The organism is Corynebacterium nasorum, assembly GCF_022345765.1.
Taxonomy (GTDB): Bacteria; Actinomycetota; Actinomycetes; order Mycobacteriales; family Mycobacteriaceae; genus Corynebacterium; species Corynebacterium kefirresidentii.
Map to the genome: position 1 here is coordinate 1 of NZ_JAKRDR010000009.1, position 101,842 is coordinate 101,842.

Genomic DNA, 101,842 nt, shown 5'->3' on the forward strand with positions numbered 1-101,842 from the left:
CCAGGCTAACTGCCTCGCCTGCCACCACGCGCTCAACAGCAGCATCCTTAACATCCTTCGGAGTCCAACGCGTCACAACTACCTCCCGGTCGAAGTGGCGCATTCACCCCTTGACAGCACGTAGGCCCTTGCGGATTTCGGGGGTGTGGTTCTTATCAGACATGGTGGGAAATCTCCTTAGCTTTCAAAAGTGGGCTGGTAGGTGTCTTTGGAGTAGGTGAATACGGATTTATCGAAGTCGTTGTATTCCTCGTAGCGCACCAGTTCATACAGGCGGGAGCGGTGTTGCATGCGCTCAAGCCAATCGGTTTGAATCCCGGTTTCTTGCATATCGCGCAGGAAGTCTTCGGTCGCCCCCATAGCCACGCGGAAGGAGGAGACGGGCCAAATAACCGCGTTGTAGCCGAGGTCTTCTAGCTGTTGCGCCGAGAGCAGCTCGGTTTTGCCGAACTCGGTCATATTTGCCAGCAGTGGGGTATCCACCGCGGCGCGGAATTTCTCAAAGTCTTCCGGACGGTACAAAGCCTCGGTGAAAATGAGGTCTGCTCCAGCATCGGCGTAGGCCTTGGCCCGGTCGATGGCATCATTGATGCCGTTTACTCCTGCGGCATCGGTGCGGGCGCAGATAATGAAATTCGGGTCGCGCCGCTCGTTAACCGCGGCGCTAATGCGGCGGACCATGATGTCTTTGTCTACCACTTCTTTGCCATCAAGATGCCCGCAGCGCTTCGGGTTAACTTGGTCCTCAAGGTGGCAGCCGGCAAGACCAGCGTCCTCAAGTGCGGCGATGGTGCGGGCGGCGGACATGGGTTCGCCGAAGCCAGTGTCGGCGTCGACAAGCACAGGCAAATCCGTCGCACGAGCAATCTGCCCAGTGCGCTGTGCCACCTCGGTCAAGGTGGTCAGGCCAATATCGGGAAGGCCCAAATCATTAGCCAGTACCGCGCCGGAGACATAAACGCCACCGAAACCACCAATATCTTGGATTAGGCGCGCGGTTAGGGGATTAAACGCGCCCGGCAAGCGGGTGATGGTGCCGGATTCAAGGTCAGCGCGGAAGTGCTGGCGCTTTTCCGCGGCAGTTTTTATAGAGCCAAATAGTCCTGCCATTAGAAGATTCCTTTCGGTTTCTCAGGCGTGCTGGCCACGTGAGCATCAGTCACCCGAACGTTGAGCTCGGTCAGGTCGGTGAGGTTTTCCAAGTTCTGGACCGCATTGAGGAAACGTTCTTGTTCGGCCTCCTCCACGATGCCGGCCGCAAGCTTGGTGAATTTCTCTATGTACTGCTCGCGGGCAAATGGGCGCGCGCCCAGCGGATGGGCATCAGCAACTGCGCGTTCATCTTCTACCACGGTGCCGTCTTTGAAGGTGATAACCGCCTTGCCGCCGAAGGCCTTTTCAGACAGGTCGTTGGAGTGATAGCGGCGGGTCCACTCGGGGTCTTCGACAGTGGAAATCTTGTGCCACAGCTCGATAGTCTCCGGGCGGTTGGCGCGCTCGGGCGCGTAGGAAGCCTCGTGGTCCCACTCGCCATCCTCGAGGGCTACGGCAAAGATGTACATGATGGAGTGATCCAGCGTCTCGCGAGAAGCAGAGGGATCCATCTTTTGTGGATCGTTGGCACCGGTACCGATGACATAGTGCGTATGGTGCGAGGTGTGCAGAACAATGGACTCGATGTCCGCAGTCTGCAGGCCCTTTTCTGCCAAGGTTTTCTTTAGCGCAAAGGCCATATCGATGGGCGCTTGGGCCTGGTATTCAGCCGAGTGTTCCTTGGTATAGGTATCCAAGATGGCGCGCTTTTCCTCGCCAGGTTCTGGCAGGGGGACCGTGTAGGTGCGCTCCGGCGAATGCAGCATCCACGCGATGAATCCATCCTCGCCTTCCCAGATGGGCGCCGGCGCACCTTCTCCGCGCATCGCCCGGTCAACGGCTTCAATAGCCATCTTTCCCGCGAAGGCTGGGGCGTAGGCTTTCCAAGAGGAAATCAAGCCCTTACGGGATTGCCGAGTGGCGGTAGTGGTGTGCAGTGCCTGGCCCACCGCCTGGTAGATGGTGTCCTTATCTAGTCCAAGCATGGTGCCGATACCGGCGGCTACAGAAGGGCCAAGATGTGCCACGTGGTCAATCTTGTGCTCGTGCAGGCACATACCTTTCACGAGGTTGACCTGGATTTCATAGCCGGTAGCGATGCCCCGGATAAGGTCTCGGCCGCTCAGCCCCTTATGCTGGGCGGTAGCAAGCAGCGGTGGGATATTATCCCCGGGGTGCGAGTATTCAGCAGCCAGGAAAGTGTCGTGGTAATCCAGCTCGCGGACTGCAGTGCCATTGGCAAGCGCGGCCCATTCGGCCGAGTAAGTACCATCCACACCAAATACCGTGGAGCCTCCCTTAGTTACTGGGTGTGCCTGAGCCATGACGCGGGCAGAGGTTACCGGGCCACGCGCTACGGACGCCATGCCCACGGCCGCATTATCAATAATGCGGTTGATGATCATATCGGTGGTCTCGGCGGGAACCTCTACCGGATCCGCGGCTACTTCTGCCACCTTGTACGCCAGGTGCTCCTCATAGGGGAAATCCTCAGCGGATTTATGGGTTCTTACCTCGTGGTTCTTCACTAGATGGATCCTCCTCTACTCTGTAAATGCGTTGTGGATCACACTAAATGCTTGAATGTGCTGCGCGCTATAAGTATGGTGTGTGTAATCTAGCGGAATGAGTCAGTGAAATCTGCAAAGTTTGTGGTTTCAACTGCTCATGGCGGTGAAAGGCGGCATAGCAACCGATGACCAAGCATTATGCGGGGGCACGAATCCATGCACTGCGCAAGCAACGGGGACTCACACAGGTAGCGATGGCCAAACAATTGGGGCTGTCCACCAGCTACCTCAACCAGCTCGAAAACGACCAGCGCCCGCTTACCGTCACCGTGCTTATGCAATTAGCCCAGCGTTTTAACCTGGACCCCGGCTATTTTGCGAACGACCGCGATGCACGCACCATTACCGACCTGCGCCGGATCTTCCCCGAGGCCACCGAAGACTCCTTGGCCGACCTCGCCTCGCGCTTTCCGGAGCTCATGCCACGCTTCGTCGATATCGCCACCCGCGCTCCGGCGCGCGAGCGCTCCCCCTTTGAGCTCGTGCGAGATTTTTTCTACGACGCCCATAACTACATTCACGAGCTCGATGTGCTGGCAGAAGAGCTCGCCGGCCAGCTCGGTGACCGGGTGCTACGCCGTGGCCGCCTAGCTTCCCGCATGCAGGAGGACCTTGGCGTTACCGTCCGCTTTTCCCGGCCGGGCCCACGCCGCAGCTTCAACCCTGACACCCGAGAGCTTGCGCTTCGCGACGGCCTCTCCGAAGCCCAGCTAGTCTTTGAAATGGCGCTCCAATATTGCCTGATTGCCTACCGCGATGTCTGCGATAACCTCGTCTCCGAACTTCCGGCAGGCGAAGCCCAAGAATTAGCTACTTTAGGTCTCGCGCAATACTTCGCTGCTGCGGTCACCATGCCCTATCAACCGTTCCTCTCGATGGCTGAGGAAACCCGCTACGATATCGACCTTTTGTGCAACTACTTTGGCACCGGTTTCGAAACCACCGCGCAACGCTTGGCTACTCTCCAGCGCCCAGGCCTTAACGGCGTTCCCTTTTCCTTCATCCGCACTGACCGCGCTGGGAATATCTCCAAGCGCCAATCCTCCACCGCCTTCCACTTCGCCCGCTCAGGAGGCTCTTGCCCGCTGTGGGTAGTCCACCGCGCCTTTGAAACGCCCAACCGCATCACTCGCCAGGTAGCCGCCATGCCGGATGGCCATGCCTACCTGTGGATAGGCCGCTTTGTGCAAGGAACCGCAAAATCCTGGGGCACCCCACGCAAGGAATTCGCCGTGGGCTTAGGCTGCGATATCTCTGAGGCCGACCGCATCGTCTACGCCGATGCTCTTAATCTAGATGTATCCGCCGCCACCCCTATCGGCCCTGGTTGCACCGCGTGCCCGCGTGAACATTGTCCCCAGCGTGCCCTTCCACAAGCAGATCGCCCCATCCAGGTTTCGCTCAATCGCACCGCCGAGCATTCCTACTCCACCTTCTAGCAACGCATGCAAAAGCGCCCGCCCTAGGCTGGTTACCAAGGCGGGCGCAAAAGAAAGGAACCGAAAGAAACTTTACTCCAGATCGTCGTGAGCCACGAGGCGTCGCGCGGCCTCGGTAATGGTGCCGGACAGAGACGGGTAAACGGCGAAGGAATCGGCCAGCTGATTTACGGTGAGCTGGTTGGTCACGGCCATGGCGATGGGCAGAATGAGCTCGGAGGCGGTCGGTGCAACGATGACGCCACCGATAACGCGGCCGGAGGTCGCGCGGCAGAAGAGCTTGACAAAGCCGTGCTGGAGCGAGCGCATCTTGGCGCGCGGGTTGGTATTCAGCGGCATGGTGATGGTGCGGGCGGCTACCTCACCGGCCTCGATTTCTGCCTGGGTGAAGCCTACAGCGGCAATCTCTGGGCGGGTAAAGACGGCGTTAGCCACGGTCTTTAGACGCAGCGGAGAAACGCCCTCACCGAGGGCGTGATACATGGCTACGCGGCCCTGCATTGCAGCAACGGAAGCCAACGGGAAGAGGTCAGAGCAATCGCCAGCGGCGTAGATGCCCGCGATATTAGTGCGGGAGACGCGGTCAACCTGAATGTGGCCAGACTTGGCGGTTTCCACGCCAACGTTCTCCAGCTTCAAGTCTTTGGTATTCGGGATGGAGCCAATAGACATGATGACATGGGAACCGGTAATTTCGCGGCCGTCTTGAGTGGTCACCAGCACATTGCCGTCCTCGGTGCGATTGACGGTTTCCACGCGGCAATTCTTTTCCAGCTCAACGCCGCGCTCGCTAAGCACGGTCTCGAGGACGTCGGCCGCGTCGGCGTCGTCATGCGGCAAAATGCGGTCGCGGGAGGCAACCATGGTGACCTTAACGCCCAGCTCCGCAAAGGCGGAGACGAACTCGGCACCGGTGACGCCGGAACCGACGACGATGAGGTGCTCCGGCAGCTCGGTGAGGTTATAAACCTGCTGCCAGGTAAGGATGCGTTCGCCATCCGGCTGCGCACCAGGTAGCACGCGCGGGGTGGCGCCGGTAGCTACCAAGACGAGATCTGCGTTAATGGTTTCCTCGTGGCCATCCTCATTGAATACGGCAGTGACCTTATGGCCGCCGAAGGCATCGGCTTCCTGATCCTCTGGGAAATAGCCGCGGCCATCGATAACGCGTGCGCCCAGGGACTCCACAGTGGCGCGGATATCGGAGGACTGCTTGCTTGCCAGATCCTGCACGCGCTTATTCAGTGCGGTCAAGGAAAGATGGGCCTGACCAATGCCCTGGTTAAGTTCCATATCCTCGGCACGGCGCAGGTCGGTCTTGATATTGGCACCAGCGATGAAGGACTTGGAAGGAACACAGTCCAAGATAACGCTGTTGCCGCCCATGCCCTGGTCTTCAATAATGGTGATTTCTGCACCATATTTAGCACCTGCCAACGCGGCCTCATAGCCGGCTGGGCCGCCGCCGATGATGACGATTCGCTTGGTCTGGTTCAACACGCACTTGCTCCTTTATCGGCTCCACTTTAAAAGTCGCTTACGAGTCTAACGTGTAGGGCCGTAAAGCGCGTTAGTCTGTCTCCGCATTCTCCCCTATGAACTGCTCAACCACGGCGCCGAAGAGCTTGATGCCCACGCCGATGGCCCGCTCGTCCACGATGAGATCGCCCATGTGCAGGTCATGCTGTTCGCCTTCGCCGGACCAGCAGCCCAGCCGCGCCATGGAACCGGGGACCTTTTCCAAGTACCAAGAAAAGTCTTCGCCACCGGAGGACTGCGGGGCCTGGACCACGGCCTGCGGATCGATGGATTGGGCGGCGGAGGCAAGCAGGGCGGTTGCGACGTCGTCGTTAAGCACCGGTGGTACGCCGCGGTTATAGGTCAGCTCATGTTCTACGCCTACCGGCGCAAGGATTTGATCCACCAGCTCGGTAAAGAGGCTTTGCATATCGCGCCAGATGCCAATATCCGCCGTGCGCATGGTGCCGGTCAAGCTGCCGGTCTCCGGAATGGCATTGGGCGCATAGCCGGAATTGACCTGGCCAAAGACCAAAACGGTGCCGGTGCGTGGGTCAACGCGGCGCGAAAGCAGCGCGGGCAGTTCGGTGATGACCTTGCCAAGGGCATAGACGACATCGGCGGAAAGATGTGGCCGGGAGGTATGCCCACCCGGGCCCTTGATATTGAGCTCCACGACGTCAGTGGCGGAGGTAATCGCCCCAGCGCGAATACCAATTCGCCCCACGCGCAGCTTGGGCTCGGCGTGGATGGCAAAAATAGAATGCACGCCTTCCAGCGCGCCCCATTCAATAACGTCGGTCGCACCACCGACCCATACTTCCTCGGCCGGTTGGAAGATGACTCGAATACCCAGCGGCAGGGCGTGGACGCGCTGAAAATCCGCCAATGCGCAAGCCAAGCCGAGGGCCACGGTGGTGTGTACATCGTGGCCGCAAGCATGCATCTTGCCGGGCACCTCAGAGGTATATTCCAGGCCGGTGACCTCGGTAACTGGCAGGGCATCAATATCCGCGCGGAAAGCTAATCGGCCCAATTCCGTATCGGGGCCAATATCTACCATGAGGCCGGTCTGTGGGAAGCGCTGGGGCTCCAGACCGTAGTCCTGCAGGATAGAAGCTAGGAAGTTGGTGGTTTCTACCTCTTGATTCGCGGTTTCCGGGTGACGGTGGATATGGCGCCGCCACGCGATGACCTCCGCACGGTGGGCATTGAACCACTCGTTGATGAATTCCGAGATCATCCGCGTGCCTTCCCTGTCGTTGAAATACGTCTGGGTGCAAAGTCTACAACTAGACCATGCGGTTCAGTAACTCAGGTGGTGATACGGGGTGCGCTAGGTCAGGGCCCTCTTCCACGTAGCGGCAAACCGACGCTGATCCACATAGCCTTGTGGGAAGGGCGCGACATCCTCGGCGGCCGCCACCGCGGAATCAGCTAAGTGCCCTTCCACCACGTCCCCACCGGCTGGCAGCAATACCGCCGGCGGGATCTCTAGGGCTAGGGCCAGCTTATATACCGTAGAAAGCTGCGGGTCGGCCATGGCATGCACGCCATTTTCATTGCGCTCCAAATTGGAAATTTGGCTGCGGGAGACCCCAGAAATCTCCGCGAGCGCCTGTTGCGAAATCCCCCTACGTTTCCGCACGCGCCGCAATTGCTGTGAAAATCCGTGGCCATAACTCGACCACATTAAATGAATGAAACTCATATACTCCCCCTGGAAAGTGCGGTCGCCTTTCCAGGGAGAACACTACCTTAAAGGTCGATATTGCGCGGGCCGTAGAGGCGGTCGCCAGCATCGCCCAAGCCCGGCACGATATAAGCCTCTTCATTCAGGGAAGGATCGATGGCGGCGGTAACCAAACGTACCGGCAGGCCGGATTCGGCCAGCGCATCCACGCCCGGTTGTGCCGAGACCATGCAAATGGCGGTGATATCGGTGGCGCCGCGGTCAGCAAGTAGGCGCAATGCGTGCAGCAGAGAACCACCGGTAGCCAGCATCGGATCCACCACAAACACAGTGCGGCCGGTGAGATCTTCCGGCAGTGCTTCCAAGTACGGCACCGGTTCGTGTGTCTCTTCATTGCGGGCCATGCCGATAAAGCCGACCTGTGCATCCGGAATCATGGACAGGGCCGGATCCACCATGCCCAGCCCGGCGCGGATAATTGGCACGATAATGGGCGGGTCCTGCAGGCGGGTGCCTTGGGCGGTAGAAACCGGGGTGGCGCAGTCGAAGTTCTCCACGGCAAGGTCGCGGGATGCTTCGTACACGAGCATGGCGCCCAAGTCTTTTAAGGCGGCGCGGAAGGCGGAGTTATCGCTGCGCGCATCGCGCATGAGTGTCAGGCGGGCGGCGGCTAGCGGGTGGTCTACTACGTGGATGTCCATGACCACCACTTTAAACTTTTTGGGAACCAAATGGGCCATTGGGCAGTCCAATAGGGCATGAGACCTTTCACGATCGATACCGACTATGCCCGCCACCTTGCCCGCGACCTGCATGCCCAGTCCCAAGGGGAGAATCCGCCCCATCCCGTTTTGCCTGAAGATTCCGCTTTCACTGCTTTTAATGAGGCCGTGCATGCCGCGCTCGATAATGTGGGCGCGCGCATGAGCGTGCTACGCAACGATATGGGGCAGGTAGCCCACTCCGGTTTCCAGATGTCGCGCGAGGCAGAAGATACCGATGCCGCGCTAGGCCAGCATCTTGGGTCGGCGATGTAGATGCTCGATACCGCGCTCAAGCAGATCGCCACTATGCAACCGGCGCAGCTTCCGGAGGTAGAGCTTCCCCGCGTGCCGGACCTTTCCGCCGCCGCGCCTTTGGCAGCCATCGCCCACGGCAATCCCGCTCCTTTACTCGAGTCAGCCAAAAACATCGACCTCGATAAGGAAACCATCTCGGCTGCGCTCGGCCAGGCCCGCACCTTAGTGACAGGCACCATCCGGGATCTGGTGGGCATCGCGACACAATTGCTGCGCCAGGGACTTCCCACCGCGCTGGGTCTTCTTTCGCTGGATCCGTCCACGCGTGCCGCCGCCATGGCCAAGCTGCGCGCGCTTGTCTCCCAGCACCTGGGCATGGCTACTGCTCGCGTGCAACGCCTGATGGGTGATCTCAGCGCTGCCGCTCAATCTTTACAACCGGTGGCGCAGCGGCCGGTGCACTCCGCGCTTGCCGACGCCTCCGCGCACCCCACCAGCTCCCCACATCCCACTACCCTTCCGGAACAACCTGCGGCAGGCGCTGGAGCCGACGCCACGGCACACGAAGCGCACTTTCCCTCGCCCACACCAGAGCCCGCGGCCGAAGGTGGTTCTGCCGCCGGTCAGGCTGCCGTCGCCGCCGCGAAGAGCCAAGTGGGCCAGCCCTATGTATGGGGAGGTACCGGAAACGGCGGCTTTGATTGTTCGGGGCTTACCCAATGGGCCTACTCCCAGGCCGGGGTGGAGTTACCGCGCACTGCGGACCAGCAAGCCATCGGTCAGCAGGTCAGCGCGGATCAATTGCAGCCCGGTGACCTGGTGGTCTGGGATGGGCACGTAGCCATGTATTCCGGCAATGGCGAAATAGTAGAGGCTGGAGATCCGGTGCAAACCAACCCGCTGCGCACTACAAATATGGGCATGCAATTCAAAGGATTTTGGCGCCCCACGGCCTAAGGCCGATGCGCTCTCGCGCGGTACTTGAGGCGTTGGGTAGACTAAAACGCCATGAGCACCCGCGCAATTGTACCTGTAAAGCTCTCGCTAACCGAGGGCGATTTTTATACCCTCTGGGCACCCAAGTGGCGCCAAAGTGGCTCCGAGTGGCAGGCCTTTCTAGGCGATGATGAGGCTGTCTTAGCTTTTAACTCGCCGGCCGAGCTGCTGTGCTTCGTGGAGTCTGGCACCAAGCACGATTTGCTGGATCACCCGCAGTGGGACCAGTTTGCCGGCCGCGATGCCGACCGCGTTACCCCAGCCGGGCGCGATGAGTATGACCTCATCGGCATGCCGGAGGCACTGGCTGGTCGCCCGAGCCACCAGAACGTGTCCACCGTGGCCCGCAACCTGGAGATTGCCTCCGCGCTTGCTGACGTCGCCGGTGCAGAACACACCACCATCTTCTTCGCTTCCCACTCCATTCTGCGCAATGTCTCCCGCGGCGCCGACCACTACTCCGGCGAGCAGGGCATGAGCGAGTGGTCCGGCGTGGGCCACGTCATCGCCGGCAATTGGAAGGGAGTCATCGAGGATCTGGATCAGCACGTTCGCGTGGTCTCCACCGATGACTTTGACGCGGCCAAGGTTTCCGATGCCAAGGAGCGCATCTCTTCTGCTGCCGCCGCCTCCGCCGCTGCGGCCAAGGAAGCCGAGGAAAAGCGCAAGGCCGCCGCCGAGGCAGCCGACCCGTACGATAATTCCCCGTGGGCCGCCGCCGGCATCGATCCCATCAAGATCACCGCACAATCCAAGTCCGTCTACACCTTGCGCACCTACCTGGACGGCAAGCCCATTTTCTTGGGCAAGTGGGGAGAGATCTTCACCTTCGATTCCCCGAAGACCTTGGTGCGCTGGATCATGGACAACGATGACCACGACCTAGCCCGCGTATCCACCTGGGAAGAGGTTGTCTCCGCTGCCAACGCCGGCGAATTGGAGGTACAGGTCCACCCGGATAACCAGTACTCTTTCAATGGCATTGTGCGCGATATCGAAAAGGGCCCAGAGGCCGTCGATTCTGATCAGATGGCGCGTTGCTACGAAGTATGCGCCGATGCCGCCGACTGGGCGGGCGACGATTCAATTAACTCCTATATGCTGGCCAACCCCCGCCTGCAGGACTACTTGGGCTACATGCTCGGCTCTACCGAACACGCTGGCTATGTCCCCTCCAAGCCTTATACCGAGCACGCCGAGTCGTGGAAGGGCTTGGAAGACATGCTCATCAAGCGCTTCTCCAAGTTTTAAACCAGCACGGTAAGTTCTAAACCAGCACGGTTCGCACGGCCTCGGCCGCGCGTGGCATCAGCCGCCTCGCCTTTCCTCCCCACTCCCAGCACGTGGGAGGAGAAGGGGGCGGCTTTGTGCGTCTAGTCGCCGCGTGCTTCTTGCTCTTGGAGTCGGCTCCGGTCGCGCATGTATTTATCGAAAATCAGCCATACGATAGACAAGCCGAGTGCGATAATGGACCGGGCTAGGGTCCCTAGTCCAAAGACCCCGCCCAGTATCAGGCCGAGCACAATAACGCTGACGAATGCTACGACCCACGACACGTGCGTGTTGTAGTTCATCGCTTGACCTCCTTGAGTGTGACTTTATAGGTGGCGGCGAAGGTGGTCAATGAGGGCGTCGATAAGCTCGCGCGATTGTGGCGCCTTGGGTTTAATCTGGTCAAACCCGTGATAGGCGCCGGCCCACACGTCGAGGGTGGTGTCCACGCCGGCCGCATCGAGGGCTTGGGCAAAGGCCACGGATTCATCGCAGAAAAGGTCGATGCCGCCTACCCCGATCCACGTTGGCGGCAGGCCGAAAAGATCACTGCGCGTAGCCGGCGAAGCATAGGGCGGCAGGTCAACATCCAGGTGGTCATCTCCCAGGTACATGGACCACGCGCCGCGGTTCGGGCCCGCCGTCCAGATGAATTGGCCCACCGCACCGGACTTATCCGTGGTGCGGTGATCCAGCATGGGATAGACCAAGCCGAGCGCGCGGACCGGATGGCCCTCATCAAAGGCCCGCTGCACCAAGCCCGCGGCAAGGCCGCCGCCGGCGCTATCGCCGGCGACCGCGATGCGCGAGGTATCCCCGCCCAGCTTATCGCCGTGTTCTTGCACCCAGCGCAGCGCCGCGTAGCACTCATCATGGTCCGCGGGGAACGGCTCCTGGGTGGATTTATGGTAGCGCGGAGCCACCACGATGGCGCCGAGCTCGGCCGCCATGCGAGCATTTTGCGGGTCATACATGGCCGGGCCACCGATAAGATGGCCGCCGCCGTGCGTCCACACCACCACGGGCCGCGGCCCAGCATCGGCTACGCCCTGGGCAGTACCGCGTGGGGTAAGCACGCGGGTGCTAAAAGCGTGGCCGGCAAAGGAAGCGGAAAACTCCGTCACGTCCACCGCGTGCCGCATCGGACGGGAAAAGTCGATGCTGGCAAAGAAGCGGCTGACGCGGGCAAAGGTGGCGTCGGCAAGCAGATGCATTGGCAGGTACAGGACCGGGCTGCGCAGGCCCGGTGCCACCTCGCGCAGGTACGGCCGGCGGCTGAGCGCATACGCCGCCAAGCCCGCTACCCCGACCACACCGGTCAGGGCAGCCCCGGCCTTGAGGACTCGCGAAACGCGCATTTAGAAATCGCGCAGGATACGCTGTGCCAGCGGCTCAGAAGAAGCCGGGTTCTGACCGGTGTACAGGTTGCGATCCACGATGACGTTCGGGGACATCGGATCGGTCTCCTGGTAATCCGCCCCGAGCTCGCGCAGGCGGGTCTCCAGCGCCCACTTAGCGGCGGCAACCATCTCCTCGCCTTCCTCTGCATTGCTAAAGGCGGTCATCTTGTAGCCCTTGAACGGCCAGTTCTCGTTATCCACTGCCAGCATCGCTGCCGGGGCATGGCAGACCAAGCCGAGGGCGCGGCCAGAATCCATGCGAGCCTGCAAGAGCTTAGCGGAATCCTGGTCATAGGCCAGATCCTCCATTGGACCGTGGCCACCTGGGTAGAAGATGATGTCATAATCTTCCTCCTTGACCTCAGCCAGGTTCATCGGGTTTTCCAGCGCTACGCCCAGTTCTGCGAGGTAGTTTTCCTGTGCTTCGCGCACATTGTCTGGCAGAACCTCCAGACTGTACTCGTCTACTACAGGAGCCTTCGCGCCCGGAGTAGCGAAGTGGATATCCCAGCCCGCGCCCTGGAAGACGCGGTGCGGGGCAATAAGCTCCTCGGCCCAGTAGCCGGTGGGGCGCTTAGTGCCATCAGCCAGTGTCCACTCTTCAGCGGCGGTAACAACAAAAAGTACAGAAGGCATCTAAATCTCCTCTAATCGTTTTTATTCTTCAGCGGCGTCTGCCGCATCAGCGAGGGACTCCTCCGTATCCGGACCAGCAAGCTCCGGATCAGATAATTCCTCATATGACGGCAGGATAACCGTTTCTAGCAGATGCTGCCGTAATTCCTGGTCAGCGAAGGAATTTTCTACCGCCTTGACGGTGAGATCGAAAAATTCCTCCAGCCCATAGCCAAAGGTCTCACTCAGCGCGAGGAATTGTTTACTCAGCGTGGTCTCACCCGAAGAAATGGCGCAGGTAAAACCCAGCTGCTGCAGCAGCGGCAGCGGGTGGTCATTGAGGTCCTCGGCTTCCTCAAGGGGAGTAAAGACGAGCGGGATGTGACGGTCGCGGATGTATCCAGAGGCCTGGCCGGGCACAATGCCCTCAATATTCGCGCTGAAGTCATCGATCATATTGACCGGATGAATGAGGCGATTCACGCCTGCCTGGGCGGCACGTTCTACTTCTGCGAAGTCTTCTCCCACCAGGATCTGGGTAGGCAGGTAAGCCGCGCGGAAGTCTGCGGCCGCACTCGCCTGGTTTTGTGGCAGGCTATAACCCACCACGGGGGCATTATCAGGCACTGCTTCCTCTGGGGCTGAACCAACGAGGACGATGCGGGAATCAAGGTTAGGGACCCCAGCAGCGACGGCGGCTTCGGCAACCGCGGCAGCGTCCAGGCCGATCTCTGCTGGATCCAAGTGTAGTTCCGCATAGACCACGCCATCAGCGGCCAGGGCTTCGTAACGCTCGCGGATTGTCGCGGTCAGCTCCTCCGGCGTGGCGGCCGTGGAACTGATGGTCTCAAAGAGGGAAACCTTAGGAAGCTTGGCCACCACGTCGGCAGCGGAGTTTTTGTTTTCAGGGCTAATTAAAGGCGCGTCATGCATGCGTCCCATCGTAGGCACGGGCCTAAGATGTGTCATGTCATGAAAAGAATTCTCGCTAGTTCTCTCACCGCCGTCTTGCTGAGCGGCCCACCGCTCGCGCTGGCGGAAGCGCCGACTACTCCTACCACCACGCGAACCACTGCCCCGGATACCGATAGGTGCCCCCACGCCGAGCGGCCGGAAAAGGCCACTACCACCTCGGAGCGGCTCGCCCCCGGGCAAGCCTCTCCCACCCCGCTGCCGCCGGTGGATAGCGATGAGGCCTGTGGCACTACCCTGCCTGCGGGGTTCCATGTGGACAAGGATGTAGTGGCCGCAGCATGGATGGTCTCCGATATCGATACCGGCGAGACTATCGCGATGAAGGACCCTAACGGCCGTTACCGGCCGGCCTCTATCATTAAGGCGCTGCTGGCGCTCGTGGTCATCGACGAACTGGATCTGCACAAGAAAGTCGAGGTAGGCGAAGAATCTGCACAGATTGACGGCTCTGCGGTGGGCATCGGTCCCGGTGGCAAGTACACGGTGGAGCAGCTCCTTGAGGGCTTGCTCATGGCTTCCGGCAACGATGCCGCGCACGCGCTGGCACAGGAATTGGGCGGCGACGAGGTCACTTTGCGCAAGGTCAATGACAAGGCGGCCGAGGATATTTCCCGCATTTACCGCGCGGCCTTCCATAACCCGACCTTTGCGCGCATTGTCGATACGGAGTCCGTGGATTTTCCCGGCTGGGGCGACTTTGATGGCTACCAATTAGGCAACGATAACGGGCTTTTCCTCAACGATCCGGACGGCATTGGTGGCAAGACGGGTTTTACCGATGATGCGCACCATACCTTCGTCGGTGCGCTCGATCGCCATGGTCGGCGCTTGCAGGCGGTCCTGCTCGATACCACCGTGGAGCACGGCCCGCGTGCCTGGGAACAGGCCCAAAAGCTTTTGTACGAGGCCTATAAGGTTTCCCCTGGGGATGGCGTAGGCCAGCTGCTTGCCGACGCCGACTCTCCTGCCTCCCCCGCACCCACACCTGCGCCCGATACCCAGGCACAATCTGCAAACTCCTCTTTAGCTGGGGTGCAGGGGTGGCTTGGCTGGGTCATCGCTGGCGCTGTAGCTTTGCTGGCTATTTGCGTGGGTGCTTTTTCACTACTTCGGCGTTAGCCCACTCATCGTGGGAGCCGCGGCGGTTATTTTTCTCCGTAATGGTGAAGGTGTGCACGCCGGCACCCACCCAGCTGGCGAAGGTACCAGGTCCCGGCACAATATTGACTAGGCGCCACCACTGACGCTTTGCGGACTGGGTGAGGCTAAGCCGCTCTTTGGTATCGACATCGCGCACTGTGTAGCCCATCAGCAGCTTGGCCGGGCTGGCGCCGAGCCAACACTCAGTGCCCAAAACGTAGAGCAGCAAGATGATGGCACCACCGATAAACGTCGAGAGTTCATCCACACCACCAGAAAGCAGCGCGCCGCCGAAGCTACCGCTGATGAGTGAGAAAAAGAATAGGTCCAAAATGGCCATTCCGATGCGCGCATCTTGACCGGCGCGCTGACTGATTTCAGGCGCTGGGTGTTGTAGCAGCGGTGCGGGGACGGCCGCGTTCGCCGTTGCCGGCGGGAATGGATTGTGCTGCGGGGCAAAGGGGTTGCGTGAATACGGCGACCCGTAAGGGCTAGCAGTCTGCGCAAATCGTGGTTCTTGGTGCGCTTGGTACCCCGGTCCTGCCGCCTGACCAGACTGAAAAAACTGAGCCTGCTGCGACTGCTGCGGCTGCTGCTGTTGCTGCGGCCGCGGGCTCCACTGGCCTATCGCGCCCAGCTGTCCCAAGTCACCCCACGTGGGGCGCAGACCCGTCTCACACGCCTTATCGTATTCCGCGCGCTTCGCAGCAGACCCCAAGACGCTGGCGGCGATGCGGAGCTGCGCACGCCGCGGGTCCTCGATGTCTTGACCTTGCTGCTCTAGCGACAAATCCTTGGACTCCAGTAAAACTAAGAGTTCCCGCTCGCCATCGCGGCGGTCTAGTCCCCATTCTTCATAAAGATTCGGTGCGATGTCATTGGCGTTCATAATGTTCTATCTTAAAGCCGAATAGCAGCGGCGTCCTCACCCCTTAGGAGGAGATTTACTTGCGGCGCAGCAAGCTAAACGCACCCACGGCCGCAGCGCCCAAAGCAGCACCAATGCCAAAGGTCGCGCCTGCCGGTGCGCCCTCCTTGACCTCATTGCGCACGCGAATAACGGCTGGCTCTGGGACGGGCGGGTGCGCAAACTTCAGGGACTCGGCGGTGGTGGCGGTCCACGCAGAGATATACAGCACCACGCGCCAAATCAGGTACATGACCACCATGAGCACGATGACCGGACCGAAGACCGCGCCGGCCGGGCTGCCGGTAGCAGAAGACATGATGACCGTAGACAGCTGCTTGAGCAGCTCGAAAGCCACCGCACCGATGACCGCACCGATGAGGCCAGATTTTTTCGGCACCTTGGTGCGCGGCAGGATCATAATCATCCACCACATGACGATGAAGTTAGCCAAGAGGCCCACTGCCAAGCCGACAAAGAAAATCACAAAATCCATGCCCGGGAAGGACTCGATGCCGACCTTCTCAAAAATCTTCTGGGTAAGACCAGAGGAACCGGCGGCAGTCACGCCAAAGGCGATGAGGAACGCCAGGATCAGGCCGATGAGGCCTACCAAGTCAGAAAGCTTCTTCTTCAGGAAGGAACCGCCTTCGTTGGCGTCGATGCCCCACATAGCCGAGATGCCAATGCGCAGGTTATTCATCCAGCCCAGTCCGGACCACAGGGTGGTCAAACCACCGATACCAAACATGGCCCCGCGCTGTTCAATGGCCGTATCGAGAATCTCATTGACCGTATCGCCCATATCGCCATCTAGCGAGCTGGTGATCTGGGACTGCAAATCATTGAGCAAGTCCTCGCGGTTAGCCAAGACGGCGGCGACGGTAGCCACGATCAGCATCGCGAGCGGGAAGATGGATAGCACCGAGTAATAGGTGATGCCGGCGGCAAATTGATTGCCGCCTTCTGCACCATAGCGCTCGTTCATGCGCATCAGGTGATCAACGAATCTGGACTTGGCGCGGATCTTATCTACCGCACCAGGTTCGTCGGCATTAGCGCGTTCGATGCCGTAGTGGTCCGTCTTCTTCGAGGAGGATTGCGTGGTGGTAGGCACGTGCTTCCCTTCTTGCTCGCACAGTTTTTATCCCACCTAGAGTAACTGGCAAATGCCCACTTGTCCCTTTGTGGGGTGGTGCATGGGGAAGCAGCCGCCGACTACTTGCGCAGGCGAGGAAGGAAGCCGACCTTTTCATAGACGTCGTCGACAAGCGGCTGGGCAATTTCTTGCGCCGTCTCTGCGCCCTTGGCCAGGATGCGCTCGAGCTCGCCGCGATCCGCCATCAGCTCATCAAAGCGTGCCTTGAGCGGAGTGGTAAATTCCTGCAGCGCATCTGCGGTATCGACCTTGAGGTGGCCATAGCCCTGGTCGGCGTACTTCTCCACCAAGGAATCGATGGATTCACCGGTCAGCGCGGACTGGATGACCAATAGGTTAGACACACCCGGCTGATTTTCGCGGTCAAAGGCTACCGAACCCAAGTCATCCGTCACGGCGGACTTAATGCGCTTGGCTGAGGTCTTCGGCGCGTCCAAGAGATTGACCAAGCCCTTGGGGTTGGCTCCGGACTTAGACATCTTGGAGGTCGGCTCCTGCAGGTCATAAATCTTGGCCGCGCCCTCCGGGATGAACGGCTCCGGAACCTTGAAGGTCTCGCCGTACTTATTATTAAAGCGCTCGGCCAGGTTACGAGTCATTTCCATGTGTTGGCGCTGATCCTCACCCACCGGCACATAATCCGGCGAGTAGAGCAAAATATCGGCGGCCATGAGGATCGGGTAGGTAAATAGGCCCACCGAGGTGCGGTCCGAGCCCTGCTTGGCGGACTTATCCTTGAACTGGGTCATGCGGGAGGCCTCACCAAAACCGGTCAGGCACTGAAAGACCCAGGTCAACTCCGTGTGCGCAGGCACGTGCGACTGGACAAAGAGCGTGGACTTGTCCGGGTCAATGCCTAGGGCAATAAGCTGGGCGGCACCCGCGATGGTGCGGTTGCGCAGCTCCTCGGGATTTTGCTCCACGGTAATCGCGTGCAGGTCCGGAATGAAGTAGAAGGCATCATAGCCGTCCTGCAGGTCAATCCACTGCTTGAGCGCTCCCAGGTAATTACCCAGGTGATAGGAATCAGCGGTGGGTTGGATACCGGACAGGACGCGGGAAACGGTGGAATTGTCTGCAGTCATGGTGCTTTATCCTACCCCTTAGCTCCGGCGCGCGGTCCACATCCTTCCCCCAGCAGTGCCCCTCCCGGATCGAAAAATTCCCCCCGCCCGGAGGGCAGAGGGAATGCGACGCAAAGATTTTAAATCTTGCGGGAGGTGGGGCTGACCACGTCCATCAGGATGGCCCAACCGGAAACCATCAGCGCGCCACCTACGCCCATGAGCACGATGGGGCCGAGGAAAGCGAAGGACGGACCAACAATGGTCCACCACCAAATGCTCAGGCCGAGGATTACAGCGCCGAGGACGAAAGAAATAATTGCGCGAGCCATGAACTTTCTCCGTTGCAGATTACTGATTTTTTTGACCTGCCTATGGTAGCACTACTGCTTGTGTTTAGGCGCCTTGCGCTTGCCGACGTCCCCCTTATTGAAGCTCCACTGCTGCTCCACGTTTACTCCCCTCGCCCCTGGCGAGTGCCGGCCACTCGGCCGGGTAATCGATTGTTGCTTCGGGCGGCGCGCGATGCGGTTGCTGGAAATATCGTCGTAGTCCGCCCCCTCTGCCGCAGTAGAAAAAGCTCGTGTCTTGTTCTTAAACGGGCGGCTTAAAGGCCTAGTCAACGGACGCGTGATGGGGCTGGCGTATCGCGTGGCCGCGCCTGCCTTGCGCTTGGCTTTGCGGGCGCCATCGCGCACGATGCGCGCGGACAACCGCAAACGCGGGTCCATCTGCTGTTCTGCATCACGATATTCAAAGACGGGCAATCCCTTCTTGAAGTAGATCGCGGCCAAGCGGGAAATAAAGCACACGGAGGCGGTGATGATCGCGGCCGGTTCTTCGGCCAGGCCGCCGTGGTAGAGCGCCATAAAAAGCGCCGCGGCCAGCAGGGAAATGGCGGCATAATATTCGCCGGAAAAGACCAGCGGAATGCGATCTGAAAGCAGGTCACGCAGCACGCCACCAAAAACGCCGGAAATCACCGCAGACACCGAGGCAATAATGAACCCGTGGCCCAGGTGGACTGCGATTTGGGTGCCCAGCACCGAAAAGACCGCGAGCCCTAGGGCATCCAAGATGAGGAAGAGATGGCGGAAGTAGTGCATAAGGAAGGACATGCCCACCGTCACCACGGCCGCCACGATGACAATCACCAGATAAATGGGGTGTTCTACCCAGGTAAATGGAGGGTCATCGAGGATCATATCGCGCACCGTGCCGCCGCCGAGCGCCGTCATGGAGGCGATCATGGTGACACCAAAAAGGTCGAGCTTTTGACGTCCAGCGGATAATGCCGCGGTCATAGACTCGGCGGTAATGCCGACTACGTAAAGGACGCTAAATAATGGCGTCATCAGCTGTACTCCACCACTAGTGGGGAATGGTCGGACCAGCGCTGCTCTACGGTGGGGGCCTTTTCCACCCAAGTGCGCTGCGCGCGCTCCAGCATCGGACGGGTAGCCGCCTGATAATCGATGCGCCACCCGGCGTTGTTATTAAAGGCCTGGCCGCGGTAGGTCCACCAGGTATAGGGGCCGTCTTCGTCCGGGTGCAGGCGGCGGGCCACGTCGAACCACTGTGGCTGCGCGGCCGGGGCCCACGGCTCGCCGCCGGCGTAGTCGACGACGCCCTGCCATTGCCCCAGGTTCTTCTTTTCCTGCGGCTCATCATCCGGGAACGCACCAAAGACGTGGTCCATGAAGGCGCGCTCTTCGGGCAGATGGCCGGCCTTCTTTTCATTGGCCTTATTATTCTTCAGGTCCTGGGCGCGGTGGCAGATATTCCAATCGCCGCCGATCACCATTTCGGACGGGCTGCCATCGGGGTTCGTGCGCGCCGCGTTATCCGCCAGAATGTCTTGGAACTCGTCCAAGAAGCGGTACTTTTCATCCAACTTCGGCGAATCCGTATCACCGGAAGGCAGGTACAGAGAAGCGACGCGGATATCGCGGGTGGTCGCAGCGATCCAGCGGCCGGCGTCGCTAAAGGAGCCGAAGCCCACTTCGACGTCGGCAAGCGGGGTGCGAGACAAGATGCCCACGCCGGCGCGGCCCTTTGCGGCGGCGTCGGCAAGAGCCAAGTGCCAGCCCGACTCCAGGGCTGGGGCCAAGGCTTTTTCGGCCTGCTCCGGGGTAGCGCGCACCTCTTGCATGAGCACGATATCTGCCGAAGTCTCTTCTAACCAGGCATTCATGCCGGGGTTATTTTCATTGCGCTGCTTACACGCAGCGCGGATTCCGTTGACGTTAACGCTCGCGATGGTAAGGGTCATGCAACCAGCATATCGGTCCGTTTATGAATGGCGAGCAAGACGCTTTTTATCCCACATCGTCGCAGCCCACACCAGGCAACCCGCAGCCGCCAGGCCAGCACCCGCCAGTGCCGGAGCGGAGTAGCCCAAGCCAGCACCCACGACGGCACCGCCAATGGTCGCGCCCGCTGCATTCGCAATGTTCAGCGCGGACTGATTGAGCGCGGCGGCCAAAGTCTGGGCGTCGCCAGCCACATGCACCAAGCGCAGCTGCAGCGAAGGCACCAGAGTCGAGCCCATAAATGCCACGCAGCCAAAGCAAATCGTGGCCGGGATGGCGTGTCCAGAGAGGAAGTAAAAAGCGGTAAGGATAACGATAAGGCAGGCCAAGGCAAAGATGATGCCAAACTCCAGGTTGCGGTCCGCCAGCCAGCCGCCGAAGGCATTGCCGATGGTCATGCCGATGCCATAGGCCATGAGCACCACCCAGATGAGGCTCTGATCCATGCCGGCGACCTCGGTCATGGTCCAGGAAATATAGGTATAGACGGAGAACATACCGCCGAAGCCCACCACGCCCATGATGACGGTGAACCACACCTGGCTGTTTTTAAACGCCCCGAACTCCGTGCGGATATCGGTCTGCTTCATCTCCGTCATGTGCGGCATCAGGAAGAACAGTGCAATGGCGGTGATAATGCCCAGCGCCACAACCACAAGGTAGGCCGCCTGCCAGCCCAACGCGGAGCCAAGCGCCTGCGCGGCCGGCACCCCAATGACCGTGGCGATGGCCAGCCCCATGCCCACATAGGCCATGGCTTTACCGCGTCCGCCTGGAGGCGCCATGGATGCGGCCGAAAGGTTCGCCACGGAGAAATAAGCACCGTGCGGCATACCCGCAATGAAGCGCGCCACCATGAGGATGGCGTAGTTCGGTGCCACCACCGATAGCAGGTTTCCCACCACGAGGAATCCGATGAGCAGCAGGATCAGGCGACGGCGCGGGAGCTTGCCGGTAAAGGCCGCAATCAGCGGGGCGCCGACCACCACGCCCATCGCGTAGATGGTGATGAGGGTTGAGGCGTTTTCTTCCGAAATGCCAAAATCATCCGCGATAAGCGGCAGCAAGCCCATCGACACGAACTCCGTAGTGCCAATGGCAAAGGCGCCAAGCGCCATAGCCACCATCACGATGGCGCGGCGACCGGCGGTAATCTCCGTTTGCAAAGGCAACGGACGACGCCGAATGCGGGGTTCATGGGCGCTGCGCGGGCTTAGCTCGTCGATGATTTTCATGGAGAGTGAGGGTACACCCCGCGTTTACCTGCAGCATGCCCGCGGCGGGTACTCGTGAATATCTCCACCCCGCCAGCCAGTGGGTGATGCTGGCCACGCAACCCTTTTCAAGGGGCGCAAATGGGGGATCACTATCAGCAAACTGGCCCACATGCCGCCCACAAAATCGGTACTCTGGGCACTTGAACAATTTTCCAACGTTACTTAGGAGAATCATGGCAAAGATTACGTGGACCCGTACCGATGAGGCGCCGCTGCTGGCGACCTACTCCCTCAAGCCCATTGTGGAGGCCTTCGCTTCTACTGCGGGCATTGACGTAGAAACCCGCGATATTTCGCTGGCCGCCCGCATCGCCGCGCAGTTCCCGGAGCGCCTGACCGAGGAGCAGACGGTCGAAGACGCCCTAGCAGAGCTGGGCAAGATGGCCAAGACTCCGGAAGCAAATATCATCAAGCTGCCGAATATTTCCGCTTCCCTGGTGCAGCTGAAGAAGGCCATCGCCGAGCTGCAGGCTGCCGGCTACGACCTGCCTGATTACCCGGATAACCCTTCCACCGAGGAAGAAAAGGACATCGCCGCCCGCTACGATTCCGTCAAGGGCTCCGCTGTTAACCCGGTGCTGCGTGAGGGCAACTCCGACCGCCGCGCACCGGAGGCCGTGAAGAACTTTGTCAAGAAGCACCCGCACCGCATGGGTGAGTGGTCCAAGGACTCCAAGACCAACGTTGCCACCATGGCGGACAACGACTTCCGCCACAATGAAAAGTCCGTCATCCTGGACAACGAGGACACCTTGTCCATCGTCCTTAAGACCGCCGACGGCGAGCAGACCCTACTGCCGGAGCTGCCGGTTCTCAAGGGCGAGGTCATCGACGGCACCTTCATGTCCGCCAAGGCTCTGGATGAGTTCCTCATCGCACAGGTCAAGCGCGCCAAGGAAGAAGGCGTGCTCTTCTCCACCCACCTGAAGGCCACCATGATGAAGGTCTCTGACCCCATCCTCTTCGGCCACGTCGTCCGCGCTTTCTTTGCTGATGTATATGACAAGTATGGCGAGGAACTGCTGGCTGCTGGCCTCAACGGCGAAAACGGCCTGGGCGCTATCTACGAGGGCCTGAAGAACCTGGACAACGGCGAGGAAATCAAGGCTGCTTTCGACGCCGCTCTTGCCGAAGGCCCCGACCTTGCCATGGTCAACTCCCACAAGGGCATCACCAACCTGCACGTGCCTTCCGACGTCATTATTGACGCCTCCATGCCCGCCATGATCCGCACCTCCGGCCACATGTGGAATAAGAACGACGAGGAGCAGGACACCCTCGCCGTCATTCCGGATTCCTCCTACGCTGGCGTGTACCAGGCTGTTATCGAGGACTGCAAGGAAAATGGTGCCTTCGACCCGACCACCATGGGTACCGTGCCGAACGTTGGCCTGATGGCGCAGAAGGCCGAGGAGTACGGCTCCCACAATAAGACCTTCAAGATCCCGGCCGCGGGCACTGTTGAGGTTCGCAACTCCCAGGGCGAGGTCCTCATCTCCCACGATGTGGAGGAAGGCGATATCTGGCGCGCCTGCCAGACCAAGGACGCCCCGATCCAGGACTGGGTCAAGCTCGCCGTCAACCGCGCTCGCCTGTCCGGTATGAAGACCATCTTCTGGCTCGACCCGGAGCGCGGCCACGACCGCAATATCCAGTCCCTGGTGGAGAAGTACCTTAAGGACCACGACACCGAGGGCCTAGACATCTCCATCGAGGACCCGGTAACCGCTACCAAGACCTCCATCGAGCGCATCCGCCGCGGCGAGGACACCATCTCCGTTACCGGCAACGTGCTGCGTGACTACAACACGGACCTCTTCCCCATCCTCGAGCTGGGCACCTCCGCCAAGATGCTATCTGTGGTTCCACTCATGGCAGGTGGCGGCCTCTTCGAGACCGGTGCCGGCGGCTCCGCCCCGAAGCACGTCCAGCAGGTAGAAGAAGAAAACCACCTGCGCTGGGATTCCCTCGGCGAGTTCCTGGCCTTGGCTGAGTCCTTCCGCCACGAAAAGCAGACCAACGGCAACGAGAAGGCCGGCGTCCTGGCCGCTACCTTGGACAAGGCCACCGAGCGCCTGCTCAATGAGGGCAAGTCCCCGTCCCGCAAGGTAGGCGAAATCGATAACCGCGGTTCCCACTTCTTCCTGGCCACCTTCTGGGCCGAAGAGCTGGCTAACCAGACCGATGACGCCGATCTCGCCGCCGCCTTCAAGGACGTAGCTTCCCAGCTGTCCTCCCAGGCAGACGAGATTGCCCAGGCGCTTGTCGACGCCCAGGGCAACCCCGCAGACCTCGGCGGCTACTACTGGCCAAATGACGAGAAGACCTCTGCCGTCATGCGCCCGGTAGCAAAGTTCAACGAGATTATCGACGGCCTGAAGAAGTAATTCTTCCCAAAAAGCCGCCCCGCAGCGTTCATTGCTTCGCTGCGGGGCGGCTTTAGTGTGCGCGCGGGTTTAGAAGCTATCGAGCCAGGCGGCGTGCACGCGGGCGTCGCCATTTTCTTCTGGGTGGAAGCTCAGCGCTGTCACGCGGCCCTGTCGCACGCCGACCACTGCGTCGCCGCCCTCTCCCGGCACCGTCGCGATGACCTCGACGCCCTCGCCTAGGCGGGTAACCAGCGGCGCGCGGATAAAGCTCGCCTCAATGTCGAGCGTTTCCTCCCCCATCGCGACCGGCACGGTACGTTCCTCGGAAAAGCGCTGGTTGCCAAAGGCATTGCGGCGCACGGTCACGTCCACTAGCTCCAGGGTTTGCTGCCCCGGCGCGGGGTTATCGAGCTCGCGGGCGCAGTAGATGAGTCCCGCGCAGGTCGCGAGCACCGGCAGGCCTGCAGCTGCGGCGTCGCGCAGCGGCTCGGCCAGATCGAAGCTGCGCGCCAGCTTGTCGATGACACTCGACTCGCCGCCCGGAATCACCAGCCCGTCGAGCCCGTCCAGGTCCCGCGGCACCCGCACCCGGCGAGTAACAACACCGAGCTCATCAAGAATGCGCAGGTGCTCCTCGACGCCACCTTGCAGCGCCAGCACCCCAACGGTGGCTACCATCCGCGCTCGGCCAGGCGGTGCGGCGCAGGCACGTCGTTGACATTGATGCCCACCATGGCCTCGCCCAAGCCGCGGGAAAGCTTTGCGAGTTCGGCCGGCTGGTCGTAGAGGGTCGCCGCCTTGACGATGGCCTCCGCACGCTTGGCGGGCTCGCCGGACTTGAAGATGCCGGAGCCGACGAAGACGCCTTCGGCGCCCATCTGGCGGACAAGGGCGGCGTCGGCAGGCGTGGCCACGCCACCGGCGACAAAAAGCACAACCGGGAGCTTGCCGGTCTCCGCAACCTCTGCGACTAGGTCGTACGGTGCCTGCAGCTCCTTGGCCGCGACGTAGAGCTCATCGCGATCCAGGTAGCGCAGGCGGGCAATCTCGGCCTTAATCGTGCGCAGGTGCTTCACGGCCTCCGAGACATCGCCCGTGCCGGCCTCGCCCTTGGAACGAATCATGGCCGCACCCTCGGTGATGCGGCGCAGCGCCTCACCCAGGTTGGTCGCGCCACACACGAATGGCACATCGAAGTCCCACTTATTGATGTGGTTGACATAATCGGCCGGGCTGAGCACCTCGGACTCATCGATGAAATCCACGCCCAGCTCGCCGAGGATCTGAGCCTCCACAAAGTGGCCGATGCGGGCCTTGGCCATGACCGGGATGTCCACCGCTTCGACGATGCCCTCAATTAGCTCTGGATCCGACATGCGGGCCACCCCGCCCTGCGCACGAATATCGGCCGGCACACGCTCCAACGCCATAACTGCCGACGCACCCGCGTCCTCCGCAATGCGCGCCTGCTCCGGCGTGACGACGTCCATAATGACGCCGCCTTTCAACATATCGGCTAGTCCTCGCTTCACGCGCGTAGTGGCGCGTCCTTGTTCATTTACCTGTTCAGTCATAGGTCACATAGTGGCCCACACAATTGGTACAAGACAAGAGCCATTTTCAGCGTGTTGGATTAGACCACTTATGATGAAGGAGTGCCTCTCCGCCTCGATCCCTCTGATACGCGGCCGCTGCCCGTGCAAATCGCCGCGGCCCTCCGCACCCAGGTTGCCGCCGGCGCCCTCCTGCCCGGCGAGCGCGTTGCCTCCACCCGTACCTTAGCCACCCAGCTCGGCGTTTCCCGAGGCAGCGTAGTCACCGCCTACGAGCAACTCACGGCCGAGGGATACCTTACGGCCGAGGTTGGCTCCGGCACCGTCATCAACCCGCTGCTCCCCCACGCACGCGCCCCGCGGCCGGAGCCGGCCCCCAAACCGGCCGCCGAGCCCGAGCTGGTGTCACTGACGCCCGGACTGCCCGACACCGCGGGAATCCTCACCCCTGAATGGAGGGCCGCGTGGCGCGCTGCGGCCGTCGACCCCTCCGGCGACCTTCCCCGCGAGGTCGCCGCGCACCTGCGCCACATGCGCGGGCTTAACGTCGACCCAACCCGCATCCTCATCACGGCCGGTGCCCGCGATGGCCTTTCGGTACTCCTGCGCGCCCTCGGCCGCCCGCTGCGCGTGGGCGTGGAATCACCCGGCTACCCCAGCCTGCGCCGAGTCCCCCAGGCCCTCGGCCACACGCTGCTGGAAATCCCCACCGGCCGCGACGGCGTCACTGTTCCCACCGCCGACCTCGACGCCCTCATCGTCACCCCCAGCCATCAATATCCCTACGGCGGCTCCCTGCCTGCAGCCCGGCGCGCAGAGCTCGTCGAATGGGCCCGCGCACATGACGCCCTCCTCATCGAGGACGACTTCGACTCCGAGCTGCGCTACGTCGGCCAGCCACTTCCCGCCCTGGCCGCGCTCGCCCCAGAACACACCGTGCTACTCGGGACTTTTTCCTCCGTCATTTCCCCCTCGATTGCATGCGGTTACCTCGTCCTCCCGCCACGCTTGCGCCCGGCCGTGGACCGTGTGCGCGATATCTTCGGCCAACCCGTCGGCTCCATCCCCCAGGCCGCGCTCGCCCACTACCTTGCCAGCGGCGCTTTACGACGCCACACCGGCCGCATGCGCCGCACCTATAAACGCCGCCGCAACCTAGTGGCCGAAGCGCTTGGCTCCATCGATGGCACCCAGCTCCTTCCCATCCACGGTGGACTCCACGCGGTCCTACTGTGCGACCCGGCCGTTGTCCCCCGCGCCGCCGCCCGCGGCATCAAACTCACCCCGCTGCGCGATTATTGGGGCGGGGCCGAAGCTGAAGACGGCGTCGTACTCGGCTTCGGCCACCTCAGCGATACCGAGCTACGCGAAAGCCTTTCTGCAGTTGCGGCGGCTTTACAGGGGTGATACCGTAAAGCCCACGTTTATAAACGAAAGGTAATAGTTGTCTTTAGGTCCGATTGAGCTCCTTCTCATCCTCGTTTTCGTCCTTATCCTCGCTGGAATTATCGCCCTCGTGGTCACGCTCGTGCGCAATAGCAATGACACCCGCGCGAATACTAGCCGCATTGCTAATCAGCTCGAGGAGCACGACCGCCGCCACTAAGAAAGACACCCCACCAGACCAAGCGCCACACCGACCGCTTGGTCTATTTTTATTCTCACGGCTGCCAGCGCGTTTCTACAAAATCATTCGCTATATATACCGCTTGGTCTAGTCTTGCCAAGCATGACGACGAAATACGATAACTCCATTTCCAACTGGTCTTTCGCTACCCGCTCTGTACACGCAGGCCAAAACCTCGACGGGCACCACAACGCCCGCAATGTGCCGATTTACCAGACCACCTCTTACGTTTTTAACGACGCCGAGCACGCGGCCAACCGCTTTAATCTTTCCGACGCCGGCCCCATCTACACCCGCCTGACCAACCCCACCCAGGACGCGCTGGAAGAACGCCTCGCTTCCCTCGAGGGCGGCGTCGCGGCCGTTGCCTTCGCTTCCGGCCAGGCCGCCGAAACCGCGGCCATTTTGAACCTCGCCTCGGCCGGCGACCACATCGTGACTTCCCCGCGCCTCTACGGCGGCACCTCCACCCTCTTTACCGTCACGCTCAAGCGCCTAGGCATCGACGTCACCCTCGTCGAGGCCCCGGACGACCCGGCCTCCTGGCAAGACGCCGTTCAGCCAAATACCAAGGCATTCTATGGCGAGACCTTCGGCAACCCCGTGGCTGATGTCCTTGATATCCCCGCCATCGCCGAGGTTGCCCACAATAACCAGGTCCCGCTCATCGTGGATAACACCATCGCCACCGCCGCCCTCGCCCGGCCGCTGGACCTCGGCGCAGATATCGTCGTGGTCTCCACTACCAAGTTCTATACCGGCAATGGCTCGGCCGTCGGCGGCGCGATTATCGACGGCGGCTCCTTCGACTGGACCGTCACCCGCAACGGCGAGCCCGTATTCCCCTATTTCGTCACCCCGGATGAGGCCTACCACGGACTCAAATACGCCGACCTCGGCGCTTCGGCCTTCGCGCTCAAGGCCCGCGCTGGCCTGCTGCGCGATACCGGCGCCGCCATCTCCCCCTTCAACGCCTGGCTGACGCTGAATGGAATTGAGACGGTGGGACTGCGCGTCGAAAAGCACAATGCCAACGCCCAAGCCGTCGCCGAGTACCTGGAAGGCCACGCCAAGGTCACCAAGGTCAACTACGCCGGCCTCGACTCCTCGCCGTATAAGGCCACCAAGGAAAAGCTCGGCTATGCCTATACCGGCTCCGTGCTCTCCTTCGACATCGACGGCGGCCGCGAAGAAGCCTGGGCGTTTATCGACGCCCTCAAGCTCCACTCCAACCTCGCCAATATCGGCGATACCCGCTCCCTGGCCGTGCATCCGGCAACCACCACGCACTCGCAATCCGATGAACCTGCGCTGGCAGCGGCCGGCATTACTCAATCCACTATCCGCCTGTCCGTGGGCATCGAGTACATCGATGACATCATCGCGGACCTCGAGCTGGGCTTTAACGCGCTGGTATGAAGCTAGTTAGCATCGGCGATTTCCACACCGAAGCCGGCGCCACGCTTGCCGACGCCCACATTGCCTACCACCGCTTCGGCCACCTTCTCGGCGATCCCCATGGCGCCAATAACGTCATCCTGGTCGAACACGCGCTAACCGGGGACTCGAATGTGGCCGAGTGGTGGGCCGACCTAGTAGGCCCCGGCAAGGCGCTGGATACGACGAAGTGGTGCATTATCGCTACCAATGCACTGGGCGGCTGCGCAGGCTCTACCGGCCCGGCTTCTCCGCACCCAGACGATGGCCGTGCTTGGGGTTCGCGTTTTCCCGCGCTTTCCGTGCGCGACCTCGTTGCGGCCGAGCGTGCCGCTTTGCATGAACTTGGCATCACCCACGTGCATGCCGTCATCGGCGGCTCAATGGGTGGCGCGCGCACGCTGGAGTGGACACTGATGCACCCCGATTTCCTCGACGCAGCCTGCGTCATTGCCGTTTCGGCCCGCGCCTCTGCTTGGCAGATTGGCATCCAGTCGGCGCAAATCGCGGCCATCGAGCAAGATTCGTTCTGGCACGGCGGCGATTATTACGCTTCCGCCCAGCGCCCGCGCGAGGGGCTGGCGGCCGCGCGCCGCATTGCGCACCTGACCTACCGCGGCGAACAAGAAATTGACGAGCGCTTCGGCGTTCATGCACAGACCGGCGAGAACCCGCTCGGGCCTTACCGTCGCCGCGATAATCGCTTTGCCGTTAACTCCTACCTGGATTACCAAGGAATCAAGCTGGCCGACCGCTTCGATGCCGGCTCCTATGTCACTCTCACCGAGGCGCTCAACCGCCACGATATCGGCCGTGACCGCGGTGGGCTCAACCGCGCGCTGGGATCATCCAAGGTACCTACAATGGTCGTAGGAGTAGACACGGACATCTTGTACCCGTATCACCAGCAAGAACATATCTCGCGCAATCTGGGAAATCTATTGGCTATGGCCAAGGTGGTCTCCCCGGTAGGCCACGACGCCTTCCTTACCGAGTCACGCCAAATGGATCGCATACTGCGCAACTTCCTTAGACTTTCCCAGCCGGACCCGCGCATTGATGCAGCGGCAGGCGATCCCACCGAGTACTCGATTTAAAAAGCTCGCGGCAGCAAGGATCGCCAAAGCCGGGCAGCGCGCACTATGCGCTGCGCTGGGGCGGCGAAGGGACGAAGCGGCTCAGCGATCGTCGGGTGGCTTCGCCCAAGGCGGGCGCCACACGATGCCTTCTCCAGGACGACGCTCGAGCCGGCCGCGACGCGGCGGTGCATTCGGGTCATCGTCGTTCACAGCATTGTGATACTTGCACGCAATGGTGAGGTTTTCGGGATTCGTATCGCCGCCCAGCAGCCACGGGGTGAGATGGTGGACTTGGCATTCATCCGCCGGCGTGTGGCAGTCGGGCCACGGGCACACCGGGTTTTCTGCCATCGCCATTTGGCGTTGCTTCCATGTAGCCAAGCGCCGCGATTGATAAAGGTTGACGGGGCCGGTGACGGGGTGAATGAGGGTGATAAGGCCGACGTCGGCAAGCGCGCGGCGGACAAGATCCGCACCAGATATCTGGGCGCCGTTGGTCAGCTGCAAGGTGACGTCCTCGCCGTGGGTGACCTTCACCATCTCATTCAGGTTGAGCACCACATTGGTGGTGATTGTGGAGGTAGAGGCGCCCTCGGCAAAGACGCGACGAGCATCGGCGACGGTGGAGACGTGGTTATTAATTTCTGCAACCAACTCGGACTCGGCGGTAATTGTCAGGGTCCACAGGTCATCGCGGCGGCGGGTCAGGCGCACGCCTTCGGAGCGCTTGGTGGTACGCTCCTCGCGCACTAGGCGACGGGCGTGCTTATCAATTTCGCTGGTGGAAAGGCGCAGGGCACATAGTTCCTCGCGCAATGCCCAGGCCGCCCGCTGGGTTTTCATCTTCTGTGCGAAGTGCTCGATAATTTTCAGCGCGTCGAGCGGCAGCGAAGTGCGGCGGGCGGCGCGCTGTTTAGCACCAAAGGCGGTGCGGCCGAAGTAAGTATCGGCCAGGCGGGCAAACTCGGCGGCCTCGCGATCACTAAAGCCCTTATCGACGAGCTCTTCTACCGACAGCCCAACGCACTCCTCGATGAGCACCATCGGGGAGTTCACGGCAGCCAGGTAGTTCGAAATCATGGCACCGAACCTAAGCCGGCCGTGCATAACGGCGCGCGGTGGTGGCCCAGAGCCTGTGGATAACCGCCCGAACCACACCCTTTCGGGCCGAGTTAGGTGAAGGCTCTACAAAACCTGTGGATAACTAGCTACCGAGCGCGTCCACAGAAAAGGCCAGAAAGGCCATCGTGGCGCCGAGCAGGCCGGTAAAGCAGGCGTCAAAGCGGCGCGAGCGTACGGCCAGCACGCCGACGCGGCTGGAATCACACGTCAGTCGGACCACGGTGAGCCACAGCAGGGCCAGGCCGAGGAGGAACGTGGCCCGGCGCCAGTATTCGAAGACAGCATAGCCGCCGGAGATAACCACGCCGGCCACGAAGATGCCAATTGCTGCCCACTGCGCGGCAGGCGGCAGTGGGGAGGGCGCGAGCTCGGCGTCGTGCGGATTATCTAGATTCACGCCAACTTTTCCGCGCGTTCGACGATATTGCGTACCAGGAAGGCACGGGTCAGCGGGCCGACGCCACCTGGGTTCGGAGAGACGAACCCGGCCTTATCCCAGCAATCTGGGTGAATGTCGCCGGTGAGCTTGCCGTCGACGCGGGAGACTCCGACGTCGAGAAGCGCGGCGCCTTCCTTAATCATGTCCGCGGTGAGCATGTGGGGCTGGCCGGCGGCGGCAATGACGATATCGGCCTCGCGGGTCTCAGCGGCCAAGTCCTTGGTGCCGGTGTGGCACAGCGTGACGGTGGAGTTCTCGCTGCGGCGGGTAAGCATCAGGCCGATGGGGCGGCCTACGGTAACACCACGGCCGATGACCACGGTCTTGGCGCCGTTGAGCTCGACGCCGAAGCGGCGCAGCAGATGCAGGCAGCCGTTCGGGGTGCACGGCAAGGGCGCCTCCTCGTTGAGCACGAGCTTGCCCAGGTTGACTGGGTGCAGGCCATCGGCATCCTTGGCGGGGTCAATGCGCTCGAGGATGGCGTTTTCATCCAGGTGCTTAGGCAGCGGCAACTGGACGATGTAGCCGGTGCAGGCATCATCGGCGTTGAGCTCATCGATGACGGCTTCTAGTTCTTCCTGGGTGATATCGGCCGGCAGGTCCTTGCGGATGGAGTTGATGCCAAGCTTTTCACAGTCACGATGTTTCATCTTCACATAGGATTGGGAGCCCGGATCCTCACCTACGAGGACGGTCGCCAGGCCAGGGGTAATCCCCTTCTCCTTCAGCGCGGACACGCGCTGGGCAAGGTCGGAAAAAATCTCGTCGCGGTACAGTGTGCCATCTAGTTTGGTAGCGCTCATAGCCACCATCCTAGACTGAAGGCATGAGCCAGCTGCACATTGTCTTTGATAACCCAGTCATCCCTACTAATACGGGCAACGCGATTCGCACGGCCGCGGTGACGGGCGCGAGCCTGCACCTGATTGAGCCGCTGGGTTTCAATTTCGACGATAAGCACTTAAAGCGCGCCGGTCTGGATTATCACGATTTGGCCGATGTGCAGATTCACAAGGACTTCCAGGCCTGCATGGATGCGCTGCCGGGCGCGCGCGTCTTCGCTTTTACCACGCATACGGATAAGTGGTTTACGGATATCGAATACCAAGAAGGCGATGTCCTACTCTTTGGCACGGAGCCGACCGGCCTGCCAGAGGAGCACATCAATCATCCGCGCGTAACGGACCGCGTGCGCATTCCGATGGTGCCGGCCAGGCGCTCAATGAACTTGTCGAATTCGGCCTCGACGGCCGTATTTGAGGCGTGGCGCCAATTGGGATTTAACGGGGCGGTTTAAGCTCCGGCAGTTGGCGGGAGCGCAGCTGGGTAAGGAGTGCGGCGGCGTCGGCAAGCGTGAGGTTGCGCGCGTCCATGCGCACGGGCCCCTGGACTAGGTCGAGGCCGACGGTGGCTAGGCCGAGCGCCTGCGAAATCGGTCCGCGGCGATAGGTCAACTCCTGGATATGGGAGGTGTGGATGGCCTTGACGCGGCGATTGAGCCGGCCGTTGCGCACTATGACGTAGCCGCCGGTAAGCGCCACGGTTTGTTGGCGGTAGTCCAGCGGGGAAACCCACTTGGCGCGGGCTGGCGAGGCGTAGGTGGGCGCGGCGTCGGCCGGCAGGAATTGCCGGGCTTGGGCGAGGGTGCCCACCGGCAGGATGCGGGTGGAACCAGAAGCCTTTCCGCTTGCCGACGCCCCATACCCCGCCACCGAGACCCGTACCTCGTACCAGCCTAGTGGCCGCCAGAGGAAGGGCTGAGTTATCTGCACGGCGTGGATGCGGTCAAGGCGAATGCTTTGGCGGCGGCGATCGGCCAGGCCGTAGGTGATATTGAGTACCTCGCCGTCGGTGCGGGCGGTATAACGCCAGGAAGAATCGAGCACGTTCCAGGCGTTGGGCAGGGCGCCGACGAGGATGGGCAGCGCGGCCGAGAGCGGCAGCCGCGTAACCACAACCAGGATGAGGAAGCCGACGAGGAAAAGCGTGGACGTGCGCAACGCGGCCGCAATCAGGGAGCGGGCGATGGGGATCTCGGGCACGAGAGCTGGTTCCTCGGCCGGTTCTTCAGCCGATTCCTCGGCCGGCGCCTCGGTTTGGGAGGTGGGAGCGCCGTGAACGCGGGCGAGGATGTCATCGCGTAGGGCCTCAGCGTCGGACTTTTTGAGGTAGGCGATTTCGATGACAGAAGATTGGCCGCCCGCGGTTTCCACCCGCACGGCCGCGAGACGAAAGAGGCGGGCGATGACGGGTTCCACGACGTCAACGGCCTGGGTGCGGTCATAGCGCGCGGTGCGCAATTGGACAGATAAGAGGCCGCGGCGCAGGGAAAGCTCTTCCGCGCCGAGCTGATAGCCCATGCGGCGCCACCATAGGCCGGAGGCGAGCCACACCACCGCGCAGACCGCGATGAAACCAGCGAGGGCGAGGGCGGTATCACGCAAGGCCTCGCCGCGGTGTTCGCCGGTAATAAAGGCGAAGATATCGCGCAGGGCCTCCATGTTGACGTTGAGGGCGAAAGCTGCGATGAGGGCCAGGATGACCGACCACAGACGCAGCAGCGGGGTGAGGCGGTGGACGCGACGGAAGTTCGGCTGGGGGCTCATAGGCCGCTCATCCGTTCGCGGGCTTGGTGGGCAAGGCGGGTGCGGAGGGCGTCGGCAAGCGGGGCTTCCAAGCCTTTGATGGTGGCATCCGTGCTGGCAGAGGCCGTGTGGAGCTGCAGCTTTTTCAGGCCAAGGGCGCGGTCGATGGGCCCGGAGGTCACGTCGACGAACTGGATGCGGCCGTAGGGCACCACGGTGAAGGAATGCCAGAGCTTGCCGCGAGTGATAAGTAACTCATCGTCGGTCTCGAGCCAGCCCATATTGCGCACTTGAGCGGGAATGAGCCAGAGCAGCCAGAAGAAAAGACCGACGAAGATGCCGGCCGCCCAGTAGAACCACGGGGTCCACCAGAAGCCTGCCGCAGCGGCGGCCGCGGCGAGCAGAAACATCCAGCTCAGGTGGTGGATATAGCGCGAGGTCACAAGGCGCGGCGAGACGGGATTCATTTCTTCGCTCATAGTTATTGACAGTATCAATCGGGCCCACCCCTTGCGCAACTTATCGTTACTCGATATTATCGAATTACGACAACATCGAAAGTCGATAAGTTATCGACAGAAAGGATTGTCATGACCACCCCACAGCCCACCTCCAAGGCCGAGCGCCGCGAAATTAATGCGGCAGCCGGTCTCGCCCTCCTTACGATCATCATCCTCGGCCCGACTTACCTGCGCGACCTTGCCACCGGAAGGTTTTCCACCGCCCTGAGCGCGGCCGTTACGGAAGGTCTAAGCAAACACAACCTCGACGGTGGACCATTGTGGCTACTTAGCGCGGCGCTCGTCGTCAAGATTGCGGCCATCCTAATTATCGCGTTCTTTGCCTATCACTTGGTCAAGCCGATGCTTCGCGGACAGGTTTTTAATACGAAAAATATCCGCCCCCTAAACGGAATGACCATTGGCATCCTCGTCTGGTTTATCGGACGGTTCGTGCTCGAAGGCCTAGGAAATAACTGGGCTTCCTCACAGCTTGGAATCGACTGGTGGGCCAGCCAGGATGGAACGTCGCTTGGCGAGCTTGCGCTTCCCTACCTCTTCGTCTGCACCTTGCAGCTCTTCTCGGCCGCTATCAAGCGCGGCTGCACGCTGGAAGAGGAGGTCGAAGGCCTTGTCTGAGGCACAAGAACCCCAAGTAATCTGCCACCTCGACCGGATTATGCAAGAGCGCGACATTACCGGCGCGGCGCTCGCTAAAGAAGTGGGCATCACCCCAGTTAACCTCTCCGTTCTAAAGAATAATCGCGCCAAAGCCGTACGCTTTAGCACCCTGGCAGCGCTGTGCACGGCACTGGACTGCCAGCCAGGGGATATCTTCAGCGTCGAGTAGCAACCCTTGCCAGGATGTTGGGTTTATGCAATACTTTGACTTATGTCCCCAAAGAAGAAGCCCTCCGCACCCATTTATAACCGGGTACGTGTACTGCGCGCCGAGCGGGACATGTCGCGCGCGCAGCTGGCCGAGGCCATCGACGTCAACCCCCAAACCGTCGGCGCGCTTGAGCGCGGGGATCACTCCCCCAGCCTGGACCTAGCCTTCCGCGTCTGCGAGGTCTTTGACCTCCCCGTGGAGGCTATTTTTTCCCGCCAGGAATTTTCCCCCATGTCCACTGAAATCTATAGGAAGAATTCCTAATGGCTAGCCCAATCCCCGCCTCCGTTTCCCGCCGCAAGCGCCTTGTCCTGGCCGGCGACATTTTCCTCGGCCTGGCCATCGTGACGGCAGCCCTGCACTTCATCGCGCTCAGCTTGTCTAACTTGCTATGGCCGATTGCCGGCATCGCGGCGACTACCTGCACCACATGGCTGCGCCAGTCCATCCGTCACCTCGACGTGCCTACCACGGAGATGGATGAGTACGAACTGCGCCTGCATACCGACGCCCGCGACCAAGGACTCAAGACCGCAGTGGTTACTTCCACAGTGCTCTTCCTCGTCGCCGTTGCCACCGCATTCGGCCTACGCTTCCTCGGAGCGGAGGAAACCGCAGTGGAGGAGGCGACCTCGGGGGCGAGTATCGCCATCTTCTTTGCCAAGCTCATCTATACCCAACTGCTGTGGATCCCTTTTGCGGTAGCCAAGGAATTGGCCAATAAGCTCAACGCAGACGAGCTGCGCAGCGGAGGAAACTAGCGGAAATCGCGGGAGCCGCGGGAGAGGAATTCGCCAAAGTCCAGCGGCTCGAGCTTATCCGCGACCACGCTGACCGCGCCGGTGGCGTTTTGTACGATGCCGCGAATGATCATTGCACGGGCGGTGCGGGCCACAACCTTATGCCGCGACCACAATCCGGGCGAAACCATCACGTTCATCAGGCCGGTTTCATCCTCCACGCCCAAAAAGGTCAAGCCAGACGCAGTACGCGGGCGCTGGCGGTGGGTAATAATGCCGGCGATGCGCACGCGGGTGCCATCGGGAACATGGGGAAGTTGGGAAGCAGGCAGGACGTCGGCAAGCGAGGCACGCACCAGCTCCATCGGTTGCTGGCTATGGGTCACGCCGGTGGAAGCGACGTCGGTAGCCATAAGCTCGAAGGCGGACATGCCAGGCAGGTGCGGTGCAGCCAGCGCGGAAGTGCCAGGCAGCATTCCCTCGCGCTCGGTGGCGGCAACTCCGGCCTGCCACAACGCTTGACGACGATCCAACCCCAGACACTCCAATGCCCCAGCCGTGGCCAGCGCTTCCACCTGCTCCACGCTGAGATCCGCCCAGCGCGAAAGATCGGACACGCTAGCAAAAGGCGCGGCCGCCTCCACGCGCTCGGCGGCGGACTCCCCCAACCCCTTAATGAGGTTGAGGCCCAGCCGAATCTCGCCCGACCCCGTTGCGCGGGCCTGCGCACCAGAATCATTGATACTCACCGGCAGCACCCGCACGCCGTGGCGCCGGGCATCTTGGATGAGCGACTGCGGGGAATAAAAGCCCATCGGCTGCGCGCGCAGCAGGCCCACGCAGAATTCCGCCGGGTAGTGGTACTTAAACCACGCGGAGAAATACACCAGTGAGGCAAAGGACTGCGAGTGCGATTCGGGGAAACCATAGGCAGCAAAGGCCACGATTTTGGCCCAGAGCTTATCCGCCACCTCGCCCTCGATGCCGTTAGTCTCGCGCAGGCCGTTAAAAAAGCGGCTGCGCAGCGCGGCCATCTTCGCCGGCGAGCGCTTCGACCCCATGGCGCGGCGCAGGTCATCGGCCTCGGCGCCGGAAAAACCTGCCGCGTCTACGGCAATCTGCATCAGCTGTTCTTGGAAAAGGGGGATGCCCAGCGTCTTGCCTAGGGATTTTTCCAAGACGGGGTGGTCATAGGTCACCTCTTCTAGGCCATCGCGGCGGCGCAAGTAAGGGTGCACGGATCCGCCTTGGATGGGGCCGGGCCGAATAAGCGCGACTTCGACCACTAGGTCAAAGAAACGGCGCGGCTTCAAGCGCGGCAGCGTGGCTAGCTGCGCGCGGGATTCCACCTGGAAGACGCCCACCGCATCGGCGCGGCAGAGCATGTCATAGACTTCCGGCTCGGCGAGGTCGAGTTCCCACAGATGCACCTCGCGGCCGGTGGTGGCGCGCACGGCGTCAATCATGTGGTGCAGCGCCTCCAACATGCCAAGGCCGAGCAGGTCGAATTTCACTAGGCCGGCGGCCGCACAATCGTCCTTATCCCATTGCAGCACGGAGCGGTTTTCCATGCGGGCCCATTCCATGGGGACGACGTCCGCAATGGGTCGGTCACACAGCACCATGCCGCCGGAGTGGATTCCTAGGTGGCGGGGCTGGCCGAGGAATTGCTCGGCCAAAGATGAGACCTCAGCAGGCGGTTCGGAGGTACCCTTCGACCACGCATCGGCCGATCCCTGCGGGTAGCCTAGCGCGCGGGCGGCATCGCGGGTAGCCCCCTTGCGGCGATAAGTAATGACATTGGCCACCTGCGCGGCTCGTTCCCGGCCGTGGGTGCGATAGACATACTGGATTACCTCCTCGCGGTGGCCGGATTCGATATCGATATCAATATCGGGCGGGCCATCGCGGTCCGGGGAAAGGAAGCGCTCAAAAAGCAGCTGCGCGGAGATGGGCTCGGCGTTGGTAATACCCAGTGCGAAACACACCGCAGAGTTAGCGGCCGAGCCGCGGCCCTGGCACAAAATATTTTCCTGGCGACAAAAATCCACCAGGTCGCACACAATTAGGAAGTAGCCGGGAAAGCCCAGTTGCTTGATGACGCCCAGCTCATGCCTAATCTGCTTCTTCGCCGCCTGCTTAATCTCGGCCGGCCGCGAGGCATAACGCTCCTTGGCACGGCGCCAGACCTCATGCTCCAGCCAGCTCATCTCGGTATGCCCCTCCGGAACGGGAAAGTGCGGCAGGTTCGGGGCAAGCGCATCCCAGGTAAAGGAACACTCGCGAGCCAGACGCACAGTTTCCGCAATAAGCTCCGGCCGGTCAGGTAAAAGTTGTGCCATCTGCTCGCCGGATCGTAGCCAGCCGGCGCCCATGGGGTGGGCGTGCGGCGCAGCGGCCGCGAGGGATTCGCGGCGAGCCAAGGCGCGCTTGGCGGCGGCGAGCCGAGCCTGATCACGAGTCGCGGCCGCGGGCCGTGCGGTTGCGATGGCCCGCAGGTTATTGTATTTATCGAGGAACCGGTGCCGATCCGCATCCTCAGGGGACATGCTGCACGAATATTCGAGAACTATGCTGTCTATTTTTATTCTTTCGAGCAGGTTATCGATTTCTGCTAACGCTTCCGGCCCCACCAGAAAGAAGCATTCCCCTTCCAACTCGCGCGCCACCTCATCTAGTGGCGGATAATCCACCCGATCCTTCTCCCCAGCTTCCATCCGCGCGTGTGCAATAAGGCGCGATAAACGGCGATAGCCTTCCGGGGTGCGCGCCAACACGGTCACCGGCGCTTCCGCGAGCGATAGTTCCGCGCCATATACGGCCGGAAGATTCGCTTTAGCAGCGGCTTCAGCGAATTTCATGAGCCCATAAAAGCCATCGCGGTCCACGATTGCCAGCCCCTCGAGCCCCAGCTCCACAGCCCGGCCAACCAGCTCTTCCGGCTCAGCAGCGCCGTCGAGAAAGCTATACGAACTTACCGCGTGCAACTCCGCAAAGGGGACGGCAGAATGGCCGCGCTGAGCAGAATCGGCTGGCCCATGAAGGTGATTAACCGGCACGGGCGCGGCAGATTCGCGGCCAGAGAGAATGCGCTCCACCCGCGACCACGACAGTGCTTTTCCGCCATTAAATTCCACCCCGCACAGCGTAATATCGAATCATTGTTCTATACAACCCCGTAAGACGTGATGCCGACAATAGACAAAGCGGTTCGCTGATTGCTAAGTTGCTAAACAGACAAATTATTTCAACTCCTACAAGAAGGGGAACCCCCATGCAGATCCGTCGCGTAGTGGCTGCTGCCGCCGCTGTAACTATCGCTTCCACCAGCTTGGTGGCCTGCTCCTCCGATGATTCCAAGTCCATCAAGGTGGGCACCACCGACGACGCCAAGAAGGCGTGGGTAGCATTCGAGCAGGAAGCGAAAAACGCTGGCTATGACATTGATATCCAGCCATTCGCGGACTACAACACCCCGAACCAGGCTCTGGACCAGGGCGAGCTGGATACCAATAACTTCCAGCACCTGAAGTTCCTAGCGGAGTACAACCACGGCAATGACACCAACCTGGTGCCTATCGTGGCCACCGAAATCGTGCCGCTAGCACTGTTTTGGAAGGACCACGACTCCCTCGACGGCATCGAGGGCGAAGAGGTCGCCATCCCGAATGACTCCACCAACCAGGCCCGCGCCATTAACGTGCTAGTCCAGGCCGGCCTTCTTACCCTGAAGGACAAGGACAACTTGGAGCCCACCCCGCTGGACATTGATGAAAAGAAGTCCAAGGTCAAGGTCACCCCGGTAGACGCCGCACAGACCACGTCCGCGCACGGCGAGGGCACGCCAGCCATCATCAATAACTCCTTCCTGGAGCGCGCCGGCATCGATCCGAAGACTGCCATCTTCCAAGACGATCCAAATTCTGAAGAAGCAGAACCGTACATCAACGTCTTCGCCGTTCGCGAGGAGGACGCCGATAACGAAGACATCAAGAAGCTTGCCGAGCTATGGCACTCCGACGCCGTCCAGGAGGGCGTCGATGAAGACTCCGCCGGCACCTCCGTCGAGGTGGAGCGCAGCCAGGAGGATCTGCAGAAGATCCTAGATAAGCTCGAAGCAGATCTGGACTAATCACCCTTGCTTTTACCCCGCCGGAACCCCCCGGCGGGGTTTGGCACTTTCCTAACTAAGGACGCAAACACGTGGCAGATTCCACTCAACGCGGCACCCGCATCGAGTTCCGCGAGATCACCAAGATCTTTAAGCAGAAAAAGGCGCGAGTTAAGGCACTCGACCATGTCTCCATGACCATTGAGCCCGGCGAAATTGTCGGCATCATTGGCTACTCCGGCGCCGGCAAGTCCACCCTTGTACGCATGATCAACGGCTTGGACACCCCGTCCGCGGGAGAGCTGCTGCTTGATGACACCAATATCGTTGGCATGTCCGAAAAGAAGCTGCGCGGCATTCGCCGCAATATCGGCATGATTTTCCAACAGTTCAACCTGATGAACTCGCGCACCGCAGCCGGCAATATTGAATACCCGCTGCAGCTGCAGGGCGTCGGCAAGCAGGAGCGCGCCCAGCGCGTGCAAGAGCTGCTGGAGTTCGTCGGCCTAGGAGACAAGGGCAAGAGCTACCCAGAGCAGCTTTCCGGCGGCCAGAAGCAGCGCGTCGGCATTGCCCGTGCGCTGGCCACCAACCCCTCGCTGCTGCTTGCCGACGAAGCCACTTCCGCCCTCGACCCCACCACCACGCAGGAAGTCCTCGACCTACTGCGTCAGGTAAACAAGGAATTTGGCATCACCATCGTGGTTATTACCCACGAGATGGAAGTCGTACGCTCCATCGCCGATAAGGTCGCCGTGATGGAAAACGGCCGTGTCGTGGAACAAGGCAGCGTCTACGAGGTCTTTTCCAACCCACAGACCTCCGTGGCCGCCAAGTTCGTAGCCACCTCGCTGCGCAACGAGCCCGACGTCGTTGAAACCGACGACCTGCTCGCGCACGAAGGCCGCCTATTTACCATCAACCTCACCGAGGAATCCGGCTTTTTCACCGCCGCCGCCCGCCTTAAGGAAGCCGGCGTATCCATCGCCGTCGTCCACGGCGGCATCACCACGCTGCAGCAGCATTCCTTTGGCAAGCTGACCGTACGGCTCAGCGGCGATAATAACGCCATCGAAGAGTTCTACCGCACGCTTTCTACCACCACCCAGATTGAGGAGATTGCACGATGACCGTCACCACCCTCGCCCAAGCCAACTGGGACCGCCTCGGCCCTTCACTGGCCGATGCCATCGTCGATACCCTCATCATGGTCTCGACTACCCTCATCGTTTCCGGCATCCTCGGCCTTGGCCTAGGCATGCTGCTCTATACCACCCGCACGGGCGGCATCCTACAAAACCGGTTCGTCTATTTCATTGTCAACCTGCTGGTTAACTTCGTCCGCCCCATCCCGTTCATCATTTTGCTGGCTTTTGCCCAGCCACTGACCGTCATAGTGATGGGCGGGTCCATCGGCCGCGGACCGGCCACCTTCGTCATGGTCATCGCGGCGACCTTCTCCGTAGCCCGCGTGGTGGAACAAAACCTCGTGTCCATCGACCCCGGCGTTATCGAGGCCGCCCGCTCCATGGGTGCCTCGCCGTGGAAGATCATTACCTCCGTTATCGTCCCAGAGGCCCTCGGCCCACTGATTTTGGGCTACACCTTCCTATTTATCGCCATCGTGGACATGTCCGCTATGGCCGGCTACGTCGGCGGCGGCGGCTTGGGTGACTTTGCAATCGTCTACGGTTACCGTGCCTTCGAATGGGAGGTCACCGTCGTGGCCACGCTCATCATCATCGTGCTGGTGCAGGCCGCCCAGTTCTTCGGCAACTGGCTCTCCTCCAAGGTCATGCGCCGCTAGCCCCCGCTTGCCGACGCCGCCCTACCCCGCGACCGGCTCCACGCCGGTCGCTACGATGGCTTGGCCCGTCTTCGGGGAGTCACCACACGAGGAAACCACACCTTCTACCTCGCGCTCCTCGAGCGTCACGCGCCAGCGCCGGCCGTCAATGTGGCTGACCTCGCCGCTATCAGTGGCGGTGAGCTGGCCGTAGGAGAGCTCCTCGCCGGCGTCGATAAGCGCTCGGGCCACCGCCAACTCCGCCACCTGGCCGCGCGGGCCGAAAATACCGCGCCCGCGATTTACCGGGTAGAAATACTTCCCCTTCGCCGCCGCCGCAATCATCTGCGCGGCGGCTTCTTTATTCATTCGTCCAAAGGAATAGCCCCACGGCATGAGCATGACCGATGGCGCGAACCGGTGTCCCTTCGTGTGCGAGGTCTCCCAGACCATATCCGGGTAATCCTCCACCAGCTCCGCGGCCAACGGCCGCCCCTTGACCGCACAGCAGGTATCGCGCTTCGCGTGCGTGCACACCAAAACCAGCGGTGTTTCCACTGCGCCGCCTCCATTGCGTCCAGGTTCTGTCAGATCCAGATCGAGGATTTTCTCCGGCCCTGTCAGCAGCACGAGTTCCATCACTCCCTGCTCGGCCCACACCAGGTAGCAGCGGTGCATCTTGCCTACCTGGCGGCCGTCGCGGCCCGGCCGACGGATAAGCTGCAGCCCCGCCACACCTTTCAGCTTGGCCTTGAGTTGGGCCGTGAGATCCGGCCCAAAGGTATCGCCATCGAGCACGTCTCGCGACCATCCGCCCGGCCACTCAAAAAGCACATAGACGGATTCCTTCTTCGCCGTGCCTGGCAGCGGCTCTACCTGGATATCTGAACAGAACTCGGTCATATACCTAAGCCTAACCTTTCTGCATTTCAGCTCACACCCTTGGCCACAATTCGGCCACGAAATACCCCCTCGGCTATACAGTTCACGGCCGAAACTATAACCTAGGGGGCATGCTAAAAGTCCGTCTCGCCGCAACACTCCTCGTCGCCGCTTTTCTCAGCGGCTGCGTCGCCCAAGAGACGGACCGCACCACCATGGCTGCATCTGCGGATAACTCCCGGCTCAATCCGCTAGGCCAGGCCAACATGGAAATGAAAACCCTCCGGCCGCAGGCCCCCTCCGAGCTCACGGTGACCGACGTGCGGTTCGGCCAGCACGAGGGTTTCGAGCGCGTCGTCTTCGAACTCGACGGCGGCGGCTCCCCTGGCTGGTTCGTGGACTATGCCGACACGCCCACGCAGCAGGGTTCTGGCAAGACTATTGACCACTCCGGCGAGACCGCACTCAATGTCAATATCGACGGCGTGGTCTACCCCTTCGAGGCGGGGAAGGACGATCCCCACATCGGCGTGGTGGATGCCCCCGTAGAGGGAGTCGTCACCCAGGTGGTCAACGGCGGTACCTACGAGGGCCGCTGCCAATTCGTCATCGGCATGACCTCGCGCAAGCCCTATTCCGTGCAGGTGCTCGATAACCCCACCCGCCTCGTAGTCGATATTCGCGATTAATAGGTCGCCTCCACCCGCCAGCGCCCGCCGGACCATACCAAAAGCCAGGCCCGCTGGTGCTCTTCGTGGTCGGCTTGGCCCACCACCTGCAGGCGCGCTACGTGCTGCGGGTTACTAGTCCACCACTGCGTATCCACCGGCCAGGGACCGGCCCAGCCCAGCACGCGGAAGCGATGAGCGCCCCAGCTCAATGCCACCGGCACCCCCGAAAGGAGAGCCTCGGCGGTGACGAATACTTCGCGACGAGCGGCGTCGATAAGCCGGATGCGCGCGGCCGGATGATTAGGCCCACCGCCCAGCCGCGCAGGTAGGGGTGCCGGAATACGGCCGGGCCACTCGCCTTGTGGCGGTGCGTCGCGCTGCTCGCCATAGGGCACGTACTCGATGCGCTCGGCCACCCCGCGGCCACCCACCGCCCGCGGCTGTAGCACGCGGTCGACCCCCAGCTGTGATTGCACCCGAGCGATAACGCGCTTGACTTGCTCCTGCGATCCCTCCCCGCCCCAGAGGCCGGTGGCGGACGGGGTGGCAACCTCCACCGGCTCCAGTGCGAGGCGGCGGATGGCCGCGCCCCCACCAGTGGCACGCGAGAGCCAGCCATCGAGCTGCCAGCGCACGCGGTCCGCGGTGGCCTGCTCCGTCAGCGCTTCCTGTGTGCGCCATACCCGCGCCAGCTCCTCGCCGGTGCCAAACTCCGCTACCACGCGCAGCCGCAGGCAGACCTTGCCGGCCTCTTCCAAGCGGGCATGCAGCCGGGACGCTAGCTGACGGGCCGCGAAGGCCGCCGCGTCCACGCGCTCGATGCGCTCTTCCATTTCCACGGCCAGGTCTGGGCGTGCCAGTTCTGGGGCCACCCGCCTATCCGCACGAGCCTGGGCCAGTTCGTGCGCGCGACGCCCGGACTCACCGAAACGGGTAGCTACCTGCTTAAACGGCAGTGCAGCTAAGTCGCCCAGGCGGCGCACGCCCAACTTATCGAGCTGCGCAACAAACCCAGCATCAAAGCCCAAGGCCTCATCGGCGGCGAGCACTCCTATGGGCTGGGTAGCCAAAAACTCCCGCGATCCGCCCTCTGGCACCACCGCACCCATGCCACGGTGCCGGGCCGCGATGACAGCCGTAGCAATCTCATCGGCGACGCCGAGGGTGGAATCGAAGCCGGCGTACGAAGAGGCGTCGACAAGCATCTCTAATGCTTTCTCCCCGTGGTAGCGCAGCGCCGCGCCCGCGTCCACAATGGCCAGGCCGGGACGCAACACCTCCACCGAGCACGCCACCGCATCCAAACCAGCCGCAACCTCCGCAAACGCCGCACCATCCCGGTCCGGGTTAGCCTCCACCACCGCCGCCTCGGGACACAACGCTTGGGCCTGACGCAGGCGCATCCCACGCCGCACCCCTGCCCGGCGCGCCGCTCTATCACATACCGCAACCGCGTGATTGCGCGCAATGACCATAGGACCCTGCCCGCCGACGGCCTGGATGGGCCAATCCGGAAACCACACGGCCGCTACCCTCATACGGCCTCCAGTCTGCGGTGTTGGCCCACCGTGAGCACCCCATGCACGCTAGCCTGCTTCGAGGTCACCTCAACGTCCATGTCCACGCCGCGAATGCGCCCACTGCCCTTGCCGACGCCCCGATAGGCACTCACCTGCGCCCCTATCTCCACCGCCGTGCCGGGCAAGCGTGTGCCCACCGTCAGCACCGCCGCGCGCCCGCCGCGCACCTTCGCCAGCACCGGCCGGGCCTTGGTTGGGCTCACCTCACCGGGCGGCCCATGATGGATGACTAGGTCCAGTCCTTCCGCCAATACCCCTGTCACCATCCAGGAATCCACTCCCGGATCTGGGACGGTTACCACACGTTCGATAACACCTTCCTCGGCCACTTGTGCGAGTAGTAAATCTGGCCACCCCACCACACCTACATACCCGCCGCGGGCGGTGAGATGACAGATAAGATCCACCACAAGCGCTGGACAGTTAGTACAGTGCACCACGTGCCGGCGCGCCAAGCCGCCCGCAGGAAGCAGACGTGCCAGGCCAGGAAGCGTATCTACCAGCTCCTCTTCCGGGCCACGCTCCATAGCGCGCATGCGAGTACGCAGCATCGCCACACGGTCCGACCTACTTAGTCCGGCCACCGCTTTTTCTAGGCGAACGCTCGTTTGATTCACCCGAATAGTATGAACCCTCACCCGGACACATGCAAGTGTATGTTCGAATGGTAGCCTTAGCGGCATGAACTTCAACGCTGCCTACGGTGCCATGCGCGAGCACACCACCCCCATTCCCACTCCGCCATGGGTGCGTTTGGGTTCGTCCATCCTCATCGGTGCGGCCGTGGCGCTTTTGGCCAGCCGCGCACATATTTTTGCTGCACTAATCGGGGCGCTCGTGTGCCTCGTGGCAGCTTTCGTTCTCGTCTTTGCCCACCCCTACCGCCACGCGATGCGCGATTATGCCACCAAGCGCAATGTCACTCTGGTTCCTAGCATCGCACAGCTCGTGCCACTGATGATTCTGTGGCTTATGGTGATGCTCGCCCCCATCGTGGCCCTACCCGCGTGGGGCGCCGGCCTGGTATGGCTGGTGGTTTTTGGCCTGAGCTTTCTCGTCTTCCCCCACGTGGATGGCACGCGACGGCTCGCGTTTGCCTAATCTATACGACACTTTTCGGGGTTATCCACAGCTTTTCCGCCCCGCCTCGGGTATGTAGGCCGGGTTATCCACACAACTGGCCGCAGCGGTTGCGCCGGCCGTGCGCCGGTGTAGGTGCGCGTCGTAGCGTTGCAGGCATGAACGCACTCGAGACCTACCTCACTGCCTTAGGCCCCGGCATGGACATCATCGCCGGGTGCCAGGGCATGTCCGGGTCCGAGCTTATGGACCACGGCGCGCCCGATGCCATCGCGGCCGATCTGCTTCTTTTGTGTGAGAGCTACTTTGGCCGCACCAAATTTACCCGGCTACAGCGCCGTGCTATTGCCGACGCCCGTCGCAACACCCATTCTATCGCCACACTCACCGCCCTAGAGCGCATTGTTAACCGCGCCCCGAGCAAGAAACAGGCCTGGGAGCTACGCGCGGAGTGCTGCGCAATGACCGGCGCGATGAGCCATATTCTCAAGCACGCCCGCCGGCGCCTGCACGAGATGAAAGACAACACCGTTACTCCAGGTGTGCGCACTTACCGACGCCCCAATGACTACTGGACGCTTGCCATCACCGGAACCTCTAGTTTCATCGCGGATCTCAACGCCGCGCTGGCCGCGACCGGGAAGCAATCGCTCGAGGCGGTAGAAAAAATTTTCTTTGACCAGGCAGCGGCCGCGCGGGCAGAGGTGATAACCAATGCCATCGTGCCATTAGACAAATTCATTCGCATCCGCGACGGCCACGGCGACGATATCGAGCTCGACCTGACCAATGGCGCCACCATTACCGGCACCGAATATCTGCGGCGCGTACTCAACGACGTCGGCTTTTCTGGCGATAGAGAAACCGGCTACGTCACGCTCGTGCACCCCGAAGAAGGGCCGGTCAACCTCTACCGCACGGCGCGCGTGGCCAATGACAAACAGCGCATCATGGCCGCTGCAGAAAACCCACGCTGCGCCTGGCCGGGCTGCAACCAACCGGCCGATCTCTCCCAGGTCCACCACCTCAAGGCGTGGAGTAACGGTGGGGAGACGAATATGAAAAACCTGGTCATGTGCTGCGCCTACCATAACGGCGTCAACGATGATGACCCCAACGCTCCGCCCCGGCGCGGCCGCCTCGAGCGGGTGGGCGGGCGCATTGTGTGGCGTCCACCGTTTACCCCGCGCGAGTAAACACGCTCCTCAAACGCGCGAAAAGGCGCTCAGAGATAGCCTGAGGCCTTCTACGCATGCCGTTTTACTCCCACTCGATGGTTCCCGGTGGCTTGGAAGTGCAGTCCAAGACCACGCGGTTGACGTCCTTCACCTCATTGGTGATGCGGGTAGAAATTTTCTCCAGTACCTCGTATGGCAAGCGGGTCCAGTCCGCAGTCATGGCGTCCTCCGAGGACACTGGGCGTAGCACGATCGGGTGGCCATAGGTGCGGCCATCACCTTGCACACCAACGGAACGGACGTCGGCCAGCAGCACGACCGGGCACTGCCAAATCTGGTCATCCAAGCCGGCATTGGTCAGCTCGGTGCGGGCAATGAGGTCCGCCTCACGCAGCGTCTCCAAGCGTTCCTCGGTTACCTCACCGATAATGCGGATACCCAAACCTGGGCCTGGGAATGGCTGGCGGTTAACGATTTCTTCCGGCAATCCCAGCTCGCGGCCGACGGCGCGTACCTCGTCTTTAAACAGCAGACGCAGCGGCTCAACCAGCTCGAACTCCACGTCATCTGGCAAACCGCCAACATTGTGGTGAGACTTAATATTCGCCGTGCCGTCGCCGCCGCCAGACTCGACCACGTCCGGGTACAGCGTGCCTTGGACGAGGTAGTCGACGGTGGAGCCTGCAGGGGCGTCGTCAAGCACGCCCGCAACCGCACGCTCAAAGGCACGGATAAACTCCGCGCCGATGGCCTTGCGCTTTGCTTCTGGGTCGTCAACGCCGGCCAACTTCTCCAAGAAGGCACTGCGCTCATCCGCAGTCACCAGCTTCGCGCCGGTGGAGGCGACAAAGTCCTTTTCCACCTGCTCCCGCTCGCCAGCACGCAGCAAGCCGTGGTCGACGAAGACACAGGTGAGGCGATCACCGATGGCACGTTGCACCAGTGCCGCCGCTACAGCGGAATCCACACCGCCGGATAGGCCACAGATGGCGCGGCCGTCCTCGCCCACCTGAGCGCGAACGTCCGCGATGAGCTGCTCGGCGATATTATCGGCCGTCCAGTTCTGCTCTAGGCCGGCAATCTCGGTCAGGAAGCGGGTAAGTACCTCTTGGCCGTGCGGCGAGTGCTGCACCTCAGGGTGGTACTGCACACCGGCCATCTTCTTTTCCAGGCACTCCATCGCTGCAACCGGGGCACCGGCCGAAGTGGCCGTAACTTCAAAGCCCTCGGGAGCGGCAGATACGGCATCACCGTGGGACATCCATACCTTATGGGTAGTCTCCAGGCCAGCGTGCAGTACGCCGCCCTTAACGTTCATATCGGTGCGGCCGTACTCACGCTCGCCAGTCGACGACACAGTGCCACCAAGAGCGTGGTTCATGGCCTGGAAGCCATAGCAGATGCCGAAGACAGGAATGCCGAGCTCAAGCAGCTCCGGCTTCAGGGCCGGGGCACCGTCAGCATAGACGGAGGACGGGCCACCCGACAGGATAAGCGCGGCGGGATCTTTAGCTTTGATTTCCTCCACAGACGCGGAGTGAGGGACAACCTCGGAGTAAATCTTGGCCTCGCGCACGCGACGGGCAATAAGCTGCGCGTACTGAGCGCCAAAGTCCACAACGAGGACGGGGCGCGGGGTAGTGTTTGGCTTAGTCACGCCCCATAGTCTAACCCACTAAACTGATAGCTTATGAAGCGCTTGGCTATTGTGCTCACCACCGGGCTATTGTTATGCGGTTGTGACGCTACCCCAACTACGGCCGAGGTGACGTCTGCGCTGGATGAACAAGGTCCACAACGGGTAACACTCCCAGCCGCAGAAGTCTTTGGAAGCAAGTGGGACGAGTGGGCTCCCTTATGCGGCACTCAGCAGGCAGAGCGCATGGGATACCCAGAAGTAGCGCATAATTCGGTAGTGCTGCGCGCGAAAGAGGAAAAGAAGGTTGTAGAACTCAATCCTGCGGGAGCACGCGTGTGCCCAGTCCACGATGCAGGGCAATGGCGGCCGATGTCGCGCGAGACCACATGGAGGAGGGAAGGCGGTTGGCAGTTGGTTTCCTAACCACTCTCCTTCTCCGCCACGCTCTACCTCTCCAGAGGAAAAGAAAGCTTGAAGACAAAACGCGGCTGCGCCAAGAAAGCACAGCCGCGTTCGAGATTGCCGATTAGTGGCGGACGGCGAGCTCAACCTTCTGAAAGGACTTCAGGTCGGTGTAGCCGCACTTTGCCATGGAACGGCGTAGCGCGCCGACCAAGTTGGTGCGGCCGAAGGGCTCGCTGGAGGGACCGTGCAACACCGTTTCAAGCGAAGGAGCGGCAGACTCTTCTGCAGCTTCGGCCGGGGTACCGGCGGTGAGGAAATCAACATCCAAGTCGGCATCAGCTCCGGAGAACTGAACGAAGCCGCGGGGGAAACGCGGGTGACCGGCCGTGGCGGGCCAGTACCAGCCTTTACCTCCGGCCTCGCGGGCCTGAGCAAGCAGTGGGCCGAGAGCGACACTGTCGGCGCCACAAGCAAAAGCCTTGGCAATATTGCCGGAGTTTTCAAACTCGGTATCGGCGATGATGTGCACGTAGCGGCCGCCAGTCTCGTCGAGGTAATCGCGGCGGGCTGCGGCGGCGTCGGCAATCGCAGTGGCCATGGCCGAGTCGATACCAACGGTCTCGGCGTTGGTCGTCACACCAGCGCCTACGATAACGCCGGCCGCGCCAGTGCGCATCAGGTGCAGCGCGGTGGTGTAGTCGGTAACTCCGCCCGCGATGACCGGCACATCCAGCGATCCGATGAACTCCTTGAGGTTCAGCGGCTCGCCCCCGGTAGCCACGTGTTCGGCCGAGACCAGGGTGCCCTGAATAAACAGCAACTCAGCGCCGGCCGCGATGACCTTCGGGGCCATCTCACGAGCATTTTGCGGAGAAACGCGCACAGCAACGGTGACACCGGAGTCACGGACTTGGGAGATGCGTTCGGTAAGGAGGGCGTCGTCAAGCGGGGCAGCGTGTAGCTCCTGAATGATGGAGTTATCGCCCGGCTGCGAGTAAATGCGAGCTAGAGCGCCCTCGAGGTCCTCGTGGCGGCCCCACAAACCCTCAGCATTAATGACGCCCAGGCCACCTTGCTTGCCCATCTCGATGATGAACTCGGGCGTGGCGAGCGCATCGGTGGGGTGGGACACGAAAGGGATGTCGAAGGTATAGGCATCGATGTGCCAGGTGGTATCCACGTCCTTGGAGGAGCGGGTACGGCGTTGCGGCACGATGGATAGTTGCTCTAGATCAAAGGTGCGGCGGGCCTCGCGGCCGATGCCAATTTCGGCGTATTCACGCATGATATTCCTAGCGGTAGTTTGGTGCTTCTGCGATTTGCTGCAGGTGGTGCGGGTGAGATTCCTTCAGGCCCGCGGCGGTGATTTGAACGAAGCGCTTGGTCTTTAGCTCAGCCAGGGTGGCGGAGCCGGTATAGCCCATTGATGCGCGCAAACCGCCGACGATCTGGTGCACAATGGCATCGATATCGCCGCGGAAAGGCACTCGACCCTCGACGCCTTCCGGAACCAGCTTGTCTTCGCTGCGGACATCGGCCTGGAAGTAGCGATCCTTGGAATAGGAGCGCTTTTCGCCGGAAAGTCCACGGCCCTGCATGGCGCCCATGGAGCCCATGCCGCGGTAGCGCTTGTACTGCTTGCCCTGGTAGACCACGATGTCACCGGGCGCCTCAGTGGTCCCTGCAAACATGGAACCCAGCATGACGGTATCGGCGCCGGCCGCTAGGGCCTTGGCGACGTCGCCGGAGTACTGCATGCCGCCATCGCCGATCACCGGTACACCGGCCGGGCCAGCTACCGCGGCGGCTTCCATCAGGGCCGTAATCTGCGGCGCTCCCACGCCAGCGACGACGCGGGTGGTGCAAATGGAGCCCGGGCCAATGCCGACCTTGATGGCATCCGCGCCGGCATCAATCATTGCCTGGGCGGCCTCACGGGTGGCAAGGTTACCGCCGATGACATCGACCTTGGAGCCAAAGTCCTTTTGGACGCGGGAAACCATTTCCAACACGCGGTTGTTGTGGGCATGGGCGGAATCGACGACGAGGGCGTCCACGCCGGCGTCGACAAGCGCGGCGGCGCGCTGGTAGGACTCCTCGCCGGTACCGATGCCGGCCGCAACCAACAGGCGGCCGGCCGAGTCCTTCGACGCGTTAGGGTACTGCTCGGACTTTACAAAGTCCTTGACGGTAATCAGGCCGGTGAGCTTATTATCCGCATCGACGATGGGCAGCTTTTCCACCTTATTGGCCGACAACAGCTCGAGGGCTTCCTCCTTGGATACGCCCTCGCGCGCTACGACGAGCGGCATGGCCGTCATAACCTCGCTGACCTTGCGATCAAAGTCAGGCTCGAAGCGCATATCGCGGTTGGTGCAAATACCGACTAAAGTGCCGTCCTCATCTACCACCGGCAGGCCGGAGATACGGAAGCGGGCGCACAGCGCGTCTACCTCCCCAATGGTCATATCCGGGCGGGCAGTGATGGGGTCGGTGACCATGCCGGACTCGGAGCGCTTGACTATTTCTACCTGCTCGGCCTGGTCCTCGGTAGACAGGTTGCGGTGCAGCACGCCGATGCCGCCCTGGCGCGCCATGGCAATGGCCATGCGGGCCTCAGTCACGGTATCCATGGCGGCCGAGGCAAGCGGGACGCCGAGGCGAATATTGCGGGTAAACTGCGCGCCGGTATCGACCTCGGAGGGCACGATATTGGATTCGGCGGGCAACAGAAGCACATCGTCAAAGGTCAGGCCGCGCAGGGCTACCTTGTTCGGGTCATCTCCACCAGTATGAATACGGTTCTCGCTCATCGAGGTCTCTCCTTAACAGGTTTAGCGGCTACCACAACTGTAGTGCTTTGCCGGCCGACGACACCATTTGGGCAGGGGTAAATTGCCTCGGGAGGGTAAGTTCAATAGGCTCGCAGGCGTGAACTTCTTCGCCAATATGCCCCGCGATCCTTTCGCCGATGACCCGAATGACCCCGCCTCCTTCCTGGAGGAGGACGAGCAGGCCATGCCGCTTACCGACGACGACCGAATCGCCATCATCCACGACCTCGCGCTGGTGCAGAAATTCGCGTCCATCCTCGGCCCGCGCGGCATCGACGGCATCTTCTTCCTCTGCGAGGATTGCCAGGAAAATCACTTTTATGAGTGGGATATCATGGCCGCAAATATGCGCGCCACGCTCGAAGGGGAGCTAGCGCCAGTGCATGAGCCAGGCGCCGAGCCGGATCCCTCCCGCTATGTTCCCTGGGACTACGCCCTGGGTTACTTGGATGGCCTAGAGGGCCGCTAGCTTCTACTGCTGCTGGCCCAACTCGATGGTGGTCGTCGGCTCATCCTCAACGTTGGGGTTGAGCTGCGGGTTTGGCTGCCCTTGTTCCGTGACCACCACGGTTTCGGTGGCGTACTGAGTTTCGGTCACGGTAACCTGCTCCGGCTGCTGTTCCGGTTGGGAAGCTTCTTCCGCCACGGTTTCGGTGGCGGTCTCCGTCACGGTGTGCGGGGCGGGCTTCGGGTGCGCAGAGCGCTTGTGTTCCGCCTCACTGTTGGCGGCGATGGCCTTTTCTTCCTTGCCTTCGGCCGCGTCCAGCTTGGCTCGGGCATCCCTCATCAGTTCCCGAGCACCTTCAATATCGCCTTCGGCCGCGCGAGATTCCATCTCTTCCAGCGTTCCGGCCAGCTCTACATTGCGGGTCTTATCCCCTTTATCAAAAGTTCCGGCATGCAGCATTGCGCCACCGGCTCCAGCAATGACTAGGGTTGCAGCGGCCGCGCCAATGAGACCATGCACGAAAGGCCCGCCGCGGCGACGCTTGCGCGCCTTACCAAGATCAATAACCTGAGGCTCCGCCTCAGCGCCTTCTACCAGCGGGGCCGGAGGCATGTGCTTGTCGACGTCCCCCTTTAACTCCAGCAGCAACCCCGCCAGGTCATCCTGACGGTCGGAAGGGTCGTTGCCTTTCGAAAGCTCAGTGAGGAATGCATCATCATCGACCAAGGGCTGGAGCTGGTCCGCTAGGTCGTCGTTATCGCCGTGGTGCTTAGAAGCCATGATGGTGTCTCTCCCCCTTCCTTTCTGTTATGAAATACCTGCTGTGAGATTGGGCCACAAGCCCCTTAGTGTGCAGTTTCCTTCGCGACTTGGAGGGTCTTTCGCAATTGAGCTAGTGCTCGGTGTTGTGCCACACGGACCGCGCCTGGAGTGGAACCCACAATTTCCGCAGTCTCTTCTGCTGACAAACCGTTGAACACGCGCAGAATAACGATGTTTTTCGCCTTATCACTTAATGTATCGAGCAAGGCGCGCATTCTGTTACTACCGTCGGCCTCTAGCGCCCACTCTTCAGGAGTGGCTTCACGCGCGGAGTCTTCCGGAATTTCTTCGGTAGGCGTGGACTTATCGCGGCCCATCGCGCGGTGAGCATCAGTGACCTTATTAAATGCGATGCCATAAACATAGGCCATAAAAGGACGGCCCTTGTCCTCATAGGAACCAATCGAGGTAGCCACTGCTAGGCAAATCTCTTGGGCCACATCTTCCGCGGTGGGTTGGCGGCCGCCCCCGATGCGGGCGCGGCAGTAACGCAGGACCTGCGGGTGAATGATCTGCAGGACTTTTTGCAGCGCTCGACGGCTGCCGTCGACGGCATGCGGAACGAGATCCGCTAGCTCCTGTTCCCTATCGCTCACGTATGCACCCTCTGAGATGTTTTCGACCGGTAACTAACCATATTGGCACACGGGGAGTTTATGCAAAGGCAACGCGCAGCCCCATTACCTATGCAAGCTGAGCGGCAGAAAATTCACAAACCGTTAACCTTCGGCGTTTGCGCTGGTAAACCATGGTGCAGGAAGAGGAAGTGCGAGAATAATACTTAAAAGTCAAAAATCGGTAACCCACCGTTTACCCACGCGCGAAACACTACGTGAGGTTGCTTTCCGCGACGCTGCGGAAGCCACACAAGAATTCTCGCCCTTACAAAGGAGCTTAGTAACGTGTCTCAGCCTCATTTGCTTCCCGGTCCCACCGCTGACCTGTGGGATTGGCAGCTACAAGGCGCCTGCCGCGGAGAAAACTCGGACGTATTTTATCACCCGGATGGCGAGCGCGGCCGCGCCCGCGCCCAGCGCGAGAATCGCGCCAAAGCCATCTGCAATTCTTGCCCGGTCATTGATTTGTGCCGCGAGCATGCCCTGCAATCCGCCGAGCCCTACGGCGTATGGGGCGGAATGAGCGAATCCGAACGCGTGGTAGAGCTTCGCCAGCGCCGCCGCGCCGCCGCACCGGTCAACGCCTAAGGCGGGAAAGTTAGGGGGAGACGAGGGCGTCGGCAAGAAAACGCCCCGTCACCGAGTCACGCTGTTCGGCTAAGTCTGCTGGTGTGCCGCTAAAGACCACCTGACCGCCGGCCGAACCGGCTCCGGGGCCCAAGTCAATGACGTGATCCGCATGGGCGATCACAGCAAGATTGTGATCAATGCAGATGACGGTGTGGCCGGTGTTCACCAGTTCATCCAGCAGCGCCAAAATCCGCGCGGTATCCGCTGGGTGAAGGCCGGTAGTGGGCTCATCAAGGACCAGCACGTCAGCGGTGGACTTCTTATCGCTTAGGTGCGCGGCGAGCTTGAGACGTTGGCGCTCACCGCCGGACAAGGTAGACAGCGGCTGGCCTAGGGTCACGTACCCCAACCCGACGGTACACAAGGTGTCACAAATCTTCGCCGCCGCCGGAACTTTGACCTTTCGCAGGAAATCGGCGGCGTGAGCAGCCGAGAGTTCGAAGACGTCCGCAATGGTACGACCACCCAAGGTATAGGCCAGCACATCGGCCGAAAAGCGGCGCCCCTGGCAGATTTCACACGTGACATCTATCCCGCTCATCATGCCCAATTCCACGTAGACTACGCCCGCTCCATTGCACTTTGGACAGGCGCCTTCGGAATTGGCCGAAAAGAGCGCGGGTTTTACCCCATTGGCCTTGGCGAAAGCCTTGCGGATGGAGTCGAGCGCACCAGTATAGGTCGCGGGATTGGATCGGCGCGAGCCCTTGATAGGGGCCTGGCCGATGCTGAGCAAACGCTCCCCTACTACGGCTGGAATCTCGGCCGTGAGCGAGGATTTTCCGGAGCCTGCGACTCCAGTAATGACGGTCAAGACTCCCTCTGGGAAATCGACGTCGATTCCGCGCAGGTTATTGCGTTGCGCCCCGCGAACGGCGAAGGTACCGGTAGATGTGCGCACGGTGTCTTTTAACGCGACGGGCTCAGACATGTAACGGGCGGTGATGGTATCGGCCGCACGCAGTTGTGCGGGGGTGCCGCTGAAGGTGATGCGGCCGCCGTCGCCACCGCCACCTGGGCCGAGGTCTACCACGTAGTCCGCCGCGGCAATGGTGGAGGGGTTGTGCTCGACCACCAGCACGGTATTTCCCTTATCGCGCAGCCGCACTAGGAGGCTATTGATGCGCTCGCAATCATTCGGATGCAGGCCGGCGGTGGGTTCGTCGAAGACATAGGTGACGTCGGAAAGCGCAGAGCCCAGGTGGCGGACCATACGGGTGCGCTGGGCCTCGCCGCCGGAGAGCGTGCCGGCCGCACGGGCGAGGGTGAGGTAGCCCAATCCGAGCTCAATGGCGTTGCCCACGGCCGCGGAAATGGAATCGACGAGGGGCTGCACGGCCGGCAGGGAGAGTCGCGCGAGCCAACGGCGCAGGTCATTTAGCTCCATCTCGCATAGGTCCGCAATGGAAGCGCTCTCGATATAGGATTCGCGGCCGTGACGAGCCAAGCGCGTGCCATGGCAGTCGGGGCAGGATACGAAGACAACGGCGCGCTCTACGAAGGCCCGCATGTGCTTTTGCAGGCTATCTACCGGCTTGCTCAGCACGTTTTTGCGCAGGCGCGTGGCCAAGCCCATGTAGCTCATATTGACCCCGCCGACCTTGGTTTTGGTTTCGGTGTAGTAGAGCGCCTCCTTTTGCTCTGCGGTGAACTCACTAACGGGGATATCGGCCGGGTAGAGGCCGGATTCGGCGTAGGCGCGCCACATCCAGGAGTCAGGCTTCATACCGGGGTAGATTATGGCGCCGTCGGCAAGCGAGAGTTCTTCGTTGACTAGGCAGGAGAGATCAATATCGGAGACGCGGCCGGTGCCCTCGCATTCGGGGCACATGCCACCGGTGCGCTCGAAGCGACGCACCTCTTTCGTACCGTTGACCTCGATGGCGCCCTGTCCGGAGGCGGAGGGCACATTAAAGGAATAGGCCGCTGGTCCGCCGGCGCGCGGGGAGGCCGCGCGCGAATACAATACGCGCAACATGGCAGTAATATCAGTGGCGGTACCAAAGGTTGAGCGGGAGGAGGCAGCCATCGGCTCTTGGCCTACCACGATGGCGGCCGTAAGATGCTCTAGCTTATCGACGTCCGGCCTAGCCAATGACGGCATAAACTCCTGCACAAAGCCGGGGTAGGTCTCGTTGATAAGCCGCTGAGACTCGGCTGCGATGGTGCCGAAAACCAGGGAGGATTTGCCGGAGCCGGACACGCCGGTAAAGACGGTGAGCTGGCGCTTGGGGATAGACAGGGAGATATCGCGCAGGTTATTTTCCCGCGCACCGGTGACCTTGATGTATTCCACGGCCCTAGTCTAGGCACAACAAAACCCGCCGCGCGCAAAGCGGGGCGGGCGATGTTGGTAGCCCAGTTTAGTGCTGGTGGCCGTGACCGGTGTCAGCTGGCTGCTCTTCCTGTGGCTTTTCCACCACGGAGGCCTCGGTGGTAAGAACCATGCGGGCCACGGAGGTGGCGTTGACCACGGCCGAGTGGGTGACCTTGACGGGGTCGATGATGCCGTTATCGATGAGGTTGCCGTACTCAAGGGTATTGGCGTTAAAGCCTTCACCGTTGGTCATCTCAGCAACGCGGGAAACGACAACAGCACCGTCGAGACCAGCGTTTTCAGCAATCCAGTATGCCGGGCGGGTCAGGGCGCGGGCGACGGCGAGGACGCCGACCTTTGCTTCGCCCTCAAAGCCCTCAGCGAAGGACTCCAGCTCCTTAGAGATCTGGACCAGCACAGAGCCACCGCCGGCGATGACTCCTTCTTCCACGGCCGCGCGGGCCGCGTTGATGGCGTCTTCGACGCGCAGCTTGCGCTCGTTGACCTCGGTCTCGGTAGCGGCGCCGACGCGGATGACGGCCACGCCACCAGAAAGCTTTGCCAGACGCTCCTCCAGCTTTTCCTTATCCCAGGTGGAGTCGGTGCGCTCGATTTCGCGGCGGATCTGCTCGCGGCGCTCCTCTACCGCTTCAGCGGTGCCGCCACCATCGACGATGACAGTGTCTTCCTTGGTGATGGTCACGCGGCGAGCGGAGCCCAAAACGTCGAGGTCAGCCTCGTTGAGGTTAACGCCCACCTCTGGGTCGATGACGGTGGCGCCGGTAACGACGGCCAAGTCATCCATGAAGCCCTTGCGGCGCTCGCCAAAGTACGGAGCCTTCACGGCTGCGACCTTGAGCACCTTGCGGATGGAGTTGACGACGAGCGCCTGCAGCGGCTCACCCTCAACGTCCTCTGCGATGATGAGGGTTGGGCGGTTGGTCTCGGCGATCTTCTCCAGCAGCGGCAGGAAGTCCGGCAGGGAGGAGATTTTATTGCGGACGAGGAGCACAGCGGCGTCGTCCAGCACGGCGTGGTAGGTCTCTTCCTCCGTAGCGAAGTACGGGGAAAGGTAGCCCTTGTCAAAGGAAATTCCCTCGGTGACATCGACGGCGGAGTCGATGGTCTGGGATTCTTCGACGGTGACAACACCGTCCTTGCCCACCTTGTCCATAGCACCGGCAACCATCTCGCCGACCTCCGGGTCGCGGGAAGAGACGGTGGCTACCTGGGCAATCTCGGACGAGGAATTGACTGCGGTGGCACGGGCCTTGAGCTCCTCCACGGCCTTTTCGGCCGCCGCCGCGATGCCGCGGTTAAGCTCGATTGGGTTAGCGCCAGCTGCGACGTTGCGCAGGCCTTCGAAGATGAGTGCCTGGGCCAGCAAGGTGGCGGTAGTGGTGCCGTCACCTGCGATGTCGTTGGTCTTGACTGCAACGGACTTAACCAGCTGGGCGCCGAGGTTCTCGAATGGTTCCTCGATGTCGATATCGCGGGCGATGGTCACGCCATCATTGGTGACGGTGGGGCCGCCAAAAGCCTTGGACAGCACGACGTTGCGGCCGCGCGGGCCGAGAGTGACCTTGACGGCATCAGCCAGCGTATCGACGCCGCGCTGAATTCCCTCGCGGGCTTCTTGGTCGAATGCAATAAGCTTTGCCATAGTGAGGCCTACTTCTCGATGACGGCGAGCAGGTCACGGGAGGACAGCAGCAGGTACTCCTCACCGTTGTACTTCAGCTCGGTGCCGCCGTACTTGGAAAAGACCACGGTATCGCCCTCGTTGACGCCTACCGGGGTGACCTCACCCTTGTCGTTGGTGCGGCCTGGGCCTACTGCAACGACGGTAGCTTCCTGCGGCTTTTCCTTAGCGGAATCCGGGATAACCAGGCCGGAAGCGGTGGTGGTTTCAGCTTCTACGATCTGTACGAGGACGCGGTCCTCGAGAGGCTTAATGTTTGCCATGATGTTTCCTCCGTAGTGTTCGTATGCGCGCCGGTATGGCACGCGCGTGCCGGTTGTGGATGTCCAGCACAGCCGTCGTCGCGGGTGAACAACTGTGGGTCAAACAACCTGATTAGCACTCTACCCTCGCGACTGCTAACCCTCAACAATGACGCGGCCCACATTCTTAAGCCCTCAGCGATCCTTTCAGCGCTCCCGATTCCCCGCGCGTACAAAGCCGGCAAGCGCCAGCTTGACGACGCCCAGTGCGATAAACATCGCACCAAAAATCACGGCGAAGGCCGGCCACCACAGCTGCTCCACCACCGTCCGGCCGAAAGGAACCTGCGGGGTGAGCAGGTGATGGAGTGGGAGGAGCGTCGCCAAGCACAGTGCACAGACCACGCCGGCCGCGGTCAGGGTGAGGCAGGCCGCCTCCCCCACCTGCACGCGGATCCAGGCTAGAGGAGCGGCGCCGGCGAGGGTGAGGCCGCGGATATCGGAGGCGATGCGCCCATGCATGAGCAGCGAGGTGAGCACGGCACTCACGAGGCTGGGGGCAAAGACAGGCCCTAAAAGGGCGACGAAGACCTGCCAGGACGATAGGGTGCCGCCGGCGCCTGCGGAGCTTTCAAAGCGCAGGCCAGAGCCTACGGCGACGATAAACCCACCGACCAGCACCCACGGCACGATGTGCGGGGTGGAAAAACGCCGGCGCACGCGCACATTGGCCCCAGCGATGCCGGCCGCGCGGCTCCATTGGTCGATAGCGGGCATAAGCCAGGGCCAAAAGAGGGCGACGAGGATGACCAAGCCCATCTCGGCCGAGAGAAGATCGCCGGGATCGGCAATGTGCAGGCACCCGTAGACCGTGCCGCCGAGGGCCGCGGCCGCAAGTACAAATTTCACCACGGTCCAGGCCGGGTGTGCGGTGGTGCGCGGCCGGAAGACTCGGCGCAGTGGAGGCAGCGCGCCAACCAGGGCCGCGGACATGCAGACTATGACCGCAATGACCGTGACCTGGCCGGTAATGACAATGTCGGGCATGGGGATGCCATCGCTGCGCAGCGCGCGCACGCACGGTGCAAGCAGCGGGCGGGCCGGCAGTACGCCAAGGAGCCCTGCGGCCGCGCTGATTACGGCGACCTGGCCCAGAATGAAGGCAATAATCATCCACCCGGGCATCCCCACCATGCGCCAGGAACGGTAGACCGGCTCGCGCTCGGCGATGATAAGGCGCATCTGCGATAGCGTCACCAACACCACCACGCACAGGGCCATGCCGAGTACCGTGCCGCCCACCGGGCCGGCGGGGTTTTCTTCGGCCCCGGAGGAGGCGACCAGCATGGCTAGCGCCAGGGTGCACGAGGTGGAAGAGACCACCAACGTCAGCGCCACGGCCAGCCACGATAACCAATTGGACTGTAAGTCCTTAAGCCACACCAGCATGGGCTACCTCCTCAAGGGAAATAACGCGGTCGGCCGCTTCAGCGGCGAGGTGCGAGTGGGTCACCATAATCACGCTGGCGCCATCGCGGGCGGCGGTGCGCAGGTGGGAAAGGACGGTGGATGCGGTGGCGTCGTCAAGCGCGCCTGTGGGTTCGTCGGCGAAGATATAGGGCGCTTGAGCCAGCAGGGCCCGGGCTACAGCCACGCGTTGTTGCTGACCACCGGAAAGCTGTGCGGGCAGGCGGCGCTCCAGACCAGCAAGGCCGAGCGAATCAAAGACCTCCGCCACCCGGCTGCGTGACGGGCGCCGGCCGGAAAATCGCGCGGTCAAGGTGGCATTGCGCTGCGCATTGAGGGATTCCAAGAGGTTATAGTCCTGGAATACAAAGGCACGCTGCCTGCGCCCCGGCGCGTTGACTTGTCCGGAAGTGGGTTTATCCAGCCCGGATAGCAGGTTTAGGAGCGTGGTTTTACCGCTACCGGAAGGCCCCATGATGGCGACGAATTCGCCCGGGGCGATGGAAACAGTGACCCGCTTGAGCACAGTGCGGCGGCCGTAGCGCTTAGTGAGATTTTCTGCTTTTAACATGCCTTTGATTCCACTCGGCCGCGCAGAAGAAAGACATGGGGCGGGCTGCCCAGAAAATGGTAGAGCTAGCTCTACTGCTCCACGCCGGGTAAGGCGGCTAGGCTCTTGGGTTATGCGAACCCTCAAAGCCTGCGCGTGGAGCCTTGTCCTTGGCGCGCTATTTATCCCGGCGTTGGTGGTTTCGGTGCTGATGCTGCCGTGGGTTCCGCTGGTGGGACGCGCCGCGGAATTTGTCGGCCGGTTGGGTGCACGGTGGATGGGCGTGGAGATCCCTTCCCGGCGTGCGGGCCGGTGGTTTGATTGGCAGCAGTTTTATCACCTTATTATGCAGCTATTGCTTTCAGCTGCCTGCTTTGCCGCGTGGACTGCCTTGGGTTTTACGGCGGGTGTGCTGGTCATTGCGCCATTCGTGCCAAAGACCGAATTCTCCTTTGGCGAGTGGTCTACCACCAACCGGCCGCTCATTTTCTTTACCTGCTGGCTCACCGCGCCGTTGCTGGTGGCTTTATTGGTGGGGCTCAACCGCCTGTTGGTCTTGGCGTCGACCTCGTTGACTCGGCTGGCGTTGAGCCCCTCGGCCGAGGAGTTGGCGGCCTCGCGCGCCACGCTTATCGATGCCTTCTCCGGCGAGCGCCGCCGCATCGAGCGCGAGCTGCACGATGGACCGCAGCAGTACCTGACCGCGCTCAAGCTCAACTTGGCGGCGGCGAAGTTGCAGGCCCCGTCCGAGGCGCTGCCTGCTTTGGCCGATGCGGAACATAATGCTTCTTTGGCCCTGGCTTCCCTGCGCGCAACGGTGCGCGGCATTGCCCCGCAGGTGCTTTTCGACGCCGGGCTTATCCCCGCCCTCGACGAGCTACTCGCCCACTCCGGGCTGGAGACTGAACTGCACGTGGACGGGCCGGAACGCTCCGTGGACGAGACCACTGCCCTGCTGGCCTATCATGCGGTGGCCGAGGCACTTACCAATGCCTCCAAGCACGGCGCGGCCACCGAGGCGAAGGTAACGGTTACTTTCGGGGACATGCTGCGCCTGGACATCGTTGATAATGGCACCGGCCCCGACCTCAGCCCCACGGCCAAGGCGTCCACCACGGACGCGGCGACAGTCGCCACGTCGGGAGCCGGTACCGGCATAGCCGGGCTACGCGAGCGCGCCGCCGCACTGGGCGGCACGCTAAAACTTGCCGCGGCACACGAGACTGCCGCGGGCGAACGCGGCGGCCGACTACTAGTCGAGCTGCCGCTGAAGGAGGCGGAATGAAACTATTACTCGCGGAAGATTCCGCGCTGCTGCGCGCCGGGCTCGAGCAGCTACTCAGCTCTTTGGGCCATAGAGTTACAGCCGCCACGGATGCCGAAGAACTGCGCGCAATCGCTGGGCGAGAAGCCTTCGACCTCATTATCAGCGATGTGCGCATGCCGCCCACCATGACTGACGACGGCCTGCGAGCCGTCCATGACCTGCGAGCGCTAAACCCTACCCAACCAGTGGTGGTGCTAAGCCAATACGTAGCGGCAAGCTACCTCGACCGCCTCTTGGAGCACGGGGGATTTGGCTATCTGCTCAAAGAGCGCGTCTCTGATGTAGAGGAATTCGTGCGCACGCTCGACGAGGTCGCCCGCGGCGGCACCGTGGTGGACCCAGAGGTGGTTACGGCACTGCTGTCTGCAAAGCGCACTGGCCTCGCCCAACTCACCGCCCGCGAACGGGAGGTGCTGGGACTGATGGCGCAGGGGTTGAGCAATAAAGAAATTGAAGACACGCTCGTTCTTAGCGCTGGCGCGGTAAGCAAGCATGTCTCCAATGTTTTTACGAAGCTCGGGTTCCTGCCCGAGGATTCTAACCGACGGGTCAAGGCCGTGCTGGCGTGGCTGCGCCACACCGAGCGCTAATAACGCCGGCGACGCGAGCTACTTCTTGGAGCTGAGTCCACTCAAAGCATCGCTGGAGCTCAGGGAGCTGCCGCCTTCCGGATCCTGTGGCACCTCTGGGGTGTCGGGGTCGGTAGAGGCGTCGGCAGGCGCAGCGCCACGGTCCTTCTTCTTCAGCGAAACCTTGTCTACCAGGGTGTTATCGGCTTCGTTGAAGGTAGCGAAGGTGAGCTTGTCATCGGAGACATCCACGCGCATGTAGTCCTCGGTGTAGTCCTGGCGCCACATGGCGGTGGACTCATGGGCGAGCTTCGGATCGATGGTCTCCATGCGTGCGCCCTTGTGCTTCTGATTATTAACGTCAGTGAAGTCGTAGTACTTGCCGCCACCCGCGGTGGTGGTGGTCAGATACAAGGCCTCACCATCCTTGGGTTCGAGGACATCGCCGCGCTGCGGCTTCTTTTCTGGCAGGACTGGCTTGTTGTTTTTCATCAGGTGGCTGCGGGTGTAGATGTGGTCGTGGCCGGAGAGCACGGCATCCACGTTGAGCTCAGAGAGTACCGGGGTGAGCTTCTCGCGCAGGTTGGTGACGTCCTTATCAAAGTGGTGCGAGCCCTGTGAATACGGACCGTGGTGCATGCCAACTACGATCCAGTCATTATCCGCGCCACGAGATTCCACGGCCTCGCGCAGGAATTGCTCGTGGCGAGCAATATCGGCGTCGGAAGAAGCATTGGAGTCCAGGCCAATAAAGAGCACGTTATTGCGCTCGAAGTAGTGGTCGCGGATATCTTCGGCCTGGTGGGGGTTAGAGAAGTGCTCATCATGATGTTTCATGGTGAGGTTATAAGTCTCGTGGTTGCCCGGAACGGTATTGGTCGGGATGTGACGAATTTCCGGGGCGGAGAAGTAGGCATCGTACTGCGGCACTTGGGCGCCCCAGCCTTCTACTTGATCCCCTAGGGACCAGATCATGTTGGCATTGGGCACATGGGAAGCCGCGTGAGCGATGGTTTTGCGCCATTGCTCCGCTTGGTCATCTACCTTGAGGTCCACGCCGATTTGTGGGTCCGCAACGGTGAGGAAAGACCACTCATCACCGTTGGAGCCGGTGTTGAAGGTTTCTGGTTCGGACCAGCCGCTTTCCTCGGAACCGACGCGATAGGAGTACTCGGTATCCGGCTGCAGATCGGTGGCGGTGGCGAACTGGGATTTATAAAGCAGGGCGCCGTAATCGCGTTCCTCGGCGCGGAAAGTCTTGGTGCCTTCCGGGCCGGTAACCTCGAGGACTTCGTCGGCTTTGGACTTGGTGCGCCACGTAACCATTACCTGGGATTCATCCTCGCCCGGCTGCAGGATGGTGCGGTAGATGGGCGAATCAGCGGCCAGCGCCGGGGTGGCGGGCACGATGGTGGCGGCACCGCCCACGGCAAGGGCGGTAACGAAGGAGGCGACGAAGCGCGATGATCGAAGCATACAGTTTTCACCTTTTGGAGTCTTAGAAAAAGCAGTACGGCTCCCTAGGACACCATAAGAATGTGAACACCGTATTACGAGCGCGCGAAAAGCGCTTGAACCCTACCTGTGAGGGGCTAGGTTTAAAGGCTCTTGGTGGAATTGATAACGGCCGCGCGCCAGAGCGTGTACTCCTCTGGGTTATCTTCGCGGTAGTTCTTGACGGCGCGAATGCCCTGCTCCACGGACTCGATGACGGCGTCAATGGTTTTATCTTCGCCCTCGGCATCAACGAAGATGACCGGACCACAAATGGAGCGGATGGGGTCTTGCAAGAAAGCGGCATTGCCGGTGGCGGCGGCGTTGCGCGCCAAGGAGGCTACTGGGTTGGGTTCGGCGCCTTCGGCCTTGGCTTCGGGGTTGTAGAGCGCCGCATAGGTGGTGCCGTCTTCTTGGAATACTACGGAGACGCGGTCCTCGGCGGTGCCGCCCAAAAACTGGTTGGCGTGCTCTAGCTCGAACTCCAGCTTGCGGCGGGTGAGATCAGGGTTGACAAGGAAACCGACGGTCATGAGAGAAAGCTCCTTCACAAAGCCAAGAGGGCATGAACGCCTTTTAGGGTACCGGCCCCCACCCCGTCTGCAGAGCGAGAAAGAAGAACTTTAGGTTAACTGCGGCTCTTCCACATCCAGCTGGGTATCGGTGCCAACTCCGAGGCCAGAGGGCTGAGCACCTTCATGAATAAGCTGCGCACCAATGGCCGCGATCATCACGCCATTGTCGGTACACAGCGAAAAGCGCGGCACGCGCAGCTCGACCCCAGCGGCGGCACAGCGCTCGGCGGCCAACTCGCGCAGGCGGGAATTTGCGGCCACACCTCCTCCCAGCAGCAGGACGCGGGCGCCAGTATCTGCGCAGGCGCGGACGGCCTTGGCAGTCAGAACATCGGCCACGGCTTCCTGGAAGCTAGCGCAGACGTCTTCCACGCTGATGGTTTCCCCTGCCTTTTCGGCGCGCTCCACGTAGCGGGCCACGGAGGTCTTGAGCCCAGAGAAGGAAAAATCGTGGCGGTGCGGGCCGCGCAGATCCTCGGCGCGGGACATGCCGCGCGGGAAATCGATGGTGGCTTCGCCGCGGGCGGCGAGCTTATCAATCACCGGGCCACCGGGGTAGCCCAAACCGAGGAGACGGGAGACTTTGTCGTAGGCTTCACCGGCGGCGTCGTCAAGCGTAGAGCCCAGCTCGCGCATGGGCTTGCCGACGGCCTCAACCTCCAACAGCTGCGTATGCCCACCCGAGACCAAAAGGGCCACCGAGTGCGGCAGCTCTTCGTCTTCCAGGTTGGCCACGGCAACGTGGCCGCCAAGGTGGTTCACGCCGTAAAAAGGCACGCCCCAGGCTGCGGCATAGGCCTTGGCGGCCGAGGCCCCCACCAGCAGCGCGCCGGCCAGGCCGGGCCCCACGGTGGCGGCGATGGCATCTGGCTTGGCGATGTCGGCCTCTTTGAGCGCCGCCTGCATGACCTGCGGCATGGCTTCAAGGTGAGCGCGGGAGGCGATCTCTGGGACGACACCTCCGAAACGCGCGTGCTGCTCCATGGACGAGGCGACGGCATTAGCGAGGATCTCCATGTGACCGTCCTCGCTAAGCTCGACGATGCCCACGCCGGTTTCATCGCAGGAGGACTCGATGCCCATGATCTTCATGACTGCTCCTTATTTTTCTTGACGCTCGGACTGGCGCGGGCGCACCATCACGTGCGCATCTGCTCCGGAAGGTTGGTAATAATTCTTACGCATCCCCTGCTTGGCAAAGGCATACCCCTCATAAAGGCCGATAGCAGGTTCGTTGCCTACCCGTACCTCGAGGAAGACCGGGGCGTCTTTAAGATCCGCAATATGACAAATATTGTCCATCATCATGCGAGCGATGCCGCGGCGCTGTGCGGCGGGATCGACGCCGATGGTGTGGATTTCAAATTCTGGATCAGCCGCTGGCCCCATCATGCCGATTCCCGCATAACCTAGCAGCACTGTGGATTCGTGCGCGGGGTCGAGCGCGCCTTCTACCCCGAAATAGAAGTTGAAGGGCTGGGCCATTTCCTGGTGGAAGACTCCGCTGGACCATGGGGTCTCTCCGGGGAAAAGGACCTTTTCCAGCTCGGCGCACCGGGGTGCGTCGGCCGGGGTCAACTCGCGCAGCTTCACAGTTCCACCTTGGGGATGGCGGCCGACAGCTGTTGCTGCTTCGGCGGAACCGCATCCGGGCGGCGTAGGTAGAGCGGCACAACGGGGGCCGGTTCCGCAGTGAGGTCAGCTACAGCCACTAGGGCTGCTGCGGTGGGATGGGCCGCGCGGTGCGGCAGCTCGGTCAGCTCCTCCGGTAGCTGAGCGGCGAGGCGCTCGGGGATGATGACCTCGGCAGTACCGGTGAGTCCCACCTCAACTTCTGCCGGCTTAGTTACCTCAGGACCAGAGATGCGCTGCACACCAGAATCGGTGGCGCGGTAGGTGGCCCAATAGATCTCTTTGCGGCGTGCGTCGGTAGCCACCAAGGCGGTGGCCTCGCCGTCCGCGTCTGCGGGGCTCGCGGGGAGGCCGGCAGCATGGGCGATTGCATCGTGGGTGCATACGCCGTGGAGGGGGATGGACAGGGCGTCGGCAAGCGCGGAGGCAGTCGCCATCCCCACGCGCAACCCGGTAAACGGGCCTGGGCCCACGCCGGTGACCACCGCATCTAGGTCGGAATACTCCATGCCTGCCTCTGCGAGGGCGTCAGTGATCGTAGGTATGAGCAGCTCATTATGAGCGCGGGTATCTTCCAATACGCGCTCGGTGGTCTGCCCAGTGGCGGTATCTACTACCCCGGTGACCAAGGCGGTAGTTGCCGTGTCGATCGCGAGGACGCGCATTAGCCAACCAGCTTCCAGGTTCCATCCTGACGCTGGAACGCCAAAGGCTGAGCGCCCTGGACCATCGGTACTCCGCCATCCAGGCTCTGGCCCTGCTGCTCCATGGCCTTGATTTGGGTATTGATCATTTCACAGACTTCGACCTTTTCCGGGTCCAGCTCTTCGATGAAGGGCTCAGTGCTCTGGGAGATGGCAACCGCATAGCTCTTGCCCTCTGGGACCTTGCCATCTTCAAAAGTGATGTCCTTGGTATCGATCTGTGCCTCTTTGACCTTATCTTCCTTCATGCCCGGGCAGATGAAGCCAATAGCGGCATAGTCCTTGCCGTAGACATCGGAAGGAATAAGGCTCATCGCCTCCAGGTTTTTCGGCGTCTTAGACAGCGTGGAGCTGAGGTTTCCCTCCAATGGATTGTCCTCGCGCAGGGTAGACGAGGCGAGGAGAACCATCATGACAACAATAAAGATGGCGATAATGGCGGCGGTAAGGTTGCGAGCGAATTTAGTCATGGGGTGAGTAAGGCTCCTTGAAAAGTTTTTAAGTTTCAGGCGGTGGGCGGTTTATCTGGCAACCGATGCTACCTGGTTAACCGCAACACAAAACCCACAGGGTAGTGCCTGCCAGTGTAGGCGGGCGACCCTGTGGGTGAGTAATTAACGCGATGTATTGGCGCTATAGCAACAACAGGAGCAATACCTGCGCGGCAATAATCTTGCCGATCATCGTGGTGGGATAAACCGTGGCCCATCCACGAGCTGCCAGCTCGGTGCCGGTTTGGTCACGAATATAGGCAAAGACCGCAGGGTTGGTGGTCATACCAGCCGCACAGCCCATGGCCTCGTCCCACTTCAGCTTCAGCACTAGCATGCCGATGACACCGATAAGAATGGCGGAGATCAAGGTGATGATAAGGCCCACGCCCATGATGGTCAGGGAGGACGGATCAGTTAGGGCATCGCGGAAGGAGGCGCCGGCCGAGGTGCCCACGCCAGCGAGGAAGAGGGTCAGTCCCATATTAGAAATGGTTTCGCGCGTGTGAAACGGCATCTGCCAGTTAAGCGGACCCGTCCGGTTGAGGTAGCCCAGCAGCAGGCCGACGACCACGGGGCCGCCGCCGAAGCCTAGCTGCAAGGTGGAGCCGCCCGGCATCGGAATCGGAATGAGGCCGAGCAACATACCCAGCGTCAGGCCGATAGCCATGGATAGCAGGTCCGCGTTACCCAAAGCAGCTTCAGAGTCACCGAGGTACTTGCGCACGTACGGCAGGCGGCTCGGGCTGGTTACTACGCGAACGCGGTCAGAATAGTTAAGCACCGTATCCGGGTGCGGGACGAGGTCTTTATCGCCCTTGCGGACACGAGCGATGATAAAGCCGTGGTCAAGAGCTTTGATCTCGCGGATCGACTTACCGGCAATATCCGGGTTGGACACGGTAACGCGGGTGTACTTTAAACCTGCATCCTCGGTCAGCTCCACCGGGTGTTCCTCACCCAAGACCTCGATGGCCTTATCGACGGCTTCTTCAGAGCCGTTAAGCAGATAAGCCTCACCCTCACACAGCGGCATTTCTGGAACAGCCAGGCGGTGGCGCTCTTCGTCAGAAATGATACGAGTAGCAACGACGGTCTGACCGGTTACGCGATAGATATGACCAGCGGTGTCATTAAAATTCTTGGTCAAGCGCACACCCTTGGCCACAAGCTCGGCGGGAATCATGCCCTCTGCGCGGGCATCTTCTTCATGGTTGACCTTGACCACCTTAGCGCCGATGGCGGCAACGAGAATAGCGCCGATAACCGCACCCGGGTAGGCCAGGGAGTAACCGACAACCGGGGTGGAATCGCCCACCATTTCCACCACGGCGGCCATACCCGGTGTGGAAGAAAGCGAACCGGCAAACATACCGGTAGCTTCTGGCGTGCTCAGGCCAAAGGCGCGGATGAGGCCAAAGCCTACGGCAACCAGGATTACCAACATTCCCAGCATGAATACCGTGAGCTTCCAGCCACGGGTCTTAAACTCGCGGACGAAGGAGGGCCCGAAGCTGAGGCCAATGGCATAAACGAAAATCGCCAAGCCAAATTGATAGACCAAAGGCGGAATTTGGATATCAGGATTGGCAGTAGAAAGACCCAGCGCCACAAACATCGCAGCCGCGGCACCGAGGGAGATGCCGAAGATCTTAATCTTGCCAATCGCTAGACCCACCGCCATGATGACGAAGAGAGATAGCAAAGGACTAGAGGCGAGAAAATTCAACACCTCAATAGAATTACGCACTGGTTATACCCGGGGCAAATTCTCCGCGTAGGAGATTCATCACTTATCCGCACTTTAGGCGGACATTTGTGCTAATGACCGCCCCGCAACGACCACGTAAAGCGGCGAACATCCTCGTCTGCGCCCGCGTATTCCGCCGGCTCGCGGTCGATGCTAATAAACAGGTAGTGCTCCGCAATCTGCTCTACCAGTCCCCCGCCCCATTCGGCGATGACCACGGCGTCTTCTAGCTCCGTGTCCAAGTCCAAAGCATCGAGCTCCCCTAGCGGATCCCCGGAATTAGCGCCGCCTTCATCGAGCAAACGGTAGGCATCAACGTGAACGAGGTCCGGCCCACCTACGGTTGAGCGGTGCACCCGGGCAATCACGAAGGTCGGCGAGGTTACCCGCCCCTTGACCTGCATGCCCTTGGCGACGCCCTGCGTTAGCGTCGTCTTTCCAGCCCCCAATGGCCCATCCAGGATCACCACATCGCCAGCCTCGAGCGCCGCACCCAGCTCTGCGCCGAAGGCATAGGTTTCTTCCACCGTGGATAGGTCACGGCTGCCGGATTCCGGAAAGCTACTGCGCATCTTCTTCTCCTATGTATTCGCGTTCGGTGCGGCCATCGGGCAAGCAGACCACCTCGTAGTTGATGGTTCCTGCCGCCGCGGCGAGATCCGTAGCCGATACTCCCCCGTTGCCGAAAATCACGGCATCTTGACCCGTGTCCACACCATGGGGGTTGTCGCCCAGGTCCACCACAATCTGATCCATACAGATTCGACCTACCTGTGGATACAGGTGCCCGCCGATGCCTACATGCAAATCGCCTTGATAACCACGCGGTAGACCATCGGCGTATCCGCAATCCACGGTGGCCAAAAATCCCGGCTCATCCGCCTTCCAGGTCAGTCCATAGCAGGTGCCTTCCCCTGGCTGAATCGGCTTTACGTTAAAAATCTGCCCGGACCAGGTCATGGCTGGGCGCAGACCATGCTCGCGGCCGTCAATAGGCTCCAAACCATAGCAGGCGGCGCCTACACGTACCTGCTCAAAATAGGAGGAAGGACGCGTCAGCACAGCTGGTGAATTGGCCAGGTGATTGACTGGACACTCCAGCCCAATCTCGCGCGCGAGCCGCAGGGCCTTGCGGAACGCCTCCTCTTGGGCGTCGTTGTGTGGATTATCCGGCTCATCAGCACAGGCAAAGTGCGACATAAGGCCGAGAACCTTGATATGTGGGGCGTCGCGCAGCACCTTGAAAGTGTCCGCCCAATCCTCTTCATCCACGCCGGAACGGTGCATGCCGGTTTCTACCTTGACATATACCTCAGCAGGAAAATCGGCTTTAACCAGCTTATGTGCCTGTTCAAGAGAGTTAACTGCTACTTCAATGCCGCAGGCAAGTGCCTCTTCGAGGATTTCGTCCGTCTGCCAAATCCACGCCACGATGGGTGTCTCCACACCCGCGCGGCGCAAGTCCACCGCCTCCCGCAGAGTGGCCACTCCAAAGCTATCCGCACCTGCGCGCGCCATTACCGGCACGACTTTGGCCGCGCCGTGGCCATAGGCATCGGCCTTGACCACGCACATGAGCTTGACCTCAGGCCCTACCTTTTCTTTGATGAGGCGGACGTTGTGCGCGATGGCGGAGAGATCAATGGTGGTTTTCAGCATGTCCACCATTGTGCCACTGCTCACCCTTTTGCTGAATTCGGGCGGGTGGTGGCGCATTCACTCGCGATAGCTCCACCTTGGAGTCGGCTCATCCAATGTCCTCTATGGAAACTTGCCTCGTAAGTTCTATCCGCGAGCAGAAATCTTCATCATGGCTCACCACTAGTAATGCGCCTCGATAGTTTTTCAATACCGAGACCAGCCAATCAACAGTTGAAATATCAATGTTGTTGGTCGGCTCATCGAGCATTAGCAATTGCGGCGCCGGATCCGCCAAGAGCACTCTGGCGAATTCCGCCCTAAATCTTTCGCCTCCCGAAAGGGTCCCTGTCAACGCATGAACCGAGTCAGATTGAAACAACAACTGAGCAAGCTGATCGCGGATAAACTGCGGTTCCTCTTGTGGATTCGCGTTAGTAACCACGTCCCACACGCTGAGAGAAGGATCTAACACAATTCGCTGACGTAAGTACCCTAAGTTGTCGATAACGTAGCCCTCTTCACCGGAGTTAATTCGGTCTAAGCGCGTGGTCTTGCCACTTCCATTTGGTCCTGACAGGCGCACGCGTTCGGGGCCAACAATCGATAGCCCGGGCACCGAAATAACTCGCTTTCCTTCAGGCAGTTCAGTTTGTGGCAGCTCGATATACACCGAGTCATTATCACGTATATTTCGCTCTGCTCGAGCTATAGAGCGTTGAGCTGTTTCAACTGCGTCTGAATGCAGCTGTGCTCTGCGCGATGCCGTCTTTTCGGCTCGCTGTTTATCAAGCTTCATCGTCATACCAGGTTTGCGCTTCGCCTCTGCGAACTTCTTTCCTCGGCGCGCATCACGCGCAATCCGTGTTTGCATTGCTTGTTGTTCGCGGAGTTGTTGCTTATAAGTCGCTTTGGCGGTGGACACTGCCTTTTGCGCAGCTTCCTGTTCTGCATCAATTGTGGCAAGGTAATCGGAATAATTGCCCTGGAAGAAGCGTAGGTTCCCATCCCTTAGCTCCGCTACCTCGGAAACTACATCTAACAGGTCTTTGTCATGGCTTACCACTAACACCGGCGCCGCGGCATTTACCAACATATCTTTCAGATGTTTCTTTGCAGCTCCGTCGAGGTTATTGGTCGGTTCATCGAGGATAATGAAATCTGGCTCGGACAAGAACACCGCCACCAAAGCGACGCGGACCGCTTCCCCTCCAGAGAGGCTTTCGATAGGGCGGTCCAACGGGATATCCAATCCAGCGGCGGAAAGGGCAGCGCTAATGCGCTCACCAACGTCCCATTGCTCCTCAATTAACTCATAGAGTTCTGGGTCATACTCACCAGATTCGACTACGGAAATCGCCGCGAGCACTTGGGTGACGCCGAAGATGTCTGCTACTATGTCATCTCTATTCCAAGCAAGGTCTTGTGGCAGGTAAGCTACCGATTCCGGCTTTTCCACCGTTCCGGCCGTAGGCAAGATATTTCCAAGGATGACGTTTAATAGAGTTGTCTTCCCTGCACCATTATCCCCAATTAGTGCAGTTAAAGGGCCAGAAAAGGCACCGTTTAGGCCACTGAAGCAGGTCGTTCCATCGGGCCATATAAGGGAAAGATCATTTAATAAAATAGGCATGCTTAAATCCGTTCTTCCTTTAGTGTTTTAGGCGAAAACACGACGGATGAGCACTGCCTACTCCTTTCACCGACAACGATTGCTCCCTAAAGCATAACAGTTTCAAGCTGCAAAGAAATGCCAAAGCCCCCTTTCCTACCACGCAAGAAACGCGGCAGGTAAGGGGGCCTAACGGCGGACGCTTGGAGTGGATTACTCCACGGTCACGGACTTGGCCAGGTTGCGAGGCTGGTCCACGTCGTAGCCCTTGGACTTGGCTACGTGGGCAGCGAAGATCTGCAGCGGCACGGTAGCCAGCAGCGGCTGCATGAGGGTCGGCGCCTTCGGGATGCGGATGACGTGGTTAGCGTAATCCTCCACGGCGGTATCGCCTTCTTCCGCGATCACGATGGTGATAGCACCGCGGGCACGGATCTCCTGAATATTGGAGACGACTTTGGAGTGCAGGGAGTCGCGGCCACGTGGAGATGGCACGATAACGAAGACCGGCTGGCCTTCTTCAATAAGCGCAATTGGGCCGTGCTTGAGCTCGCCTGCGGCAAAGCCCTCGGCGTGCAGATAAGCGATCTCCTTGAGCTTCAGCGCACCCTCGAGAGCCACCGGGAAGCCCACGTGGCGGCCCAAGAAGAGCACGGATTCCGCGTCCTTCATGGAATTGGCCAGGTTGGCCACCTGGTCTTCCTCGTCGATGACGCTTTGGACCTTATCCGGCATGTGGCGCAGCTCAGCGAGAACGCCCTGGATCTCATCGGCGAACATATTGCCACGCAGCTGAGCCAGGTAAAGGCCAAGCAGGTAGGTGGCGGTAATCTGCGCGAGGAAGGCCTTGGTAGAGGCCACGGCGATTTCCGGGCCGGCGTGGGTGTAGAGCGCGGCATCGGATTCGCGCGGGATGGACGAGCCCTGGGTATTGCAGATGGCAATGACCTTGGCGCCCTGCTGGCGGGCGTGGCGCACGGCCATCAAGGTATCCATGGTCTCGCCGGACTGGGACAGCGCAACAACGAGAGTCTTCTCGTTCACGATCGGATCGCGGTAGCGGAACTCGTGAGCGAGCTCGACCTCGGTAGGAATGCGGCACCAGTGTTCGATGGCGTAGCGTGCCACATGGCCAGCGTAGGCGGCGGTACCGCAGGCAATGACGATGATCTTGTCGATGGACTTCAGCACGGTCTCATCGATGCGCAGATCATCGAGGGTCAGTTGGCCTTGCTCATCGAAGCGACCCAGCAGGGTATCGCGCACGGCGGAAGGCTGGTCGTGGATTTCCTTTTCCATAAAGGAATCAAAGCCGCCCTTTTCCGCAGCGGCGGCATCCCACTTGATTTCAAAAGGCTTGCCCTGTGCAGGGTTGCCCTCATAATCGGTAATTTCCACCTCGTCCGCGGTGATGGTCACAACCTGGTCGTTGTCCATCTCCACGGCAGACTTGGTGTAATCAATAAAGCCGGATACATCGGAGCCGAGGAAGTTCTCGCCCTCGCCCAAGCCGATAACCAGCGGGGAGTCGCGGCGAGCGGCAACGATGCGATCGGCCTGTTCGGCGTGGATGGCCAGCAGGGTAAACGCGCCCTCCAGGCGAGCGCAGGTTAGCTGCATAGCCTTGGTCAGGTCGCCGGCTGCCTCATTGTGGAAGACATCTCCCAGCAAGGTGGCAGCGACCTCGGTATCGGTCTCGGAAACGAAGTTATAGCCCTTGTGCAAAAGCTCGGACTTGAGCTCCGCAAAGTTCTCGATGATGCCGTTGTGTACCACTGCCAGCTTGCCGCCATCGACCACGTGCGGGTGCGCATTCAGGTCGGTGGGGCCACCATGGGTAGCCCAGCGGGTATGGCCGATGCCCAGCACGGAGTCAGGCAACGGGCGGGCTGCAATCTCAGCATCCAGCGCAGCGACCTTACCGGCCTTCTTGCGCCAGCTGATATCTCCATCGGCGTACATTGCTACGCCAGCGGAGTCATAGCCGCGGTATTCCAAACGGCGCAGCCCTTCCAGAACTACGTCGAGGGCGAAGTAATCACGGCCACCACCAGCGTGACCAATATATCCAACAATTCCACACATGGTTGCTGATTTTACAGCACAAGGGGCAAAGCTCTAGGCGGGCGGGGCGTCGGCAAGCAAGGCACGGCACCCCACCCGCTACTGTGCTGGGAAAACTAGCGCGATGCCTGTTCCAAAAGCTCCAAAATGTGGTGGTAATCCTCGCCGGTGGCACGGGTAAGGCCAAGCTCGCAAGTGCGGTTGGTCGAGACGTGATACTGCGCTCCGATTTCCTTGACTTGCGCTGCCTCGGCGCGGGTGGCGGCAGCGGTAAGCTCCGAGTGCAGCATGCCGCGGTCACCGGCATAGCCACAGCAATTCCACTCGGTGGGAATGTGTACCTCGGTCGCGGCGGCGCGGGCCACCTTTTCTACATCGTCCATCATGCCCAGCTGGAAGGCAGAGCAGGTGGGGTGCACAGTCATGGAAGCCACTGGATTCTTTACTTCCAGCTGCGGCAGCAAGGTATCGGCCGTAAAGCTAATGGCGTCAATAACGGTGATACCCACCGACTCCAACATATCTTTAAAGCCAGCGGTGCAGCTGCTGGCGTCCACGATAACCGGAAGGCGCGCACCATCAGTAGCGTCCATGACGATATCGCGCACGCGCTGCTCCATTACATCGTGGCCGGCCTGCATGCCCTTGGAAGACCATGGTGTACCACAGCAAAGCTTGTCGATGCCCTGCGGAACCTCCAGCGCGACCCCGGCGCGCTCCAAGAGCGCCACAAAGGAATCGGTAGCACCCTTGCCGCCGCCTTGCGGGCCGAACATGGTGTTCACGCAGGCGGGCAGATAGATTCCGGTGGTCTGGGCATAGCGATCACCTACGCGGCCGGCCAAGCGGCCGCGGGACTTGCCGCCCTTGCCCAACTCTGGCTGGTACTGCGGGAGATTATCGGCACCGATGAGACTGCGGCCCACATCGGTAACCTTTTTGACTAGCTCGGTGGGCAATAGGTGCGCGCCGGTAAGCGCTACCCCGGCGCCTTGGCTGACTACCTGCCAGTTCTTGGCGGCAGCACCCCACAGCTTTTGCTGCGCTGGCTGGGCTTCCTCGCGGCGCAAGCGCTTGATGAACTTGCCGGTATCGATGCCTACTGGGCAGGCAGTGCGGCACATCGAATCCACGGCGCAGGTCTCGACGCCCATGTACTCGTAGGCCCGATCTAGCTCAGCGACGAGTTGGCTATCGCCAGCTTCTTCCGCGCGCTTGCGGGCGCGGCGCACCACAATGCGTTGGCGTGGGGTAAGCGTGAGGTCGCGCGACGGGCAGACCGGCTCGCAGTAGCCGCACTCCACGCAGCGGTCTACTTCCTCTTCCACGGTGGGATTGAGCTTGATGTTTTTGATGTGTGCATCGGGGTCATCGTCCAAGATGACGCCGGGGTTCATCGTGTTGGTGGGATCGCAGGCCCGCTTGAGTTCCTGCATTACCTCATAGAGCTCATCGCCGTACTGGCGGCGCACATACGGCGCCATGGCGCGGCCGGTGCCGTGTTCCGCCTTGAGATTGCCCTCGGCCGAGAGGACCAAGTCCACCATGCCCTCGTTGAAACCGTTATAGCGACCGATGGCATCATCGCCTTCAAAGCGGTCCGTAAGCAGGAAGTGGATATTGCCGTCCTTGGCGTGGCCGAAAATGACGGCATCATCATATCCATAGCGGGCAAAGAGTTCCTGCAGCGAAGAACAAGTATCTGCCAGATCGCCGACGGGCACGACGATGTCTTCCAAAAGGGCCGTCGTGCCAGACGGGCGCGCCTCTGCTACCTGGGCGTACAGACCCTTGCGGAAATTCCAAGCGGAAGTGCGCGTTGTGGCATCAGCCGAGAAGGCTGCCGGGGACTGCAGCGGCAATTCGCGCAAGAGCTGCGATCCCTTGCTTTCTTTCTCCTGCAATTCCTCTTGGGCATCAGCGTGATACTCAATGAGCAACGCGGCCTGCTTATCCACATCGAAACCGGTAATGGCCTGCGGCACCTTATCAAAGCCTTGACCGACGCGAATAGAGGCAGAGTCCATCAGCTCCAGGGTGGCCGCTCCGGTCTCCAAAAGTGCCGGCAGGGACTTGGTGGCAGCGCTGAGATCATCAAATACGGCCACCGTGGTGGTGGTCAGCTTAGAAATCGGCACCGTGCGGAAAACCGCTTCCGCAATGAAGGCCAGGGTTCCTTCCGAACCGATAAGCAGGTGCTCAAAAAGCTTGACCGGGCTATCAAAGTCGAGGAAGGAATTGAGACCATAGCCCATCGTGTTTTTCAGCTGGAAGTGACGGCGGATAATATCCACGGATTCCTGGTTATCGCGCACACGGCGCTGCAGGCGGATAAGCGTGTCCACCAGCTCCGGTTCCTGCTCCTGGAACTGCCGGTCTGCATCCGGATCGGCGGTGTTAATTACGGTGCCGGTAGGCAGCACAAAGGTCAGCGATTCCAGAGTGTTATACGTATTGAGCTCAGTGCCGCAGGCCATGCCGGAGGAGTTATTAGCCACCACGCCGCCGATGGTGCAGGCAGACTCGCTGGCCGGATCCGGCCCCAGTTTGCGGTTGCGCAGGCCTAGGCGGGCGTTGACCTGACGCACCGTCGCGCCGGGCTGGACGCACACGCGCTTGCCCTCATCAAGAACTTCTATACCGCGGAAGTGCTTGCGCACATCCACCAGGTATCCATCGCCGGAAGCCTGACCTGCCAGAGAGGTGCCACCGGAGCGCAGAGTTACCGGAACATTCTGCTGCCGGCCCGCACGGAAGATGGCCGCCACATGCTCGGCGGAGCGAGCCTCGATGACTGCCTTGGGGGTGTACAGGTAGTGCGAGGCATCGGAGGCATGTGCCACGCGGTCAATGACCTCGGTCTTTACCTCCATCCCATAGCGAGTAGAAAGTTCTTGCACATCAACGACGCCGGTAGTCATGTACCGCAGCCTGCCTTCCCAGAAAAAGAGTACGTAGTTGTTCACACATTGCACTCCCCTGCGCTTAGCGTCGCAAGTTAGGAGGGGCTTAGGAAAGCTCGCCGCCACACCCGCTCCTCGGCCGGATACTGCGTAGATTTTTCTCAGATAAACCCGCACCCTTTCCCGCCTGGCGGGTGATCTTCATCTATCCTGGAATGCGTGTCTGCGAATTTGAAAAAACATCTAGCAACGTTGTCGAAGCGTGGCCGCAACCGAGTTTTGGTTGGCGACCTTGACTATGCCGGAATCACCGGCAAGGTTTATACCCCCGCGGAGGGCCAGAGCCTGCCCGCGGTGGCTTTTGGCCATGACTGGATGCACAAAATTAAGGATTACCACGCCACCCTGCGCCACCTGGCTAGCTGGGGCATCGTCGTGGTAGCCCCCGATTCTGAGACCGGCCCCTTCCCCGACCACCGCAACCTAGCTGCGGATATGGAATCCGCGTTGCAGATTGCCGCCGGGGTAAAGCTAGGCTCCGGAAACATTACGGTCTCCCCGGGCAAGCTCGGCATGATTGGCCACGGCATGGGCGGTGGCACCGCCGTGCTTGGGGCCTTGGACAATAAGAAAGTCGCCGCCGTCGCCGCTATTTACCCCTCGGTCACCTCCCCCTCTGCGGTGCAGGCTGCCCGCCGCATTGACACCCCGGGCCTAGTCATCGGTTCCGGCCAAGAAGACATCTTCAATGCTGGCAACCCCGCCAAGCTGGCCTATAACTGGCGTGGCCCGGTGTGCTTCCGCGCCATCGACAAGGGCAGCCAGGCTGGTTTTACCGAGGATCGCCTGCGCAAGTTGGCCATCGGAACGGCTGCTTTCCAGTCCGGCCCTACCGAAATCACCCGCGGTTTGCTCACCGGCTTCCTGCTGGCCACCCTAAATGATGATTCCACCTACGCCGCCTTTGCAGATCCAGAGGCAAGCGCGAAGAAGGTAGAAAGCCTGGTAGGCGAAGACCTGGCCGAGCGCGCCGGCGTAACCCGCGACGCCTAAGGCTTTAGCCCCGCCGCAGCACTGATTGCACCTGCCCCGACGCGTTTCGTGAACGCGCCGGGGCAGCGCCATATCGGGGCCTGGGCGCCGCTGCTTGTCGACGCCCCACTTGCCCCTTCTCCCTCCGTGCCTCCTGCATGGCCTTATCCGCGGATTTTTCAAGCTCGTCTTGCGCTTTCGCCAGCGTTTTTTCAAATTCCAGCAAGCGTTTAGCCGTCCTTTCTCGAAAGCCCTGCGCAAACTCTGCGAAATCATTATTCATTACCACTGCCCTGCCTTTCGTGCCTTAATGGATGGTTCTTCTGGCGCGGGTCCTGCCTCTGGCTGGGGCGCTGGCGCCGGCGCAGGTGCTGGGTCGGGAGCTGGTGCTGGCTCAGGAGCCGGTTCTGGGCCCGGCTGAGGCGCTGGCGCAGGTGCCTGTTCAGGCGCCGGTGCTGGGGCTGGTGTCTCCGCTGCACCAGCGGCTTGGAGGTGCGCCACCTTTTCCGGTGGCGGCGTTGGCTCCTCTACCTGAGACAGCTCTGGGGGCGGTGTCATGACTCCGTCATCACCAGTCGATTCAGGTTCAGGGCAAGGCTCCGGTTCGGGCTCTGGCTTAGGCTCAGAGCAGGGATCAGGTTCTGGCTCAGGTACGGGATCGGGTTCGGGTTCTTGCACCGGACAATCCAGTTCGGACATGTTCTCCAAGCACTGTGCAGCGCCTTCCACAATGAGGCCCACGCCCACCAATGCGATTCCGGCTCCGACCAAGCCGAGGCTACCGCTACAGGAGGATTCGATCTCACAGACTTCTGAGCTGGTCTGGGTAGTAGTGACACATTCTTCAGTACTCTCCCCGGTATTCTCTGGGCACAGTGGTTCTTCGCTTGTGTCCGTTTCAGAAGCGGGTTCGGTTTCCATTTCTGGCTTGGGCTTCGGCTCTGGATGAGATTCTGGTTCCGGGCACGGCTCTTCTACCTGCTGCGGCTGTTCCGGTGCTTCCTGCGGCGGAATGATCTCCGCCTGCGCCGGCCTAGTGGTCTCTACTTCGCGCTCCGACTGTACTGGCCGCTCGGTGTTTGATTGCTCGGTGCACTCACAGCAGTGGCACCCAGCACCATGCTCTGATGAGGTCTCCGTGTGCATTTCCGTCTCGGCTGCAGGCTCCGGTGCAGGGCATGCCTCAGGTGGAGTAGGCGTTGGTGAAAGAGGCGTCGGTTGTGGTGGAACGGAGGTGGCGTGGTGTGATTCCGGCTTGGAATCAGGCTCCGGCATCGGTTTGGGCACAGGTGGGCACTCCACTTGCGCAGGCTCGGTGGGCCGCGATGGCGGGCACTCATCCTTTGGCATCGGATTCGTGGGAGGTGGAGCGTCTGGGCACTTCTCTACGGGTGCCGGGCAGGCTTCATCTGCAGGTTTAGCCGGCGTCGGGCATTCTTCCGGCATCGGGCGCTCACAGACGCACTCACAGCGCGATTCGAACTCGCTATAACAGGATTCGATCGCATCATCGCGGTCGCGGCAGGTGCTGGCGATATTGTGATTTGTCTCCTCAATAATTTGCCCCCCGATCGTGGAAAGAATCGGGATGATGAACCTGGCTAAAGGGTGTTTGGTGGCGACCATGGACAAAATATTTAACAGTGGGATGACCGCAGAGACGAGCTCGGTAAGGGCCGTGTCAGAGACATCAACGACGTCAGCAATAGCGCCTGAGCACTGCTCCGCCGAGCTAGTCAGATGTGCGGCATCTTGGCGGTCAATGTCGAAGTCTTCCTGCACGCCGCACAGGTGCTCACGCATGGCGCCCTGAGCAACCTCGGAATCATCCTGCTGCAAATAGCCCGCTAGTCCAGCACCGCCTCCCTTCGGGCGATTGCCGCCCACGGCCGCAACGGTATTTTTCACCAAATTTTCGGGCGCAATGCCATCAACCGCACCGACTAACTCTCCTAGTAGATTCATCGGCATGCTGGGGCCCGAGTAGCTGCCCAGGCAGGCGAATTGGAATTGAGAAATAGCGTTAGAGTAGTCCCCCAACAGGGATTTTGTCAGCGTACTCACTTGCTGCCAGCCTCCCTACCGCGTGCAAAGGAGCTGCCAAAGGACTCATCAAAATCGGCGAAGGCGCGCACCTGTTCATGAGCGGCGTGGGCGGTGGCGGATAAATTATCCAACCTCTGCCCGCCGCGCTCATGGATGCGCGCCAAGACATCACGAATGCGCTCACCGTGGCCGCCAAAATTGCGTCCAGCCGCGGCCACCGGAAAATCCGGTACCTCGGCCCGGTGGGCATCGCGTTGCTCGTCGTTATCGGCTACGACCTGCCGTAGTGCGGACATCGCCTCCAAGGGGCGAAGAAAAACCTCAGACACTTGTGTATTCCCCCAAATCCATATGCGGTAAAAGTTCTCACCTTCATTGGACTGGGGATTGCGCCAAATGGTTCCCTCGGATTATAAAAATCTTCCACACTAAGCGGTGACTCTAGACCGAAGAAACGATGGCGGAAAGCCTCCCTGCAACCTTGCGGGCCTGCTCCTTGTCCGCAGCCTCTACCATGACGCGGAAAACTTCCTCGGTGCCGGAAGGTCGCAGCAGGACGCGGCCGGTCTCGCCGAGTTCTTCCTCGGCCTGAGCGATGGCTTCTTGTACTTCGGGGGCATCCATGATGACGCCCTTATCAGAAACCGGCACGTTGATGAGCACCTGCGGTAGCACGGTCATTACCGATGCTAATTCCTTTAGGGACTTCCCGGACTTGGCCATGCGCGCCATGATAGACAGGCCGGTAAGGGTGCCGTCGCCGGTCGTGCAATCATCCGTCAACACCACGTGGCCGGACTGCTCGCCGCCCAAGGAGAAATCGCCGCGGTTGAGCTCTTCTAGAACATAGCGGTCGCCTACTGCGGTGTGACGCACCTCGATGCCTTGTTCCTGCATCGCCAGCTTCAGGCCTAGGTTGGACATCACGGTTGCTACCAAGGTGTTATAGCGCAGGTCATTATCATCCTTCATGCCCACGGCCAACAGCGCCATAATCTGGTCGCCGTCAATCACATTGCCCTCGGCGTCCACAGCCAAGCAACGGTCGGCGTCACCATCGTGGGCCAGGCCCAAATCGGCGCCATGCTCGACGACGGCCGCCTGTGCCTTTTCAATATGCGTCGAACCGCAGTCCTCATTGATATTAAAGGCGTTCGGCTCATTGTGGATAGCAAGAACCTCAGCCCCGGCCGCCTCATAGGCGATGGGAGCAACCTTGGAGGCCGCACCATTGGCGGTATCTACGACCACCTTGATGCCGCTCAAATCCGTGGAGACCACTTCCTTTAAATGGTTGAGGTAGCGCTCGCGTCCGTCTGGCGCCTCCGAAATGATGCGCCCCAACTTGGTGCCAGTCGGGCCGTCTTCAGTGAGGTTTTCCATAGTGGCCTGAATCTTGTCTTCTATTTCGTCCGGTAGCTTCTTGCCGCCGGCGGAGAAGAACTTAATGCCGTTATCCGGCATAGGGTTGTGGGAGGCAGAAATCATTACGCCGAGATCCGCGCCATAATCATCCGTCAGATAGGCAATCGCCGGGGTCGGCAACACGCCCACGCGCACCACGTCAACGCCGCGGGAGGCCAAACCAGAGGCAATCGCCGCATCCAGCATCTCGCCGGAAACGCGCGGGTCGCGACCAATAATGGCCAACGGCCGACGCTCATAGGATTCCCGCTGGGCGGTGAATACCTCCGCAGCGGCCTGGCCTAGTTGCAAGGCCAGCATCGGAGTCAGCTTCTTGTTCGCGAGGCCGCGAACGCCATCGGTTCCAAAAAGTCGAGTCATGCAGTCAATTATGCACGCCTGTGCCCAGCGATTGCATGTTGGGGCAGTTTAGGCGAAATCAAGCTTTTGGTTTATCGACAGGTTGAGCACTATTCCTTCCACCCGCGCTTCCATAAAACGACGAAAGCCGCCTCCTCCAAAAGGGAAGCAGCGGCATTCTCGGCGTTTGCGCGCGCAGTAGAAGCGAGATTAACGCTTGGAGTACTGCGGTGCGCGACGTGCCTTGTGCAGACCAGCCTTCTTACGCTCAACTGCACGAGCATCTCGGGTGAGCAGACCAGCCTTCTTGAGGGCGGTGCGGTCACCTGGGTTGTAGATGTTCAGTGCACGAGCGATAGCCAGACGCAGGGCGCCAGCCTGACCGGTTGGGCCGCCGCCGTTGACGGTGACCTTGAGGTCGAACTGGTTCTCGCGCTCCAGCAGGGTAAGCGGCAACAGGATGTCCTGCTGGTGCAGCTTGTTCGGGAAGTACTCGCCGAACTCGCGGCCGTTAACCACGATCTGGCCGGAGCCAGCAACGAGGCGAACACGAGCGACGGCGCGCTTACGGCGTCCGACGGTCTGGATCGGGCCCTCGTGTACCGGAGCGGCAGCCTCAACCTCTTCGGTCTCGGCCGGTGCGATGGAATCACCGATGGTGTTGGTGAACTCTTCGGTAGCGGCGCTTGCTGCAGCGATGTCAGCAGCGTCGGCTACGTTGTTGTCGATGTTCTGCTCAGACATTACTGTGCCACCTGCTTAAACTCGAAGGTTTCCGGCTTCTGGCCGGCGTACGGGTGCTCTTCGCCTGCGAAGACGTGCAGCTTCTTGATGGAAGCGCGGGAGAGCTTGTTGTGCGGCATCATGCCGGCAACGGCTTCTTCGATAACGCGAACCGGGTTGGCGTCCAAAGACTGACCCAGGGTCATGGACTTCAGGCCGCCCGGGTAGCCGGAGTGACGGTAGCGCATCTCGCGGCCGCGCTTAACGGAAGAAACGTGGATCTTGTCAGCGTTGAGGATGATGACGTGGTCACCAGCGTCAACGTTCGGTGCGAACTGTGGCTTGTGCTTGCCGCGCAGCAGGTCTGCAACGGTGGAAGCGAGCTTGCCCAGCACCACATCAGTAGCGTCGATGACGTACCACTTGCGGGTGATGTCACCGCTCTTTGGGTGGAAAGTAGACAATTTGACTCCTTGAAAGTCTGTCTCGGAACTGCCGGCCAGCGCTAAGCATCCATCCACTCCCGTACAGCGGCCGGTGGAGACCTGCAGGGAGCGCTTCGCCAGCTGCTAGCCGACGAGCGAACACATAGGTCTCCTACCCTACTTGCTCACCTGCCCGAAAACCAAAACGCCGAAACCGGTACCTTCCGCGGCTCAAACGGAAGGTACCGGCTCGTGGGTGTGGACTAGAAAGGTACGACTTGAAAAGGTGGAAGAGAGGAAAAGAGGTATTGGTCAAAAAGTGCTCACGCTGCAATCTTTTGCCAAGACTGCGGCTGCGTCCGCCTCCTGCCACTCGGGTGTGGTCAGTGGCACCGCAAGCTCGGCCAAGACAGCCTGAAACAGTGCAGGCGGGGCGCGGATCTAACCCCAGCTTGCGGCGGCGCGACGATTAACGTCACTCATTGCATCATTGCCCTGAGAGACGGTCTTGGAGATGGTCGCGAGCACGGTATTGAGTTCCTGAGATGCCTTGTCCCACTTGGCCTGTGCCTGGTTATAAGCCACTGCGGACTCGCCCTCCCAAGTGCTCACCATCGGCCGCAGCCGCGCCTTCAGGTCTGCCAAGGTGCTGTTGATGCGACCTGAGGTGGCGTTGATATCAGCTGCGGCGGAAGAAATGGCACCGAATTCGTACTTGATCTCGGACATGTGGTGGTGGATTCCCTTCTGTGAATCTATAGGTTTTGGTCAGTGGACTAGAGAACTGTGCAGTGCGGTTTAGAGGGCGAGGCCGCCACCAACATTGGAGAATGCCTGGGCGTTTTCTGCTTCCACGTTGTCGAAGTTGTGCGCGTTGCTGCGGATATTGTCAGAGATAGAGGCCAATGCCTCGCGCAGCTGTTGTGCAGAGGTGTTGTAACGCTGCATCAGGTCATCGAAGGAGACCTGGGCTTGGCCTACCCAGCTTCCGCGCACAGAGTCGACGACTCCCTGCAGGCGGGTGAGCTCGCCTTGGACTTCATCATTGGTGTTATCGACTTTGCCGGCGGTGGCAACCATGACATCGGCTTGTGTCTTGAAAGTCTGAGACATAAGAGTGCGCCCCTCCTTAGGGCGGATGAGATTGTGTATATTCCCCCGAAAAAGCATCTGTGCTTTCTCACCTTTATTGGACTGAACTTTCTGCCAAACGGTTCCCGTCTGGGACAAAGTTTTTAAGACTATTTTTTGACCAGGCTTTCCGTAGCCATGCGGCAGGCTGCCTTTTGGACAGCATTGGAATTGTGGCGGGTATGGCACCCCACAGACATCTGATGCCCACGGTCTTCCCAGGTAGTCCACTCCACCAAAGAGCCGTCCCCTGGGTCTTCGGTATAGCTCAGGCGCCCGGCCTTATCGGTAGCATCGCGTAGCGCCGGGTCTTCGTCGACCTGCGCGCGGATTTCTTTAAAAAGTGCATCCGCCGGAACGTTAAACATTTCATCCGCCGCCAATAGGATACGCAGGTTCGGATCCTCCCCGGTGGCGGTAACCAACCCATCTTCTACCTTGGTATGAAACCCGGTGGGAACGACCACAGACATCCCCTCAATATCTAGATGCTTCTCCCCTGGATTTAATTCGTTACCACCTGGTTCTGCAGTATCCACGGCACTGGACTCTGGCGAGTTGGGCACGGATTCCATTGCGCTGTCGCGGCCCGGCTGTGCGGCGCGTGGTTGTGGGCGGGAATCACCTGAGGCGGCATCACTGTCTGCTGAATCTCGTGCGCCGATAGCCCACCAGGAAGCTCCGGCAACGGCAATAATGACCACTGCAATTGCGAGGTGGAAGATATCAATAGCCCCGAGCCAACCGCGCAGCCGGTCGGACCAGCTTGGTGTTACTGGCTCATCATAGGCTGGCGCTTCCATCACTCTGGTGGGAGAAGCTGGTTCCGCAATCTCCGTAGCCGGATGAGTAGTGGTTCCAAATGAGGTTGACGTAGCTAACGAGGAGATAGCTGGTTCTGGGTCAATGAGCCGCACCCCGGTGACTTCCAATTGCCGGCTGACAATGGTGGTGGCCTCCTGCGCAATGTCCGTGCCGGACGAGTCTGCCACCACGCAAGCTTCCACGTCGGGCCAGGACGGCCCGGCCAACTTTGAAATCTGATCCATGACCTGCCCCAAAGCCCAACCTTCCACGATGCCGGTACCCGGCAGGTCGTAGCGGTATACCGAATCAGGCCCTTCAAAAATGGTGGCCGCGTCTAGGATCGTGACGGTAATTGGTACAGCGTTAGTCTCCCCACCGTCAGTGATTGGGGCGCCGGTATGCGAATTCGCGCTGAGGTTGGTGGTCATTTACTTCTCTCCTTCTGGGTACACCACTTGGGCGACGCCGAGGTTTTCACCGCGGATGCTCCACTGACCGCGGCCGGGTGGTTGTTGGCTGGGTTTAAGGCCAAAGATGGTGCCTTCGTCCCGGTCGGCGTCGAAAAGCAGCAACGCTGGTTGAAGATCGCGCACTGCAGAGAAGAATTGGCCGAAAAGGGCGCGGCCAATGCCACCGGACTTGCGAGCGACGATGAGATGCAGGCCAATGTCGCGGGCGTGCGGGAGTAGCTCCAGGAGCGGTGAAAGGGCAATATCGCTCAGCAGGTCCGCATCGTCGATGACTAAGTAGATATCTGGGCCCTTCCACCAGTCTCGTGCGGCGAGCTGCGCTGGGGTAATATCCGGGCCCGGCAGGCGGGATTCCAGTGTCCGGATAGTATCGAGAATGGTCTCTTGTGCACTTGTCTGCGTTGCGGCATAAGCGGCAACCATGTCTTGGTTCAAAGTTCCCAAGTGGGCCCGCCGCTGGTCGATGACCACAAGGCGAGCGTCTTCCCGCGCGAAGGCGCAGATACCGCGCATTATTTGTGCCAAGAAGGTGGACTTGCCGCAACCCTGCGCTCCTATTGCCACTAGGTGCGGCTCGCGCGATGGATTCCACGTCAGCGGATCGAGATCCCGTCCGCCGATGCCCCAGGCGATCTCGCCGTCGGGAATTTCCCCTTGAGTAGCAAGGGCAGACGGGGTGAGTACCGCGGGCAGCATCTTGAGTTGCGGAACTGGATCGGCTGCGGCATGAACGCGGCAAATGTGGGCGATGTCCTGGTTTGATGTGCGAGCTAGGAGCATATTCTCTCCGGCCAAGGTGAGCCCGCGGCCCGGCGCGCTGGGTAGCTTCTGCTGCAACTTGCGGTCAATAAGCGAATCCAAGGACTCACCAAGGCGCAGCTCAAGTCGGTTGGCTATGAGATCGCGGATAGCGGGGCGCATCGTGGTCCACCGCGAGGTGGCAATGACGACATGCACGTGGGCAGAGGCGCCATCGGCGACTATCTCTGTGACTTTCTCCGCTATGTCTTCAAACTCCGCGTTGGAGGTGCCAATGTGGTGCCAGCCATCGATGACGAGGAAGGTTGCGCACTGTTCCGGGCGGCGAACAAGACCGGCTACTTCGTCCACAATGCGCCGCACCTTTTCCCCCTCCTCACGCCCGGCAACTCCGGCAACGTGGGGCAGTCTCTCCAGAGACGCTAGCTGACCGCCACCCAAATCGATGACGTAGAAGCGTGCCGCCTTGGGGCTATGCCGTAGCGCCAGAGCCGAGACGATGGTGCGCAGCGCACTTGATTTTCCTGACTGCGGGCCGCCGCATAAGGCCATGTGCCCGCCGTGCTGGTGGAAATCGATTATCAGCTCATCTTGGCGTTGGTAATACGGTCTATCGATAATGCCGACGGGAGCCAGCAGCGTCCCGTTACCTGCAACAGACGACGAGGCGCCCACGTCCGCTCCGCTAGACAGTCCGGGTAATGCAGATAGCTCAATGACCGGTGGTAGCGGCGGCAGCCAGATACGGTGTGCCGATTGATCACGCAATTGGGCTTCTTCTGCCGCGGCGCGCACGACCTCGCTAAGCACAGTGGTGGTGTCATCGAGAACAACCACAGGGCTAGTGCTTTCTTCCTCCTCTGCCCAACCTCGAAAGAACTGCACGCGGCCGCGGGCTACGGCGGGTCCGTCCCCATGAGATTCAGCTATTGCCCGGCGCGGCACGGGCCCAGAAACGTAGGAGGCTTGGAAACGAATCAACGCCTCGGCATCAGACTTGAGGTAGCCCGCGCCGGGTTGGCCGGGCAAATGGTAGGCATCGGTCACGCCCAATACTTGACGGGATTCCGCCGAAGAGAAGGTTTTTAGCCCGATTCGGTAGGACAGGTGGGAATCCAGCCCCCGCAACCGGCCTTCTTCAAGTCTTTGAGAGGCTAAAAGCAGGTGCACGTGGAGACTGCGCCCCAAGCGGCCGACGGCAACGAAAAGTTCCGCAAAATCAGGGTGCTGGCCCAAAAGCTCCGAGAACTCGTCAACAACAATGACTAAGGCGGGCAGTGGCCCGTGCTCGCGTACTGCAGCGGCGGAAGCGTTGTACTCGCTGACGTTGGCGAAGTTTCCGGCGGTGCGCAACAACTCTTGGCGGCGGTTCATCTCGCCGGAGATGGCATCGTACATGCGCTCTACCAGCGTAGATTCCTCTTCCAAGTTAGTAATCACTGCAGAGGTATGCGGCAGGTGGTCACATCCTAAGAAAGTAGCGCCGCCTTTGAAATCCACCAGTACGAGGTTCAGCTCGTCCGGACTATGGGTAGCTGCAAGCGCGGTGACGAGGGTGCGTAGGAGCTCCGACTTAAATGAATGTGGGTTGTGGATACTATATAGCATTTCCATACACAGCAGCACGGCAGCACGGTACAGCAGCAGGTGGGGGTTAGGGGGCTTACTTTTAACCCTGCGCTAGAAAATAGGAAAATTTAAAAGGTTTTGTGTACCTAAGCTTCCATTTTTCATGTTTTTGTATAGAGGGCCGAAATCCAAGCCCCATAAGCCCCATAACCCCCACCAAAAAGCACGCAGTAAGGCTGATAGCACCGGAGCAATCTCGGACGGTACCTAGGCCGCGCCAACCCCTACATGTCCCGTACCTAACGGCGGCGACCTGTGCCGAAAAAGTGCTCTTTTTTTCTTGACGGCTGGCGGTTTGCCCCCTATACTTGTCACCAGTGTCGATTTTCCGTTATGCGAGGGAGTCGGCAGGGATAACCCCGAGAACAATGCTTAAAATGGGTAGCCCCGACGGCACGAGCATGCCGTTTCTCCGACGATAAAAGATACATCCGCGTAAGTCCTGGAACGGCAAGCCAGGCTGGGGACAGAGGTTGGGTAGGGAGTTAGCGCTCCCGTAAAGCGAAGCTGCGCACGGTGCTCTCAGACCGCCCAGATATAAGCCGGGAACGCACCCCTCTCCGGATAGCGATTAATGCTGTCTGGAGTACGCTTTGTCTTCCTCTGTTACCGCTCCTGCGGTCAACCCCCGTCTTTCGTTTTATACCCTCGCTGACCTCACCGACATGGGTCTCGGCAGCGCTGACGTTCTGCGCGACAGGATTAAGCGTGGCGAGCTGGGAGCACATCTTATCGGCGGCACGTACCGAGTAAGCCGCGCCGATCTCGATGCTTACTTAGCGGCATGTCACCGCCCGGCGACTGTCGAGGATTTCGTCGATGCCATTGTAGGCGTTGCGCCTGCTTTAAGTGAGGAGCAACGTTGCCGCCTTACAACTGTTCTGTCTGGGGGTGCAGCGGCGTGACACATAAGAAAAGCGCCCCGGAGAGCGCCTCTCATAATCTGAACAACTCTGATTCTACTGCCTCGACTGTCATAAGTCCAGACATTGACCTTAATTCAGACCATCTAGCTGAGCTTCATGCCTCTGCTATTAGCGATGAAACAATCGCTGCAACTGGTGTCTATACTGCCTCCACCCGTGACGAGCTGCCTGAGCCGTTGCGCTGGATTGCAGATAGAAACGACACCCTTCCGGCTTTGGTCTATCCAATGGTTGAGGCCGGGCGCGGTGTGACGTGGCAAGTAAAGCCACAACCTGGTTCTTTGGTGGACGAGGAGGGGCGACCCCGTAAATACATCTGCCCGAAGAAAGAAGGGTCGAATATCTCGCCGTCGTTTATCGAGCGGCGACCGATTACGAGTGCCACACGTCGCGTGCTGGTGGTCGAGGGTACGAAGCAGGCTCTTGCTGCGATGACCTGGACTGATGACACGACTGCTGTGTACTGCATCCCTGGTATTCAGACATGGATGGGTGGCGAGGACGGGCCTAACCCTGCTTTTGCCCGTCTTAAAGGGCAGTCTGTCTACATCATCCCTGATGCTGATGCTGGCTCTAACCGTGCTGTCTACGACGGTGCGCAAGGCCTTGGTGAACACTGTAAGGCGTGGGGTGCATGCCCTGTCCGTTTCGTGCGTATGCCAGGCCACGGGTCGCAAGGGTTAGATGATGTCCTTGCCACTGTGGACGATGGCGAGCGCTCTGAGATGCTTGAGCTGTGGATTCGCCGGGCGCAGGCTAAGCCTGCCAGCAAGATGCCGAAGCGTGCTAGCAAGAAGCAGCGCAGCAACACTGACGAGACTCGCAACGACTCGCGTCCGAAGCTTCATACCGACTTGCCGCCTGAAACGCTATGGGATCGAGCTTGGGAGGCAATTGAGAGTAAACATGCAGGTGTGACACTGTTTCGCCAGGATTCTCGTCCTGTAATGATTTCTCGGCGTGATGGCCAGGCTGTCCTGGTGCCGGTAGACCGTGCAACGGGGCGGCGTCTGGCTGCTGCTGCTTTCGATTTGGTGCGTGAAACTGATGATTCCACCACTGTCGTGGCACCGATGGACAAAGATATCGACGTGATTTTCTCACCTGGCTATACCGATAGTCTGCCGCCGCTGCACAGCGTGACGCGGTCGCCGCTGGTTACAGAGACTGGCGAAATTATCACGCGCTCGGGTTACCACAAGGGCACGGGTGTCTATGTAGACCTCGACGATTCCCTTATCGGCATCTCTGTACCAGATAAACCAAGTGATCAGGACGTGGAGAATGCAAAGGTGCTGCTTGAGGATGTTCTCTACGATTTTCCGTGGGTAACTCCTGCTGATCGCACCCGTGCTCTCGGTGCTCTGCTAACACCTCTGGCGCGCCCGATGCTTACTACAGCACCTATGCACGTGATTTCTGCCGTGCGCCGATCCTCTGGAAAAGGTCTGCTCACAGATGTTTTCCATCTGATCGCAACAGGCGAGACTGCTGCGGTGCAGGACTTGCCTGGTACTGAGACAGAGATGCGGAAGGTAATTGCGTCGAAGCTTTTTGCTGGTGCTGCAACACTTTTCCTCGACGAATGTAGCGTCGGTGTGGATAGTAAAGCTCTATCTGCCCTGCTGACAGCCGAGTCTTATACCGACCGCATCCTTGGTGAGTCGCGCATGATTTCGGTACAAAACAACCTGTGCGTGTACGCAGCTGGAAATAATATCGCTGTTGACGGCGACCTGGCCCGCCGTGTCGTTCCTATTCTTCTCGACCCGAAGTGCTCCAGGCCTGAATCTCGCAGCGGTTTCCGGCATCCTCACCTGCGCCGATATGTGCGTGCTCACCGGCGTGAACTGCTGGCAGCGGCACTGACACTAATCCGTGCATGGGCTGTGGCTGGCAGGCCATCACCTAATGTGGCCGGGCCGTTCGGCTCTTTCGAGGGCTGGTATCACGTGGTCGGTGGCACCTTGGAGCACGTCGGGTATGCCGATCTCACGACAGACTTGGAGGAGATCCGAGCACGGTATAACGCTTCTGAGCAGGAAAACGCTGAGCACCTAGCGTGGCTCTATGAAGCAATGGAGGGCGACGATTTCCGCGCCTTCGACGCGGGATGCAAGATCGCTGACTCCCGCGACTATGTCCCTCTGCCTGAGGGTCTGGTTTCTTTGGATGAGGTCTCAGCACGCCGCCTCGGGCGTGTCTACTCCCGTCTGCAAGGCGCGTGGATTGGCGGATATTGTCTTGAAAGCGCTGGTGTAAAGCACCACACGAAGCTTTTTCATGTGGTGTGCGAGGGTGACCAGGGCGGTGGTCCTGGTCCTGGTACCGATAACAGTGTGCCGCCAGAGCCTTCTACGCCTGCAACACCTGAGCCTTCGGATACAGATAGTGTTGACACGCTGGTATTCTACTTGGAGACCGGCAGTGCCGATGACCTGCATTTAACGGATGACCCTGGCTTTGTCCGGTTGGCTACTTACTCCATCAATGGTGCAGAACCTGTAGCTACAACTGATATTGCAGGTGAGCTGCTGCCTCTAATTGAGCGTGCAGGCGTGGTCGTAGGCCACAACATCGTCCAATACGACCTGGCTGCGCTACAGCGTCTTTATGGTCTCGATGTTGAGGCTCTGGTGAAGTCTAACCGTGTGCACGACACTCTCGTTATGGCGCGACTGGCTGCCGGTGGTGCTAAAAACTTGAAGTACACCCTCGATGCTGTCGCGTCGCGTTACGGCGTTGGTGGAAAGTTGCTCAAAGATGGGAAAACAGTACTTGACGCGCAGGCGGAGCAGTTTGGTGGCTTCGACAAGATACCCACCGATGACCCTGACTATGTCAAGTACGCGCTCCAGGACGTGCGGGCGAACACTGCCGTATACAGCAAGCTTCTGCCTGAGACCATCGACGCAGTGGGCGAGGAATATCTCCAGCGTGAGCACGAAAAGACGTACGCTCTATCCGTCGTGGAAGCGAAAGGTATCCGTGTAGACACCGGTAAGGTCGAGGCTTTTTTCGCGGAGGAAGAACAGACGAAAAGCAATATCCGACAGTGGCTAGTAGACACTGTCGGTATGCCCGACGAAGGTACGTCGCCATGGGCTTCGGTAGATGGCAAGCAGGCTATTGCAGACTACTTTGGCCGATTCGGTGCCGAAGTGCCGCGTACAAAGAAAGGTGGGATCTCGATTAGCGGTAAGGCGATGCAGGAGCTTGCTGAGCAACATGCAGGCACCCCCGAGGTAGTCGAGCTGGCGACCAGGATGCAAACACTGCTGCAAGCCTCGACGCCTGCTGCGACGATTAAAAAGTATCTGCACGGTGACCGTGTGTACCCGTCTATTAAGTCCAGTCAGAACACTGGACGCTTGAGCACCAAAGATCCAGGTATGACGGTTTTCGGTTCTCGTGATAAAAGGCTTATCCGTCAACGCGAGATGATCCTCTCGGATAGTGCTGACGAGGTTCTTATCAGCGTGGATTTGAGCCAGATTGATGCTAGGTGCATGGCTGCTGGCAGCGGTGACGAGCGCTACTCAGAGCTATTCGCGCTTGGTCGTGACGCACATACAGAGATGGCTGTCCGTGTATTTGGCGATAAGTCCCGCAGGTCTGAGGCTAAAGCTCTCGGCCATGCGGCAAACTACGGCATGGGGCCAAAGTCGTTTGCCGACCATGCTGGCATCTCTGTTGTTGAGGCTCGGTCTCAGCTTGACCGCCTGCATCGTGAGTTCCCAGAGCTGGAGTCCTTCAAAGAGTCTCTGCGTAAAAGCGCCGAGACTCGTGGCTGGGTTTCCACCGGCTTCGGTCGCCGTGTAGCTGTCGCACGAGATAGGGCTTATACCCAAGCACCGGCTGCATACGGTCAAGGCACGGCCCGAGACGTATTCCTGGAGGGCGTTCTCAATCTCCCGAGGGAAGTCCTGGAGATGGTACGCATTTTCGTCCATGACGAGATTATTCTCTCGGTGCCACGCGAGCGTGCTGAGGGGATTAAGGAGTGTGTGGTAGCCGCCTTTAAGGCTGTCGAGTTGCCTTCCTCTGGTGGGGTCTCTGTCCCTGTGCTCTCGGATTCAGCTGGCCCTGGCGACAACTGGTCTGAGTGTAAGTAGGCGGTCTGCATGAAGCTCTCTCGCGGGCCTCCTATAGGCACTTTTATCGTCACAGAGACGTTAACAACGTAGGCAACAGTACCCCCTGGAAGTCTTGAACCATCGGGTGCTTAACCCAAGTGCCCAATGGCACCGAAATACCGCAACCTAAAGAAAGGAGTTGGCCATGGAGCCACAATCACCGCAGCCGCCCCGGACACCTCGCGGCGGGGCTAAAGAACGCTACGAAGCCGAGGAATCCGCAAAGGGTCTTATCGCAGGTTTAGTCGGCCTCGACTGCGCTGACATCATCCGTCGTTCTAATCGCGTCCAGGAGATTCTCGAGGATCTTGCCCAACACGCTCCCGCAGAGGGCGTGTCCCTGGAGCAGCTTCAGGAGGAGAGGAAGAAGGTCGATACCGAAATAGACCAGCTGTCACGGGAGCTTGACGAACGCGACAGGAAAATGCGGGTCAAGACCACCGGCAATCCTCCGGGCCAGCCCCAGGGCCAGACCGAGCGCAAGCCCCGTAACGTCCCGGTTAAAGACCCGCGATTTGCCCCTCTTTTCCAGAATGAACCAGAAGAAAACGACACAGATAAAGGATGGGAACCAGAACTATGATTACGAAGTCTCAGACCGCCTCTGCGATAAAAAAGTTTGAAGCTCGCCTGGAGAAGCAGAAGCGAGAGGAAGCCGAATTGGCTGCGGAGTTCGAGGAAATTGAGCGTAGGTTAGGCAAAGTTCTCGCCGCCTGCGTTTATGAACCGTCGAGCAAATGGGCCGCATTTCTCGACCGTTCTGTCCGGGAACTGCTCGTGGAATGCGGCGCACAGGTGGCCTCTTCCCGCGAAGCGTCCGAGGAGGACGAGGGCGCTCATCGAGGGGAGGACGAAGGAGCTGATAAAGGCTCCGAAGTCGATTCCGAAGGCTCTGCCGAGCCGGAGGAGACGGAGGACGAAGAAGCCGATGAAGGCTCCGATGACTCTACAGAGTCGGAGGAGTCGGAGGGTTCTGAGGACTCCCACGGCGGGGAATACGAAGAGGCGGAGGAAGCCTCTGAGGTCGATTCCGAAGGCTCCACAGAGCCGGAGGAATCCCCCGCAGGCCCGGAGCAAACTGACCATTACGGTCAGTGAGCGTAGGGCCAGAGGGTCGAGGGAGAGTATCTCCCTCGCCAGCGCCACGAGGCACCGGAGGTGCCCGAGTGGCTTGCTGGCCGCCTGTTAGGGAGGGCCGTCTTTGACGGTGGCGAGTACGCCTGAAGATGCGCAGCAGATTCAGGGGGCCGACACCGGAGAAGCGTGACCCTCACTAACAGACTGTGGCCCTGGCTGCGTCAGCAGTCGGGGCCACCCTGCCACAGTAAGTATGGAATTTAGGAGGTGGATATGCGAGACAAGTTCTCGACATATTCGCGGACAACCGTGCGCCTCGACAAGGATTTAGACCGATTTGTCGAGGAGGTCGCACGGGTCGCAGGTGTGCAGAAGGCCGTCGTGTTCCGGGAAGCTCTCTATGTCCTCGCAGAGGAGGAGAGCGTGCTAACGCAAAAGCGTTTAGCCCCGGATACTCTGCGCCGGTGGGACGAGATGAACGAGCAGCTGCGTCGGATTGGCATCAATCTAAACCAGCTGGCTCGGCGGGCGAATATCGACGGGACTGAACCGGTGTCTGAGAAGGTAGAAGATATCGCTAAGAAAGTCGATTCCCTTCGCAAGGAGGTGAAAGACTTTGTCCACAATCAAGATTAGCTACAGCCAGAACCTCCGCGCGGCGACGGTGTATGCCGTCTACGGAACGGCAGACAATGCCCGCAAGGGCCGGGTGCGAGCTGATGCTTTATGCACGGTTCAACCCAACGCTGAAACGTTTTCGCCGTCGGCGACATCTGGCCGCTGGTCTGGAGTGGATTTCATGGAGGCCAGTGTGGACGAGATGGAGCGTTATGCTCCAGCGGGGCGCACTGACCAAGCCATTATTTATATCCAATCGTGGGCGAAAGATGAGCTGAATAAGGATGACCCGGCTGATGTAGCTCGGGCTAATGCCGCCGGTTCAGAGCTGGCGATGCGGCTGGCTAAAGGTACGGGAGTTCCGTTTACCGTTGCCACGCACACCGACAGTAAAAGCGGCTGCGTCCATAACCATATCGTCTTTGCCAATCACGACCCGCAGACGAAGAAGGCTGCGCCGAGGGATATGCGTAACTGGTTTAAGTTGCGCAACGTCAACGACGAGTTGATGCGCGAGTTGGGGATGCGCGTCCTGGGCAAGCCGGGAGGCTTGCCCAGGGGCAGCAGGCCGAAAAAGCTGAAAGGCAGCAAGCCGATAAAGCCGGAAATATCGCTACTTCCTGCCGAGCGCAGGGCACGCAAAGAGGGCAAGCCTATAGATTCGACGGGCCTGGGTGTGGGTGAATTAACAGCTATCACCTGGGCTGATTTCGCTCGCAAGCGCATAGATGAACTGTGCGCTGATGAACGAGTAGCCGATGCTGAGGACCCGCTGGAGAAAGCGCTAGAGGTCGCGGGTGACTACAACCTGTCCCTGAAAGTGCAGCCTAACTCAAAGACCGAGGGCGAGTCGTTAACCGTGGCCCTGGTCGACGATGACGGAGAGGAGGCCTATTTTACGAACACCACGAAGGCCGGGCGTACCCGAAAGCGCAAGGCAGCTAAAGCCGGCTCGAAATTAGGCCGCAGCTACTCGCTGAAGGGTATCTCCGAGCGCGTTAACGAGGCTCAGGCAGCTCTCGTTGCGCGACAGGAGGTGGAACTTCAAGCCGATGCAATTGACGATGATCTGGAGGCGAAATACGGCTCCAGCCTTCTCGATGACGAGGAGGAAGAAGATAACTACTACTCCCAGGAGGGATTTAATTATGGTCTCAGTGACCGAGATGACACAGATAGCCCAGGCAGCAGCGAAGGGCAAGATGGAAAACGTCTTGAAGGTTTTCCATCCACGCCTGAACAAAGTGGAGAAGGCTATCAAGACGGTGCAGGAGAAACTGAAGAACCTGCCGGAGAACGCGGGGGAGATTATCAACAGTCTGCCCAGCGACTTCTCGACGCGATTAACGAAAGTGGAGACCGAATTAGGAAGCGTAAGGAGCAAACTCGCCGAGAACAAGAACTACGTGAGCAGCAGTCACTTTCAGCTAGCGATGATGGAAGTGCAACAGATGATCACCGGCCTGATAAGGAATATCGAGGCACTACCCAGCGGCATGGACGGGGTCAAGGGGACTCTACTCGAGCTAAATCAGCAGATGTCGCAGCTCGTAAAGCTGCAACGGGAGGTAATCAGGGCAGCACAAAGCCCCATCCAGCTCGACCGGGCTTCCAGCCAAGCAGTAGCCCAGAGCCTCAACGCTCAGATGACGACGTCCCTGACTACTGACCTGGAGCCACTGGTAGCAGTAGCGGTCTCTGAGGCAATGTCGAAAGAGTCCGAAAGCCTGCACAAGGCAGCAAAAGAGTCCGATAAGGCTCGCAGTGCCCTGCTCCAGGAGAAGGAGTCCAACGAAAAGCTGCTGGAGGAGATACGCGCAGAGCGCAAGCAGTATAACGAGGATATGGCAAAGTCGAGCACGCACTTCATTAAGGCCTGCCTGTCTGCTTCATGGATTGCAGCCAGCGTTCTCTTCGTCGCTATCGCACTCGTTGCTGTCGGAGCCTTAGGCAAGGGATTGCTAGAAATGTTCGGCATACCTGACGGCATAGGTGCTCTGTGGAGTCACGTCCAGGAGGCTAACGGCATTGGCTCAACACTGGGATGGTTGGCGCTAACTCTTATCGTTTTAGGCGTTCTTATAGCGCTTATGACTCGGATGCTGTCGCAGGCTGTGCCAGGTATTGCTCATTTGGTCGAGGAATACCGTCGCAACCACCCGAGGAAAGAAACGAACCACTAACTCGAACACATGCACTGTAAAAAGCTAAAAGACTCCCACACACAGCGTAGCGGTTAACCGCTACGCTTCTTTTATGCTCTCTCTGGTGCTGTTCCGACCGGCTTTCGATCGTCCGAAAGGTCACGTCGGTGCCAAAGAACGACTTCAGCCCTCAGGGACGGCTGTCGGGCAATTGAGGGAGATCCCCGCGTCGTTGAGCGCTGCCCGCCCGGCGGGAGTGAGACGCACGGCCCGGGTACGACCCCTGCGGGAAAGCCATTCCTTATCCAGCAGAGTCTTGCAGATTCCCGTGCCGAGAGGGCCGGCGAGGTGGAAGCGGCGTTCGGTGGAGTCCATGCACGACCTGCCCGTGTCGAGCATCTTCGGGGGCACACCCCACTGTATGAACAAGCGATGACCTTGATTAGTGACCTGACAGTGCGAGTCGATGAACTCGTGCTCTTCCAGTTGTTCAGCCAGGCGCACCCCGAGCTTACCGGCGAGGTGCTGATAACAGGTGCGGCCTTCACGTAGGTTCGCATTCGCCCGTGACGCGCTGAGGCTGTGAGGAGTGGGCAGGGGCGAGCGGGCGACCACGCCAAGGCTCTCGACCACTCGTGCGATGTCTTCCCCGGCCAGGCGAATGTAGCGGTGCCGGCCCTGCCGAATGTCGTGGACGAGACCGTGGGTGACGAGCACGTCAACATGCTCGCTCGCCGTCGACCGGGCCAGGCCCGCGTACCTGCCCAGTTCACCAACCGTCCAGGCCCGCCCGTCCATGAGCGCAGCACACATGGCCGCCCGCGACGAGTCAGCCAGAGCCGACGCGACTGTCGAGATATCCGGGACCGCTTCAGGAAACACGCGCGCAACCATGCCTCCAGTATGCACCCGGAACTGTTCGGTGACGACCGAACAATCGCAGGCATAGTCTGAACTCACCAGATTCATTGCATCAGGAGACGAAGGGAGCGATCGCGATGAACGGGGACCGCCAACGGCTACGCGGGCACTACGATGAGGACTTCTACTGGGAACGCGTTGACCGCAACCTGGGTTGGCTCGGCGACACCACCGAGGAACAGCGTGAACGCCAAGCACGGTTGCGCGATGCCATGATCGGCATCGTCGGCACCGGGGGCATCGGCGGTGCCGCAGCCGCCCGCCTGGTGCGCATGGGCGCACTCAACCTGAAACTGGCCGATCCCGACCACTTCGACCTGACTAACGTGCAACGCCAGTACGGCGCCGGGCGAGACACGATCGGCCGCAACAAGGCCGAAGTCGTCGCCCAGCAACTCCTCGCGCTCACCGGGGGAGAGACGGCCAGGGAGATCCGGGACATGCACTTCGCCGCGTCCTGGCGCCTGTTCGATCTGGTGCTGCCGACACTGCTGGACCGGTCTTACCGGACCTGGGATCAAGACCTGAGCAAGCGCACCTACTTCGGCCACCCGCCCGCCGAGGCTTCGCTGGAGTCTCGCGTATGACCGCGCATCGGCTCACGGCGCTGGTCGCGACCCTCCTCGGTTTCTTCATCGTCATGCTCGATACGACCATCGTCAATGTCGCCCTCGCCGAGATCGGCACTGACCTCGACACGACGGTGGGCTCACTGCAGTGGGTCGTCGACGCTTACACCCTCGTGTTCGCCGCGTTCCTTCTCACAGCTGGGGCCGCATGCGACCGTCTCGGGGCCCGCAGGGTCTACCTCGCTGGCCTGGTGGTCTTTGCTGTGCTCTCGGCCGTGTGCGCCCTCGCTCCCACAGGCGGGTTCCTCGTCGCTGGTCGCGCCGTCCAGGGCGTGGGCGCGGCAGCGATCGTGCCGGGCTCTCTGGCATTGCTGTCGGCTGTGTACGACGATCCGAAGGAACGAGCACGCGCCATCGGGCTGTGGGGCGGCGCAGGAGGTGTTGCCGCCGCGATCGGACCGGTCCTGGGCGGAGCGCTGGTGTCGACGATCGGGTGGCGGGCGGTGTTCTGGGTCAACCTCCCCATCGTCGCTATCGGCTGTCTGCTCACCTTGTGGGCAATTCCCGCGCTCACGGGCAGTCGCGCGAGACGGGTGGACCTACCCGGACAGGTGCTCTCCGTGCTCACGCTGGTGGCAGTAACCTATGCAGTCATCACCGCAGGCGAACACGGATGGTCGCCCTGGCAGGTAGCCGTGCTGATCGCCGGGGGCGTCTTCCTCGCCCTGTTCATCATCGCAGAGCGACGACACCCGGACCCGATGCTGCCGATGGCCTTGTTCACTCGTGCCCGGTTCTCCGTGGCCGCAATGGTAGGGCTCGCGCTCAACATCAGCTTCTTCGGACAACTCTTCGTGCTCTCCCTCTTCTTCCAGCAGTACCTGGGATACGAGCCGTGGCTGGCAGGCCTCGCGCTGGCACCACAGGCGTGCAGCGCCGTGGTCGCGTCACCGCTGGGCGGCCGTGCCGTCGCCCAGTGGGGCGCGTTCCCCACCATGCTCACCGGCCTGGTAGTCGGCACGATCGGCTTCAGCAGCCTCGTGCTGCTCACCGCAGAAACCCCTTACGTGGTGGTCGCGGTGTTGACCTTCACGGCTGGATTCGGGATGGCCTTCGCGATGCCGGCCGCGACCTCGGCCGCAGTGGCCTCGGCCCCGCCGGAACATGCCGGCATCGCAGGAGGAGTCATCAATGCCGCCCGCCAGACCGGCAGCGTCGTCGGCGTCGCAGTCCTCGGCGGAATGGTCGCCAGTGGAGCGTTCCTCACAGGCTTCCACACAGCCGTCGCGGTCGCCGGTGGAGTCTTCGGTGCCGCAGCGCTCGTAGTTGCTGCCACCATCATCAGTCACCTACAGGAGCCAGTTACACCTGAAGTTTAGAATCATTGTGTGATGAAGCACCATCGGAGGAGGTCGAAGAAGCCGCCAGTCGAATGCGTACTGTGCTCCGAAACTGGTAAACGCGAATACGAGGGTGCTGTTGCAAAGTTGGGTGGAGAACCGCGAACACTCCTTTCTTCGTCGCCTGGCCAGCATTATGGCCCAGCCTGCTTAGATATTCTGGAAGACCCGGTTGACGATCACCGCGTCCGGGTTCGGTTGCCCGTAGGCAAACATCGTGCCTTGCCCTTTCCGCACTGAGTGCATCGCCTCCATCCCTTTCAACGTCCGATATGCAGATGTCCGGTTCTTAAACGCGCCTTTCGGCCCGAGGATCCGCTTCAGCCGACCATGGTCGCCTTCCAGGATGTTGTTGAGGTATTTCACCTGCCGGTGTTCCACTGTTGGCGGGCAGATTCCCTTTGACTTCAACTCGGCGATTGCCCTGGCTAGGAAGGGTGCTTTATCGGTGTTGATCACTCTGGGATACCCGGCTGACGCATTGGATCTGAGGGCCTTGGCCAGGAAACGCTTCGCTGCGGCCACGTTCTGCTTCGAAGAGAGGTAAAAGTCCAGGGTCTGGCCACCGGCGGTGATCGCCCGATAGAGGTAGCACACTACCTGCCGCCGACCCGGATATAGGTCTCATCCACCCGCCAGGAACTGGCCTGCCAGTCAGGTACCTGCCGGTACCACCGTGTTCGCTTGTCCAGCTCAGGGGCGTATTTCTGGACCCAGCGGTAGATCGTGGTGTGATCGACTGGCACGCCCCGCTGAAGTCATCATTTCCTCCAGATCGCGGTAGCTCACCCCGTAGCGGCAGTACCACCGCACTGCCCACAGAATGATGTCACGGGGGAAATGACGACCGGAGAAGATACCCATGGTTGTGACTACTTCACGTCGCTCTTCCTACTGCCCCAACTTTGCAACAGCACCCTCGTAGCCATGTTCAAGTCCGTCAATGTCCCCGCCCAACACCCTAGCTAGACGCACGAAAGAGCAGCTAGGACTACGTATTACTAGACATATGCTTTAGCGTATGGCGGAACACATGCTTTAGCGTATGGCGGAACATACGCTATAACATATGCCAGAACCGACGGGCGCGCTGATTTACCATCACGGCTGCGCCGCTTTAGGCGGTTTTCAACGCCTAGAACATTATGGGGTGAGGCTTTCTAGTTCCAGACTTGGAACACCTTCCCTGTTTCGACTCCTTCTACAGAGCGTATATATGCGTCGGCTACCGCTGTCGCAGGAACTTGTTTGAACCCAGGAAAAGCAGAATGAAACCCGGTAGCTTCTTTGAGCACCGTTGGGCTTACCGCATTAATCCTCTGTCCGCGTGGGAGTTCAGTGCTAGCTGCGGTGACAAACGATTCAACACCACCATTAGCCATAGACGCTGCAGCACTGCCGGCAATAGGATGCTGAGACAAAATTCCAGTCGTAAGGGTAAACGATCCACCGTCGTTAAGATATGAAAGCCCTTCGGTAACCAAGCTAACTTGTCCTAATAGTTTTCCAGTTGCTGCAGCCGAAAAATCCTCACGGGAAAGATCCGTAAGATGACTAAAGGGCGCAAACCCTGCGCAGACTACAATCGCGTCAAGCGGACCAGCCTCCGTGCTGTCAAGGGGTGAATGCGCCACTTCGACCGGGAGGTAGTTGTGACGCGTTGGACTCCGAAGGATGTTAAGGATGCTGCTGTTGAGCGCGTGGTGGCAGGCGAGGCAGTTAGCCTGGTCGCGCGTGATGTGGGTGTAGCCTG

The 101,842-nt window shown here is 60.5% G+C and carries 97 protein-coding genes and 2 pseudogenes; 36 read left to right on the forward strand and 63 right to left on the reverse strand.

Going from position 1 to position 101,842, the window contains the following annotated elements; all coding sequences use genetic code 11:
- Positions 1–177 precede the first annotated feature (177 nt).
- Together prpB and prpD are read right to left on the reverse strand one after the other, a co-directional pair.
- The gene (gene prpB / locus MHK04_RS07535; RefSeq protein ID WP_200288188.1) at positions 178–1,110 is read right to left on the reverse strand and encodes a methylisocitrate lyase; all 933 of its coding nucleotides are present in this window, start codon (positions 1,108–1,110) and stop codon (positions 178–180) included.
- Positions 1,110–2,621: a 2-methylcitrate dehydratase PrpD gene (gene prpD, locus MHK04_RS07540; protein ID WP_239208260.1), complete on the reverse strand. Its 1,512-nt coding sequence runs from the start codon at positions 2,619–2,621 to the stop codon at positions 1,110–1,112. Before prpD ends, prpB begins: the two co-directional genes overlap by 1 nt.
- 167 nt (positions 2,622–2,788) lie before the next feature.
- Here prpD and MHK04_RS07545 point away from each other — a divergent pair, with 167 nt between their 5' ends.
- Entirely contained in the window at positions 2,789–4,102 is a 1,314-nt protein-coding gene (locus tag MHK04_RS07545) for a short-chain fatty acyl-CoA regulator family protein (protein WP_200288192.1), read from the forward strand.
- A gap of 72 nt (positions 4,103–4,174) precedes the next feature.
- Here the strand turns inward: MHK04_RS07545 and MHK04_RS07550 are convergent, their stop codons facing one another.
- From MHK04_RS07550 to upp, 4 genes are all read right to left on the reverse strand, one after another.
- Positions 4,175–5,602, reverse strand: coding sequence for an NAD(P)H-quinone dehydrogenase (locus MHK04_RS07550; protein ID WP_023020677.1), 1,428 nt, complete (start codon positions 5,600–5,602; stop codon positions 4,175–4,177).
- Positions 5,603–5,672: 70 nt separating this feature from the next.
- The gene (locus MHK04_RS07555) at positions 5,673–6,863 is read right to left on the reverse strand and encodes a M20 family metallopeptidase (RefSeq protein ID WP_049378010.1); all 1,191 of its coding nucleotides are present in this window, start codon (positions 6,861–6,863) and stop codon (positions 5,673–5,675) included.
- A 93-nt stretch (positions 6,864–6,956) separates the two neighbouring features.
- Positions 6,957–7,331, reverse strand: a complete 375-nt coding sequence (gene relB, locus MHK04_RS07560; protein WP_239205857.1) for a type II toxin-antitoxin system RelB family anti-toxin — start codon at positions 7,329–7,331, stop codon at positions 6,957–6,959.
- 47 nt (positions 7,332–7,378) lie between these two features.
- Complete coding sequence (upp, locus tag MHK04_RS07565) at positions 7,379–8,014, reverse strand: uracil phosphoribosyltransferase (RefSeq protein WP_239205855.1); 636 nt, start codon at positions 8,012–8,014, stop codon at positions 7,379–7,381.
- A gap of 57 nt (positions 8,015–8,071) precedes the next feature.
- On the opposite strand from upp, the gene MHK04_RS07570 reads away from it, so the two are divergent.
- From MHK04_RS07570 to MHK04_RS07580, 3 genes are read left to right on the forward strand one after another with little or no spacing between them, the layout of a single operon-like run.
- Entirely contained in the window at positions 8,072–8,350 is a 279-nt protein-coding gene (locus tag MHK04_RS07570) for a chemotaxis protein (RefSeq protein ID WP_239208259.1), read from the forward strand.
- Positions 8,351–9,289: a C40 family peptidase gene (locus MHK04_RS07575; RefSeq protein WP_239208258.1), complete on the forward strand. Its 939-nt coding sequence runs from the start codon at positions 8,351–8,353 to the stop codon at positions 9,287–9,289.
- Between the two features lie 51 nt (positions 9,290–9,340).
- Complete coding sequence (locus tag MHK04_RS07580; RefSeq protein WP_239208257.1) at positions 9,341–10,579, forward strand: SatS C-terminal domain-containing protein; 1,239 nt, start codon at positions 9,341–9,343, stop codon at positions 10,577–10,579.
- 122 nt (positions 10,580–10,701) lie between these two features.
- Here the strand turns inward: MHK04_RS07580 and MHK04_RS07585 are convergent, their stop codons facing one another.
- Genes MHK04_RS07585 through MHK04_RS07600 form a run of 4 tightly spaced genes read right to left on the reverse strand, consistent with a single transcriptional unit; the run spans position 10,702 to position 13,548 of the window.
- Positions 10,702–10,902, reverse strand: coding sequence for a hypothetical protein (locus tag MHK04_RS07585; RefSeq protein ID WP_239205849.1), 201 nt, complete (start codon positions 10,900–10,902; stop codon positions 10,702–10,704).
- A gap of 24 nt (positions 10,903–10,926) precedes the next feature.
- Positions 10,927–11,958, reverse strand: a complete 1,032-nt coding sequence (locus MHK04_RS07590; protein ID WP_239208256.1) for an alpha/beta hydrolase — start codon at positions 11,956–11,958, stop codon at positions 10,927–10,929.
- Positions 11,959–12,636: a type 1 glutamine amidotransferase domain-containing protein gene (locus tag MHK04_RS07595; protein WP_239208255.1), complete on the reverse strand. Its 678-nt coding sequence runs from the start codon at positions 12,634–12,636 to the stop codon at positions 11,959–11,961.
- Positions 12,637–12,657: 21 nt separating this feature from the next.
- Complete coding sequence (locus tag MHK04_RS07600; RefSeq protein WP_239208254.1) at positions 12,658–13,548, reverse strand: amidohydrolase family protein; 891 nt, start codon at positions 13,546–13,548, stop codon at positions 12,658–12,660.
- 39 nt (positions 13,549–13,587) lie between these two features.
- Here MHK04_RS07600 and MHK04_RS07605 point away from each other — a divergent pair, with 39 nt between their 5' ends.
- Complete coding sequence (locus MHK04_RS07605) at positions 13,588–14,709, forward strand: D-alanyl-D-alanine carboxypeptidase family protein (protein WP_239208253.1); 1,122 nt, start codon at positions 13,588–13,590, stop codon at positions 14,707–14,709.
- On the opposite strand, the gene MHK04_RS07610 is transcribed toward MHK04_RS07605, so the two are convergent.
- The 7 genes from MHK04_RS07610 to MHK04_RS07640 form a co-directional block, all read right to left on the reverse strand.
- Entirely contained in the window at positions 14,672–15,619 is a 948-nt protein-coding gene (locus tag MHK04_RS07610) for an RDD family protein (RefSeq protein WP_239205841.1), read from the reverse strand. The genes MHK04_RS07605 and MHK04_RS07610 overlap by 38 nt on opposite strands.
- A gap of 55 nt (positions 15,620–15,674) precedes the next feature.
- Positions 15,675–16,754 carry a YhjD/YihY/BrkB family envelope integrity protein gene (locus MHK04_RS07615; protein WP_239205839.1) on the reverse strand — a complete coding sequence of 360 codons (1,080 nt, stop codon included), beginning with the start codon at positions 16,752–16,754 and terminating at the stop codon, positions 15,675–15,677.
- A 101-nt stretch (positions 16,755–16,855) separates the two neighbouring features.
- Entirely contained in the window at positions 16,856–17,881 is a 1,026-nt protein-coding gene (gene trpS / locus MHK04_RS07620) for a tryptophan--tRNA ligase (protein ID WP_239208252.1), read from the reverse strand.
- 119 nt (positions 17,882–18,000) lie between these two features.
- On the reverse strand, positions 18,001–18,192 hold the full coding sequence (locus tag MHK04_RS07625) for a hypothetical protein (protein ID WP_023020662.1): 192 nt from the start codon (positions 18,190–18,192) through the stop codon (positions 18,001–18,003).
- A 51-nt stretch (positions 18,193–18,243) separates the two neighbouring features.
- Positions 18,244–19,215, reverse strand: a complete 972-nt coding sequence (locus MHK04_RS07630) for a trimeric intracellular cation channel family protein (RefSeq protein ID WP_239208251.1) — start codon at positions 19,213–19,215, stop codon at positions 18,244–18,246.
- Positions 19,215–20,132, reverse strand: a complete 918-nt coding sequence (locus tag MHK04_RS07635; protein ID WP_239208250.1) for an exodeoxyribonuclease III — start codon at positions 20,130–20,132, stop codon at positions 19,215–19,217. Before MHK04_RS07635 ends, MHK04_RS07630 begins: the two co-directional genes overlap by 1 nt.
- Before the next feature lie 21 nt (positions 20,133–20,153).
- A complete protein-coding gene (locus MHK04_RS07640; RefSeq protein WP_023027815.1) occupies positions 20,154–21,407 on the reverse strand; it encodes an MFS transporter in 1,254 nt (417 codons plus the stop codon).
- Positions 21,408–21,622: 215 nt separating this feature from the next.
- On the opposite strand from MHK04_RS07640, the gene MHK04_RS07645 reads away from it, so the two are divergent.
- Positions 21,623–23,836: an NADP-dependent isocitrate dehydrogenase gene (locus tag MHK04_RS07645; RefSeq protein ID WP_239208249.1), complete on the forward strand. Its 2,214-nt coding sequence runs from the start codon at positions 21,623–21,625 to the stop codon at positions 23,834–23,836.
- A 69-nt stretch (positions 23,837–23,905) separates the two neighbouring features.
- On the opposite strand, the gene pdxT is transcribed toward MHK04_RS07645, so the two are convergent.
- Together pdxT and pdxS are read right to left on the reverse strand one after the other, a co-directional pair.
- The gene (gene pdxT, locus MHK04_RS07650) at positions 23,906–24,496 is read right to left on the reverse strand and encodes a pyridoxal 5'-phosphate synthase glutaminase subunit PdxT (RefSeq protein ID WP_049383610.1); all 591 of its coding nucleotides are present in this window, start codon (positions 24,494–24,496) and stop codon (positions 23,906–23,908) included.
- Complete coding sequence (gene pdxS, locus MHK04_RS07655) at positions 24,490–25,392, reverse strand: pyridoxal 5'-phosphate synthase lyase subunit PdxS (RefSeq protein ID WP_049383609.1); 903 nt, start codon at positions 25,390–25,392, stop codon at positions 24,490–24,492. The genes pdxT and pdxS overlap by 7 nt, the downstream gene beginning before the upstream one ends.
- 81 nt (positions 25,393–25,473) lie before the next feature.
- Between pdxS and pdxR the strand changes: the two genes are divergently transcribed.
- The 4 genes from pdxR (at position 25,474) to metX (ending at position 29,532) form a co-directional block, all read left to right on the forward strand.
- Complete coding sequence (gene pdxR, locus MHK04_RS07660) at positions 25,474–26,778, forward strand: MocR-like pyridoxine biosynthesis transcription factor PdxR (protein ID WP_239208248.1); 1,305 nt, start codon at positions 25,474–25,476, stop codon at positions 26,776–26,778.
- A gap of 37 nt (positions 26,779–26,815) precedes the next feature.
- Positions 26,816–26,977, forward strand: coding sequence for a hypothetical protein (locus MHK04_RS07665; protein WP_200288222.1), 162 nt, complete (start codon positions 26,816–26,818; stop codon positions 26,975–26,977).
- Between the two features lie 123 nt (positions 26,978–27,100).
- Positions 27,101–28,417 (forward strand): O-acetylhomoserine/O-acetylserine sulfhydrylase, encoded by a 1,317-nt coding sequence (locus tag MHK04_RS07670; protein ID WP_239208247.1) that lies wholly within the window; start codon positions 27,101–27,103, stop codon positions 28,415–28,417.
- Positions 28,414–29,532, forward strand: coding sequence for a homoserine O-acetyltransferase MetX (gene metX / locus MHK04_RS07675; protein ID WP_023020652.1), 1,119 nt, complete (start codon positions 28,414–28,416; stop codon positions 29,530–29,532). The genes MHK04_RS07670 and metX overlap by 4 nt, the downstream gene beginning before the upstream one ends.
- An 81-nt stretch (positions 29,533–29,613) precedes the next feature.
- On the opposite strand, the gene MHK04_RS07680 is transcribed toward metX, so the two are convergent.
- The 3 genes from MHK04_RS07680 to MHK04_RS07690 all read right to left on the reverse strand — a co-directional run bounded on the left by MHK04_RS07680 (position 29,614) and on the right by MHK04_RS07690 (position 31,878).
- Complete coding sequence (locus tag MHK04_RS07680) at positions 29,614–30,594, reverse strand: HNH endonuclease signature motif containing protein (protein WP_049383605.1); 981 nt, start codon at positions 30,592–30,594, stop codon at positions 29,614–29,616.
- Between the two features lie 124 nt (positions 30,595–30,718).
- Positions 30,719–31,033 carry a DUF3017 domain-containing protein gene (locus tag MHK04_RS07685; RefSeq protein WP_239208246.1) on the reverse strand — a complete coding sequence of 105 codons (315 nt, stop codon included), beginning with the start codon at positions 31,031–31,033 and terminating at the stop codon, positions 30,719–30,721.
- Positions 31,030–31,878 carry a bifunctional methylenetetrahydrofolate dehydrogenase/methenyltetrahydrofolate cyclohydrolase gene (locus MHK04_RS07690; protein ID WP_023020649.1) on the reverse strand — a complete coding sequence of 283 codons (849 nt, stop codon included), beginning with the start codon at positions 31,876–31,878 and terminating at the stop codon, positions 31,030–31,032. Before MHK04_RS07690 ends, MHK04_RS07685 begins: the two co-directional genes overlap by 4 nt.
- A 23-nt stretch (positions 31,879–31,901) precedes the next feature.
- On the opposite strand from MHK04_RS07690, the gene MHK04_RS07695 reads away from it, so the two are divergent.
- Positions 31,902–32,372, forward strand: coding sequence for a tRNA (cytidine(34)-2'-O)-methyltransferase (locus MHK04_RS07695; RefSeq protein ID WP_005322648.1), 471 nt, complete (start codon positions 31,902–31,904; stop codon positions 32,370–32,372).
- Here MHK04_RS07695 and MHK04_RS07700 read toward each other — a convergent pair.
- Both MHK04_RS07700 and MHK04_RS07705 read right to left on the reverse strand, forming a co-directional pair.
- Positions 32,356–33,681, reverse strand: a complete 1,326-nt coding sequence (locus MHK04_RS07700; protein WP_239208245.1) for a PH domain-containing protein — start codon at positions 33,679–33,681, stop codon at positions 32,356–32,358. The two genes, MHK04_RS07695 and MHK04_RS07700, sit on opposite strands and share 17 nt — an antisense overlap.
- Positions 33,678–34,139: a PH domain-containing protein gene (locus tag MHK04_RS07705; RefSeq protein ID WP_239208244.1), complete on the reverse strand. Its 462-nt coding sequence runs from the start codon at positions 34,137–34,139 to the stop codon at positions 33,678–33,680. The genes MHK04_RS07700 and MHK04_RS07705 overlap by 4 nt, the downstream gene beginning before the upstream one ends.
- A 111-nt stretch (positions 34,140–34,250) precedes the next feature.
- Here MHK04_RS07705 and MHK04_RS07710 point away from each other — a divergent pair, with 111 nt between their 5' ends.
- Genes MHK04_RS07710 through MHK04_RS07725 form a run of 4 tightly spaced genes read left to right on the forward strand, consistent with a single transcriptional unit; the run spans position 34,251 to position 35,813 of the window.
- A complete protein-coding gene (locus MHK04_RS07710) occupies positions 34,251–34,799 on the forward strand; it encodes a hypothetical protein (protein ID WP_239208243.1) in 549 nt (182 codons plus the stop codon).
- The gene (locus MHK04_RS07715) at positions 34,792–35,010 is read left to right on the forward strand and encodes a helix-turn-helix domain-containing protein (RefSeq protein ID WP_259824959.1); all 219 of its coding nucleotides are present in this window, start codon (positions 34,792–34,794) and stop codon (positions 35,008–35,010) included. Before MHK04_RS07710 ends, MHK04_RS07715 begins: the two co-directional genes overlap by 8 nt.
- 42 nt (positions 35,011–35,052) lie before the next feature.
- Positions 35,053–35,316, forward strand: a complete 264-nt coding sequence (locus MHK04_RS07720; protein WP_023020645.1) for a helix-turn-helix transcriptional regulator — start codon at positions 35,053–35,055, stop codon at positions 35,314–35,316.
- On the forward strand, positions 35,316–35,813 hold the full coding sequence (locus tag MHK04_RS07725) for a hypothetical protein (RefSeq protein ID WP_239208242.1): 498 nt from the start codon (positions 35,316–35,318) through the stop codon (positions 35,811–35,813). The genes MHK04_RS07720 and MHK04_RS07725 overlap by 1 nt, the downstream gene beginning before the upstream one ends.
- Here the strand turns inward: MHK04_RS07725 and MHK04_RS07730 are convergent.
- The gene (locus MHK04_RS07730) at positions 35,810–38,929 is read right to left on the reverse strand and encodes an error-prone DNA polymerase (protein ID WP_239208241.1); all 3,120 of its coding nucleotides are present in this window, start codon (positions 38,927–38,929) and stop codon (positions 35,810–35,812) included. The two genes, MHK04_RS07725 and MHK04_RS07730, sit on opposite strands and share 4 nt — an antisense overlap.
- A 137-nt stretch (positions 38,930–39,066) precedes the next feature.
- Between MHK04_RS07730 and MHK04_RS07735 the strand changes: the two genes are divergently transcribed.
- The 3 genes from MHK04_RS07735 (at position 39,067) to MHK04_RS07745 (ending at position 41,710) form a co-directional block, all read left to right on the forward strand.
- Positions 39,067–39,924 carry a MetQ/NlpA family ABC transporter substrate-binding protein gene (locus tag MHK04_RS07735; protein WP_023020642.1) on the forward strand — a complete coding sequence of 286 codons (858 nt, stop codon included), beginning with the start codon at positions 39,067–39,069 and terminating at the stop codon, positions 39,922–39,924.
- Between the two features lie 71 nt (positions 39,925–39,995).
- On the forward strand, positions 39,996–41,033 hold the full coding sequence (locus MHK04_RS07740; protein ID WP_239208240.1) for a methionine ABC transporter ATP-binding protein: 1,038 nt from the start codon (positions 39,996–39,998) through the stop codon (positions 41,031–41,033).
- Complete coding sequence (locus MHK04_RS07745; RefSeq protein ID WP_023020640.1) at positions 41,030–41,710, forward strand: methionine ABC transporter permease; 681 nt, start codon at positions 41,030–41,032, stop codon at positions 41,708–41,710. Before MHK04_RS07740 ends, MHK04_RS07745 begins: the two co-directional genes overlap by 4 nt.
- Before the next feature lie 21 nt (positions 41,711–41,731).
- On the opposite strand, the gene MHK04_RS07750 is transcribed toward MHK04_RS07745, so the two are convergent.
- Positions 41,732–42,592 (reverse strand): sucrase ferredoxin, encoded by an 861-nt coding sequence (locus tag MHK04_RS07750; protein ID WP_239208239.1) that lies wholly within the window; start codon positions 42,590–42,592, stop codon positions 41,732–41,734.
- 110 nt (positions 42,593–42,702) lie between these two features.
- Here MHK04_RS07750 and MHK04_RS07755 point away from each other — a divergent pair, with 110 nt between their 5' ends.
- Positions 42,703–43,260: an AMIN-like domain-containing (lipo)protein gene (locus tag MHK04_RS07755; RefSeq protein WP_239208238.1), complete on the forward strand. Its 558-nt coding sequence runs from the start codon at positions 42,703–42,705 to the stop codon at positions 43,258–43,260.
- Here MHK04_RS07755 and MHK04_RS07760 read toward each other — a convergent pair.
- Complete coding sequence (locus MHK04_RS07760; RefSeq protein WP_239208237.1) at positions 43,257–44,780, reverse strand: DNA polymerase Y family protein; 1,524 nt, start codon at positions 44,778–44,780, stop codon at positions 43,257–43,259. The two genes, MHK04_RS07755 and MHK04_RS07760, sit on opposite strands and share 4 nt — an antisense overlap.
- Entirely contained in the window at positions 44,777–45,439 is a 663-nt protein-coding gene (gene imuA' / locus MHK04_RS07765; RefSeq protein ID WP_495525055.1) for a DnaE2-dependent mutagenesis accessory factor ImuA', read from the reverse strand. Before imuA' ends, MHK04_RS07760 begins: the two co-directional genes overlap by 4 nt.
- Positions 45,440–45,503: 64 nt before the next feature.
- Here imuA' and MHK04_RS07770 point away from each other — a divergent pair, with 64 nt between their 5' ends.
- Entirely contained in the window at positions 45,504–45,923 is a 420-nt protein-coding gene (locus MHK04_RS07770) for a hypothetical protein (RefSeq protein WP_239205811.1), read from the forward strand.
- A gap of 137 nt (positions 45,924–46,060) precedes the next feature.
- On the forward strand, positions 46,061–47,098 hold the full coding sequence (locus tag MHK04_RS07775) for an HNH endonuclease signature motif containing protein (protein ID WP_023020634.1): 1,038 nt from the start codon (positions 46,061–46,063) through the stop codon (positions 47,096–47,098).
- A 64-nt stretch (positions 47,099–47,162) separates the two neighbouring features.
- On the opposite strand, the gene guaA is transcribed toward MHK04_RS07775, so the two are convergent.
- Positions 47,163–48,737 (reverse strand): glutamine-hydrolyzing GMP synthase, encoded by a 1,575-nt coding sequence (gene guaA / locus MHK04_RS07780; RefSeq protein ID WP_023020633.1) that lies wholly within the window; start codon positions 48,735–48,737, stop codon positions 47,163–47,165.
- 33 nt (positions 48,738–48,770) lie between these two features.
- Here guaA and MHK04_RS07785 point away from each other — a divergent pair, with 33 nt between their 5' ends.
- Positions 48,771–49,142: a hypothetical protein gene (locus MHK04_RS07785; RefSeq protein WP_023020632.1), complete on the forward strand. Its 372-nt coding sequence runs from the start codon at positions 48,771–48,773 to the stop codon at positions 49,140–49,142.
- A gap of 103 nt (positions 49,143–49,245) precedes the next feature.
- Here MHK04_RS07785 and MHK04_RS07790 read toward each other — a convergent pair whose 3' ends face one another.
- Both MHK04_RS07790 and guaB read right to left on the reverse strand, forming a co-directional pair.
- Positions 49,246–50,409 carry a GuaB3 family IMP dehydrogenase-related protein gene (locus MHK04_RS07790; protein WP_239205805.1) on the reverse strand — a complete coding sequence of 388 codons (1,164 nt, stop codon included), beginning with the start codon at positions 50,407–50,409 and terminating at the stop codon, positions 49,246–49,248.
- A 7-nt stretch (positions 50,410–50,416) separates the two neighbouring features.
- Positions 50,417–51,937, reverse strand: coding sequence for an IMP dehydrogenase (gene guaB, locus MHK04_RS07795; protein WP_200288244.1), 1,521 nt, complete (start codon positions 51,935–51,937; stop codon positions 50,417–50,419).
- A 118-nt stretch (positions 51,938–52,055) separates the two neighbouring features.
- On the opposite strand from guaB, the gene MHK04_RS07800 reads away from it, so the two are divergent.
- Positions 52,056–52,427 carry a DUF5319 domain-containing protein gene (locus MHK04_RS07800; protein ID WP_239205801.1) on the forward strand — a complete coding sequence of 124 codons (372 nt, stop codon included), beginning with the start codon at positions 52,056–52,058 and terminating at the stop codon, positions 52,425–52,427.
- A 3-nt stretch (positions 52,428–52,430) separates the two neighbouring features.
- On the opposite strand, the gene MHK04_RS07805 is transcribed toward MHK04_RS07800, so the two are convergent.
- Entirely contained in the window at positions 52,431–53,186 is a 756-nt protein-coding gene (locus MHK04_RS07805) for a hypothetical protein (RefSeq protein ID WP_239208235.1), read from the reverse strand.
- 65 nt (positions 53,187–53,251) lie between these two features.
- Positions 53,252–53,824, reverse strand: a complete 573-nt coding sequence (locus MHK04_RS07810; RefSeq protein ID WP_239208234.1) for a sigma-70 family RNA polymerase sigma factor — start codon at positions 53,822–53,824, stop codon at positions 53,252–53,254.
- 306 nt (positions 53,825–54,130) lie between these two features.
- Here MHK04_RS07810 and MHK04_RS07815 point away from each other — a divergent pair, with 306 nt between their 5' ends.
- The gene (locus tag MHK04_RS07815; RefSeq protein ID WP_023020627.1) at positions 54,131–54,433 is read left to right on the forward strand and encodes a WhiB family transcriptional regulator; all 303 of its coding nucleotides are present in this window, start codon (positions 54,131–54,133) and stop codon (positions 54,431–54,433) included.
- 10 nt (positions 54,434–54,443) lie between these two features.
- On the opposite strand, the gene MHK04_RS07820 is transcribed toward MHK04_RS07815, so the two are convergent.
- The 5 genes from MHK04_RS07820 to MHK04_RS07840 all read right to left on the reverse strand — a co-directional run bounded on the left by MHK04_RS07820 (position 54,444) and on the right by MHK04_RS07840 (position 60,774).
- Entirely contained in the window at positions 54,444–56,771 is a 2,328-nt protein-coding gene (locus tag MHK04_RS07820) for an AAA family ATPase (RefSeq protein WP_239208233.1), read from the reverse strand.
- A gap of 67 nt (positions 56,772–56,838) precedes the next feature.
- Positions 56,839–58,455 carry a chaperonin GroEL gene (gene groL / locus MHK04_RS07825; protein WP_200288246.1) on the reverse strand — a complete coding sequence of 539 codons (1,617 nt, stop codon included), beginning with the start codon at positions 58,453–58,455 and terminating at the stop codon, positions 56,839–56,841.
- Positions 58,456–58,463: 8 nt separating this feature from the next.
- Complete coding sequence (gene groES, locus MHK04_RS07830; RefSeq protein ID WP_005322702.1) at positions 58,464–58,757, reverse strand: co-chaperone GroES; 294 nt, start codon at positions 58,755–58,757, stop codon at positions 58,464–58,466.
- 186 nt (positions 58,758–58,943) lie between these two features.
- Positions 58,944–60,185 (reverse strand): FtsX-like permease family protein, encoded by a 1,242-nt coding sequence (locus tag MHK04_RS07835; RefSeq protein WP_200288247.1) that lies wholly within the window; start codon positions 60,183–60,185, stop codon positions 58,944–58,946.
- Positions 60,169–60,774, reverse strand: coding sequence for an ABC transporter ATP-binding protein (locus MHK04_RS07840; RefSeq protein WP_023020623.1), 606 nt, complete (start codon positions 60,772–60,774; stop codon positions 60,169–60,171). The genes MHK04_RS07835 and MHK04_RS07840 overlap by 17 nt, the downstream gene beginning before the upstream one ends.
- Before the next feature lie 112 nt (positions 60,775–60,886).
- Here MHK04_RS07840 and MHK04_RS07845 point away from each other — a divergent pair, with 112 nt between their 5' ends.
- Positions 60,887–62,038 carry a sensor histidine kinase gene (locus tag MHK04_RS07845; protein ID WP_239208232.1) on the forward strand — a complete coding sequence of 384 codons (1,152 nt, stop codon included), beginning with the start codon at positions 60,887–60,889 and terminating at the stop codon, positions 62,036–62,038.
- Entirely contained in the window at positions 62,035–62,670 is a 636-nt protein-coding gene (locus MHK04_RS07850; protein WP_200288249.1) for a response regulator transcription factor, read from the forward strand. Before MHK04_RS07845 ends, MHK04_RS07850 begins: the two co-directional genes overlap by 4 nt.
- A gap of 18 nt (positions 62,671–62,688) precedes the next feature.
- Here the strand turns inward: MHK04_RS07850 and MHK04_RS07855 are convergent, their stop codons facing one another.
- From MHK04_RS07855 to MHK04_RS07910, 12 genes are all read right to left on the reverse strand, one after another.
- Positions 62,689–64,125, reverse strand: a complete 1,437-nt coding sequence (locus MHK04_RS07855) for a purple acid phosphatase family protein (RefSeq protein WP_239208231.1) — start codon at positions 64,123–64,125, stop codon at positions 62,689–62,691.
- Positions 64,126–64,247: 122 nt separating this feature from the next.
- On the reverse strand, positions 64,248–64,676 hold the full coding sequence (locus MHK04_RS07860) for a hypothetical protein (RefSeq protein ID WP_239208230.1): 429 nt from the start codon (positions 64,674–64,676) through the stop codon (positions 64,248–64,250).
- Positions 64,677–64,766: 90 nt separating this feature from the next.
- On the reverse strand, positions 64,767–65,810 hold the full coding sequence (gene tsaD / locus MHK04_RS07865; RefSeq protein WP_239208229.1) for a tRNA (adenosine(37)-N6)-threonylcarbamoyltransferase complex transferase subunit TsaD: 1,044 nt from the start codon (positions 65,808–65,810) through the stop codon (positions 64,767–64,769).
- 9 nt (positions 65,811–65,819) lie between these two features.
- Entirely contained in the window at positions 65,820–66,311 is a 492-nt protein-coding gene (locus tag MHK04_RS07870) for a GNAT family N-acetyltransferase (RefSeq protein WP_239208228.1), read from the reverse strand.
- Complete coding sequence (gene tsaB, locus MHK04_RS07875; protein WP_239208227.1) at positions 66,308–67,015, reverse strand: tRNA (adenosine(37)-N6)-threonylcarbamoyltransferase complex dimerization subunit type 1 TsaB; 708 nt, start codon at positions 67,013–67,015, stop codon at positions 66,308–66,310. Before tsaB ends, MHK04_RS07870 begins: the two co-directional genes overlap by 4 nt.
- Positions 67,015–67,524 (reverse strand): hypothetical protein, encoded by a 510-nt coding sequence (locus MHK04_RS07880; protein ID WP_239208226.1) that lies wholly within the window; start codon positions 67,522–67,524, stop codon positions 67,015–67,017. The genes tsaB and MHK04_RS07880 overlap by 1 nt, the downstream gene beginning before the upstream one ends.
- Positions 67,525–67,687: 163 nt before the next feature.
- Positions 67,688–69,277 carry an aspartate:alanine exchanger family transporter gene (locus MHK04_RS07885; RefSeq protein WP_239208262.1) on the reverse strand — a complete coding sequence of 530 codons (1,590 nt, stop codon included), beginning with the start codon at positions 69,275–69,277 and terminating at the stop codon, positions 67,688–67,690.
- Positions 69,278–69,366: 89 nt separating this feature from the next.
- Positions 69,367–69,867, reverse strand: coding sequence for a tRNA (adenosine(37)-N6)-threonylcarbamoyltransferase complex ATPase subunit type 1 TsaE (tsaE, locus tag MHK04_RS07890; RefSeq protein WP_200288256.1), 501 nt, complete (start codon positions 69,865–69,867; stop codon positions 69,367–69,369).
- Positions 69,857–70,960, reverse strand: a complete 1,104-nt coding sequence (gene alr / locus MHK04_RS07895; RefSeq protein ID WP_200289066.1) for an alanine racemase — start codon at positions 70,958–70,960, stop codon at positions 69,857–69,859. Before alr ends, tsaE begins: the two co-directional genes overlap by 11 nt.
- 82 nt (positions 70,961–71,042) lie before the next feature.
- Entirely contained in the window at positions 71,043–72,566 is a 1,524-nt protein-coding gene (locus tag MHK04_RS07900) for an ATP-binding cassette domain-containing protein (RefSeq protein WP_239208225.1), read from the reverse strand.
- Between the two features lie 192 nt (positions 72,567–72,758).
- Complete coding sequence (glmS, locus tag MHK04_RS07905) at positions 72,759–74,630, reverse strand: glutamine--fructose-6-phosphate transaminase (isomerizing) (RefSeq protein WP_023020611.1); 1,872 nt, start codon at positions 74,628–74,630, stop codon at positions 72,759–72,761.
- 95 nt (positions 74,631–74,725) lie between these two features.
- Complete coding sequence (locus tag MHK04_RS07910) at positions 74,726–77,530, reverse strand: FAD-binding and (Fe-S)-binding domain-containing protein (RefSeq protein WP_239208261.1); 2,805 nt, start codon at positions 77,528–77,530, stop codon at positions 74,726–74,728.
- Positions 77,531–77,731: 201 nt separating this feature from the next.
- On the opposite strand from MHK04_RS07910, the gene MHK04_RS07915 reads away from it, so the two are divergent.
- A complete protein-coding gene (locus tag MHK04_RS07915) occupies positions 77,732–78,565 on the forward strand; it encodes a dienelactone hydrolase family protein (RefSeq protein ID WP_023020609.1) in 834 nt (277 codons plus the stop codon).
- A gap of 4 nt (positions 78,566–78,569) precedes the next feature.
- Here the strand turns inward: MHK04_RS07915 and MHK04_RS07920 are convergent, their stop codons facing one another.
- From MHK04_RS07920 to eccCb, 10 genes and pseudogenes are all read right to left on the reverse strand, one after another.
- Complete coding sequence (locus MHK04_RS07920) at positions 78,570–78,827, reverse strand: hypothetical protein (protein WP_034655755.1); 258 nt, start codon at positions 78,825–78,827, stop codon at positions 78,570–78,572.
- The gene (locus MHK04_RS07925; RefSeq protein WP_239208224.1) at positions 78,827–80,608 is read right to left on the reverse strand and encodes a hypothetical protein; all 1,782 of its coding nucleotides are present in this window, start codon (positions 80,606–80,608) and stop codon (positions 78,827–78,829) included. Before MHK04_RS07925 ends, MHK04_RS07920 begins: the two co-directional genes overlap by 1 nt.
- On the reverse strand, positions 80,605–80,919 hold the full coding sequence (locus MHK04_RS07930; protein WP_023020607.1) for a hypothetical protein: 315 nt from the start codon (positions 80,917–80,919) through the stop codon (positions 80,605–80,607). The genes MHK04_RS07925 and MHK04_RS07930 overlap by 4 nt, the downstream gene beginning before the upstream one ends.
- Before the next feature lie 112 nt (positions 80,920–81,031).
- Entirely contained in the window at positions 81,032–82,375 is a 1,344-nt protein-coding gene (glmM, locus tag MHK04_RS07935; RefSeq protein WP_239208223.1) for a phosphoglucosamine mutase, read from the reverse strand.
- 189 nt (positions 82,376–82,564) lie between these two features.
- The gene (gene rpsI / locus MHK04_RS07940; RefSeq protein ID WP_023020604.1) at positions 82,565–83,098 is read right to left on the reverse strand and encodes a 30S ribosomal protein S9; all 534 of its coding nucleotides are present in this window, start codon (positions 83,096–83,098) and stop codon (positions 82,565–82,567) included.
- Positions 83,098–83,541 carry a 50S ribosomal protein L13 gene (rplM, locus tag MHK04_RS07945; protein WP_023020603.1) on the reverse strand — a complete coding sequence of 148 codons (444 nt, stop codon included), beginning with the start codon at positions 83,539–83,541 and terminating at the stop codon, positions 83,098–83,100. The genes rpsI and rplM overlap by 1 nt, the downstream gene beginning before the upstream one ends.
- Before the next feature lie 402 nt (positions 83,542–83,943).
- Positions 83,944–84,231, reverse strand: a complete 288-nt coding sequence (locus tag MHK04_RS07950) for a WXG100 family type VII secretion target (protein ID WP_239205773.1) — start codon at positions 84,229–84,231, stop codon at positions 83,944–83,946.
- 69 nt (positions 84,232–84,300) lie between these two features.
- Positions 84,301–84,615, reverse strand: coding sequence for a WXG100 family type VII secretion target (locus tag MHK04_RS07955; protein ID WP_023020602.1), 315 nt, complete (start codon positions 84,613–84,615; stop codon positions 84,301–84,303).
- 128 nt (positions 84,616–84,743) lie between these two features.
- On the reverse strand, positions 84,744–85,868 hold the full coding sequence (locus tag MHK04_RS07960; RefSeq protein ID WP_239208222.1) for a type VII secretion-associated protein: 1,125 nt from the start codon (positions 85,866–85,868) through the stop codon (positions 84,744–84,746).
- Positions 85,869–88,250: pseudogene (gene eccCb / locus MHK04_RS07965) on the reverse strand (type VII secretion protein EccCb); the annotation flags it as partial. It abuts the gene before it with no gap.
- Between the two features lie 713 nt (positions 88,251–88,963).
- Here eccCb and MHK04_RS12340 point away from each other — a divergent pair.
- From MHK04_RS12340 to MHK04_RS07995, 7 genes are all read left to right on the forward strand, one after another.
- On the forward strand, positions 88,964–89,203 hold the full coding sequence (locus MHK04_RS12340) for a helix-turn-helix domain-containing protein (protein WP_408918896.1): 240 nt from the start codon (positions 88,964–88,966) through the stop codon (positions 89,201–89,203).
- Positions 89,200–93,339, forward strand: coding sequence for a DNA polymerase (locus MHK04_RS07970; RefSeq protein ID WP_239208221.1), 4,140 nt, complete (start codon positions 89,200–89,202; stop codon positions 93,337–93,339). The genes MHK04_RS12340 and MHK04_RS07970 overlap by 4 nt, the downstream gene beginning before the upstream one ends.
- A 166-nt stretch (positions 93,340–93,505) precedes the next feature.
- Positions 93,506–93,943, forward strand: a complete 438-nt coding sequence (locus tag MHK04_RS07975) for a hypothetical protein (protein WP_239208220.1) — start codon at positions 93,506–93,508, stop codon at positions 93,941–93,943.
- The gene (locus MHK04_RS07980) at positions 93,940–94,458 is read left to right on the forward strand and encodes a hypothetical protein (protein WP_239208219.1); all 519 of its coding nucleotides are present in this window, start codon (positions 93,940–93,942) and stop codon (positions 94,456–94,458) included. The genes MHK04_RS07975 and MHK04_RS07980 overlap by 4 nt, the downstream gene beginning before the upstream one ends.
- A 252-nt stretch (positions 94,459–94,710) precedes the next feature.
- Positions 94,711–95,073: a plasmid mobilization relaxosome protein MobC gene (gene mobC, locus MHK04_RS07985; RefSeq protein ID WP_239208218.1), complete on the forward strand. Its 363-nt coding sequence runs from the start codon at positions 94,711–94,713 to the stop codon at positions 95,071–95,073.
- Positions 95,054–96,724 carry a relaxase/mobilization nuclease domain-containing protein gene (locus MHK04_RS07990; RefSeq protein ID WP_239208217.1) on the forward strand — a complete coding sequence of 557 codons (1,671 nt, stop codon included), beginning with the start codon at positions 95,054–95,056 and terminating at the stop codon, positions 96,722–96,724. Before mobC ends, MHK04_RS07990 begins: the two co-directional genes overlap by 20 nt.
- Positions 96,702–97,238 carry a hypothetical protein gene (locus MHK04_RS07995; protein WP_239208216.1) on the forward strand — a complete coding sequence of 179 codons (537 nt, stop codon included), beginning with the start codon at positions 96,702–96,704 and terminating at the stop codon, positions 97,236–97,238. Before MHK04_RS07990 ends, MHK04_RS07995 begins: the two co-directional genes overlap by 23 nt.
- Before the next feature lie 144 nt (positions 97,239–97,382).
- On the opposite strand, the gene MHK04_RS08000 is transcribed toward MHK04_RS07995, so the two are convergent.
- Positions 97,383–98,168 carry an ArsR/SmtB family transcription factor gene (locus MHK04_RS08000; RefSeq protein ID WP_200895294.1) on the reverse strand — a complete coding sequence of 262 codons (786 nt, stop codon included), beginning with the start codon at positions 98,166–98,168 and terminating at the stop codon, positions 97,383–97,385.
- A 29-nt stretch (positions 98,169–98,197) separates the two neighbouring features.
- Here MHK04_RS08000 and MHK04_RS08005 point away from each other — a divergent pair, with 29 nt between their 5' ends.
- Both MHK04_RS08005 and MHK04_RS08010 read left to right on the forward strand, forming a co-directional pair.
- Positions 98,198–98,707, forward strand: coding sequence for a ThiF family adenylyltransferase (locus tag MHK04_RS08005; RefSeq protein WP_239208215.1), 510 nt, complete (start codon positions 98,198–98,200; stop codon positions 98,705–98,707).
- On the forward strand, positions 98,704–100,068 hold the full coding sequence (locus tag MHK04_RS08010; RefSeq protein WP_239208214.1) for an MFS transporter: 1,365 nt from the start codon (positions 98,704–98,706) through the stop codon (positions 100,066–100,068). Before MHK04_RS08005 ends, MHK04_RS08010 begins: the two co-directional genes overlap by 4 nt.
- A gap of 171 nt (positions 100,069–100,239) precedes the next feature.
- Here the strand turns inward: MHK04_RS08010 and MHK04_RS08015 are convergent.
- Positions 100,240–100,953, reverse strand: a pseudogene (locus tag MHK04_RS08015) (IS6 family transposase).
- A gap of 296 nt (positions 100,954–101,249) precedes the next feature.
- The gene (locus tag MHK04_RS12275) at positions 101,250–101,723 is read right to left on the reverse strand and encodes a short chain dehydrogenase (RefSeq protein ID WP_367404177.1); all 474 of its coding nucleotides are present in this window, start codon (positions 101,721–101,723) and stop codon (positions 101,250–101,252) included.
- Between the last annotated feature and the right edge of the window lie 119 nt (positions 101,724–101,842).

Excerpts from the sequence above, each read along its gene's own strand:
- prpB (WP_200288188.1), bottom strand. The coding sequence starts at position 1,110 with ATGGCAGGACTATTTGGCTCTATAAAAACTGCCGCGGAAAAGCGCCAG.
- MHK04_RS07545 (WP_200288192.1), top strand. The coding sequence starts at position 2,789 with ATGACCAAGCATTATGCGGGGGCACGAATCCATGCACTGCGCAAGCAA.
- MHK04_RS07555 (WP_049378010.1), bottom strand. The coding sequence starts at position 6,863 with ATGATCTCGGAATTCATCAACGAGTGGTTCAATGCCCACCGTGCGGAG.
- relB (WP_239205857.1), bottom strand. The coding sequence starts at position 7,331 with ATGAGTTTCATTCATTTAATGTGGTCGAGTTATGGCCACGGATTTTCA.
- upp (WP_239205855.1), bottom strand. The coding sequence starts at position 8,014 with ATGGACATCCACGTAGTAGACCACCCGCTAGCCGCCGCCCGCCTGACA.
- MHK04_RS07570 (WP_239208259.1), top strand. The coding sequence starts at position 8,072 with ATGAGACCTTTCACGATCGATACCGACTATGCCCGCCACCTTGCCCGC.
- MHK04_RS07575 (WP_239208258.1), top strand. The coding sequence starts at position 8,351 with ATGCTCGATACCGCGCTCAAGCAGATCGCCACTATGCAACCGGCGCAG.
- MHK04_RS07580 (WP_239208257.1), top strand. The coding sequence starts at position 9,341 with ATGAGCACCCGCGCAATTGTACCTGTAAAGCTCTCGCTAACCGAGGGC.
- MHK04_RS07585 (WP_239205849.1), bottom strand. The coding sequence starts at position 10,902 with ATGAACTACAACACGCACGTGTCGTGGGTCGTAGCATTCGTCAGCGTT.
- MHK04_RS07590 (WP_239208256.1), bottom strand. The coding sequence starts at position 11,958 with ATGCGCGTTTCGCGAGTCCTCAAGGCCGGGGCTGCCCTGACCGGTGTG.
- MHK04_RS07595 (WP_239208255.1), bottom strand. The coding sequence starts at position 12,636 with ATGCCTTCTGTACTTTTTGTTGTTACCGCCGCTGAAGAGTGGACACTG.
- MHK04_RS07600 (WP_239208254.1), bottom strand. The coding sequence starts at position 13,548 with ATGCATGACGCGCCTTTAATTAGCCCTGAAAACAAAAACTCCGCTGCC.
- MHK04_RS07605 (WP_239208253.1), top strand. The coding sequence starts at position 13,588 with ATGAAAAGAATTCTCGCTAGTTCTCTCACCGCCGTCTTGCTGAGCGGC.
- MHK04_RS07610 (WP_239205841.1), bottom strand. The coding sequence starts at position 15,619 with ATGAACGCCAATGACATCGCACCGAATCTTTATGAAGAATGGGGACTA.
- trpS (WP_239208252.1), bottom strand. The coding sequence starts at position 17,881 with ATGACTGCAGACAATTCCACCGTTTCCCGCGTCCTGTCCGGTATCCAA.
- MHK04_RS07625 (WP_023020662.1), bottom strand. The coding sequence starts at position 18,192 with ATGGCTCGCGCAATTATTTCTTTCGTCCTCGGCGCTGTAATCCTCGGC.
- MHK04_RS07630 (WP_239208251.1), bottom strand. The coding sequence starts at position 19,215 with ATGACGCCATTATTTAGCGTCCTTTACGTAGTCGGCATTACCGCCGAG.
- MHK04_RS07635 (WP_239208250.1), bottom strand. The coding sequence starts at position 20,132 with ATGACCCTTACCATCGCGAGCGTTAACGTCAACGGAATCCGCGCTGCG.
- MHK04_RS07640 (WP_023027815.1), bottom strand. The coding sequence starts at position 21,407 with ATGAAAATCATCGACGAGCTAAGCCCGCGCAGCGCCCATGAACCCCGC.
- MHK04_RS07645 (WP_239208249.1), top strand. The coding sequence starts at position 21,623 with ATGGCAAAGATTACGTGGACCCGTACCGATGAGGCGCCGCTGCTGGCG.
- pdxT (WP_049383610.1), bottom strand. The coding sequence starts at position 24,496 with ATGGTAGCCACCGTTGGGGTGCTGGCGCTGCAAGGTGGCGTCGAGGAG.
- pdxS (WP_049383609.1), bottom strand. The coding sequence starts at position 25,392 with ATGACTGAACAGGTAAATGAACAAGGACGCGCCACTACGCGCGTGAAG.
- MHK04_RS07670 (WP_239208247.1), top strand. The coding sequence starts at position 27,101 with ATGACGACGAAATACGATAACTCCATTTCCAACTGGTCTTTCGCTACC.
- metX (WP_023020652.1), top strand. The coding sequence starts at position 28,414 with ATGAAGCTAGTTAGCATCGGCGATTTCCACACCGAAGCCGGCGCCACG.
- MHK04_RS07680 (WP_049383605.1), bottom strand. The coding sequence starts at position 30,594 with ATGATTTCGAACTACCTGGCTGCCGTGAACTCCCCGATGGTGCTCATC.
- MHK04_RS07690 (WP_023020649.1), bottom strand. The coding sequence starts at position 31,878 with ATGAGCGCTACCAAACTAGATGGCACACTGTACCGCGACGAGATTTTT.
- MHK04_RS07695 (WP_005322648.1), top strand. The coding sequence starts at position 31,902 with ATGAGCCAGCTGCACATTGTCTTTGATAACCCAGTCATCCCTACTAAT.
- MHK04_RS07700 (WP_239208245.1), bottom strand. The coding sequence starts at position 33,681 with ATGAGCCCCCAGCCGAACTTCCGTCGCGTCCACCGCCTCACCCCGCTG.
- MHK04_RS07705 (WP_239208244.1), bottom strand. The coding sequence starts at position 34,139 with ATGAGCGAAGAAATGAATCCCGTCTCGCCGCGCCTTGTGACCTCGCGC.
- MHK04_RS07710 (WP_239208243.1), top strand. The coding sequence starts at position 34,251 with ATGACCACCCCACAGCCCACCTCCAAGGCCGAGCGCCGCGAAATTAAT.
- MHK04_RS07720 (WP_023020645.1), top strand. The coding sequence starts at position 35,053 with ATGTCCCCAAAGAAGAAGCCCTCCGCACCCATTTATAACCGGGTACGT.
- MHK04_RS07725 (WP_239208242.1), top strand. The coding sequence starts at position 35,316 with ATGGCTAGCCCAATCCCCGCCTCCGTTTCCCGCCGCAAGCGCCTTGTC.
- MHK04_RS07735 (WP_023020642.1), top strand. The coding sequence starts at position 39,067 with ATGCAGATCCGTCGCGTAGTGGCTGCTGCCGCCGCTGTAACTATCGCT.
- MHK04_RS07745 (WP_023020640.1), top strand. The coding sequence starts at position 41,030 with ATGACCGTCACCACCCTCGCCCAAGCCAACTGGGACCGCCTCGGCCCT.
- MHK04_RS07750 (WP_239208239.1), bottom strand. The coding sequence starts at position 42,592 with ATGACCGAGTTCTGTTCAGATATCCAGGTAGAGCCGCTGCCAGGCACG.
- MHK04_RS07755 (WP_239208238.1), top strand. The coding sequence starts at position 42,703 with ATGCTAAAAGTCCGTCTCGCCGCAACACTCCTCGTCGCCGCTTTTCTC.
- MHK04_RS07760 (WP_239208237.1), bottom strand. The coding sequence starts at position 44,780 with ATGAGGGTAGCGGCCGTGTGGTTTCCGGATTGGCCCATCCAGGCCGTC.
- MHK04_RS07770 (WP_239205811.1), top strand. The coding sequence starts at position 45,504 with ATGAACTTCAACGCTGCCTACGGTGCCATGCGCGAGCACACCACCCCC.
- MHK04_RS07775 (WP_023020634.1), top strand. The coding sequence starts at position 46,061 with ATGAACGCACTCGAGACCTACCTCACTGCCTTAGGCCCCGGCATGGAC.
- MHK04_RS07785 (WP_023020632.1), top strand. The coding sequence starts at position 48,771 with ATGAAGCGCTTGGCTATTGTGCTCACCACCGGGCTATTGTTATGCGGT.
- MHK04_RS07790 (WP_239205805.1), bottom strand. The coding sequence starts at position 50,409 with ATGCGTGAATACGCCGAAATTGGCATCGGCCGCGAGGCCCGCCGCACC.
- guaB (WP_200288244.1), bottom strand. The coding sequence starts at position 51,937 with ATGAGCGAGAACCGTATTCATACTGGTGGAGATGACCCGAACAAGGTA.
- MHK04_RS07805 (WP_239208235.1), bottom strand. The coding sequence starts at position 53,186 with ATGGCTTCTAAGCACCACGGCGATAACGACGACCTAGCGGACCAGCTC.
- groL (WP_200288246.1), bottom strand. The coding sequence starts at position 58,455 with ATGGCAAAGCTTATTGCATTCGACCAAGAAGCCCGCGAGGGAATTCAG.
- groES (WP_005322702.1), bottom strand. The coding sequence starts at position 58,757 with ATGGCAAACATTAAGCCTCTCGAGGACCGCGTCCTCGTACAGATCGTA.
- MHK04_RS07835 (WP_200288247.1), bottom strand. The coding sequence starts at position 60,185 with ATGCTGGTGTGGCTTAAGGACTTACAGTCCAATTGGTTATCGTGGCTG.
- MHK04_RS07840 (WP_023020623.1), bottom strand. The coding sequence starts at position 60,774 with ATGTTAAAAGCAGAAAATCTCACTAAGCGCTACGGCCGCCGCACTGTG.
- MHK04_RS07845 (WP_239208232.1), top strand. The coding sequence starts at position 60,887 with ATGCGAACCCTCAAAGCCTGCGCGTGGAGCCTTGTCCTTGGCGCGCTA.
- MHK04_RS07850 (WP_200288249.1), top strand. The coding sequence starts at position 62,035 with ATGAAACTATTACTCGCGGAAGATTCCGCGCTGCTGCGCGCCGGGCTC.
- MHK04_RS07855 (WP_239208231.1), bottom strand. The coding sequence starts at position 64,125 with ATGCTTCGATCATCGCGCTTCGTCGCCTCCTTCGTTACCGCCCTTGCC.
- MHK04_RS07860 (WP_239208230.1), bottom strand. The coding sequence starts at position 64,676 with ATGACCGTCGGTTTCCTTGTCAACCCTGATCTCACCCGCCGCAAGCTG.
- tsaD (WP_239208229.1), bottom strand. The coding sequence starts at position 65,810 with ATGAAGATCATGGGCATCGAGTCCTCCTGCGATGAAACCGGCGTGGGC.
- tsaB (WP_239208227.1), bottom strand. The coding sequence starts at position 67,015 with ATGCGCGTCCTCGCGATCGACACGGCAACTACCGCCTTGGTCACCGGG.
- MHK04_RS07880 (WP_239208226.1), bottom strand. The coding sequence starts at position 67,524 with ATGACTAAATTCGCTCGCAACCTTACCGCCGCCATTATCGCCATCTTT.
- tsaE (WP_200288256.1), bottom strand. The coding sequence starts at position 69,867 with ATGCGCAGTAGCTTTCCGGAATCCGGCAGCCGTGACCTATCCACGGTG.
- MHK04_RS07900 (WP_239208225.1), bottom strand. The coding sequence starts at position 72,566 with ATGCCTATTTTATTAAATGATCTTTCCCTTATATGGCCCGATGGAACG.
- glmS (WP_023020611.1), bottom strand. The coding sequence starts at position 74,630 with ATGTGTGGAATTGTTGGATATATTGGTCACGCTGGTGGTGGCCGTGAT.
- MHK04_RS07910 (WP_239208261.1), bottom strand. The coding sequence starts at position 77,530 with ATGACTACCGGCGTCGTTGATGTGCAAGAACTTTCTACTCGCTATGGG.
- MHK04_RS07920 (WP_034655755.1), bottom strand. The coding sequence starts at position 78,827 with ATGAATAATGATTTCGCAGAGTTTGCGCAGGGCTTTCGAGAAAGGACG.
- glmM (WP_239208223.1), bottom strand. The coding sequence starts at position 82,375 with ATGACTCGACTTTTTGGAACCGATGGCGTTCGCGGCCTCGCGAACAAG.
- rpsI (WP_023020604.1), bottom strand. The coding sequence starts at position 83,098 with ATGTCTGAGCAGAACATCGACAACAACGTAGCCGACGCTGCTGACATC.
- MHK04_RS07950 (WP_239205773.1), bottom strand. The coding sequence starts at position 84,231 with ATGTCCGAGATCAAGTACGAATTCGGTGCCATTTCTTCCGCCGCAGCT.
- MHK04_RS07955 (WP_023020602.1), bottom strand. The coding sequence starts at position 84,615 with ATGTCTCAGACTTTCAAGACACAAGCCGATGTCATGGTTGCCACCGCC.
- MHK04_RS07960 (WP_239208222.1), bottom strand. The coding sequence starts at position 85,868 with ATGACCACCAACCTCAGCGCGAATTCGCATACCGGCGCCCCAATCACT.
- MHK04_RS12340 (WP_408918896.1), top strand. The coding sequence starts at position 88,964 with ATGGGTCTCGGCAGCGCTGACGTTCTGCGCGACAGGATTAAGCGTGGC.
- MHK04_RS07975 (WP_239208220.1), top strand. The coding sequence starts at position 93,506 with ATGGAGCCACAATCACCGCAGCCGCCCCGGACACCTCGCGGCGGGGCT.
- MHK04_RS07980 (WP_239208219.1), top strand. The coding sequence starts at position 93,940 with ATGATTACGAAGTCTCAGACCGCCTCTGCGATAAAAAAGTTTGAAGCT.
- mobC (WP_239208218.1), top strand. The coding sequence starts at position 94,711 with ATGCGAGACAAGTTCTCGACATATTCGCGGACAACCGTGCGCCTCGAC.
- MHK04_RS07995 (WP_239208216.1), top strand. The coding sequence starts at position 96,702 with ATGACGACGTCCCTGACTACTGACCTGGAGCCACTGGTAGCAGTAGCG.
- MHK04_RS08000 (WP_200895294.1), bottom strand. The coding sequence starts at position 98,168 with ATGAATCTGGTGAGTTCAGACTATGCCTGCGATTGTTCGGTCGTCACC.
- MHK04_RS08005 (WP_239208215.1), top strand. The coding sequence starts at position 98,198 with ATGAACGGGGACCGCCAACGGCTACGCGGGCACTACGATGAGGACTTC.
- MHK04_RS08010 (WP_239208214.1), top strand. The coding sequence starts at position 98,704 with ATGACCGCGCATCGGCTCACGGCGCTGGTCGCGACCCTCCTCGGTTTC.